The sequence below is a fragment of the Streptomyces sp. WZ.A104 genome, assembly GCF_002382885.1.
Classification (GTDB): domain Bacteria; phylum Actinomycetota; class Actinomycetes; order Streptomycetales; family Streptomycetaceae; genus Streptomyces.
Genome location: NZ_NWVL01000008.1, coordinates 1 through 112304, shown reverse-complemented (window position 1 = coordinate 112304; position 112304 = coordinate 1). Strand labels below are relative to the sequence as shown.

The 112304-nt window shown below is 71.0% G+C and carries 110 protein-coding genes, 4 tRNA genes and 4 pseudogenes (1 of these 118 running past the window's edge); 46 read left to right on the top strand and 72 right to left on the bottom strand.

All coding sequences use genetic code 11. From position 1 onward, the window contains the following. From rplA to CIB93_RS06590, 5 genes are all read right to left on the bottom strand, one after another. On the bottom strand, window positions 1-665 hold the 5' portion of the coding sequence (gene rplA / locus CIB93_RS06610) for a 50S ribosomal protein L1 (RefSeq protein ID WP_096625020.1). Its footprint begins 58 nt before the window's first position; 665 of the gene's 723 nt are visible here — the first part of the coding sequence; its start codon is at window positions 663-665; its stop codon lies off the left edge, out of view. A gap of 80 nt (window positions 666-745) precedes the next feature. Further along, window positions 746-1180 (bottom strand): 50S ribosomal protein L11, encoded by a 435-nt coding sequence (gene rplK / locus CIB93_RS06605; protein WP_003967000.1) that lies wholly within the window; start codon window positions 1178-1180, stop codon window positions 746-748. A gap of 176 nt (window positions 1181-1356) precedes the next feature. Further along, entirely contained in the window at window positions 1357-2211 is an 855-nt protein-coding gene (nusG, locus tag CIB93_RS06600) for a transcription termination/antitermination protein NusG (RefSeq protein WP_096625018.1), read from the bottom strand. A gap of 73 nt (window positions 2212-2284) precedes the next feature. Beyond that, complete coding sequence (gene secE, locus CIB93_RS06595) at window positions 2285-2572, bottom strand: preprotein translocase subunit SecE (protein WP_096625016.1); 288 nt, start codon at window positions 2570-2572, stop codon at window positions 2285-2287. Window positions 2573-2678: 106 nt separating this feature from the next. Continuing rightward, window positions 2679-2751: transfer RNA gene (locus CIB93_RS06590), tRNA-Trp, on the bottom strand. Between the two features lie 212 nt (window positions 2752-2963). On the opposite strand from CIB93_RS06590, the gene CIB93_RS06585 reads away from it, so the two are divergent. Together CIB93_RS06585 and CIB93_RS06580 are read left to right on the top strand one after the other, a co-directional pair. Further along, window positions 2964-4190: a pyridoxal phosphate-dependent aminotransferase gene (locus CIB93_RS06585; protein WP_096625014.1), complete on the top strand. Its 1227-nt coding sequence runs from the start codon at window positions 2964-2966 to the stop codon at window positions 4188-4190. 132 nt (window positions 4191-4322) lie between these two features. After that, the gene (locus CIB93_RS06580) at window positions 4323-5336 is read left to right on the top strand and encodes an adenosine deaminase (RefSeq protein WP_096625012.1); all 1014 of its coding nucleotides are present in this window, start codon (window positions 4323-4325) and stop codon (window positions 5334-5336) included. Here CIB93_RS06580 and CIB93_RS06575 read toward each other — a convergent pair. Further along, window positions 5329-5919, bottom strand: a complete 591-nt coding sequence (locus CIB93_RS06575; RefSeq protein ID WP_096625010.1) for a TetR/AcrR family transcriptional regulator — start codon at window positions 5917-5919, stop codon at window positions 5329-5331. The two genes, CIB93_RS06580 and CIB93_RS06575, sit on opposite strands and share 8 nt — an antisense overlap. 99 nt (window positions 5920-6018) lie before the next feature. Here CIB93_RS06575 and CIB93_RS06570 point away from each other — a divergent pair, with 99 nt between their 5' ends. Further along, window positions 6019-6654, top strand: a complete 636-nt coding sequence (locus CIB93_RS06570) for an NAD(P)-dependent oxidoreductase (protein ID WP_096625008.1) — start codon at window positions 6019-6021, stop codon at window positions 6652-6654. Between the two features lie 22 nt (window positions 6655-6676). Here CIB93_RS06570 and CIB93_RS06565 read toward each other — a convergent pair whose 3' ends face one another. The 8 genes from CIB93_RS06565 to CIB93_RS06530 all read right to left on the bottom strand — a co-directional run bounded on the left by CIB93_RS06565 (window position 6677) and on the right by CIB93_RS06530 (window position 11493). Continuing rightward, the gene (locus CIB93_RS06565) at window positions 6677-7732 is read right to left on the bottom strand and encodes a UDP-N-acetylmuramate dehydrogenase (RefSeq protein ID WP_096625006.1); all 1056 of its coding nucleotides are present in this window, start codon (window positions 7730-7732) and stop codon (window positions 6677-6679) included. Window positions 7733-7801: 69 nt separating this feature from the next. After that, window positions 7802-9250, bottom strand: coding sequence for an MFS transporter (locus CIB93_RS06560; RefSeq protein ID WP_096625004.1), 1449 nt, complete (start codon window positions 9248-9250; stop codon window positions 7802-7804). Window positions 9251-9351: 101 nt separating this feature from the next. Further along, complete coding sequence (locus tag CIB93_RS06555) at window positions 9352-9900, bottom strand: TetR/AcrR family transcriptional regulator (protein WP_096625104.1); 549 nt, start codon at window positions 9898-9900, stop codon at window positions 9352-9354. 142 nt (window positions 9901-10042) lie between these two features. Next, window positions 10043-10471 carry a MaoC family dehydratase gene (locus tag CIB93_RS06550; protein ID WP_096625002.1) on the bottom strand — a complete coding sequence of 143 codons (429 nt, stop codon included), beginning with the start codon at window positions 10469-10471 and terminating at the stop codon, window positions 10043-10045. Next, window positions 10471-10923, bottom strand: coding sequence for a MaoC family dehydratase N-terminal domain-containing protein (locus CIB93_RS06545; protein WP_096625000.1), 453 nt, complete (start codon window positions 10921-10923; stop codon window positions 10471-10473). Before CIB93_RS06545 ends, CIB93_RS06550 begins: the two co-directional genes overlap by 1 nt. Before the next feature lie 125 nt (window positions 10924-11048). After that, on the bottom strand, window positions 11049-11213 hold the full coding sequence (rpmG, locus tag CIB93_RS06540) for a 50S ribosomal protein L33 (RefSeq protein ID WP_003956487.1): 165 nt from the start codon (window positions 11211-11213) through the stop codon (window positions 11049-11051). Between the two features lie 89 nt (window positions 11214-11302). Beyond that, window positions 11303-11375 (bottom strand) — tRNA-Met (locus CIB93_RS06535). A 45-nt stretch (window positions 11376-11420) separates the two neighbouring features. After that, window positions 11421-11493, bottom strand: a tRNA-Thr gene (locus tag CIB93_RS06530). Between the two features lie 365 nt (window positions 11494-11858). On the opposite strand from CIB93_RS06530, the gene CIB93_RS06525 reads away from it, so the two are divergent. Beyond that, entirely contained in the window at window positions 11859-13157 is a 1299-nt protein-coding gene (locus CIB93_RS06525; RefSeq protein WP_096624998.1) for an amidohydrolase family protein, read from the top strand. Window positions 13158-13191: 34 nt separating this feature from the next. Beyond that, window positions 13192-13848, top strand: coding sequence for an NAD(P)H-binding protein (locus CIB93_RS06520; RefSeq protein ID WP_096624996.1), 657 nt, complete (start codon window positions 13192-13194; stop codon window positions 13846-13848). A gap of 116 nt (window positions 13849-13964) precedes the next feature. Here the strand turns inward: CIB93_RS06520 and CIB93_RS06515 are convergent. Beyond that, window positions 13965-14046 (bottom strand) — tRNA-Tyr (locus CIB93_RS06515). A 231-nt stretch (window positions 14047-14277) separates the two neighbouring features. Between CIB93_RS06515 and CIB93_RS06510 the strand changes: the two genes are divergently transcribed. From CIB93_RS06510 to CIB93_RS06500, 3 genes are all read left to right on the top strand, one after another. Further along, window positions 14278-14766, top strand: coding sequence for a YajQ family cyclic di-GMP-binding protein (locus CIB93_RS06510; protein ID WP_096624994.1), 489 nt, complete (start codon window positions 14278-14280; stop codon window positions 14764-14766). Window positions 14767-14927: 161 nt separating this feature from the next. After that, window positions 14928-15446 (top strand): methylated-DNA--[protein]-cysteine S-methyltransferase, encoded by a 519-nt coding sequence (locus tag CIB93_RS06505; protein WP_096625102.1) that lies wholly within the window; start codon window positions 14928-14930, stop codon window positions 15444-15446. A gap of 75 nt (window positions 15447-15521) precedes the next feature. Beyond that, complete coding sequence (locus tag CIB93_RS06500; RefSeq protein ID WP_257002059.1) at window positions 15522-16130, top strand: alpha-ketoglutarate-dependent dioxygenase AlkB; 609 nt, start codon at window positions 15522-15524, stop codon at window positions 16128-16130. A gap of 31 nt (window positions 16131-16161) precedes the next feature. On the opposite strand, the gene CIB93_RS06495 is transcribed toward CIB93_RS06500, so the two are convergent. The 15 genes from CIB93_RS06495 to CIB93_RS06425 form a co-directional block, all read right to left on the bottom strand. Beyond that, window positions 16162-16434 (bottom strand): GlsB/YeaQ/YmgE family stress response membrane protein, encoded by a 273-nt coding sequence (locus CIB93_RS06495; RefSeq protein ID WP_096624990.1) that lies wholly within the window; start codon window positions 16432-16434, stop codon window positions 16162-16164. Window positions 16435-16444: 10 nt separating this feature from the next. Next, the gene (locus CIB93_RS37750; RefSeq protein WP_179500003.1) at window positions 16445-16633 is read right to left on the bottom strand and encodes a hypothetical protein; all 189 of its coding nucleotides are present in this window, start codon (window positions 16631-16633) and stop codon (window positions 16445-16447) included. 175 nt (window positions 16634-16808) lie between these two features. After that, window positions 16809-17201: a YccF domain-containing protein gene (locus CIB93_RS06485; RefSeq protein ID WP_006126851.1), complete on the bottom strand. Its 393-nt coding sequence runs from the start codon at window positions 17199-17201 to the stop codon at window positions 16809-16811. Beyond that, window positions 17198-18061 carry a zinc metalloprotease HtpX gene (gene htpX, locus CIB93_RS06480; RefSeq protein ID WP_096624988.1) on the bottom strand — a complete coding sequence of 288 codons (864 nt, stop codon included), beginning with the start codon at window positions 18059-18061 and terminating at the stop codon, window positions 17198-17200. Before htpX ends, CIB93_RS06485 begins: the two co-directional genes overlap by 4 nt. A gap of 230 nt (window positions 18062-18291) precedes the next feature. Continuing rightward, on the bottom strand, window positions 18292-18750 hold the full coding sequence (mscL, locus tag CIB93_RS06475) for a large conductance mechanosensitive channel protein MscL (protein WP_096624986.1): 459 nt from the start codon (window positions 18748-18750) through the stop codon (window positions 18292-18294). A 116-nt stretch (window positions 18751-18866) separates the two neighbouring features. Then, a complete protein-coding gene (locus tag CIB93_RS06470; protein ID WP_096624984.1) occupies window positions 18867-20456 on the bottom strand; it encodes an NADH-quinone oxidoreductase subunit N in 1590 nt (529 codons plus the stop codon). After that, window positions 20453-22117 (bottom strand): NADH-quinone oxidoreductase subunit M, encoded by a 1665-nt coding sequence (locus CIB93_RS06465; RefSeq protein ID WP_096624982.1) that lies wholly within the window; start codon window positions 22115-22117, stop codon window positions 20453-20455. Before CIB93_RS06465 ends, CIB93_RS06470 begins: the two co-directional genes overlap by 4 nt. Then, a complete protein-coding gene (locus tag CIB93_RS06460) occupies window positions 22114-24114 on the bottom strand; it encodes an NADH-quinone oxidoreductase subunit L (RefSeq protein ID WP_096624980.1) in 2001 nt (666 codons plus the stop codon). Before CIB93_RS06460 ends, CIB93_RS06465 begins: the two co-directional genes overlap by 4 nt. Continuing rightward, window positions 24111-24485, bottom strand: a complete 375-nt coding sequence (gene nuoK, locus CIB93_RS06455) for an NADH-quinone oxidoreductase subunit NuoK (protein WP_096624978.1) — start codon at window positions 24483-24485, stop codon at window positions 24111-24113. The genes CIB93_RS06460 and nuoK (CIB93_RS06455) overlap by 4 nt, the downstream gene beginning before the upstream one ends. Continuing rightward, a complete protein-coding gene (locus CIB93_RS06450) occupies window positions 24485-25171 on the bottom strand; it encodes an NADH-quinone oxidoreductase subunit J (RefSeq protein WP_257002057.1) in 687 nt (228 codons plus the stop codon). Before CIB93_RS06450 ends, nuoK (CIB93_RS06455) begins: the two co-directional genes overlap by 1 nt. Beyond that, window positions 25168-25755 carry an NADH-quinone oxidoreductase subunit I gene (locus CIB93_RS06445; RefSeq protein ID WP_096624976.1) on the bottom strand — a complete coding sequence of 196 codons (588 nt, stop codon included), beginning with the start codon at window positions 25753-25755 and terminating at the stop codon, window positions 25168-25170. Before CIB93_RS06445 ends, CIB93_RS06450 begins: the two co-directional genes overlap by 4 nt. Further along, window positions 25752-26723, bottom strand: a complete 972-nt coding sequence (locus CIB93_RS06440; protein WP_096624974.1) for a complex I subunit 1 family protein — start codon at window positions 26721-26723, stop codon at window positions 25752-25754. Before CIB93_RS06440 ends, CIB93_RS06445 begins: the two co-directional genes overlap by 4 nt. Beyond that, complete coding sequence (locus CIB93_RS06435; RefSeq protein ID WP_096624972.1) at window positions 26720-27892, bottom strand: NADH-quinone oxidoreductase subunit C; 1173 nt, start codon at window positions 27890-27892, stop codon at window positions 26720-26722. Before CIB93_RS06435 ends, CIB93_RS06440 begins: the two co-directional genes overlap by 4 nt. Beyond that, window positions 27889-28611, bottom strand: coding sequence for an NADH-quinone oxidoreductase subunit B (locus CIB93_RS06430; RefSeq protein ID WP_096624970.1), 723 nt, complete (start codon window positions 28609-28611; stop codon window positions 27889-27891). The genes CIB93_RS06435 and CIB93_RS06430 overlap by 4 nt, the downstream gene beginning before the upstream one ends. Next, window positions 28602-29009, bottom strand: coding sequence for an NADH-quinone oxidoreductase subunit A (locus tag CIB93_RS06425; RefSeq protein WP_096625096.1), 408 nt, complete (start codon window positions 29007-29009; stop codon window positions 28602-28604). The genes CIB93_RS06430 and CIB93_RS06425 overlap by 10 nt, the downstream gene beginning before the upstream one ends. 193 nt (window positions 29010-29202) lie before the next feature. Here CIB93_RS06425 and CIB93_RS06420 point away from each other — a divergent pair, with 193 nt between their 5' ends. From CIB93_RS06420 to CIB93_RS06400, 5 genes are all read left to right on the top strand, one after another. Beyond that, a complete protein-coding gene (locus tag CIB93_RS06420) occupies window positions 29203-30375 on the top strand; it encodes a sensor histidine kinase (RefSeq protein WP_096625098.1) in 1173 nt (390 codons plus the stop codon). A 230-nt stretch (window positions 30376-30605) separates the two neighbouring features. Then, window positions 30606-31967: a sensor histidine kinase gene (locus CIB93_RS06415; RefSeq protein ID WP_096624968.1), complete on the top strand. Its 1362-nt coding sequence runs from the start codon at window positions 30606-30608 to the stop codon at window positions 31965-31967. Between the two features lie 442 nt (window positions 31968-32409). Continuing rightward, window positions 32410-33069, top strand: coding sequence for a response regulator transcription factor (locus CIB93_RS06410; protein ID WP_096625094.1), 660 nt, complete (start codon window positions 32410-32412; stop codon window positions 33067-33069). A 441-nt stretch (window positions 33070-33510) separates the two neighbouring features. Then, complete coding sequence (locus CIB93_RS06405; protein WP_096624966.1) at window positions 33511-35475, top strand: 2-oxoacid:acceptor oxidoreductase subunit alpha; 1965 nt, start codon at window positions 33511-33513, stop codon at window positions 35473-35475. Then, window positions 35468-36541, top strand: coding sequence for a 2-oxoacid:ferredoxin oxidoreductase subunit beta (locus tag CIB93_RS06400; RefSeq protein WP_096624964.1), 1074 nt, complete (start codon window positions 35468-35470; stop codon window positions 36539-36541). The genes CIB93_RS06405 and CIB93_RS06400 overlap by 8 nt, the downstream gene beginning before the upstream one ends. A 72-nt stretch (window positions 36542-36613) precedes the next feature. Here CIB93_RS06400 and CIB93_RS06395 read toward each other — a convergent pair whose 3' ends face one another. Beyond that, window positions 36614-36949 (bottom strand): helix-turn-helix domain-containing protein, encoded by a 336-nt coding sequence (locus CIB93_RS06395; RefSeq protein ID WP_096624962.1) that lies wholly within the window; start codon window positions 36947-36949, stop codon window positions 36614-36616. A gap of 250 nt (window positions 36950-37199) precedes the next feature. Here CIB93_RS06395 and CIB93_RS06390 point away from each other — a divergent pair, with 250 nt between their 5' ends. The 4 genes from CIB93_RS06390 (at window position 37200) to CIB93_RS06375 (ending at window position 41746) form a co-directional block, all read left to right on the top strand. Further along, entirely contained in the window at window positions 37200-38060 is an 861-nt protein-coding gene (locus CIB93_RS06390) for an SDR family oxidoreductase (protein ID WP_096624960.1), read from the top strand. 297 nt (window positions 38061-38357) lie between these two features. Continuing rightward, the gene (rarD, locus tag CIB93_RS06385; protein ID WP_096624958.1) at window positions 38358-39392 is read left to right on the top strand and encodes an EamA family transporter RarD; all 1035 of its coding nucleotides are present in this window, start codon (window positions 38358-38360) and stop codon (window positions 39390-39392) included. A gap of 67 nt (window positions 39393-39459) precedes the next feature. After that, complete coding sequence (locus CIB93_RS06380; protein WP_179500002.1) at window positions 39460-41256, top strand: FAD-dependent monooxygenase; 1797 nt, start codon at window positions 39460-39462, stop codon at window positions 41254-41256. A gap of 19 nt (window positions 41257-41275) precedes the next feature. After that, window positions 41276-41746, top strand: a complete 471-nt coding sequence (locus CIB93_RS06375; protein ID WP_096624956.1) for a hypothetical protein — start codon at window positions 41276-41278, stop codon at window positions 41744-41746. Window positions 41747-41759: 13 nt separating this feature from the next. On the opposite strand, the pseudogene CIB93_RS38685 reads toward CIB93_RS06375, so the two are convergent. Beyond that, window positions 41760-41978, bottom strand: a pseudogene (locus CIB93_RS38685) (SRPBCC domain-containing protein); the annotation flags it as partial. Beyond that, entirely contained in the window at window positions 41979-42560 is a 582-nt protein-coding gene (locus tag CIB93_RS06365) for an ABATE domain-containing protein (protein WP_096625090.1), read from the bottom strand. A 208-nt stretch (window positions 42561-42768) separates the two neighbouring features. On the opposite strand from CIB93_RS06365, the gene CIB93_RS06360 reads away from it, so the two are divergent. Further along, window positions 42769-43224: a VOC family protein gene (locus CIB93_RS06360; RefSeq protein ID WP_096624954.1), complete on the top strand. Its 456-nt coding sequence runs from the start codon at window positions 42769-42771 to the stop codon at window positions 43222-43224. A 135-nt stretch (window positions 43225-43359) separates the two neighbouring features. Here the strand turns inward: CIB93_RS06360 and CIB93_RS06355 are convergent, their stop codons facing one another. Genes CIB93_RS06355 through CIB93_RS06345 form a run of 3 tightly spaced genes read right to left on the bottom strand, consistent with a single transcriptional unit; the run spans window position 43360 to window position 44470 of the window. Next, the gene (locus tag CIB93_RS06355; protein WP_096624952.1) at window positions 43360-43800 is read right to left on the bottom strand and encodes a hypothetical protein; all 441 of its coding nucleotides are present in this window, start codon (window positions 43798-43800) and stop codon (window positions 43360-43362) included. 11 nt (window positions 43801-43811) lie between these two features. Next, window positions 43812-44207: a hypothetical protein gene (locus CIB93_RS06350; RefSeq protein ID WP_373558718.1), complete on the bottom strand. Its 396-nt coding sequence runs from the start codon at window positions 44205-44207 to the stop codon at window positions 43812-43814. Between the two features lie 2 nt (window positions 44208-44209). After that, window positions 44210-44470 carry a hypothetical protein gene (locus tag CIB93_RS06345; protein ID WP_096624948.1) on the bottom strand — a complete coding sequence of 87 codons (261 nt, stop codon included), beginning with the start codon at window positions 44468-44470 and terminating at the stop codon, window positions 44210-44212. Window positions 44471-44578: 108 nt separating this feature from the next. Here CIB93_RS06345 and CIB93_RS06340 point away from each other — a divergent pair, with 108 nt between their 5' ends. From CIB93_RS06340 to CIB93_RS06325, 4 genes and pseudogenes are all read left to right on the top strand, one after another. Next, on the top strand, window positions 44579-45415 hold the full coding sequence (locus tag CIB93_RS06340) for a helix-turn-helix transcriptional regulator (protein ID WP_096624946.1): 837 nt from the start codon (window positions 44579-44581) through the stop codon (window positions 45413-45415). Beyond that, window positions 45412-45621: a DUF397 domain-containing protein gene (locus CIB93_RS06335; protein WP_096624944.1), complete on the top strand. Its 210-nt coding sequence runs from the start codon at window positions 45412-45414 to the stop codon at window positions 45619-45621. Before CIB93_RS06340 ends, CIB93_RS06335 begins: the two co-directional genes overlap by 4 nt. Window positions 45622-45854: 233 nt before the next feature. Then, window positions 45855-46253 (top strand): hypothetical protein, encoded by a 399-nt coding sequence (locus CIB93_RS06330; protein ID WP_096624942.1) that lies wholly within the window; start codon window positions 45855-45857, stop codon window positions 46251-46253. Window positions 46254-46304: 51 nt separating this feature from the next. Continuing rightward, window positions 46305-46878: pseudogene (locus tag CIB93_RS06325) on the top strand (IS5 family transposase); the annotation flags it as partial. A gap of 2 nt (window positions 46879-46880) precedes the next feature. On the opposite strand, the gene CIB93_RS37745 reads toward CIB93_RS06325, so the two are convergent. Next, window positions 46881-47507, bottom strand: coding sequence for a hypothetical protein (locus CIB93_RS37745; RefSeq protein ID WP_179499998.1), 627 nt, complete (start codon window positions 47505-47507; stop codon window positions 46881-46883). A gap of 64 nt (window positions 47508-47571) precedes the next feature. Here CIB93_RS37745 and CIB93_RS06320 point away from each other — a divergent pair, with 64 nt between their 5' ends. Continuing rightward, a complete protein-coding gene (locus CIB93_RS06320; RefSeq protein ID WP_373558717.1) occupies window positions 47572-47871 on the top strand; it encodes a hypothetical protein in 300 nt (99 codons plus the stop codon). A 70-nt stretch (window positions 47872-47941) separates the two neighbouring features. Next, complete coding sequence (locus tag CIB93_RS06315) at window positions 47942-48748, top strand: HAD family hydrolase (protein WP_096624940.1); 807 nt, start codon at window positions 47942-47944, stop codon at window positions 48746-48748. 42 nt (window positions 48749-48790) lie between these two features. Here CIB93_RS06315 and CIB93_RS06310 read toward each other — a convergent pair. The 3 genes and pseudogenes from CIB93_RS06310 to CIB93_RS06300 all read right to left on the bottom strand — a co-directional run. Continuing rightward, window positions 48791-49446: pseudogene (locus tag CIB93_RS06310) on the bottom strand (SpoIIE family protein phosphatase); the annotation flags it as partial. A gap of 159 nt (window positions 49447-49605) precedes the next feature. Further along, window positions 49606-50340 (bottom strand): carbon-nitrogen hydrolase family protein, encoded by a 735-nt coding sequence (locus CIB93_RS06305; RefSeq protein ID WP_096624938.1) that lies wholly within the window; start codon window positions 50338-50340, stop codon window positions 49606-49608. After that, a pseudogene (locus CIB93_RS06300) lies at window positions 50337-50489 on the bottom strand (cupin domain-containing protein); the annotation flags it as partial. The pseudogene CIB93_RS06300 and the gene CIB93_RS06305, both read right to left, overlap by 4 nt. 61 nt (window positions 50490-50550) lie before the next feature. On the opposite strand from CIB93_RS06300, the gene CIB93_RS06295 reads away from it, so the two are divergent. After that, complete coding sequence (locus CIB93_RS06295) at window positions 50551-51966, top strand: serine/threonine-protein kinase (RefSeq protein WP_096624936.1); 1416 nt, start codon at window positions 50551-50553, stop codon at window positions 51964-51966. 45 nt (window positions 51967-52011) lie between these two features. Here CIB93_RS06295 and CIB93_RS06290 read toward each other — a convergent pair whose 3' ends face one another. From CIB93_RS06290 to CIB93_RS06270, 5 genes are all read right to left on the bottom strand, one after another. After that, window positions 52012-52602, bottom strand: a complete 591-nt coding sequence (locus CIB93_RS06290) for a TetR/AcrR family transcriptional regulator (RefSeq protein WP_096624934.1) — start codon at window positions 52600-52602, stop codon at window positions 52012-52014. 246 nt (window positions 52603-52848) lie between these two features. Further along, window positions 52849-53793 carry an ABC transporter permease gene (locus tag CIB93_RS06285; protein WP_096624932.1) on the bottom strand — a complete coding sequence of 315 codons (945 nt, stop codon included), beginning with the start codon at window positions 53791-53793 and terminating at the stop codon, window positions 52849-52851. Continuing rightward, entirely contained in the window at window positions 53780-54865 is a 1086-nt protein-coding gene (locus CIB93_RS06280; RefSeq protein WP_096624930.1) for an ABC transporter ATP-binding protein, read from the bottom strand. The genes CIB93_RS06285 and CIB93_RS06280 overlap by 14 nt, the downstream gene beginning before the upstream one ends. A 242-nt stretch (window positions 54866-55107) precedes the next feature. After that, window positions 55108-56367 carry a DUF2092 domain-containing protein gene (locus CIB93_RS06275; protein WP_096624928.1) on the bottom strand — a complete coding sequence of 420 codons (1260 nt, stop codon included), beginning with the start codon at window positions 56365-56367 and terminating at the stop codon, window positions 55108-55110. 263 nt (window positions 56368-56630) lie between these two features. Beyond that, the gene (locus CIB93_RS06270; protein WP_096624926.1) at window positions 56631-57641 is read right to left on the bottom strand and encodes a polyprenyl synthetase family protein; all 1011 of its coding nucleotides are present in this window, start codon (window positions 57639-57641) and stop codon (window positions 56631-56633) included. Window positions 57642-57797: 156 nt separating this feature from the next. Between CIB93_RS06270 and CIB93_RS06265 the strand changes: the two genes are divergently transcribed. From CIB93_RS06265 to CIB93_RS06240, 6 genes are all read left to right on the top strand, one after another. Continuing rightward, window positions 57798-59297: a peptide MFS transporter gene (locus tag CIB93_RS06265; RefSeq protein WP_096624924.1), complete on the top strand. Its 1500-nt coding sequence runs from the start codon at window positions 57798-57800 to the stop codon at window positions 59295-59297. Window positions 59298-59487: 190 nt separating this feature from the next. Beyond that, window positions 59488-61482, top strand: coding sequence for a CocE/NonD family hydrolase (locus CIB93_RS06260; RefSeq protein ID WP_096624922.1), 1995 nt, complete (start codon window positions 59488-59490; stop codon window positions 61480-61482). 244 nt (window positions 61483-61726) lie between these two features. Further along, the gene (fahA, locus tag CIB93_RS06255) at window positions 61727-62956 is read left to right on the top strand and encodes a fumarylacetoacetase (protein ID WP_096624920.1); all 1230 of its coding nucleotides are present in this window, start codon (window positions 61727-61729) and stop codon (window positions 62954-62956) included. Further along, window positions 62953-63681: a GPP34 family phosphoprotein gene (locus CIB93_RS06250; protein WP_096624918.1), complete on the top strand. Its 729-nt coding sequence runs from the start codon at window positions 62953-62955 to the stop codon at window positions 63679-63681. Before fahA ends, CIB93_RS06250 begins: the two co-directional genes overlap by 4 nt. 7 nt (window positions 63682-63688) lie before the next feature. Beyond that, window positions 63689-64024 (top strand): hypothetical protein, encoded by a 336-nt coding sequence (locus CIB93_RS06245; protein ID WP_096624916.1) that lies wholly within the window; start codon window positions 63689-63691, stop codon window positions 64022-64024. A 131-nt stretch (window positions 64025-64155) separates the two neighbouring features. Further along, on the top strand, window positions 64156-64764 hold the full coding sequence (locus CIB93_RS06240; RefSeq protein WP_096624914.1) for a Uma2 family endonuclease: 609 nt from the start codon (window positions 64156-64158) through the stop codon (window positions 64762-64764). Window positions 64765-64803: 39 nt separating this feature from the next. Here the strand turns inward: CIB93_RS06240 and recQ are convergent, their stop codons facing one another. From recQ to CIB93_RS06165, 15 genes are all read right to left on the bottom strand, one after another. Beyond that, entirely contained in the window at window positions 64804-66846 is a 2043-nt protein-coding gene (recQ, locus tag CIB93_RS06235; protein WP_096625088.1) for a DNA helicase RecQ, read from the bottom strand. Between the two features lie 166 nt (window positions 66847-67012). Beyond that, complete coding sequence (gene nuoN / locus CIB93_RS06230) at window positions 67013-68677, bottom strand: NADH-quinone oxidoreductase subunit NuoN (protein WP_179500001.1); 1665 nt, start codon at window positions 68675-68677, stop codon at window positions 67013-67015. Further along, a complete protein-coding gene (locus CIB93_RS06225) occupies window positions 68674-70245 on the bottom strand; it encodes an NADH-quinone oxidoreductase subunit M (protein ID WP_096624910.1) in 1572 nt (523 codons plus the stop codon). Before CIB93_RS06225 ends, nuoN begins: the two co-directional genes overlap by 4 nt. 4 nt (window positions 70246-70249) lie before the next feature. Beyond that, window positions 70250-72145, bottom strand: coding sequence for an NADH-quinone oxidoreductase subunit L (nuoL, locus tag CIB93_RS06220; protein ID WP_096624908.1), 1896 nt, complete (start codon window positions 72143-72145; stop codon window positions 70250-70252). A 13-nt stretch (window positions 72146-72158) separates the two neighbouring features. Next, window positions 72159-72458, bottom strand: coding sequence for an NADH-quinone oxidoreductase subunit NuoK (gene nuoK / locus CIB93_RS06215; RefSeq protein WP_096624906.1), 300 nt, complete (start codon window positions 72456-72458; stop codon window positions 72159-72161). After that, the gene (locus tag CIB93_RS06210) at window positions 72455-73321 is read right to left on the bottom strand and encodes an NADH-quinone oxidoreductase subunit J (RefSeq protein WP_096624904.1); all 867 of its coding nucleotides are present in this window, start codon (window positions 73319-73321) and stop codon (window positions 72455-72457) included. The genes nuoK (CIB93_RS06215) and CIB93_RS06210 overlap by 4 nt, the downstream gene beginning before the upstream one ends. Next, window positions 73318-74010 carry an NADH-quinone oxidoreductase subunit NuoI gene (gene nuoI, locus CIB93_RS06205; protein WP_096624902.1) on the bottom strand — a complete coding sequence of 231 codons (693 nt, stop codon included), beginning with the start codon at window positions 74008-74010 and terminating at the stop codon, window positions 73318-73320. Before nuoI ends, CIB93_RS06210 begins: the two co-directional genes overlap by 4 nt. Then, window positions 74003-75406: an NADH-quinone oxidoreductase subunit NuoH gene (nuoH, locus tag CIB93_RS06200; protein ID WP_096624900.1), complete on the bottom strand. Its 1404-nt coding sequence runs from the start codon at window positions 75404-75406 to the stop codon at window positions 74003-74005. The genes nuoI and nuoH overlap by 8 nt, the downstream gene beginning before the upstream one ends. After that, on the bottom strand, window positions 75403-77913 hold the full coding sequence (locus CIB93_RS06195; RefSeq protein ID WP_096624898.1) for an NADH-quinone oxidoreductase subunit G: 2511 nt from the start codon (window positions 77911-77913) through the stop codon (window positions 75403-75405). The genes nuoH and CIB93_RS06195 overlap by 4 nt, the downstream gene beginning before the upstream one ends. Beyond that, on the bottom strand, window positions 77910-79292 hold the full coding sequence (nuoF, locus tag CIB93_RS06190; RefSeq protein WP_179500000.1) for an NADH-quinone oxidoreductase subunit NuoF: 1383 nt from the start codon (window positions 79290-79292) through the stop codon (window positions 77910-77912). Before nuoF ends, CIB93_RS06195 begins: the two co-directional genes overlap by 4 nt. Further along, the gene (nuoE, locus tag CIB93_RS06185; RefSeq protein ID WP_096624894.1) at window positions 79289-80113 is read right to left on the bottom strand and encodes an NADH-quinone oxidoreductase subunit NuoE; all 825 of its coding nucleotides are present in this window, start codon (window positions 80111-80113) and stop codon (window positions 79289-79291) included. The genes nuoF and nuoE overlap by 4 nt, the downstream gene beginning before the upstream one ends. A 29-nt stretch (window positions 80114-80142) precedes the next feature. Further along, window positions 80143-81465, bottom strand: coding sequence for an NADH-quinone oxidoreductase subunit D (locus tag CIB93_RS06180; RefSeq protein ID WP_096624892.1), 1323 nt, complete (start codon window positions 81463-81465; stop codon window positions 80143-80145). Continuing rightward, on the bottom strand, window positions 81465-82190 hold the full coding sequence (locus CIB93_RS06175; protein WP_096624890.1) for an NADH-quinone oxidoreductase subunit C: 726 nt from the start codon (window positions 82188-82190) through the stop codon (window positions 81465-81467). The genes CIB93_RS06180 and CIB93_RS06175 overlap by 1 nt, the downstream gene beginning before the upstream one ends. Further along, window positions 82187-82741, bottom strand: a complete 555-nt coding sequence (locus CIB93_RS06170; RefSeq protein ID WP_096624888.1) for an NADH-quinone oxidoreductase subunit B family protein — start codon at window positions 82739-82741, stop codon at window positions 82187-82189. Before CIB93_RS06170 ends, CIB93_RS06175 begins: the two co-directional genes overlap by 4 nt. An 18-nt stretch (window positions 82742-82759) precedes the next feature. Then, on the bottom strand, window positions 82760-83119 hold the full coding sequence (locus CIB93_RS06165; protein WP_018490714.1) for an NADH-quinone oxidoreductase subunit A: 360 nt from the start codon (window positions 83117-83119) through the stop codon (window positions 82760-82762). Window positions 83120-83886: 767 nt separating this feature from the next. Between CIB93_RS06165 and CIB93_RS06160 the strand changes: the two genes are divergently transcribed. After that, entirely contained in the window at window positions 83887-84747 is an 861-nt protein-coding gene (locus CIB93_RS06160) for a C40 family peptidase (RefSeq protein ID WP_096624886.1), read from the top strand. A 1-nt stretch (window position 84748) separates the two neighbouring features. On the opposite strand, the gene CIB93_RS06155 is transcribed toward CIB93_RS06160, so the two are convergent. Further along, window positions 84749-86041: an MFS transporter gene (locus CIB93_RS06155; protein ID WP_096624884.1), complete on the bottom strand. Its 1293-nt coding sequence runs from the start codon at window positions 86039-86041 to the stop codon at window positions 84749-84751. A 604-nt stretch (window positions 86042-86645) separates the two neighbouring features. Continuing rightward, window positions 86646-86870: a hypothetical protein gene (locus tag CIB93_RS06150; protein WP_096624882.1), complete on the bottom strand. Its 225-nt coding sequence runs from the start codon at window positions 86868-86870 to the stop codon at window positions 86646-86648. A 683-nt stretch (window positions 86871-87553) separates the two neighbouring features. On the opposite strand from CIB93_RS06150, the gene CIB93_RS06145 reads away from it, so the two are divergent. Then, on the top strand, window positions 87554-87796 hold the full coding sequence (locus CIB93_RS06145) for a hypothetical protein (protein WP_096624880.1): 243 nt from the start codon (window positions 87554-87556) through the stop codon (window positions 87794-87796). After that, window positions 87793-88239 (top strand): DNA-binding protein, encoded by a 447-nt coding sequence (locus CIB93_RS06140; protein WP_218839758.1) that lies wholly within the window; start codon window positions 87793-87795, stop codon window positions 88237-88239. The genes CIB93_RS06145 and CIB93_RS06140 overlap by 4 nt, the downstream gene beginning before the upstream one ends. A 60-nt stretch (window positions 88240-88299) precedes the next feature. On the opposite strand, the gene CIB93_RS06135 is transcribed toward CIB93_RS06140, so the two are convergent. After that, window positions 88300-89583 (bottom strand): geranylgeranyl reductase family protein, encoded by a 1284-nt coding sequence (locus CIB93_RS06135; RefSeq protein WP_096624878.1) that lies wholly within the window; start codon window positions 89581-89583, stop codon window positions 88300-88302. Window positions 89584-89680: 97 nt separating this feature from the next. Between CIB93_RS06135 and CIB93_RS06130 the strand changes: the two genes are divergently transcribed. Then, complete coding sequence (locus tag CIB93_RS06130) at window positions 89681-90208, top strand: GNAT family N-acetyltransferase (RefSeq protein WP_096624876.1); 528 nt, start codon at window positions 89681-89683, stop codon at window positions 90206-90208. 21 nt (window positions 90209-90229) lie between these two features. Here the strand turns inward: CIB93_RS06130 and CIB93_RS06125 are convergent, their stop codons facing one another. Continuing rightward, the gene (locus CIB93_RS06125; RefSeq protein ID WP_096624874.1) at window positions 90230-90922 is read right to left on the bottom strand and encodes a demethylmenaquinone methyltransferase; all 693 of its coding nucleotides are present in this window, start codon (window positions 90920-90922) and stop codon (window positions 90230-90232) included. 315 nt (window positions 90923-91237) lie between these two features. Here CIB93_RS06125 and CIB93_RS06120 point away from each other — a divergent pair, with 315 nt between their 5' ends. From CIB93_RS06120 to CIB93_RS37400, 3 genes are read left to right on the top strand one after another with little or no spacing between them, the layout of a single operon-like run. Then, window positions 91238-91771 carry a SigE family RNA polymerase sigma factor gene (locus tag CIB93_RS06120; protein ID WP_096624872.1) on the top strand — a complete coding sequence of 178 codons (534 nt, stop codon included), beginning with the start codon at window positions 91238-91240 and terminating at the stop codon, window positions 91769-91771. A gap of 9 nt (window positions 91772-91780) precedes the next feature. Continuing rightward, complete coding sequence (locus CIB93_RS06115; protein ID WP_096624870.1) at window positions 91781-92701, top strand: hypothetical protein; 921 nt, start codon at window positions 91781-91783, stop codon at window positions 92699-92701. Then, the gene (locus tag CIB93_RS37400) at window positions 92698-93828 is read left to right on the top strand and encodes a DUF3152 domain-containing protein (protein ID WP_257002055.1); all 1131 of its coding nucleotides are present in this window, start codon (window positions 92698-92700) and stop codon (window positions 93826-93828) included. Before CIB93_RS06115 ends, CIB93_RS37400 begins: the two co-directional genes overlap by 4 nt. Window positions 93829-93857: 29 nt before the next feature. On the opposite strand, the gene CIB93_RS06105 is transcribed toward CIB93_RS37400, so the two are convergent. The 4 genes from CIB93_RS06105 to CIB93_RS06090 all read right to left on the bottom strand — a co-directional run bounded on the left by CIB93_RS06105 (window position 93858) and on the right by CIB93_RS06090 (window position 98886). Then, the gene (locus CIB93_RS06105; RefSeq protein ID WP_096624868.1) at window positions 93858-94559 is read right to left on the bottom strand and encodes a hypothetical protein; all 702 of its coding nucleotides are present in this window, start codon (window positions 94557-94559) and stop codon (window positions 93858-93860) included. A 7-nt stretch (window positions 94560-94566) separates the two neighbouring features. Then, window positions 94567-95766: a cyclic dehypoxanthinyl futalosine synthase gene (gene mqnC, locus CIB93_RS06100; RefSeq protein ID WP_096624866.1), complete on the bottom strand. Its 1200-nt coding sequence runs from the start codon at window positions 95764-95766 to the stop codon at window positions 94567-94569. Window positions 95767-95837: 71 nt separating this feature from the next. After that, window positions 95838-97757, bottom strand: coding sequence for a serine/threonine-protein kinase (locus CIB93_RS06095; protein WP_096624864.1), 1920 nt, complete (start codon window positions 97755-97757; stop codon window positions 95838-95840). A 247-nt stretch (window positions 97758-98004) separates the two neighbouring features. Further along, a complete protein-coding gene (locus tag CIB93_RS06090; RefSeq protein WP_096624862.1) occupies window positions 98005-98886 on the bottom strand; it encodes a menaquinone biosynthetic enzyme MqnA/MqnD family protein in 882 nt (293 codons plus the stop codon). 329 nt (window positions 98887-99215) lie between these two features. Here CIB93_RS06090 and CIB93_RS06085 point away from each other — a divergent pair, with 329 nt between their 5' ends. Both CIB93_RS06085 and CIB93_RS06080 read left to right on the top strand, forming a co-directional pair. Continuing rightward, the gene (locus CIB93_RS06085; protein ID WP_003967102.1) at window positions 99216-99419 is read left to right on the top strand and encodes a cold-shock protein; all 204 of its coding nucleotides are present in this window, start codon (window positions 99216-99218) and stop codon (window positions 99417-99419) included. Between the two features lie 173 nt (window positions 99420-99592). Continuing rightward, on the top strand, window positions 99593-100429 hold the full coding sequence (locus CIB93_RS06080) for a MerR family transcriptional regulator (protein ID WP_096624860.1): 837 nt from the start codon (window positions 99593-99595) through the stop codon (window positions 100427-100429). A gap of 53 nt (window positions 100430-100482) precedes the next feature. Here CIB93_RS06080 and CIB93_RS06075 read toward each other — a convergent pair whose 3' ends face one another. After that, window positions 100483-101703 (bottom strand): amidohydrolase family protein, encoded by a 1221-nt coding sequence (locus tag CIB93_RS06075; RefSeq protein WP_096625084.1) that lies wholly within the window; start codon window positions 101701-101703, stop codon window positions 100483-100485. A 316-nt stretch (window positions 101704-102019) separates the two neighbouring features. Here CIB93_RS06075 and CIB93_RS06070 point away from each other — a divergent pair, with 316 nt between their 5' ends. Together CIB93_RS06070 and CIB93_RS37740 are read left to right on the top strand one after the other, a co-directional pair. Then, window positions 102020-104977, top strand: a complete 2958-nt coding sequence (locus tag CIB93_RS06070; RefSeq protein ID WP_096624858.1) for a BTAD domain-containing putative transcriptional regulator — start codon at window positions 102020-102022, stop codon at window positions 104975-104977. Between the two features lie 203 nt (window positions 104978-105180). Continuing rightward, complete coding sequence (locus CIB93_RS37740) at window positions 105181-105357, top strand: hypothetical protein (RefSeq protein WP_007451789.1); 177 nt, start codon at window positions 105181-105183, stop codon at window positions 105355-105357. Between the two features lie 86 nt (window positions 105358-105443). On the opposite strand, the gene CIB93_RS06065 is transcribed toward CIB93_RS37740, so the two are convergent. Next, the gene (locus CIB93_RS06065) at window positions 105444-107054 is read right to left on the bottom strand and encodes a FadD3 family acyl-CoA ligase (protein ID WP_096624857.1); all 1611 of its coding nucleotides are present in this window, start codon (window positions 107052-107054) and stop codon (window positions 105444-105446) included. A gap of 103 nt (window positions 107055-107157) precedes the next feature. On the opposite strand from CIB93_RS06065, the gene CIB93_RS06060 reads away from it, so the two are divergent. From CIB93_RS06060 to CIB93_RS06050, 3 genes are read left to right on the top strand one after another with little or no spacing between them, the layout of a single operon-like run. Continuing rightward, the gene (locus CIB93_RS06060; protein ID WP_096624855.1) at window positions 107158-108306 is read left to right on the top strand and encodes a lipid-transfer protein; all 1149 of its coding nucleotides are present in this window, start codon (window positions 107158-107160) and stop codon (window positions 108304-108306) included. Between the two features lie 18 nt (window positions 108307-108324). After that, complete coding sequence (locus CIB93_RS06055) at window positions 108325-108774, top strand: Zn-ribbon domain-containing OB-fold protein (RefSeq protein ID WP_096624853.1); 450 nt, start codon at window positions 108325-108327, stop codon at window positions 108772-108774. A 3-nt stretch (window positions 108775-108777) separates the two neighbouring features. Beyond that, the gene (locus CIB93_RS06050) at window positions 108778-109575 is read left to right on the top strand and encodes an enoyl-CoA hydratase/isomerase family protein (RefSeq protein WP_096624851.1); all 798 of its coding nucleotides are present in this window, start codon (window positions 108778-108780) and stop codon (window positions 109573-109575) included. Between the two features lie 45 nt (window positions 109576-109620). On the opposite strand, the gene CIB93_RS06045 is transcribed toward CIB93_RS06050, so the two are convergent. Further along, window positions 109621-110124 carry a hypothetical protein gene (locus CIB93_RS06045; protein WP_096624849.1) on the bottom strand — a complete coding sequence of 168 codons (504 nt, stop codon included), beginning with the start codon at window positions 110122-110124 and terminating at the stop codon, window positions 109621-109623. 201 nt (window positions 110125-110325) lie between these two features. On the opposite strand from CIB93_RS06045, the gene CIB93_RS06040 reads away from it, so the two are divergent. Continuing rightward, on the top strand, window positions 110326-111000 hold the full coding sequence (locus CIB93_RS06040; RefSeq protein ID WP_096624847.1) for a hypothetical protein: 675 nt from the start codon (window positions 110326-110328) through the stop codon (window positions 110998-111000). 35 nt (window positions 111001-111035) lie between these two features. Here the strand turns inward: CIB93_RS06040 and CIB93_RS06035 are convergent. Next, the coding region (locus CIB93_RS06035) for a PQQ-binding-like beta-propeller repeat protein (RefSeq protein ID WP_179499999.1) at window positions 111036-112304 on the bottom strand (1269 nt) is incomplete at its 5' end.

The window sequence follows — 112304 nt, the reverse complement described above, 5'->3', positions numbered from 1 at the left end:
GGGATGCCGGGGCCCATCGTGGTGGCCAGCGTGGCCTTCTTGATGTAGCGGCCCTTGGCGGCGGACGGCTTCAGACGGAGGATCTCCTCCAGCGCCGCTGCGTAGTTCTCCACCAGCTTGGTCTCGTCGAAGGAGACCTTGCCGATGATGAAGTGCAGGTTCGAGTGCTTGTCGACGCGGAACTCGATCTTGCCGCCCTTGATGTCGTTGACAGCCTTCACGACGTCGGGGGTGACGGTGCCGGTCTTCGGGTTCGGCATCAGACCACGCGGACCGAGCACGCGGCCCAGGCGGCCGACCTTGCCCATGAGGTCCGGGGTGGCGACGACGGCGTCGAAGTCCAGACGGCCCTTCGCCACCTCGTCGATGAGCTCGTCGGCGCCGACGATGTCGGCTCCGGCGGCTTCCGCGGCCGCAGCACGGTCACCGGTCGCGAAGACCAGGACCCGGGCGGTCTTGCCGGTGCCGTGCGGGAGGTTCACGGTGCCGCGGACCATCTGGTCGGCCTTGCGCGGGTCTACACCCAGGCAGAAGGCGACCTCGACGGTGCCGTCGAACTTCGTGGAGGCGGTGTCCTTGGCGATACGGACGGCCTCAAGCGGGGCGTAGTTGCGCTCCCGGTCGATCTTGGCGTCCGCAGCGCGGAGGTTCTTGCTGCGCTTCACTTCTACTCCTGTGGTTTCAGAGTGTGGAGTCGTGGTGCGGACCAGCGCTTGGTCCTACCACTGAGGGCTACGGGGCTGAATCAGCCTTCGACCGTGATGCCCATGGAACGGGCGGTGCCGGCAATGATCTTCGACGCGGCGTCGAGGTCATTGGCGTTCAGGTCGGGGAGCTTCGTCGTGGCGATCTCGCGGACCTGGGCGGCCGTCAGCTTGGCGACCTTGGTCTTGTGCGGCTCGCCGGAGCCCTTGTCCACACCCGCGGCCTTGAGGATCAGCTTGGCGGCCGGCGGAGTCTTCGTGACGAAGGTGAAGGAACGGTCCTCGTAGACCGTGATCTCCACCGGCACGACCATGCCACGCTGCGACTCGGTCGCGGCGTTGTAGGCCTTGCAGAACTCCATGATGTTGACGCCGTGCTGACCGAGCGCGGGGCCGACCGGCGGGGCCGGGTTCGCCGCACCGGCGTTGATCTGGAGCTTGATAAGCCCCGTGACCTTCTTCTTCTTGGGAGGCATTGCTCTCTCCGGGTCCTAGTGAGAGTGTTTCGCCGCCAATTCCGGTCATCCGGATGGAGGCATACCGCACAACGATAACGGGTATAGCTGTGCGACCAAAAACCCAGCAGGTCAGAGGGGCTGCGAAGCCCCTCTGACCTGCTGGGTAGGCGTGTGTCCAGAAAGCGGCGGAGCCGCTAGTTCTTCTGGATCTGGTCGAAGCTGAGCTCGACCGGGGTCTCGCGGCCGAAGATCTCGACGAGGCCCTTGACCTTCTTCGAGTCGGCGTTGATCTCGTTGATCGTGGCCTGGAGCGTCGCGAACGGACCGTCGGTGACGGTGACCGAGTCGCCCACCTCGAAGTCCAGCACCTGGACCTCGACCTTGCGGGACGGAGCGGGCTTGCCCTCGGCCTCGGCGGCCTCGCGGGCGGCCTTCTCCTCGGCCTCCGGGGCGAGCATCTTGACGATCTCGTCCAGGGTCAGCGGGTACGGGTCGTAGGCGTTGCCCACGAAGCCGGTGACGCCGGGCGTGTTGCGCACGACGCCCCAGGACTCGTTCGTCAGGTCCATGCGCACCAGGACATAGCCGGGGAGCTTGTTCTGCCGGACGTTCTTGCGCTCGCCGTTCTTGATCTGGACGATCTCTTCCTCGGGCACTTCGGCCTGGTAGATGAAGTCCTCGACGTTGAGCGAGACGGCGCGCTGCTCCAGGTTGGCCTTCACGCGCTTCTCGTAACCGGCGTACGTGTGGATGACGTACCACTCGCCGGGGAGACCGCGGAGCTCGTCACGCAGGGCGGCGACGGGGTCGACGGGGGCGGCCGGCTCAGCGGCTTCCTCGTCGGCGCTCTCGTCCTCGACCTCGACCGCCTCGGCGGCCTCGACCTCGACCGCCTCGACAGCCTCTTCCTCGGCTGCTTCGGCAGCGGCCTCGGCGGTCTCGGCCTGGTCCGCGGAGTCAGCAGCCTCAACGACGTCGAGCTCGTCCTTGGCGGACTCGGAGGAGCCAGCCTCGGGCTCGACGGCGTCGTTCAGGTTCGGGTCAGACACGATGGCTGCTTCTTCCTGGATACAAAGGGGTGGAACGTGCGAAAGGGGCGCCGGTCGGACGCCCTTCGCGGGATCAGCCGAAGATGTATTTGACGACCCGCGCGAATCCCATGTCGAGAACGGTAACGATACCGATCATGACGACGACGAAGACGATCACCACGGTGGTGTACGTCGTCAGCTGGCTACGGGTCGGCCAGACAACCTTACGGAGTTCGGCGACGATCTGGCGGTAGAACAGCGCGAGACGGCCCAGAGGGCCCTTCTTGCCGCGCTTGCCGCCCTTCCGAGTCTTCTTCTTCGACTCGGGAGCTTCATCATCGGCATCAGGCATGTCGATGGAGCCCACGGCGTCCGTCACGCTACTCACCTGATTCCGGGTCGTGGCCGTGCCGCGCCCGGTGGAGCCGCACGGCTGTGCAATGAAGTACGTACATGCGCACACATCCTGGCGAAGGAGTGTGTAGCAGGGCCGGAGGGACTTGAACCCCCAACCGCTGGTTTTGGAGACCAGTGCTCTACCAATTGAGCTACGACCCTTTGTGGTTTCCACCAACCTACCGCATCTTTCCCGGTGACCGGGTGCAGGAACGGTGCGGCTGGTGAAGGCCAACGACAGGTGAGTGTACGTGCTCGGGGCCGCTGCGTCGAACAGACAACTACCGACCGGTCCTGTCCGGTTCCTGTCCGAGTGCGGTCCGGTCCCTGAAACGCGTGCGCCAAGGGCTTTTCCGGTCTGCGAGCATGGCCCCATGAGCGCTGCAACTTCCCCGTCCGAGCGCCGGGTCTCCGCCCGCATCGGTGCGATCTCCGAGTCCGCGACCCTCGCCGTCGACGCCAAGGCCAAGGCCCTCAAGGCCGCCGGGCGGCCGGTGATCGGCTTCGGGGCGGGCGAGCCCGACTTCCCGACCCCCGACTACATCGTCGACGCCGCGGTCGAGGCCTGCCGCACCCCGAAGTACCACCGCTACACCCCGGCCGGTGGGCTCCCCGAGCTCAAGGCCGCCATCGCGGCGAAGACGCTGCGCGACTCCGGCTACGAGGTCGAGGCCGGCCAGATCCTGGTGACCAACGGCGGCAAGCAGGCCATCTACGAGGCCTTCGCCGCGATCCTGGACCCGGGCGACGAGGTCATCGTCCCCGCCCCGTACTGGACCACCTACCCCGAGTCGATCCGGCTCGCGGGCGGTGTCCCGGTCGAGGTCGTCGCCGACGAGACCACCGGCTACCGGGTCTCCGTCGAGCAGCTGGAGGCCGCGCGCACGGAGCGGACGAAGGTCGTCCTGTTCGTCTCGCCGTCCAACCCGACCGGTGCCGTCTACAGCGAGGCCGACAGCGAGGCGATCGGCCGCTGGGCCGCCGAGCACGGCCTGTGGGTTCTCACCGACGAGATCTACGAGCACCTCGTCTACGGCGACGCGACCTTCACCTCGCTCCCGGCGCTCGTCCCGGAGCTGCGCGACAAGTGCATCGTCGTCAACGGTGTCGCCAAGACGTACGCGATGACCGGCTGGCGGGTGGGCTGGATCATCGGCCCGAAGGACGTGGTGAAGGCCGCGACCAACCTCCAGTCGCACGCCACCTCGAACGTCTCCAACGTCGCCCAGGTCGCCGCGCTCGCCGCCGTCTCGGGCCCGCTGGACGCCGTCGCCGAGATGCGTACCGCCTTCGACCGCCGCCGCAAGCTGATCGTGCGGATGCTCAACGAGATCGACGGCGTGCTCTGCCCGGAGCCCGAGGGCGCGTTCTACGCCTACCCGTCGGTGAAGGGGCTGCTCGGCAAGGAGATCCGCGGCAGGCGCCCGGCCGACTCGGTCGAGCTGGCCGCCCTGATCCTGGACGAGGCCGAGGTCGCCGTCGTGCCGGGCGAGGCCTTCGGCACCCCGGGCTATCTGCGCCTGTCGTACGCCCTGGGCGACGACGACCTCGTCGAGGGCGTCTCGCGGATCCAGAAGCTGCTGGGCGAGGCCAAGGCCTGACAAGCCCCACTGCCCACCGGGAGTGCCCCCGCCGCCGGAATCCACCCGGCGGCGGGGGCACTTTTTGTTCGACCGGCACCCCAAACGGGAAAGCGGCTACCGCTCCGGCCCGCCGTGCGGCAGGATCTTCCGATGGAGCGTGATGTACGTCTGTTGCCCAAGGCCCACCTGCACCTGCACTTCACCGGGTCGATGCGGCCCACCACCCTGCTCGAACTGGCCGACAAGTACGGGGTCCACCTCCCGGACGCCCTGACCGGCGGCGAGCCGCCCAAGCTGCGGGCCACCGACGAGCGCGGCTGGTTCCGTTTCCAGCGGCTCTACGACATCGCCCGGTCCTGCCTGCGGTCCCCCGAGGACATCCACCGCCTGGTCCGCGAGAGCGCCCAGGAGGACGTCGCGGACGGCTCGGGCTGGCTGGAGATCCAGGTCGACCCCACCTCGTACGCCCCGCTGCTCGGTGGGCTGATCCCGGCCATCGAGATCATCCTCGACGCCGTGGACAGCGCCTCCCGGGACACCGGCCTGGGCATGCGCGTGGTGATCGCCGCCAACCGGATGAAGCACCCGCTGGACGCCCGGACCCTGGCGCGGCTGGCCGTGCGGTACGCCGACCGGGGCGTCGTGGGCTTCGGGCTCTCCAACGACGAGCGGCGGGGGATGGCCCGCGACTTCGACCGGGCCTTCGCCATCGCGCGGGACGGCGGCCTGCTGGCGGCTCCGCACGGCGGCGAGCTGGCCGGGCCGTCCAGTGTGCGCGACTGCCTCGACGACCTGGACGCCTCGCGCATCGGCCACGGCGTCCGGGCCGCCGAGGACCCCCGGCTGCTGCGCAAGCTCGCCGAGCGGGGGGTGACCTGCGAGGTCTGCCCGTCGTCCAATGTGGCGCTCGGCGTCTACGAGAAGCCCGCCGACGTCCCTCTGCGCACCCTGTTCGACGCGGGCGTGCCGCTGGCGCTGGGGGCGGACGACCCGCTGCTGTTCGGTTCGCGGCTGGCCGCCCAGTACGAGCTGGTGCGCCGTCACCACAACTTCACCGACGAGGAGCTGGCCGAGCTGGCACGCCAGTCGGTACGGGGGTCGGCGGCGCCCGTCGACGTACGGGAGAAGCTGCTGTCGGGGATCGACGACTGGCTGGCTAGCTGATCCCGGCCAGCAGGGTGCGGGCGATCGCGGTGGCGAACTCGTCCAGGGGCTGCGGGGGCGTGCCGCCGGGGAGCGTGGAGTAGGCGAAGGCCCGCTGGGCGCAGGCGCCGAGGAGCAGGGAGGCGGCGGCGTAGGTGTCGGCGTCCGCCCGGATCCGGCCCGCGTCCTGTTCGGCGCGCAGGTAGGCGTCGAGCTGCTGGATCGGGCGGTGGGGGCCGGTCCCCAGGTCGCGCATGCCCTGCTCGTGGCGGTGCTTGAGCTGGGGTTCGGCGTACAGGGAGGCGGCCATCGGGAAGGTCTGCTCGTAGAACAGGGCGGCCTGCCGGGCGATGTCGGTGAGGTGGTCCTCGATGCCGCCCTCTCCGGCGGCCAGGCCGCTCAGCAGGTTTCCGAGCTTGGGCAGCCGTTCCGCGAGGACGGTGACGAACAGCTCCTCCTTGCTGCTGAAGTACTTGTAGAGCGCCGCCTCGGAGCAGTCGGCCGCCCGGGCGATCTCCTTGGTGGTGGTCCGGGCGAGGCCGATGGAGAGCATCAGGTCGTGGGCCGCGTCGACGATCCGCGCGCGGGCGGGCTTCTGGTCCATGGGCGCTCCAAGCGGGCGTGGGCCCGGGCAGTGTTGACGATCACACGGGGTTCGCCCACCCTAGAGGTTAGTGAACACTCACCCACCGAGGGGCGCACCATGAGACTCACCGTGTTCGGAGCGACCGGCGGTGTCGGCCAGGAGATCGTGGGGCAGGCACTGGCGGCGGGCCACGAGGTGACGGTCGTGGTCCGCGATCCCGCGGGGCTCCCGGAGTCCCTGGCGGGCGCCGCGCTGCACGCGGCCGTCCCACTGGACGATGCGGCGGCGGTGCGGGGGGCGGTGGCCGGGCGGGACGCGGTGCTGTCCGGGCTGGGGTCGCGCGGCCGGAAGGCGAACGGGATCGCCGAGCGGCTGACCGGGCGGATCCTGACGGCGATGGAGGCCGAGGACGTACGGCGGCTGGTGGTGGTGAGCGCGGCGCCGGTCGGACCCGAGGCGGTGGGAGATCCGCTGATGGACCGGCTGACGCGCAGGGTGATCGGGGCGATTCTGTCGGATCTGTACGCGGATCTCGCCCGGATGGAGGCGGTGCTGGCCCACAGTGCGGCGGACTGGACGTCGGTACGGCCCCCGAAGCTGACGAACGGTCCGCGCACCGGGGTCTACCGGCGGGTGGTGGGCGGTACGCCGCGCAGCGGCCGGTCGATCTCCCGGGCCGATGTGGCGCACGCGATGCTCGCGATGCTCGACGACCCGGGGACCGTGGAACAGGGCGTGGGCATCGCCTACTGAGCGGCTGCCGCGCCCGTACGGCTCACAGGCTGACGCCGACCGTCACCGGCTCGTTGACGAGGGTCACGCCGAAGGCGTCGTGGACCCCGGCGACGACTTCGCGGGCCAGGGCCAGCAGGTCTTCGGTGGTGGCCGTGCCCCGGTTGGTGAGGGCGAGGGTGTGCTTGGTGGAGATCCGGGCGGGGCCGCCGCCGTAGCCCTTGGTGAATCCGGCCCGGTCGATCAGCCAGGCCGCCGACGTCTTGGTGCGGCCGTCCCCGGCGGGGAACGCCGGAGGCGTCACGTCCGGGCCGAGGCGGTCGCGGACCCGGGTGAGGAAGTCCTCGTACGCGGCCGGTTCGAGGATCGGGTTGGTGAAGAAGGACCCTGCCGACCAGGTGTCGTGGTCCTCCGGGTCGAGCACCATGCCCTTGCCGGCGCGGAGCTTCAGCACGGTTTCCCGGGCCGCCGACGCGGGAACGCGCTCGCCCTGTTCGACGCCCATCGCCCTGGCCGTTTCGGGGTACCTCAGGGGCGCGGAAAGCCCGGCGGCCTCTTCCAGCTCGAATCGGACACGGAGCACCACGAAGCGGTCGGGTTCCGCCTTGAAGCGACTGTGGCGGTACGAGAAGGCGCACTCCGCGTTCGGAATCGTCACGGTCTCCCGGGTGCGCCGGTCGTAGGCGACGACTTCCGTGATCGTGGAGGACACCTCCTGCCCGTACGCCCCGACGTTCTGGATCGGCGTCGCGCCGGCGGAGCCGGGGATACCCGCCAGGCACTCGATGCCCGCGAGGCCCGCCTCGACGGTCCGGGCGACGGCGTCGGTCCACACCTCACCGGCGGCCAGCTCCAACGACGCTCCGGAGAGCGTGAATCCCTTGGTGGCGATGCGCACCGCGGTCCCGTCGAAGCCCTTGTCCCCGATGACCAGGTTCGAGCCGCCGCCGATCACCAGCAGCGGGGTACCGCTGTCGTCGGCCTCGCGCACGGCGGCGACCACCTCGGCGTCGGTCGTGGCCGTCAGCAGCCGGGCGGCGGGGCCGCCAAGCCGGAAGGTGGTCAGGGGGGCGAGGGGGGCGTCGTGGAGTTCCTGCACGGGGACAAGAGTACGGTCCGTGGCTCCGCCCCCCGTGCGGGCCACGGACCGTGGGCCTCCCCCACCGGCTCAGGCGGCCACCGCGTCCCGTTCCGCGGCGTCCCGCGTCTCCGGGTCCCGGGCGGGCCCGGCCCCACTGCGGCGGCCCGGGATCAGGAGCGCGACGAGCGCGCCCAGGGCCACCGCTCCGGCCCCGATCCAGAGGGCGGGGACGGTCCCGTCCGCGAACAGCCGCGGCGAGCCGTAGCCGCCCCGCGCGGCGAAGACCGAGGCGAGGACCGCGACTCCGAGCGCACCGCCGACCTCCCGGAGCGCGTTGTTGGCCCCGGAAGCGATGCCCTGTTCCCCGGCGCGGACGCTGGACAGCACGAGGCTCGCGGCCGGCGCGAAGTACATCGCCATGCCGACCCCGCCGATGACCAGGGCGGGCAACTGGGCGGCGTAACTCACGTCCGGTTCGACGACCACGGCGAACAGGGTCAGCCCGAGGGCCTGGAGCGCCAGCCCGGCCACCACGACCGGCCGCCCCCCGAAGCGGTCGGAGAGATACCCGGCGAGCGGGGCGACGAGGATCGGCATCCCGGTCCAGGGCAGCATGCGCAGACCGGCCTCGGTGGGCGAGTGCCCCAGCCCGTTCTGGAGGAACTGACTGAGCAGGAAGATCGACCCGAACATCCCGAAGAACATCAGCAGGCTCGCCACGTTGATCCCGAGGAAGGCCCGGCCCCGGAAGAGCCGCATCGGCAGCATCGGGTTCTCCGCCCGGTTGCCGTGGTGCACGAACAGGCCGAGCAGGGCCGTGCCCGCGATCAGCCCGGTCAGGACGAGGGGGCTGGTCCACCCGTGGCTCGCGGTGTTGACCAGGGCGTAGACGATGCCGAAGAGGCCCGCGCTGACCAGGGCCGTGCCGCGGATGTCCAGCGGCGCCCTGGGGGCGTACGACTCGGTGAGCCGCAGCCGGGCCAGCGGCAGCAGCAGCAGGCCGAGCGGCACGTTCAGCCAGAAGATCCACTGCCAGGAGATGTGCTCGGTCAGCGCACCGCCGATCAGCGGCCCGCTGGCCACGGCCACACCGTTCACCGCGCCGAAGAGGCCCAGCGCCGCGCCCCGCCGCTCGGGCGGAACGGCGGCACCGATCAGGGTGAGCGTCAGCGGCATCATGATCGCCGCGCCGACGCCCTGGACCGCGCGGAACGCGATGAGCTCCTCGATGCCCGGTGACAGGGCGGCCGCGGCGGAGGCGGCCGTGAAGACGCCGAGGCCGACCAGGAACAGCCGCCGCCTGCCGAAGCGGTCCCCGAGCGCCGCACCGAGCATCAGCAGCACGGCGAAGGTCAGGGTGTACGCGTTCACCGTCCACTCCAGCTCCTCCAGCCCGCCGCCGAGGCTCTCGCGGATGGAGGGAAGGGCGGTGGTGACGACGAGGTTGTCCAGGGCCGCCATGAATCCGGCGACGCTGGTGATGACGAGGGTCCAGACCGCTCTTCCGCGGTCCGCCCTGCCGTGCTGCTCGTTCATTTCTCCCCCTGCTGATCAGTTCCCGCCGATCAGACCTGGTAATTAGTTATTGATCACTAACTTCTACGGACAGAAATCCGGGCGGACCCGGAGCGCGCTGTTCACTCGGTGGGCCTGCCCGAGACGTAGAACCCCGACCAGACGCGGTGGCCGCCCGGAAAGCCGAGCGAGGCGAGCGTGTTGACGAGCATCCCGTACGCCAGGAACGTCGTCGTCTCGCTCTCGTCGGCTCCGAGCGTGATGTGGACGTCGTCCCACATCCGCACCCAGGCCGCCCGCAGGGACTCGCCGAACGCATGGTCCCCGGCGGCCTCCGCCGCGGCGACGGCCGCGTACATCTGCATCTGCATCATCAGCTTCTCGCCGTCGTCGACGATCAGCCGCTGGTACGCCGCGGCCATGGCGTGCAGCGCCTCCTCCCCCTCCAGCCCCTTCGATGCCGCCGCGAACACCTGGCGGGTGTCCTCCAGGCAGCGTTCGGCGGCGGCGAGGAACATGGCCTGCTTGTTGGGGAAGAGCCGGAAGAGATACGGCTGGGAGACACCGACCCGCCGGGCGATCACCTCGGTGGACGTGCCGTTGTAGCCGCCGCGGGCGAACTCAGTGATCGCCGCCCGGACGACGCTCTCCCGCCGCTCCTCCGCACTCATCCTGACCATGAAGCCAAGTTATTGCCCAATCACTAACTTGGTCAAGGGGCCGGAGGGACCGGGACGGAAGTAAGGGGCGCCCCCCACAGAGGGCACCCCCTACCGGCCCGGGACGCTCCCGGGCGCACAACCGGCGTACGCCTCAGGCGAGCCGCACGACGGCGCGGGACAGCCCCAGCACCTTCTTCCCGTCGCACATCGCGACCAGGTCCACGCGGACCAGGTTGCCCTCCAGCTTGGCCCCGACCTTGGCGCTGACCTCGATCAGCGCGCCCTTGTCGTCGTTGGGCACGACGACCGGCTTGGTGAACCGGACCCCGTAGTCGACGACCGCGCCCGGATCGCCGGCCCAGTCCGTGACCACGCGGATCGCCTCGGCCATCGTGAACATGCCGTGCGCGATCACGTCCGGCAGCCCGACCTCGCGCGCGAACTTCTCGTTCCAGTGGATCGGGTTGAAGTCGCCCGACGCGCCCGCGTACTGCACGAGCGTCGCCCGCGTCACCGGGAACGACTGCGCGGGCAGTTCCGTACCGACCTCGACCGACTCGTAAGAGACCTTCGCCGTCATCACGCCTCCTCGGCGGCGCGCGCCACCAGCTTCGTCAACGCCGTCACGACCAGCTCACCGGCCTCGTCGCGCACATCCCCGCGAATGTCCAGAACATCGTTGCCCGCCAGGGACTTGATGCTCTCGATCGTCGACGTGACCGTCAGCCGGTCCCCCGCCCGCACCGGACGCACGTACGAGAACTTCTGGTCACCGTGCACCACCCGGCTGTAGTCCAGACCCAGCTGCGGGTCCTGCACCACTTCCCCGGCGGCCCGGTGGGTGATCGAGAAGACGAAGGTGGGCGGCGCGATCACGTCGGGATGGCCCAGTGCGCGGGCGGCCTCCACATCGACGTACGCCGGATGGGCATCGCCCACCGCCTCGGCGAACTCTCGGATCTTCTCCCGGCCGACCTCGTACGCCGGGGTGGGCGGATAGGTCCGCCCCACGAAGGACTGGTCGAGCGCCATGAGCTCGCTACCTCCTGATGGAAAGACGTGGAAAGACGAAGCGGGGGCGGCCCCGTGCGGGGAACGACCCCGTACAACGACACGAGGCCGCCCCCAGAGGGGACGGCCTCGTGTACGAGCCTGATTCAGCGCGTTTCGCGGTGCGCGGTGTGCGAGTTGCAGCGCGGGCAGTGCTTCTTCATCTCAAGACGGTCCGGGTTGTTACGCCGGTTCTTCTTGGTGATGTAGTTCCGCTCCTTGCACTCCACGCAGGCCAGCGTGATCTTCGGGCGGACGTCGGTGGCAGCCACGTGAGTGCTCCTTGGACGGACGGATGGACGGATGAACGCATAAAAGAGTAGCCGATCGAAGGACCGACCCAACAATCGGCTACCGTTAGTAGCGGTGACCGGACTTGAACCGGTGACACAGCGATTATGAGCCGCTTGCTCTACCGACTGAGCTACACCGCTTTGATGATGAGTCACCCCGCCGAAGCGGGGTTTCCCGATCACCAGAGCCCCAATGCGGAATCGAACCGCAGACCTTCTCCTTACCATGGAGACGCTCTACCGACTGAGCTATTGGGGCGAGCGATGAAGACATTACACGGTCCTGGGCCGGTTGCCCAAATCCGTTTCGGTAGCGTCCCCCGGGGCCCTCTCCGGCCCCGCCCACACCCCCTGATCAGGCCTTGATCCAGCCCGCAACGCCCTCCGGGCCGGACGTCGCCCGGGGCCGGAAAAGGCCCACCGGTACGACTATTGCGCTCTTCCCGGAAGCCGCCGTGCCAGGCGTCGCGGACCCGGCCATGATCGGCGGGACCCCTGAAGGCGTCCCGCCGGCGAGCCGGCACAAGCGGCAGGACGCCCCCTGCGACAAGACACCCCTCAAGGCCCGGCCCACTACTCCGCGTGACCTTGCACCCGCCCCCTTGCACCCCTTCCAGGAGCGCGATGCCCGACAGCCAGCCGCGGCGGCCCGACGACAACGCGCCGGACAGCGCCGACGCGGCCACCACCGCCGACACCCCCGCCCTCGTCCTCAGCGGCGCCCGGCTCATCGACGGCCGCACCGTCGACGTACGCCTCAGCGGCAGCCGCATCGAGGCCGTCGGGACCGCGGGGAGCCTCACCGCCCGGGGCTCCCGTATCGACCTCCGGGGCTATCTCCTGCTCCCCGCCCCCGCCGAACCCCACGCCCACAGCGACACCGCGCTCACCGCGGACAGCGCGGCCCCCGACAGCCCGGGCCCCGCCTCCCACCGCACCGAGGACATCCAGCGCCGCGCCACCGAGGCGGCTCTCCTCCAGCTCGGCCACGGCGCGACCGCCCTGCGCACCCACGTCCGCATCGGCGACGTCCAAGGCCTCGCCCCGCTCGAAGCCGTCCTACAGGCCCGGCGCTCCCTGCGCGGCCTCACCGACCTCACACCCGTCGCGGTCCCCCGCCTCCTCACCGGCGTCGCCGGGGCGGACGGCCTCGCGATGCTCCGCGACGCGGTGAAGATGGGTGCTGCGGTCGTCGGCGGCCGCCCCGACCTCGACCCGGACCCCATCGGCTACACCGAGGCCGTCCTGGAGGTCGCCGCCGAACACGGCTGCCCGGTGGACCTGCACACCGACGCCGACGACCCCGCCCGGCTGGGCCGGCTCGCCGCCATGGCCGCCGGACTGCGCCCCGGCGTCACGCTCGGCCCCTGTTCGGGACTGGCCCACCTGCCCCTGAACATCGCCGCCCGCGCCGCCGACCAGCTCGCCGCCGCGGGGATCACCGTCGTCTGCCTGCCCCAGGGCGGCTGCACCGGCGCGGAACGCCGTACGACCGCCCCCGTACGCCTCCTGCGCTCCGCCGGCGTACGCCTCACGGCGGGCAGCGGGGCGCTGCGCGACACCGCGAACCCGGTCGGCCGCGGCGACCCCCTCGAAGCGGCGTACCTCCTCGCCTCGCAGATCGGACTGCGCGCCGAACAGGCGTACGCGATGGTCTCCGCCACCGCCCGCGCCACCCTCTGCCTGCCCAGCGTGCGCGTCGAGGCGGGCTTCCCCGCCGAACTCCTCGCCGTACGGGGCGAACGGCTCTCCCCCGCGCTCTCCCTCGCCTACAGCCGCATCGTCATCCACCGCGGCCGCATCGTCGCCCGCACCAGCGCCGTACGCGAGTACTGCGACTCCGACCCGGACTCCGAAGCCGCCACGGGCCCCGGCCTCCCGCGCCAGGGGCGACCCGACTCCGGTACGGGGCCCAGGAACTGAGCGGGAGGCTGCCTCCGGGCGTACGGTCGGAGGTATGCGCATTGTCATCGCAGGTGGACACGGACAGATCGCACTGCGGCTGGAGCGGCTGCTCGCCGCACGCGGGGATGAAGCCGTAGGGATCATCCGCAACCCCCAGCAGAGCCAGGACCTCATCGAAGCCGGTGCCCAACCCGCCGTGCTGGACCTCGAATCGGCCACCGTCGAACAGACCGCGGAGGTTCTGCGCGGCGCCGACGCGGCCGTCTTCGCGGCGGGCGCGGGCCCCAACAGCGGCACCGCCCGCAAGGACACCGTCGACCGCGCCGCGGCCGTGCTGTTCGCCGACGCGGCCGAGGCGGCGGGCGTCCGCCGCTACGTCGTCGTCTCCTCCATGGGCGCCGACCCCGATCACCCCGGCGACGAGGTCTTCGACGTCTACCTGCGGGCCAAGGGCGCCGCCGACGCCGACGTACGCTCCCGTACCGCACTGGACTGGACGATCCTGCGCCCCGGCATGCTCACCAGCGACGCGGGCACCGGACGGGTCCTCCTCGCCGCGTCGACGGGCCGCGGCCCCATCCCCCGCGACGACGTGGCGGCCACGCTGCTGGAGCTGCTGGACACCCCGGCGACGGCGGGCCTCACTCTGGAGGCGATCTCGGGGAACGTGCCGATCGCGGTGGCCGTGAAGGACGTCGCGGGCAACTGACCGGCGCCCGGGCCGGGGTCCGGAAAGGCCCGCAAGGCCCCCTGCCGGATCCCGGTAAGGCCCCCGGCAACGAGGAAGCCCCCGACCAGAAGGACTGGTCGGGGGCTTCGTTCGCGTGGCGGCGCCAGGGTTCGAACCTGGGTAGGCTGAGCCGGCAGATTTACAGTCTGCTCCCTTTGGCCACTCGGGCACACCGCCTCGAACGACGCGTCGGATCTCGTGCTGATCTCCTTGGCGACGACGTAAACAATACCTGATGGCCAGGGGTGCTCCGCCACCTGATTGTTCCGCAGCCGGAGGGGACAACCTTGGCCCCTCCCGTTCGGGTCGGACCGGATCCCGGCCCCCGCGGAGCCCGGTATGGCCCGAACGCGAGGGCCTAGGCTTTGCGCTGTAACCCCCAGCATTCGACGCAAGGAGCCACACGTCATGGCCGACTCCAGTTTCGACATCGTCTCGAAGGTCGAGCGGCAGGAGGTCGACAACGCCCTCAACCAGGCCGCCAAGGAGATCTCCCAGCGCTACGACTTCAAGGGCACGGGCGCCTCGATCACGTGGTCGGGCGAGAAGATCCTGATGGAGGCGAACGGCGAGGAGCGCGTCAAGGCCATCCTCGACATCTTCCAGTCCAAGCTGATCAAGCGCGGCATCTCGCTGAAGTCGCTGGACGCCGGTGAGCCTCAGCTGTCCGGCAAGGAGTACAAGATCTTCGCCTCGATCGAGGAAGGCATCTCCCAGGAGAACGCCAAGAAGGTGGCGAAGGTGATCCGCGACGAGGGCCCGAAGGGCGTCAAGGCGCAGGTCCAGGGAGACGAGCTGCGCGTCAGCTCGAAGAGCCGGGACGACCTCCAGGCCGTTCAGGCGCTCCTGAAGGGCAAGGACTTCGACTTCGCGATCCAGTTCGTGAACTACCGGTAGTCGACCGCACCGTGGGGCACCCCGTCGAGATCGGCCTCGACGGGGTGCCCTCTCCGTTTCCGGCCCTGGGCGTGATGTCCGAATACCGCCAGTGGCCGGACGGCGGGGAGGCGCAGACTGGTCGTACGGATCGGGGACGAACAGCGAGGCGGGACGACGGCATGACGACGATCTACGCGCGGGTGGACAGCCCGCTGGGCGAGTTGCTGCTGGTCGGCGAGGTGCCGGGCGGCTCCGGTGCGGCCGGGGGCGCGGGGGTCCGGTTGCGGTCGCTGTCGGTGCCCGGGCAGAAGGGCGGGGCGGTCGTCCAGGACGGATGGCAGCACGCCCCCGAGGCGTTCACGGAGATCACCGGGCAGCTGGAGGCGTACTTCGCGGGGAGCTCGACACGCTTCGACGTGGCGTTCGCCCAGGGCGTGGGTACGGAATTCCAGCGCCGGGTCTGGGAGGTGCTGGAGTCGATCCCGTACGGCAGGACGGTGTCGTACGGGGAGGTCGCCGCGCGGGTCGGGGCGTCGGGCGCCGGGGTGCGTGCGGTGGGCACGGCGATCGGGCGCAATCCGTTGCTGGTCGTCCGCCCGTGCCACCGGGTGATCGGGGCGGACGGGGCCCTGCGGGGGTACGCGGGCGGGCTGGAGCGGAAGAAGTTGCTGCTGGGGCTTGAGGGCGCGGTGGGCTGAGCCGTGTCCCGTCAGGTTCCGCAGGCGTCGGACGGGCTCTTCCGACGGCCGCGGAGGGCTGTCGCGCCGGGTGCCGTGCATGTGCCGGAGTGGCTGCCGGTGGAGCGGCGGGCCGAGCTGGTGTCGGCGTGCCGGGAGTGGGCGCGGGGTCCGGTTCCGCTGCGGCACACGGCGCTGCCGGGCGGCGGGGTGATGTCGGTGCGGACGGTGTGCCTGGGGTGGCACTGGCAGCCGTACCGGTACGCGCGTACGGCGGACGACGTGAACGGCGCCCGGGTGGCAGCGTTCCCGGACTGGCTGGCCGATCTGGGGCGGGCGGCGGTGGCCGAGGCTTACCAGGACGACCGTGCGGCGGAGGCGTTCGCTCCGGATACCGCGTTGATCAATTTCTACGACGACGCAGCGCGGATGGGGATGCACCAGGACAAGGAGGAGCGGTCGGTTGCTCCTGTGGTGTCGTTGAGCATCGGGGCGACGTGCCTGTTCCGCTTCGGGAACACGGAGGGGCGTGGACGGCCCTACACGGACGTCGAGTTGGCGTCCGGCGATCTCTTCGTCTTCGGCGGGCCGTCGCGTTTCGCGTTCCACGGGGTGCCGAAGGTGTACGCGGGATCGGCCGACCCTGCGGCGGGAATGCGGGGCGGCCGATTGAACCTCACGTTGCGGGAGACCGGACTGCGCTGACCGGCGTACGGCGTTGAGCTGACGGCGTGCGTCAGCGGCGTTCGCGGGAGTTGCCGAACAGCAGCCGGTAGGCGATGAGCAGGACCAGCGAACCGGCGATGGCGGCAAGCCAGGTCGCCGTGTCGTAGAAGTCGTTGCTGATGGGGCGGTCGAGGAAGTGGCTGGAGAGCCAGCCTCCGACGAAGGCCCCGGCGATGCCGATGAGGGTGGTGCCGATGATGCCGCCCGGGTCGCGTCCCGGGAGGAGGATTTTCGCTATGACTCCGGCGACCAGCCCGAGAATGATCCAACTGATGATGCCCATGTCGCTCCGCCTACCCCTTGCTTCGTCCTGAAACCCAAGACGCGGCGGGCAGGTGTTCGGTTGCACAGCTGCTCGGCAGGGCGGCCTTCCGCAGGGCGGCATCCCCCAGGGCGGCCGTCCGCAGGGCGGCATCCCCCAGGGCGGCCGTCCGCAGGGCGGCATCCCCCAGGGCGGCCGTCCGCAGGGCGGCATCCCTCACGACGGCCTCCAGTACGCGGATGTCGTCGGCGTTCTTCTCGGCGATCAGCCGGAACTGACGGGCCGTGCGTTCTCTGTCGACGGCGGTCGACGTTGTGCGGTCGTGCGGGGATCGCCAGCCGGATTCTCCGGATTCTTCGGCTCCGCCTCAGCCTGTGGCAGGCGGCCGTGCCGGACTAGCGGGTGGCGAAGGGCTGGTCCGTCGGAACGATCTCCTTGCCGAAGGGCATGAGGGAGACCGGGATCAGCTTGAAGTTGGCGATGCCCAGCGGGATACCGATGATCGTGATGCACAGGGCGATGCCGGTGGTGATGTGGCCGAGGGCGAGCCACCATCCGGCGAGGATCAGCCAGAGGACGTTCCCCGCGCAGGACGGCGACCCGGCGTCCCGGCGGTCGACGACGGTGTAGCCGAACGGCCAGAGGGCGTAGACGCCGATCCGGAAGGCGGCCACGCCGAAGGGGATGCCGATGATCGTGATGCAGAGCAGGACGCCTGCGAGCAGATAGCCGAGGAACATCCAGAAGCCGCAGAGGATGAGCCAGATGACGTTCAGGATGGTTTTCACGGGCGACGACCTGCCATCTGTTCTAGTCGGGCGATGCGCTCCGCCATCGGCGGGTGTGTCGAGAACATTCTCGCCATCCCCCGACCGGGCCGGAAGGGGTTCGCGATCATCATGTGGCTCGCGGTCTCGATCTTCGGCTCGGGCGGCAGCGGCAGCTGCTTCGTCCCGGCGTCCAGCTTGCGCAGGGCGCTGGCGAGGGCGAGCGGGTCCCCGGTGAGCTGGGCCCCGGAGGCGTCGGCCTCGTACTCACGCGAGCGGCTGACGGCGAGCTGGATGACCGAGGCGGCGAGCGGCCCCAGAATCATGATCAGGAGCATGCCGAGCAGGCCGGGGCCCTCGTCGTCGTTGGAGCGGCCCACCGGGATGAGCCAGGCGAAATTGACCAGGAACATCACGACGGAGGCGAGGGCTCCGGCCACGGACGAGATGAGGATGTCCCGGTTGTAGACGTGGCTCAGCTCATGGCCGAGGACACCGCGCAGCTCGCGTTCGTCGAGGATCTGGAGGATGCCCTCGGTGCAGCAGACGGCGGCGTTGCGCGGATTGCGGCCGGTGGCGAACGCGTTGGGCGCCTGCGTCGGGGAGATGTAGAGGCGCGGCATGGGCTGTCGGGCCGCCGTGGAGAGCTCGCGGACGATGCGGTAGAGCTGCGGGGCCTCGAATTCGCTGACGGGGCGGGCCCGCATGGCCCGCAGGGCCAGCTTGTCGCTGTTCCAGTACGCGTACGCGTTGGTGCCCAGGGCCACCAGGAGCGCGACGAACAGGCCGGTGCGTCCGAAGAAGCTGCCGATGACGATGATGAGTGCGGACAGTCCCCCGAGGAGTACGGCGGTCTTCAGCCCGTTGTGCCGGCGGTGCACGGTACGCCCTCCAAGTGGTGCAGCAGGGGAACCCTTTGCATGGTGGTGCTCCACTCCCCAGTGGAGCCTCCCGTACTGGTCAACGCCAGGCGACAGGAGCTAGTTCCCTTGTGCGTGCGGCCGGAGGGCGGGGCTGGGCGGCGTGTTCAGGCCGGTCCGGCCCCCGGGCCCGTACGGGATGGCACTGGGCCGTACGGGTGGCGGGGCGTCCTGCTTGTGGTGCGGTGGGGTCAGTGCTGCTGGACGGGGAGCTTGGAGAGGGAGAGCGCCTCGGATTCGGGCTCGACCTCACTGGTGCAGTGGCCGCAGCGGGAGGCGATGGCGGGGATCTCGCTGAAGCAGCGGGGGCAGTCGCGCAGGGCGGCCTTGATGTCGACGGCCTCTTCCTTGGCGAAGCGGTTCTGCACCTTGGTCATGGGGACCACGACACAGAAGTAGAGGACCGCGGCGGTGATGAGGAAGGCGATGGCGGCGGCGAGGAACTTTCCGTACGGGAAGATCGCTCCCTCGACGGTGAACTCCGCCGTGCTGAAGTCGCCGACCGAGCCGGTGGCGAGGCCGATCAGCGGGGTGATGAAGGCGGTGCTGAAGCCCGTGACGACGGCGGTGAACGCCGCGCCGACCGCGAGCCCGATCGCCATCGAGATGACGTTTCCGCGCAGGATGAAGTCCTTGAACCCGTTCAGCACTGCTCTCTCTCCTCGTGTCCTGGTACGTCCTCGCCGTGTACGTGACGTACGCAGCCAAGACCTTGCCCTGCGCGGGCGGGCACGGGCAAACCGATCTTGCGGGCGTTGTGCGGGCCTCAGAAGAGGTTGACGGCGGCGAAACGCAGGACCAGCTGCGGGGCTCCGGAGAGGAGGACTCCGGCGGCCGCGGTGAGGACGAGCGCAGTGGTGAGCGGGGACGGAGCGTGGAATCCGCGGGCCCCGGAGGCCGGAGTTCCGGTGGTCCGCGGAGTGCGGGCCCGGGCCGATTCCACCGTGGTTTCCGGCGTACGGAACAGGATCGCGGTCCACCGAAGGTAGTAATAGAGCGCGATCACCACGTTGACGGCCATCACGACGGCGAGCCAGCCGAGCCCCGCGTCGACGGCCGCCGAGAAGACCGCGACCTTCGCGAAGAGGCCGATGATGCCGGGCGGCAGTCCGGCCAGGCAGAGCAGGAAGAAGCCGAGGGCGAGGGCGGCGAGGGGCCGGGTCGTGCAGAGGCCCCGGTAGTCGGCGATGCGGTTGCCGGGATGCGCGCGGGCCACGAGGGCGGCGACGGTGAACGCGCCCAGGTTCACGACGGCGTACATCAGGGCGTACGCGACGGTGGCGCCGATCTGCTCGTCGCTGGAGTACGCGGCGGCCGCGATCGGGACGAGCAGGTAGCCGGCCTGGGCGACGGAGGACCAGGCGAGGAGCCGGACGGCACTGCGGGCGCGGGTGCCGTCCTGGCGGAGGGCGGCGACGTTCCCGACGGTCATGGTGAGCGCGGCGAGGACCGCGAGGGCGGGGCCCCAGACGTCGGCGTAGGAAGGGAACGCGATGACCGTGACCAGGATGATCCCCGAGAAGCCGACGGCCTTGCCGACGACGGAGAGGTAGGCGGCGATCGGGAGGGGCGCGCCGATGTAGGTGTCGGGGACCCAGAAGTGGAAGGGCGCGGCGGCGGTCTTGAAGGCGAAGCCGACGAGCGTGAGGGCGACGCCGGCCTTGGCGAGGGTGTCGAGCACCGGGGGCACGTCGGCGAGGCGGTCGGCGATCTCGGTGAGGTGCAGGGTGCCGGTGGTCGCGTAAACGAAGCTGACGCCGAGCAGCATGACGGCGGTGGCGACGACGGACGAGAGGAAGAACTTCAGCGCCGCTTCGGAGGAGCGGCGGTCACCGCGCTTGATGCCGACGAGGGCGAAGGCGGGCAGTGAGGCGACTTCGAGGGCGACGACGAGGGTGGCGAGGTCGCGGGAGGCGGGCAGGAGTGCGGCGCCCGCCGCGGAGGCCAGGAGGAGGAACCAGTACTCCCCTACGGGGAGTCCGCGCGTGTCGTCGAGGGAGAGCAGGACGGTGAGGAACGCGCCGCCGAGGACGAGGGCCTGGATGACGAGGGTGAAGTGGTCGGCGGTGTAGCTGCATGCCTGGGTACCGGTGGTGACGCAGAAGGTGGAACGGTCACCGGCGCGCAGGGGGATCAGGAGTACGAGGGCGGCGGCCAGCGCGGTGAGGGTGCCGTAGCCGAGAAGCCGTTTGCGGTGCGCGGGCAGGAACAGGTCGGTGACGAGGACGAGCAGGGCGGCCAGCGCGGTGAGGGTGGGGGGCGCGATGGCGAGCCAGTCGATGGTCTGGACGACGCTGGGGGCGGTGTCGGCCGCCGCGGCGAGGGCGCCCGGGGCGGTGCTGAGGTCCGCGGTCACGACTTGCCTCCTGCGAGGAGCTTCTGCACGGCCGGGTCGGTGAGGCCGAGGAGGACGGCGGGCCAGAGCCCGGCGAGGACGGTGAGGGCGGCGAGCGGGGTCCAGGCGGCGGCTTCGTAGCTCTGGATGTCGGCAAGCTGCGGGGTGGCGGTCGGCCGGGCCCCGGCGGCTCCGGTCGGCCGGGCCGTGTCGGCCGTCTGCGGGGACGGGGCACTGGGCGAGAGCTGGGAGTGGGGCGTGTGCTCGCCCATACAGACGCGGCGGACGACGATGAGCATGTACGCGGCGGTGAGCAGGGTGCCGAACGCCCCGATGGCCATGAAGGTGCGGAACGCGGGACGGCTGAGGCCTTCGGCGGGGCTGTAAGCGCCGAACAGCGTCAGCATCTCGCCCCAGAATCCGGCGAGTCCGGGCAGGCCGAGCGAGGCGACGGCGGCGAACGCGAGCAGCGCGCCGAGGCGGGGGGCGCGGCCGTAGAGGGCGGCCCCGGTAGCGCCGGCGAGGGTGTCGAGGTCGGCGGTTCCGTAGCGGTCCTTGACGGCGCCGACCAGGAAGAACAGCAGGCCGGTGATGAGGCCGTGGGCGATGTTGGCGAAGAGCGCGCCGTTGACTCCGGTGGGGGTCATGGTGGCGATGCCGAGCAGCACGAAGCCCATGTGGCCGACGGAGGAGTACGCGATGAGCCGCTTGAGGTCGCCCTTCGCGCCGGTACGGGCCAGGGCCAGGCAGGCGAGGGATCCGTAGACGATGCCGACGACGGCGAACGCGGCGAGGTAAGGCGCGAAGGTGCGCATGCCGTCGGGGGCGACGGGGAGCAGGATCCGGACGAATCCGTACGTTCCCATCTTCAGCAGGACGCCCGCGAGGAGCACGGACCCGACGGTGGGGGCAGCGGTGTGGGCGTCGGGGAGCCAGCTGTGCAGGGGCCACATCGGGGTCTTCACGGCGAGGCCGATGCCGATCGCGAGAACGGCGATGACCTGCACGGATGTGGTGAGGCCACGGCCGTTGTCAGTGGCGAGTGCCACCATGTCGAAGGTGCCGCTCTTCAGTCCGATGAGGAGGAGGCCCAGCAGCATGACGACCGAGCCGAGCAGCGTGTAGAGGATGAACTTCCAGGCGGCGGCCTGCCGCTGGTCACCGCCCCAACGGGCGATGAGGAAGTACATCGGGATGAGGACCATCTCGAAGGCGAGGAAGAAGAGCAGCAGGTCGAGGACGGCGAAGGTGGCGAGGGTGCCGGATTCCAGGACGAGGACGAGGGCGACGAAGGCCTTCGGCGAGGGGCCCGCGGGCGGCTTGAAGTAGCTGTACAGCGCGCAGAGGAAGGTCAGCAGCGCGGTCAGGAGCAGGAGGGGGAGCGAGATGCCGTCGGTGCCGAGGTGGATGCGGACGTCGAGCGCCGGGATCCAGCTGATGTCGGTGGTCGCCTGCATCGTGGCGGGATGGTCGTGGTCGAAGCCGACGGCCAGGGCGATCGCGGCGATGAGCACGGCGCCGGTGACGGTCACGCCATGGCGGAGCACGGCCTGGTCGGGGTTCTTGCCCTTGAGACCGGGCGGGGCGGGGAGCAGGGCCGCGACGGCGCCGAGGAGCGGGGCGACGACGATGAACGCGAGAAGGAACTGCATCACGGACGGGCTGATATCGATCACGGTCACGACCCCGCGTTGACGTTGGCGAAGACGACGGCGGCGATCGCCAGGACGAGGGACCCGGCGAGCAGGGCGCCGACGTAGGTCTGCACGTTGCCGGTCTGGGCCCGCCGGACGGCGGTGCCGAGGAGGCGGGTGGCGGCGCCCGATCCGTTGACATAGGTGTCGACGACCGTGCGGTCCAGGAAGCGGACGAGGCGGGCGGCGGCCTGGACGGGCCGGACGAACAGCGCCGTGTACAGGGCGTCCAGATGGAAGCCGGTGACGGCGTGGCGGTGGAGCGGGCCGAGGAGCAGCCTGCCGGGGTCGGCCGGGTCGGCGGCGTCCGCGATGGTGCCGTAGACGGCGGTGTGGGACGTCATGGCCTCGGCTTCGACGAGGGCGGGTTCGGCGCCGGGGTGGGCGGCGACGGCGCCGATCGGGGTGCGGGCGGCCAGCGCGGTGGTGTGCCGCCACGCGCCGTAGGTGACGAGGCCGCCGACGAGGGTGACGCCGGTGGACAGGACGGCGGTGGTGAGGGTCGGTGTGAGGGCGTGTCCGTCGAACCAGTCGCCGATCGTGCCCACCGTGAGCCCGAAGGCGATGGTGGGGACGGCCAGGATCCACAGGACGGAGGTCATGGCGGCGGGCTGCCTGCCGTGGTCAGGCACTTCGGCCCCCCGGCCGCGGAAGGCGAGGAGCCAGAGGCGTACGGCGTAGGCGGCGGTGAGGACGGCGGCGAGGAGTCCGCCGACCAGGATCGTCCAGCCCGCGGCGGCCGGGGCGACGGTCCGGTCCCCGAGGGCGGTGTGCTCGGCGGCGACGAGAACGGCTTCCTTGGAGAAGAAGCCGGCGAACGGCGGGATGGCGGCCAGCGCGAGGAGGGCGACCGTCATCGTCCAGTAGGCGTCCGGGATACGGCGGGCGAGGCCGCTCATGCGGGACATGGCGGCGAGTGAGTTGGTGCCCGCGGCGTGGATGACGACACCGGCGGCGAGGAAGAGGACGGCTTTGAAAGCACCGTGCGAGATGAGGTGGAAGACGGCGGCCCCGCGGTCACCGACGGCCAGGGCGCCCGACATGTAGCCGAGCTGCCCGATCGTCGAGTAGGCGAGGACCCGCTTGATGTCGTCCTGGGCGAGGGCGGCGAGCCCGGACCCGATCATCGTGACGGCCGCCATCACGGCGAGGACGACGAGCGCGGCGCCGGAGGCGGCGAAGACGGGCAGCAGGCGGGCCACGAAGTAGATGCCGGCGGCGACCATCGTCGCGGCGTGGATGAGCGCGGAGACGGGGGTGGGGCCGGCCATCGCGTCAGGCAGCCAGGTGTGCAGGGGGAACTGCGCGGACTTGCCCGCGACGCCCGCGAGGAGCAGCAGCGCGATGAGGGTGGGGTGGTCGAGTCCGCCGGTGGTGACGGCGGCGAGGATCTTGGTGATGCGGAAGCTGCCGGTGTCGGCGGCGAGGGCGAACAGACCGATCAGGAAGGGGACGTCACCGAGTTTGGTGACCAGAAAGGCCTTGAGGGAGGCGGCGCGGGCTTCGGGCGTCTCCCAGTAGTGGCCGACGAGGAAGTACGAGCAGATGCCCATGATCTCCCAGCCGACCAGGAGCACCATCAGGTCGCCGGAGTAGACGACCAGGAGCATCGCGGCGGTGAAGAGGGAGACGAGGGCGGCGTAGGAGGGGTAGCGGGCGTCGTCGCGGAGGTAGGCCGTGGAGTAGAGCTGTACGCAGGTGGCGACGAGCCCGACGAGGACGGCGACCAGGACCGCGAAGCCGTCCAGGTGGAGGGCCAGGTCGATGGGGACGGAGCCGGTGGGGGTGAGCTGCGTCGCGGCGTCGATGGCGCGGCCGCCGCCCTGGCGGACGGCGACGATCACCGCGATGACGGCTGCGGTCAGCGTCGGGAGGATCGCCAGGGGCCGGACGAAGCCGGGGGCGCTGCGGCCTACGGCGAGTCCGGCGACGGCTCCGAGGAAGGGGAGGAGCGGGACGAGGGCGGCGAGGGTCGTGGTGGTCACGCGGTGGCCTCTGCGTTCGTGGAGTTCCCTGCCGTTTCGGCGTCACCGGCCCCGGCGGTGTCGTGGCTCTCGGCCGTGTCGCGGAGGCGGTCGATGTCGGAGGTGCCCCGGTTGCGGTAGACGGCCAGGACGATCGCCAGGCCGATGCCGATCTCGGCGGCGGCGATGGCGATGGTGAAGAGCGTGAGGGCCTGACCGGAGTGGAGGGTGTCGCGGAGCCAGACGTCGAAGGCGACGAGGTTGAGGTTGACGGCGTTGAGCATCAGCTCGACGGACATCAGGACGAGGATCGCGTTGCGGCGGACGAGGACGCCGTAGAGGCCGGTACAGAAGAGGAGGGCGGCGAGCACGGCGGGATAGGCGAGGTGCATCAGCTCTGCTCCTCCTGCCCGGGCGGAGTCCCCCGGTCCGGGGCGGGCTTGTCCGGGGCCGGCTTGCCAGGGGCAGACCGGACGGTGGCGTCGGCGTCGCGTTTGCGGGACAGGACGATGGCGCCGACGAGGGCCGCGAGCAGCAGCACGGAGAGCGCTTCGAAGGGCAGGACCCAGTTCCGGAACAGAAAGGCGCCGGTGACCTTCGTGGAGCCCTGGGCCGGTCCTTCGAGGTCGATCCAGGTGGTGCGGAAGGCATCGACCACGACCCAGACGAGAGCGGCCGCCGCGGCGAGGGCTACGCCGAGAGCGACCCACCGGTTGCCCGAATCGGCGTCCGGGGAACGGCCGATGGGGGCCCGGGTGAGCATCAGCCCGAACAGCAGGAGGACGACGATGGAACCGACGTAGATCAGGACCTGCACCCAGGCGATGAACTCCGCCGTGAGCAGGAGGTACTCGACGGCCAGTCCGCCGAGAGCGACGACGAGCCAGAGGGCGGCGTGCACGAGCTGCTTGGTCGTGACGGTGATGAGGGCGGCGCCGAGGGTGGCGAGGCCGACGAGGACGAAGGCGATCTCGACGCCGGACGGGGAGAGGAAACCGGGGTGGTCACCGGCGGCCAGGGTGTTCGTCAAGGCGGTGGACACCGTGCTCAGGGGCGCGCTCGCCGCTGTGAACGTCATGGGGTTCCGCCCTTCTCCTCGGGCCTCTCCGCGGACTTCTCCTCGGACTGTTCCTGCGCGCGTTGGGCGGCGAGCTTGTCCGCGGCCTTGCGGGCGGCGGCGACCTCCTTCGGTTCCTCGGCCCCGAGGTCGAGGGCGGGCGGTTCCGGCACGGTCCACATCCACTCGCGGAGCTTGTCGCGCTCGTGGGTGAGTTCGTGGATGTCCGTCTCCGCGTACTCGAACTCGGGCGACCAGAACAACGCGTCGAAGGGGCAGACCTCGATACAGATACCGCAGTACATGCAGAGGGAGAAGTCGATGGCGAAGCGGTCGAGAACGTTCCGGCTGCGCTCGCGGCCGCCGGGGGCGGCGGGCGGCACCGTCTCCTTGTGGGAGTCGATGTAGATGCACCAGTCGGGGCACTCACGGGCGCAGAGCATGCAGACTGTGCAGTTCTCCTCGAACAGCCCGATGACGCCACGGGAGCGGGGCGGGAGTTCGGGCTGTGTGTCGGGGTACTGCGCGGTGACGGACTTCTTCGTCATCGTGCGCAGGGTGACGGCGAGGCCCTTGGCCAGGCCGGATCCGGGGATCGGGGTCACTGGTTGATCGCCACCTTCACGATGCCGGTGAGCGCGATCTGCGCGAGGGCGAGGGGAACGAGGGTGGTCCAGGCGAGCTTCTGCAACTGGTCCTCACGCAGACGCGGATAGCTGACGCGCAGCCAGATGACGACGAACGCGAGAAGGGCGGTCTTGAGGAGGGTCCAGAGCCAGCCGAGTCCGTCGGCACCGAACGGGCCGTGCCAGCCGCCGAGGAAGAGGACGGTGGTCAGGGCGCACAGGATGACGATGCCCGCGTACTCGGCGAGGAGGAACAGGGCGAAGCGCAGCCCCGTGTACTCGGTGTACGCGCCGAAGATGATCTCGGAGTCGGCGACGGGCATGTCGAACGGGGGGCGCTGGAGCTCGGCGAGACCGGCGACGAAGAAGACCAGGGCTCCGGCGATCTGCCAGGGCAGCCACCACCACTCGAACGCGTCGAGGATGCCGGTGAGCGAGACCGTACCGGCCGCCATGGCGACGGAGGCGGCGGCGAGGAGCATCGGCAGCTCGTAGGAGAGCAGTTGCGCGGCGGTCCGGAGGCCCCCGAGGAGGGAGAACTTGTTGGCCGACGCCCAGCCCGCCATGAGCGAGCCGAGGACGCCGATGCCCATGACGGCGAGCACGAAGAAGATGCCCGCGTCGATGGCCTGGACGACCGCGCCCTCGCCGGGGCCGACGGGGATGACCGCGAGGACCAGGAGGTACGGGAGGAGGGCGACGGCGGGGGCGAGCTGGAAGACGCGGCGGTCGGCGGCGGCCGGGACCACGTCCTCCTTCTGCGCGAACTTCACGCCGTCCGCGACGAGCTGGGCCCAGCCGTGGAAGCCACCCGCGTACATGGGGCCCAGACGGCCCTGCATATGGGCCATCACCTTGTGCTCGGTCTGGCCCACGAGAAGCGGGGCGACCAGGAACACGCCGAAGACGATGGCCAGGCGGAGGGCGACGTCGAGAACGTCGTTCACTCGGTATCGCCTCCGGCGGGGTGGTCTGGGTCGGGGCTGGGGCTGGTGTTGTCGGGGTCAGGGGGCACGGGGTCCTCGAACGCCGGTTGGGCGTCATGCCAAGGGGCGTCTGTGCTGCGCACCCGGGGCGGAGGCGCAGGTGCGGCGCCGGAAGCGTCCGGGGCGGGCCGCTGGCTGGCCGAACCCTCCGACGCCGAACGGGAACGGCGGGCCGGGCGCGCCGGGGGCGCCGAAGGCGTCGCGGGCACATCCGGCACCGGCCCCTGAGCGGCCGAGGCATCCGCCGACGCTCCCGGCTCCGGCCGCTGACTCGCCGATCCCTCCGACGCCGAACGGGAGCGGCGCGGGCGGGTCGCCGGGGGTGGGGGCGAGGGCTCCGGGGCCGGGGCCGGGGCCTCCGTAGGTGCGGGGGCTCCCGGAGAGCTGGGGTCCTTGGTCGGCATGGGGCGTTGGGCGGCGGAGCCCTCACTCGCGCTGCGGGTGCGGCGGGGCGGGCGGTCGGTTGTGGCGCGGGCCCCTCGGGCCGGGCGGGCGGCGGCAGGGGGGAGCTGGCCCTTCAGGGGTCCCCACTCGTTCGGGTCGGGGACGCCGGGCGGGAGCATCGCGCGGCGCTTGGGGCCGCTGTGGCCCTCCGCCGGCTCCCCCGGTTCCTTCGCCCCTGGCCAGGCCTTGGCGACCCGGGCCGCCAGGACGAAGTCCTTGCGCAGCGGGTGGCCCTCGAAGCCCTCCGGCAGCAGCAGCGGGACGAGATGGGGGTGGCCCTCGAAGGAGACGCCGAACATCTCGTGCGTCTCGCGCTCGTGCCACGCCGCGCCCGCGTAGACGTCGATGGCGGTGGGCAGGACGGCCGCGTCGTGCGGCACGGTCGTCCGTACCATCAGCCGCCGGACCGTCCCCGCGCCCAGGGCCGCGACATGGGCGCAGACGCGGAAGCCGACGCCGGGTTCGTCCACGGCGCTGAGCCAGTCGAAGTAGCTGCAGCCAAGCCCGTCGCGGGCGGTCCGCAGAGCGGTGATCCAGGCGGAGGCGGGGACGTCGACGGTGAGCAGGTCGTAGGCCGCCTCCGCTGTGGCCTCCCCGCCGAACAGCTCCGCCACGGCGTCCGGCAGCCGGTCGTAGGCCTCGGCGGCGGACGGTGCGTGCTGCTGACGCTGGTCGTGGTCGGTCATCGCTGCCCCTCCCCCGCTGACGGACCCTGCGTCGTGCCTGGCGTCCCGCCCGGCGGCGTCGGCGCGGCGACCAGGCCGCTGCGCAGGGCCGCGGTGGACGTCCCGCCGCCGGAGTTGCCGGCGACAGCGGCGGTCCCGGCGGCCTCCGGTGCGTACCGCTCCGCCAGGGACTCGCGGGCGATCTTCTCCTGGAGCTTGAGGATGCCCTGGAGCAGCGCCTCGGGCCGGGGCGGGCAGCCGGGTACGTACACATCGACGGGGATGATCTGGTCGACGCCCTTGGTGACGGAGTACGAGTCCCAGTAGGGGCCGCCGCAGTTGGAGCAGGCGCCGAAGGAGATGACGTACTTCGGTTCGGGCATCTGCTCGTACAGGCGCTTCACGGCCGGGGCCATCTTGTCCGTCACCGTGCCGGAGACGATCATGAGGTCGGCCTGACGGGGGCCGGGAGCGAAAGGGATCACGCCGAGTCGGATGAAGTCGTGACGCGCCATGGAGGCGGCGATGAACTCGATGGCGCAGCAGGCGAGTCCGAAGTTGAAGACCCAGAGGCTGTAGCGGCGGCCCCAGTTGAGGACGACCTTCATCGGTTCGGGCGCGAGCCGGGAGAGCACCCCGAGGCGCTTCGGCTCGGGGAGGAGCACCGGGTCGGACGGCGATGCGGGCTGCTCCGGCGCGGGCTGCTGCGATGCGGAGGTCGGCCGACTCGTCAGGCCCATGCGAGGACGCCCTTCTTCCATGCGTAGAGCAGTCCCACGGCCAGGAAGCCGAGGAAGATGAACATCTCGATCAGCGTTGTCGCGCCGTATCCGGGAGCCGCGAACACCGTGGCCCACGGGAACAGGAAGATGGAGTCGACAGCGAAGATCACATACAGGAACGCGTAGACGTAGTAGCGGACCTGAGTGTGCGCCCAGCCCTCGCCGACCGGGTCGACGCCGCATTCGTACGTGAGGAGCTTCTCCGGCGTGGGGACGACGGGCCGCAGGAGGCGACCGGCTCCGAAGGCCACGGCGACGAACAGGACGCCGACCAGCGCGAGCAGGCCGATCACCGAGTAGCTCTGGAAGTAATCCGATGCGAGAGCGGTGGTTCCGTCGACCGCCACGCCGGTCATGTCCGCCACGTCGGCCACGTCCGCCCCTCGCTCCCTCGTCGCCCGCGCCTGTCCCATATCTGTACGCACGGGAGTCTAGGGCCTGCTAAACGGAGCGTAAGCAGCCGCGTCGGGCATCAGGTGGGGTTATCCCTACTTCACCCCACCCATGAGCCCCATGGCGTGCGCCGAGACGGCCCGGCAGGCTGTCGGTATGACCATGACCCCTTCCGTGCCGGGCCCCTCACCGCTGCCACCCGCCCGATTCGCCCTCGACCGGTGGACCTGGCGGGAGGTCGGATATCTGCTCGCCAATCTGCCGCTGGCCGTCGTCGGGTTCGTCTGCACGGTCCTCGTGATCGCTTTCGGTGCGGGCCTGTCCGTCACGGTGGTCGGCCTGCCGCTGCTCGTCGGCGGGCTCCAGGCCGCCCGGCTGCTGGGGCGGTTGGAACGTCGGCGGGCCCGGTCGATGCTGGGCGTACGGGTAGATGAGCCGAGCCCGTTGGCACACGCACCCCGGGGGGAGGGCGTCTTCAGCCGGTTGTGGTCGGGGCTGAAGGACCCGGTGGGCTGGCGGTCGTTGTTGTACGGGTTCATCCGGCTGCCGTGGGGCGTGCTGACGTTCGCGCTGACGCTGGTGAGCCTTTTCGTGCTGTGGCCGGTGCTCCCCTTCATCGCACGAGGGCTGACGACGGTGGACCGGGCCATGGTGCGCGGGCTGCTGTCGCCCTCGGACGAGCTGGAGCGGCGTATCGCGGAGCTGGAGTCGGACCGGGGCGTGGTCGTGGACACCGCCGCCGCCGACCTGCGCCGCATCGAACGCGACCTCCACGACGGCGCCCAGGCCCGGCTGGTCGCCCTCGCCATGGGCCTCGGGCTGGCGAAGGAGAAGCTGACGGACGATCCCGAGGCGGCTGCCAGGATGGTCGACGAGGCGCACGGCGAGGTGAAGGTGGCTCTCCAGGAGCTGCGCGACCTGGCACGGGGCATCCACCCCGCCGTCCTCACCGACCGCGGCCTCGACGCCGCCCTCTCCGCGATCGCCTCCCGCTGCACGGTCCCGGTCCAGGTGTCGGTGGAGCTTCCCGGGCGGCCCGCGGAGGCGATCGAGGGCATCGCGTACTTCACCGTCTCGGAGCTCCTCCAGAACGTCAGCAAGCACAGTGGCGCGCGGTCGGCCTCCGTCGAGGTGTGGCGTACGGCGGACCGTTTGCTGATCCAGGTCACGGACGACGGGACGGGCGGGGCCCGGATGGAGGGCGGTACGGGCATGGCGGGGCTCGCCGAACGGCTGGACGCGGTAGACGGAGTGTTCGTCCTGGAGTCGCCCGCGGGCGGTCCGACCACCGTCACCGCGGAGCTGCCCTGGCGCGACCGGGCCGCCTGAGCGACCTGCCACCTGAGCCACCTGCCGGGGAACGCCCCGGCCTCCCACCCGCAAGGGGTGGGGAAAACCCCCGGTCGGATACGGAGAAGGGCCTCATGGTGCGGAATCCACCCGGCCAGCACTCTTGAGGGAGAACGGTCCGCGGTGAGTGACGGACCTTTTCGGCACCGCACCAAGCCCCACGTACAGCCCGCTGAGAGACTGAGACTGAGACGGAACGGACGGCACTCATGGCCACGGCATACGGACCGGACACGCGGGACCGGGACCACCACGGTTCCGGCCCCGGCTTCGGGGCGAAGTCCCCGGCCAAGCACTTCCTCCCGGTGCCGCTGCGCGCACCGCTGGAGGCCCGTGCCTGGCGCGAGCTCCTTTATGTGCTGCTGAGTTTCCCGCTCAGCACGGTGATGTTCGTCTTCGCGGTCACCATGACGTCGCTGAGCGCGGGCCTGCTGATCACCTTCATAGGAATTCCGGTCCTCGCGGCCGGTCTCGCCGTCTGCCGGGGGTTCGGCGCGCTGGAGCGGCACCGGGCGCGCGGGCTGCTGGGGGTGGAGGTCGCTGATCCGGAGCGGGTGCGGGGCAAAACCGGCGGCCCGATGTCGTGGATGGGCGCGGTCCTCAAGAGCGGGGTGTCCTGGCGGCACCTGCTGTACACCCTGCTGCACTTCCCGTGGGCGGTGTTCACGTTCACGGTCGCGGTGGCGTTCTGGACGTACGGCCTGATGGCGCTGACCTATCCGCTGTGGCACTGGATCTTCCCGGTGTTCGTGGGAATCGACGGCCTCCAGCTGTACGGGGACGCCACACACCAGGAGTATCTGGACTCCCCCGCCGAGCTGGCCCTGACCGGAGCGCTGGGGCTGGTGCTGGTGCTGGTGGCGCCGTGGATCGTGCGGGGGCTGCTGACGGTGGACCGGCTGATGGTGACCGGTCTGCTGGGCCCGTCCCAGTTGGCCACCCGGGTCTCCGAGCTGGAGTCGGACCGGGGGGTGGTCGTGGACACCGCCGCCGCCGACCTGCGCCGCATCGAACGCGACCTCCACGACGGCGCCCAGGCCCGGCTGGTCGCCCTCGCCATGGATCTGGGGCTGGCGAAGGAGAAGCTGACGGACGATCCCGAGACCGCCGCGCGGATGGTCGACGAGGCGCACGGCGAGGTGAAGGTGGCTCTCCAGGAGCTGCGCGACCTGGCACGGGGCATCCACCCCGCCGTCCTCACCGACCGCGGCCTCGACGCCGCCCTCTCCGCCATAGCCTCCCGCTGCACCGTTCCCGTGACGGTCGAAGTGGACCTGGAGTCGCGGCCGGCGCAGGCCATCGAGGGGATCGCGTACTTCACGGTCTCGGAGCTGCTCCAAAACATCAGCAAGCACTCGCGGGCGACCCGGGCCACGATCGATGTGTGGCGGGCGGGCGACCGGCTGATGCTCCAGATCACGGACAACGGCCGGGGCGGGGCCTCGGCGTCCTCGGGCAGCGGCCTGGCCGGGCTGTCGGAACGGCTGGACGCGGTGGACGGGGTCCTCGTGGTCGACTCCCCGGCCGGGGGCCCGACGACGGTCACGGCGGAGCTGCCCTGGCGCGGCTGACCGCGCAAGCTGACCCGCACGAGCTGCGCTGGCAAGACTGGTCCACGAGCCGTCCAGGCAGAGCTGAGCCGTCCAAGCCGGGTCCGGGCCATCCGGGCCTAGGCCACCCCAAGCCAGGCCATCCCAGCCGGGCAGGGCAGGGCAGAGCAGAGCAGAGCGACTCAGCCCCGCCGCCAGGGCCGGTCCGCCCGGGCCGGTCCACCGCCGCGCGCCTTCCCCCACCCGCGTCCTGCTGCCGGGCCCCGTGCCCGGCAGCAGCGCGTTTCCGGGTGCGTACATGCCGGTCGGGCAGGGTTATCCACAGGGCCCCCATCGGCGTCCGGGGCCTGGGATGCTGGGACGGTCGGGACGCGAGGCGCAGTGGGCGGGCGCGGCGCGTGCAGTGGCGCGAAAATCGCCAGAACAGTGGGGGAACGACGTCGTGGAGAACGTGGAGAACAGGGTGCGTGTAGTCATCGCCGAGGATTCGGTCCTGCTGAGGGAAGGGCTGACCCGCCTGCTCACCGATCTCGGGCACGACGTGGTCGCGGGGGTCGGGGACGCCGAGGCACTGCTCAAGACCGTGGCGGATCTCGATGCCCGCGAGGAACTGCCCGACGTGGTGGTGGCCGATGTACGGATGCCGCCGACGCACACGGACGAGGGCGTGCGGGCGGCGGTGCGGCTGCGGAAGGACTATCCGGGCATCGGGGTCCTGGTCCTTTCGCAGTATGTCGAGGAGCAGTACGCCACCGAGTTGCTGGCGGGCAGCAGCCGGGGGGTGGGGTATCTGCTGAAGGACCGGGTGGCCGAGGTCCGCGAGTTCGTGGACGCGGTCGTTCGGGTGGCTCAGGGCGGCACGGCGCTGGACCCGGAAGTGGTGGCGCAGCTGCTGGGCCGCAGCCGTAAGCAGGACGTGTTGGCGGGGCTCACACCGCGCGAGCGTGAGGTTCTCGGTCTGATGGCCGAGGGCCGGACCAACTCCGCCATCGCCAGACAGCTCGTGGTGAGCGACGGCGCGGTGGAGAAGCACGTCAGCAACATCTTCCAGAAGCTGGCGCTTTCGCCGAGCGACGGGGACCACCGGCGTGTCCTCGCCGTGCTCACCTACCTGAACTCCTAGAACCACCTGCATTCCCAGGCATCTGACAGACTGTCAGATAGCCAGGGATGGAGAGCGCGCACAAACCCCCGGAAGTACTGCGGGAGCACTACGGAAGCGCCGCGGGGCACTGCGGGACCACTCCGGAGGCCCACGGGCGTCCGGCGGGCGCGGGCCGGGCAGCTCTGCACAGGAAAACCGGGCGGCCCTGCACACGAAAACCGGGCAGTTCCGCACACGCGAAATCGAGGGACCTAGGACCAAAGACCCAAAGCGGAACGATTCCGTCCCGCGATCGGAGGGCTTGCACAAGATGCCAAACCAGGCTAAAAGGGTGTCTCAAAACAGTGTCCACCATATGATCGGTCTCCGGAGGGCGGCCCGCTCGGACGTAGGGTGGCCCCTGGGATCGCCGGCTGGCCGGACGGTTCCGAACCGCCGCCCCAAGGGAGGTCCAGTTCAGTGACGAGCCAGGTCAGTAGCGCGGCAGAGAAGGCCGATGAGGCCAACGACGCCGTCCTCGGGGGCCAGCGCGCCCCCCTGTCAGGTACGACGGGAACGCCGGGCGGCGACGGGAAAGAAGTCCGCCGCCTGGACCGGGTGATCATCCGTTTCGCGGGCGACTCGGGTGACGGGATGCAGCTCACGGGCGACCGGTTCACCTCGGAGACGGCATCCTTCGGCAACGATCTGTCCACCCTGCCGAACTTCCCGGCGGAGATCCGCGCCCCCGCAGGCACCCTGCCAGGGGTCTCCTCCTTCCAGCTCCACTTCGCCGATCACGACATCCTCACCCCGGGCGACGCTCCGAACGTCCTGGTGGCGATGAACCCCGCCGCGCTGAAGGCGAACATCGGCGACGTGCCGCGTGGCGCGGAGATCATCGTGAACACGGACGAGTTCACGAAGCGGCCGATGGCGAAGGTGGGGTATGCGACCAGTCCCCTGGAGGACGGGTCGCTGGAGGCGTACAACGTCCACCCGGTACCGCTGACGACGCTCACGATCGAGGCGCTGAAGGAGTTCGGGCTTCCCCGCAGGGAGGCCGAGCGCAGCAAGAACATGTTCGCGCTCGGGCTGCTGTCATGGATGTACCACCGGCCGACCGAGGGGACGGAGGCGTTCCTGCGGCAGAAGTTCGCGAAGAAGCCGCAGATCGCCGAGGCGAACGTGGCGGCTTTCCGGGCCGGGTGGAATTTCGGCGAGACCACGGAGGACTTCGCGGTCTCCTACGAGGTCGCCCCGGCCTCCCAGGCGTTCCCCACCGGCACCTACCGCAACATCTCGGGGAACCTGGCTCTGTCCTACGGCCTGATCGCCGCCGGGCAGCTCGCTGACCTGCCGATCTACCTGGGCTCGTATCCGATCACCCCGGCCTCCGACATCCTGCACGAGCTGTCGCGGCACAAGAACTTCGGTGTGCGGACCTTCCAGGCCGAGGACGAGATCGCCGGGATCGGGGCGGCGCTGGGGGCCGCCTTCGGTGGGGCGCTGGGCGTGACCACGACGTCGGGGCCGGGTGTGGCGCTGAAGTCGGAGACGATCGGGCTCGCGGTCTCCCTGGAGCTGCCGCTGCTGATCATCGACATCCAGCGCGGCGGTCCCTCCACCGGGCTGCCGACCAAGACCGAGCAGGCAGACCTGCTTCAGGCGATGTACGGCAGGAACGGCGAGGCCCCGGTCCCGATCGTGGCCCCGCAGACCCCGGCCGACTGCTTCGACGCCGCGATCGACGCGGCCCGCATCGCCCTGACCTACCGCACCCCGGTCTTCCTGCTCTCCGACGGCTATCTGGCCAACGGTTCCGAGCCGTGGCGCATCCCCGAGACCGACAGCCTGCCGGACCTCACCACCTCCTTCGCCACCGGCCCGAACCACAGCCTGGCCGACGGCACCGAGGTGTTCTGGCCCTACAAGCGCGACCCGCACACCCTGGCCCGCCCCTGGGCGATCCCCGGGACCCCCGGCCTTGAGCACCGGATCGGCGGGATCGAGAAGCAGGACGGCACCGGCAACATCTCCTACGACCCGGCCAACCACGACCTCATGGTCCGTACGCGCCAGGCGAAGATCGACGGCATCGAGGTCCCCGACCTCACCGTCGACGACCCGGCCGGGGCCGGCACCCTGGTGCTCGGCTGGGGCTCGACGTACGGGCCGATCACCGCCGCCGTACGTCGGCTCCGCGCCGCCGGGCAGCCCATCGCCCAGGCCCATCTGCGCCACCTCAACCCCTTCCCGAGGAATCTCGGCGAGGTGCTGAAGCGTTACGACAAGGTCGTCGTGCCGGAGATGAACCTCGGTCAGCTCGCGATGCTCCTGCGGGCGAAGTATCTGGTGGACGCCCACAGCTACAACCAGGTCAACGGAATGCCGTTCAAGGCCGAGCAGCTCGCCACAGCTCTCAAGGAGGCCATCGATGCCTGACACCGAGGAACTGCAGCACAACGAACTGCTGCAGCTGGTGCCCAAGGCCGAGGCGAAGCAGTCCATGAAGGACTTCAAGTCCGACCAGGAAGTGCGCTGGTGCCCCGGCTGCGGCGACTACGCCGTTCTCGCCGCCGTGCAGGGGTTCATGCCCGAGCTGGGCCTGGCCAAGGAGAACATCGCCTTCGTCTCCGGCATCGGCTGCTCCTCCCGCTTCCCGTACTACATGAACACCTACGGGATGCACTCCATCCACGGCCGCGCCCCCTCCATCGCCACCGGACTCGCCACCTCGCGCCGGGACCTGTCGGTATGGGTGGTCACCGGTGACGGCGACGCGCTCTCCATCGGCGGCAACCACCTCATCCACGCCCTGCGCCGCAACGTCAACCTGAAGATCCTGCTGTTCAACAACCGGATCTACGGCCTGACGAAGGGCCAGTACAGCCCCACCTCGGAGATCGGCAAGATCACCAAGTCGACGCCGATGGGTTCGCTCGACGCGCCGTTCAACCCGGTCTCCCTCGCCATCGGGGCGGAGGCGACCTTCGTGGCACGGACGGTCGACTCCGACCGCAAGCACCTCACGAGCGTGCTGCGCGCGGCGGCCGAGCACCCCGGCACAGCGCTGGTGGAGATCTACCAGAACTGCAACATCTTCAACGACGGTGCGTTCGAGGTGCTCAAGGACAAGGAGCAGGCGACCGAGGCGGTCATCCGGCTTGAGCACGGGGAGCCGATCCTGTTCGGCGCCGAGGGTGCCAAGGGTGTCGTCCGCAACCAGGCCACCGGTGACCTGGAGGTCGTCGCGGTCACCGACGAGAACCGTTCGCAGGTCCTCGTCCACGACGCCCACGCCGACTCCCCCACCACGGCGTTCGCGCTGTCGCGGCTCGCCGACGCCGACACCCTGCACCACACCCCCATCGGGGTGCTGCGCAGTGTCCAGCGGCCCGTCTACGACACCCTGATGTCCGACCAGCTCGACAGCGCGGTGGACCGCGACGGCAAGGGCGACCTCGGCGCGCTGCTCGCCGGTAACGACACCTGGACGGTCATCGGCTGACCGCTGCCGTCACCACGGGCACCCGGGGCCCGGACCTGACCCTCGCCGCGCACCACCACGGGCGGCGAGTGGTCAGGTCCGGGCCCTGTCGTATGCCTCGCGCGCCGTCTGCACCGCGTCCACCTGGCGTTCGGTCCAGCGGGCGAGCGCCCACACCTGTTCGGCGGCCTCAATGCCGATCGGGGTGAGTGAGTAGTCCACCCGGGGCGGGATCACCGGTTTCGCGTCCCGGTGGACGAAGCCGTCGCGCTCCAGCGTCTGGAGCGTCTGGGCGAGCATCTTCTCGCTGACACCGCCGACCGTGCGACGCAGCTCGCTGAAGCGGTACGAACGTTCCAGCAGCGCCGCCAGGACGAGGACGCCCCAGCGGCTCGTCACATGCTCCAGCACCAGCCGGGAGGGGCACATCGGCTGATTGACATCGGGCGTCCTGTGGTTCGGCGACTTGCGGTTCCGCGCCTCATGGCTCGGCAGCTCGTGATGGGGCGGCCTGACACCCGTTGACCTTACTTCCATGCCAGTACCTTACTTCAAAGTTGGTACTTTCTTATAGTTAGCGCTATTCGTAGGCTCGTTCCAGCAGCGCCGAAGTGCAGAAGTGCAACAGAAGCGCAGAAGCACAGAAGCGGATCGAACCACCGAAATCGGAGCACCCCCCATGAGCATCGTTGTCACCGGAGCCACCGGAGAGCTCGGCCACCTCGTCATCGACTCCCTGCTGACCACGGTCCCGGCCGGCGAGATCGCCGCCGTCGTACGCGACAAGGCGAAGGCCGCCGGGCTCGCCGCCCGGGGCGTCGAGCTGCGCATCGCGGACTACGACCGGCCCGAGACTCTGACCGGAGCGTTCCGGTCCGGCGACCGGGTGCTGCTGATCTCCGGCAGCGAGGTGGGCAGGAGGGTGCCGCAGCACACCGCGGTCATCGACGCGGCGAAGGCGGCGGGCGTCTCGCAGCTCGCGTACACCGGCATCCTCGGCGGACCGGACGCGGACTTCACGCTGGCCGACGAGCACAAGGCCACCGAGCAGCTGATCCTGGACTCCGGGCTGCCGTACACCCTGCTGCGCAACGGTTGGTACACCGAGAACTACACCGCCAACCTGGCCCCGGTCCTGGAGCACGGCGCGGTCGTCGCCAACGCGGGCTCGGGCCGCGTCGCCTCCGCACCCCGGGCCGACTACGCCGCCGCCGCGGCCGCCGTCCTGACCGGCGAGGGTCACCTGAACACGGTCTACGAGCTGAGCGGCGACACCGCCTGGTCGTTCGCCGAGTACGCCGCGTTGCTGTCCGAGGTGACCGGCAAGGACATCGCGTACAACGACGTTCCGGCGGCCACGCACCAGGAGATCCTGGTCGGCGCGGGGCTTCCCGAGGGCTTCGCCGCGATCCTCGTCGACGTGGACAAGGCGATCGGTCGCGGGCTGCTCGCCGGGACGAGCGGCGACCTCGCCCGGCTCATCGGCCGCCCGACGACGCCGCTCGCCGAGACCGTACGTACGGCCCTGGCCGGGGCCTGATCGGCACCCGGCCCCGATCACCACCCGGCCTGATCACCACGGGGCCCGGCCACCCGGGCCGATGACCTCCGAGGCCCGATCATCACCGAGGCCGGGTGACCAGGGCCGCCATACGCCGGGGCGCGGCCGGACCGGGCGCACCGCGCCCCGCCGCGCCCCGCCGCGCTCCACCGCGCTCGCAGGGATGTCATGAGTGTTTCCGTGAGACGGCTATGACATGAGGCCCTTCCGGCGCTACCTTCATCCAGTCGGCCAATCCGCCGACGTACAGGTGGACCGGTTTGACCAGGAGGGCCCGTGGAGGGGAAGAACGAGCAGCGGGCAGGTCTGCTGTACGGATTCGGTGCGTACGGTATGTGGGGCTTGGTCCCCCTGTTCTGGCCGCTACTGAAGCCGTCAGGGGCGATCGAGATCCTCGCTCACCGGATGGTCTGGTCCCTGGGTCTCGTCGGGATCGCCCTGCTCGCGATGCACCGCTGGGCATGGATCGGCGAGTTGGCCCGCGACCGGCGCAAGCTCGGGCTGATATCGCTCGCGGCGGCGACCATCACCGTCAACTGGGGCCTCTACATCTGGGCCGTGAACAACGGCCAGGTCGTCGAGGCCTCGCTCGGCTACTTCATCAATCCGCTGGTCACCATCGCCATGGGCGTTCTACTGCTGGGTGAACGGCTGCGGCCGGTCCAGTGGATCGCGGTGGCCACCGGCCTGGTCGCCGTGCTCGTGCTGGCGATCGGGTACGGGCGGCCGCCGTGGATCTCGCTGGTGCTGGCGTTCTCCTTCGCCACGTACGGACTGATCAAGAAGAAGGTGAACATGGGCGGCCTGGAGTCCCTGGCCGCCGAGACCGCCGTGCTGTTCCTGCCCGCGCTCGGCTTCCTGCTCTGGCTCACCGCCACCGGCGCGTCGACGTTCACGGCCGGGGGCGCGGGGCACGGGGCGCTGCTCGTGGCAACGGGCATCGTCACCGCGGTGCCGCTGATCTGCTTCGGCGCGTCGGCAGTCCGGGTGCCACTGTCCACGCTGGGACTACTCCAGTATCTGGCCCCGGTCTTCCAGTTCACGCTGGGCGTCCTCTACTTCCACGAGGCGATGCCTCCCGAGCGGTGGGCCGGGTTCGCCCTCGTCTGGCTGGCGCTGTCACTGCTGACCTGGGACGCGTTGCGCACCGCGCGGCGCAATCGGGCGCGGGCGGCGAAGCTGCTGGCCACGACGACCGCCGCACCCGTGCCCGCACCCGCGCCCGCACCCGCGCCCGCAGCTGCACCTACGACCCCGGGCAGCGCGACGGCAGCCGTGAGCCCGGGCCCCACACCACAAAATATTACCTAGTTGCTTTTCTTACTCAGTTACGCTTTCCTGATCCCCGGATGGACAGAAGCGCGACCGAAGGAGAGGCATGGGCATGACCGACGTACTCATCGTGGGCGCGGGACCCACCGGGCTGGTTCTGGCCTGCGATCTGGCCCGGCGCGGCGCGGCAGTGCGGATCGTGGACCGGTCACCCACCCCGCCCCGCACCTCGCGCGCGAAGGGTCCCAACCCTCGGTCGCTGGAGGTCCTGGACGACCTCGGGGTGGTCGACGCGGTGCTCGCGGCCGGTTCAGCGCCACTGCCGATGCTCAAATACCGCGACCGCCTGCCGGTCACGGAGACCGATCCGTGGGCGGACTCGGCGCCGACGCCGGACGCGCCCTACGACCGGGGGTGGCTGATCGCCCAGTGGCGCCTGGAGGAGATCCTGCGCGAACGGCTGGCCGGGTACGGCGTTCAGGTCGAGCTGGGCCGCGAGGTGGTGGGGCTGGCGCAGGACAGCGGAAGCGCGACGGCAGAGGGGGACGGGGGCTCGGTGTCACTCGGGGGCGGTGACACGATCGGGGACCACGTCACCGTCACACTCACGGACAGAACCGAGCGAACGACCGGGCGAACTGTCGAACGCGCGCGGTACGTCGTCGGCTGCGACGGTGCCCACAGCTCCGTACGGAAGATGCTCGGGATCGGCTTCGAGGGAACGACCGCCGAGGACCAGGTGATGGTCTGCGGCGATGTCGACTTGGACGGCCTGGGGGACCTGGGAGACCTGGGGGACCTGGCTGAAGGTGCCCCGGACCGCGGCCGCTGGCACCAGTGGTTCGACGAGGACGGCGCGGTCATGCTCTGCCCGATCCCCGGTACGCGCACGGGCTGGTGGTTCCAGGCCGGTCCGGAACGGGACGGGCGGGGTCGGCCGCTCGCGCCCTCCGCCGACGGGTTCCGGCGACTGCTCACCCGCCACACCGGGCTCCCCGGCCACCGCCTCACACGGGCCGATCTGCTGTCGACGTACCGGGTCAATGTGCGGCTGGCGGACCGTTTCCGCGAGGGGCGGGTCTTCCTCGCGGGCGACGCGGCGCATGTGCACCCCATCGCGGGCGGCCTCGGGATGAACACCGGTATCCAGGACGCGTTCAACCTGGGGTGGAAGCTCGGGCTGGTGCTCAGCGGCCACGCGGGCGCGGAGTTGCTGGACACCTACGAGGAGGAGCGGCTTCCGGTGGCCGCTCACACCCTGGACCTCGCCTCCGAGCGACTGCGCGCCACCCTTGAGGCGATCCGCACGCCCGGCGGCGGCCTGGACACGGCGATCACCGCCGACACCACCGGCCTGGGCATCGGCTACCGGTGGAGCTCCCTGGCAGCGGGCGCCCCCGGTGGGTACCGCACGTCCGCCGCCCCGCGCCCCGGGGACCGGGCGCCGGACGCGCCCTGCCGGGACGCCGCGACCGGATCCCGTACGCGACTGCACCGCGTCTTCGCGGGCCCCAGCACCACGGTCCTCGGCTTCGGCCCCGGGAGCGCGGCCGTCCTGCGCGAGGCGGCCGCCGCGTACGGGGATGCCGGGGTGCGGACTTGCCGGGTGTACGCGGCGCACGAGGACCATGCCGGGGCGGAGCCGGGAGCGGTGATCGACGAGGAGGGCCACGCGACGGCTGCGTACGGAACGGCTTACGGAACGGCGTACGCGGGGTACGGAGCGGCGTACGGAATGGAGTCCTCCGGCGGTACGGACGCGGGGACCGTCCTCGTCATCCGGCCCGACCACCACGTGGGCGTGTTCGCCTCGGCGGACGATGCCCGTTCCGTGCGGAAGTACCTGCGTCGGCTGCACGAAGCGGGTGGGCGGCGCACCAGCATGGTGGACGCCGTGCGGTAAAGGCTGATTGAGTGCCCGGATGGGGACTGTGCTGGGGACCATGAGGAACGTGCGGTGGCACGAGCTACAGCATGCGTACGGCTCCGCGTCCCAGATTCCCGGTGTGCTGTCACGGATAGCCTGGGGAGACGCGCCGGACTCGGACGAGGCCCTGGGCGATCTGGAACGGTGGATCGGCGCCCCGACCGTCTTCGACTCGACCGTGGCGACGGTGCCGTTCCTGTGGGAGCTGGCGGCGACGGACACGGTCAGGAACCGGGCGGGCGTGCTGGACCTGCTCGCCACCATTCTGGCTGCCGGGAACGCGGAGCACCCCACGTGGACCCGTGCCGCCCACGATGCGGTGGTGGCTGGTCGCGCCACGGCCGCCCGACTGGCCGCCGCGCCCGAGGAGACACAGCCGACACGGTCGGTACGGGCCACCGCCGAACGGCTGCTGGCCTCGATCGACAGGCACACCTGCCCCGCGTGCCCCCCGCACGAGGCCTGAGTACCGGGCACGGCCTCTCGGCGGATCTGCCGGGCGTCACGGCGACCTGGACGGTGGAGGTGCCGTACGTGAGGCGCACCCGGTCGCCGGGGCGGTAACTGCGGAGCTCCCCGCCGGGCCCGTCGGCCGTACGGTACGGAGCGCCCTTCTCGGTGGGCAAGGGGCCCTCGACGCCCAGCCAGAGCACGATGCCCTCGGGTCCGACGATGAACTCCCAGTTACTCGTCCGTGGTCACTCGTCCGTAGTGGTGAGCCGGGCGCGGTGGGCCCGGACCTTGTGCCGGTTGCCGCAGCGCTCCATCGAGCACCAGCGGCGCTTGCCGGGGCGGGAGGTGTCGACGAACAGCAGGCGGCAGTCGTGCGCGGCGCAGGTGCGGACCCGGTGGGCGTACGCCCCGGTGAACAGGTCGATCGCGTCACGGGCGACGGTGGACAGCAGCCCGGTGCCGGTGCTCCCCGGCACCCACTCCCGGCCGCCGGTCCCGTTCAGCCGGGCCGTCAGGGGGAGGTGCGCCGCCGCCTCGTTGACGACGGCGAGGTCCTCCGGCCCGGGCGGCAGCGCGTGCACATGCCCCTCCGCCAGCCGCCAGAGCGCGTCGCGCAGCACCCGGGCGGCCGCCACCTCGTCCTCACCGACGGCGAGGCCCAGCCCGTCGGGAAGTCGGCATTCCGCTGCCCAGCGCACCAAGTCGGCGGGCGCGTGCAGCATCTCGAAGTACGCGAGGGGGCCGGGGCCGCCGGTCGTCAGCAACTCCAGACACAGCGCGCCCGGATCGAACCGGAATGAGCTGCCGTCCGGGTGCCGCAGAAGCAGCCCAACAGCCCCGGGAGGACCGGGAGGACCGGGAGGACCGGCGGGCACGCCAGCCCCGGAAGTACCGCCAAGCACGCCAGGCCCGGGAGCCCCGCCAGACCCAGCAGGCCCTTGTTGCGCCACCAGCTCGGCTCGCCCCGGCGGCGCCTTCCTCGGTTCCGGCGCGTCTGTTGCCCTGCCACTCATGTAACCACTATAAACGGTTTCCATGACAAAGACCCTGTCCTGGAAGCTCGTGATCGACAGCGCCGACCCGCACGCCCAGGCCGGCTTCTGGGCCGCGGCCCTGGGCTACCTCGTCGAGGACAACAGCCCCCTGGTCGAGCAGCTGCTCGCGGCCGGAGCGGTGCCCGAGGCCATCACCACCCACGCCCACGGCCGCCGCGCCTGGCTCGACCTCGCGGCGGCCCGGCACCCGGACGACCCGTACGAGGAGAACAGCGGTACGGGGCTGGGGCGGCGGCTGCTCTTCCAGCGGGTACCGGAGCCGAAGACGGTGAAGAACCGCCTCCACATCGACGTCCACTCCGAGCCGGGGCAGCGCGACGCGGAGGCCGCGCGTCTGGTGGGACTGGGCGCGCGGGTGCTGCGCACGGTCGACGAGCAGGGCGGGAGTTGGCTCGTACTGGCAGATCCGGAGGGCAACGAGTTCTGCCTGCACTGACGGGGAGGGCTGGACGTGCACGGGAGCCCAGGGCCTGAATCCGTACGGGAGCCCTCTACGGGTGTTCCGCGCAGGTGGCGGCCGTGCGACGCAGATGCCGTCGCCGGCCCCGCCCAACCCTGCCCCTCCCTTCATTCATTCCTGGTCCCGTTCGTCCCGCTCGCGCAGCACCTCCTGCCGGACCCGCTCCGCCATCAGGTCCGCGAGCGGGTCCGTCACATCCCAGGAGTGCGCGGCGGGATGCCGGTCGAACAGTACGCACGCGTCCCCCTCCGTGACGGACAGCCGACGAATCACGGCCGGGCACGGCAGCAGTTCGGCGAACCGGAACTTCCGGCGCGTACCGGTGTCCGTCCAGAACATCCATAAGTCCCGCACGGCAGGCCTGTCGGCCGACCAGAGCTGGGCCGCGTGCTCGGTCTCCTCGTCGTGCTCGCCGAGTTCACAGAGCAGGAAGTCGTCCAGGACGGGGACAGGCTTCGCGCCCGCCTCCTGACCGGGTCCGCCCTCCAGAGCCATGAGCGCGACCCGCGCGCCCATCTCCGGGAGTTCGGTGACAGCGGTGCACTGCAACATGTCGCTCATCCTTATGGGCAGGGGGAGGGAAGCGGAGTACGGGCGGGAGCCAGGGGGCGCATGACGAGCCCGTACCAGGACGTGTCGTCCCGGGCCACGAACTCGTACGGCAGTCCCTCCGCGAGCCGCAGCAGCGCGTAGTCATGCTCCCGGAAACTGCTTGCCCAGGAACGGAGTTCGGCCGGTACATCAAGCCTGGCCCCGGAGACCGGGTACAGTGCGCGGGCCGGAACCCAGGGGGCGTACGGGTCCGGGTCGAGCGCGTCCGCGAGGCGCCGGGCCTGCCGCCGCAGCCAGCGGAGGGCCAGCCGCCGCGTCGGCGCGACGATGCCGCCGAGCCGGAAGGACCGCGCCGCGTCACCCCCGTGACTCTCGGCCACATACCAATCGGCGTGCCCTCGCGTCACGTTCACAGCACCTCACCCCGGCTGCGAGCGTTGAGCCACGCGGTCCTCGCGCGCAGCTGCTCCATGGGGAGCGCGCGGCGGACCCGGTGCGGCTCCGCCTCCCATTCAGTGCCGCCACCGACGGGCCGGAGCGACCAGTAGGGGCCGGCGACCCCTCGGAACTCCCCCACGCGGTCGCCCCGACCGGTGTCGACCACGAGCGCGCCGGGGGCCGGGGGGCCAGGAGGTTCCTGTGCATTCGGGCAAGCGTTCTCGCCGTACACCTATCGCTCCTCTCTGTAGCCGTATGACTACCGGGGCGATTCAGCGTGACCTACCGTGGAAAGCCATTCAACTTGCCTATTCGGCACGGAAGATTGGGTGCGAGGCCCTTGAACGTCAAGGAGTTGAACCCTGAGAGCTCCGCGCAGGCGGCCTACGGCGCACGTCTGCGCGGCCTGCGGGAGCAGCGGAGCTGGACACAGGAGGAGCTGGGGGACCGGAACGGCTACTCCAGCACACACATCTCCTCGGTGGAAACTGGTCGCAAACTCGCGACCTTGCGCTTTTCGCGTAGTACGGACCGGGCGCTGGGGCTGACCGGGACCGAGGCGTCGTTCGAGCGCGAGCTGGGCCAGATCAAGCACGGCAGCCTGCTGGAGGGCTTCCCGGAGTTCCTCGGCTACGAGCGCCGGGCGGCGGAGATCCGGCTGTACGAGGTCGGCGTCATCCCGGGCCTGCTCCAGACCCCGGAGTACGCCACGGTCCTGGCGGACAGCGCGGTCAGGCGACAGGCGATCACCGCCGACCAGGCACAGGAGCGCGTCGCACTGGTCGAGGAGCGTCAGGCGGCCCTGGTCCGGGAGAAACCGCCGCTGGTCTTCGCGATGCTGGACGAGAGCTGCATCCGCAGGCCGGTCGGCGGACCGGAGGTCATGAAGGCGCAGATGGACCGCCTGATCGAGTTCGCCGAGCAGCCCAACACGGTGTTGCAGGTGGCAACGTTCGACATGGGAGAGCACCGCCCGTTCGACCTGCCGGTCACCATCCTGACCATGCCCGACCGCTCACTCATGTCGTACGCCGAGTCCGCGCAACAGGGCTACCTGGAACGCGAAAGTGGCTCGGTGGTGCCGCATCTGACGGCCTACCATCAGATGCAGGCGGTAGCGCCCTCCCAGGCCGCGTCCGTAGACATGTTCAGGCAGTTGCGAAAGGGCACCCCGTGACAACCGAGACCCCCCGTTGGTTCACGTCCTCGTACAGCAACAACGGCGGCCAGTGCGTCGAGGTCGCCACCAACCTCGCCGCCCCGCACGGCATCGTCCCCGTCCGCGACTCCAAGAACACGAGCGGCCCGGTCCTCAACGTCCCCGCCACCGCGTTCACCACCTTCCTGGCAGGCGTCCGGGCCGGAGACTTCGGCACCGCCTGAGCCACCCCGGCAACCGCCCCACCGTGCCAGCGCGGTGGGGCTTCGGCATGCCGATGCCGCAATTCCACCGTCACCCGCTCGCACGCGCCGATCTGGCTCGCCGAGGAAGAAGAACTGACCGCCATGGCGAAGGATCGCCGACTGGCCCCGCCCCGCCGCGAGGCCGTGCTGATCCGACTGGCTGACGTTCAGCGCGTCACTCGCGCCTTCAAAGGCCAGAAGGATGACGCCTGATGCCGGTATCTGCCACGACCACCACCAAGCCGCGAGAGGCCGTGCAGCGGCTGCTGGCAGGTCAGCCTCTCCGCACCGACGGAGCTCTGACCAAGGAGAATCTCGCCCGCGAGGCGGGGGGCAGCCACACGACCGTTCACCGAGCCGGTGATGTCCTCGCCGAATGGGACGTGAAGGCCCCCCGGCAGGCCCTCCGCACCCCCACCGAAGTGCAGCGGGACGAGACGATCGACGACCTCCGCAAGAAGCTCCGCGAGGAAAAACAGCAGGTCACCGAGCTGACCGGGAAGCTCGACTCTCTGGCCTCCGTCACTGCGAACCTCTGCCACAAGAACCAGACGCCGCGGCGCAAACCCGGAAAGAACCAACGGCTGACAGCGCTTCCCGACGTCGACTAAGACGTTGCCCTATGTGGTGAGACTGGGTTGGGCTGTCCAACGCTGTCCAACATGGGGCCGGGGAAGTCGAGTTGGATTGCTCCGGAGGGGCTCTGGGAGATTGTGAGGCCTCTCATCCCGCCGTCGAGGGTGCGGCCACAGGACGGCGGAACGCAGGACACGCCTGATGAGACGCTGTTCGCGGCGATCGTCTACGTGCTGGTCAGTGGTTGTTCCTGGCGGGCTTTGCCGCCGTGTTTCGGGGTGTCGAAGTCGACGGCGCACCGCCGTTTCATGGTCTGGTGCAGAGCCGGTGTCTGGGGCCGCCTCCACGAGGCGGTGGTGCACCGTCTCGACGACGCCGGGCTCGTCGATGTCTCGCGCGTTGTGCTGGATTCCGCGCACGTGCAGGCAAAGAGGGGGGCGAACACACAGGTCCGAGCCCCGTGGACCGGGGTGAGCCGGCTTCCAGGACGCACGCCCTGTCGGACGCGAACGAACTGCCCCTGGTCGTCGGCCTCTCCGCCGCGAACGTCCACGACAGCCTCGCCCTGAAGCCTATGATCGCCGGTCACCAAACGCGACACGCCCCCACCGCGGGCGGCACTTCAAACCGACGCGGCTGCACGCGGACAAAGCCTACGACGTTCACGGGCACAACTTGCCGTTCGGGTTGTCGAAGCAGTTCATATTCCAGTGGGTCCATGTGCCGTCGGACCACCGCACACGAAACCAGGACTTGCCGTCCGCGCCGATGGCAGCAATGGAGATGGGTGCGGTGCTGCTCTCCTGCCTGGGCTCGACGGTGATGCGGCTCTGGACCCATCCGCCCAGGGACACCCAGCCGTTCCAGGAGCCGTTGGGGCGTTTCCAGTTCGTCCACACCGCGTGGTCGGTACCGACCATGAACTCCTGCACCGTCCCGTCGAAAAGTACCGTCCGCGAGACGCCGTACTCACAGATGTACGCACCTCCGTTCCCGTAACACGTCGAGGCCTGGGCCGGCGCGGCCGAGACCGCAAGGCCGGCCACGGCGGCAACCGCGACGAGGGCGGCCTGCAGTCTTTTCGCTCTGAACAAGGGATGCTCCCGAGGAGGGTGAGGGGTGTCATGTACGGAATCGGGCGGGGTGCCGCCGATACCGGTCCCAGTGTCCGGTTCGCCGCTGACGTTCCACTGACGCTCCGCTGACGTCTCTCGGCCGTCCCGCCGACCTGTCACTGAGAATTTTCGGGCCAGCTCCTTGATCCGGATGGTCTTCCTCGCCTCGGTCAAGGTCGGGGCGAGGACGGCCAGGACGTCGTTCCGGCTTCCGACGTACCGCCCATCCAGACAGCCCATGGGCTCCAAGCCGCCCTCGACGATCCGGGGGACATGGGGCGAGCCCAAGGAAGCGGGCGTCCGGCTGGATCGGCAACTCGCGGCGTTCGCGGCCCGGTTCGCCTCCGCGCAGGATCGGGACGGGGCGAGGCTGGCGCTGCTCGTCAGGGCGGCGGTCGAGCGGCTCGCGGAGGGCGGGGACGTGTCGTTCGGGCACTACCTGAAGGGCACCGTCTTCCACTCCCTCGCCCTGGTGACCTGTTCCCCGAACCGCGCCGCCCCCGACCTGCCCTGCCCCACCCGGCAGGCCCCCTCATGACAGCGGGCCCCTTACCCGGCCCGCCCCCTGGCGCGCAAGCGGCCGTCCGGGTCCTTCTAGGCTGGGGCCCATGCCCACGCCCCCCGCCTACGCCCTCGTCGCCACCGACCTGGACGGCACCCTGCTGCGTCCGGACAACACCGTGAGCGCCCGCTCCCGCGCCGCGCTCGGCCTTGCCGCCGCCGCAGGCGCCCGGCATCTGATCGTCACCGGGCGGCCCGTTCCCGGCATACGGGCGCTGCTCGCGGACCTGGCGTACACCGGGCCCGTCGTCTGCGGGCAGGGCACCCAGCTGTACGACGCCGACAGCGCACGCCTGCTGCGGTCCGTCACCCTGGACCGCGAGTCCGCCGACACCGCGCTGGGCAAGATCGAGGCGGAGGTCGGGGCGGTGTTCGCCGCCGTGGACCAGGACGGGGTGGACGGTGTGACCCTGGTCGAGGCCGGGTACCGGATGCCGAACCCGACGCTTCCCGCCGTACGCGTCGACTCCCGAGACGCCCTGTGGGAGCGGCCGGTCATCAAGGTGCTCGTCCGCCACCCGGAGCTCGGCGACGACGCGCTGGCGGCCGCCGCGCGCGGGGCCGTGGGCGAGCTGGCGACGGTCACCATGGCGGGGCCAGGCACGGTGGAGCTGGCACCGCGCGGGGTGGACAAGGGCACCGGGCTCGCGCTGGCCGCCGAGCTGCTGGGGGTCGGGGCGGAGGGCACGGTCGCGTTCGGGGACATGCCCAACGACCTCCCGATGTTCGGTGGCTCGGGCCTCCGGGTGGCGATGGGCAACGCCCACCCGCAACTGCGCGCGGCGGCCGACGAGGTCACGCTGTCCAACGCGGAGGACGGCGTCGCTGTGGTGCTGGAGCGGCTGTTCGGCTGAGCCCACCGCCGCGCCCCCGCGTTCGGCGGTGGGCTCGACCGCTCAACCGCGCGTCTCGCCAACCGCCAGTTCCTGTTCGGTCCAGAGCACCTTGCCGCCCGGACCGTGCCGGGTCCCCCAGTGGGCTGCGAGCATCGAGACGATGAAGAGGCCCCGGCCGCCCTCGTCGCCCGTACGGGCGTGGCGCAGGTGCGGGGAGGCCGTGGAGCCGTCGTGGACCTCGCAGATGAGGCTGGCGTCCCGGTCCAGCAGCAGGCGCAGCCGCAGGGGCAGCCGCAGGGGCGGGGTGCCGTAGCGGACGGCGTTGGTGACCAGCTCGCTGACGATGAGTTCCGTCGCGTCGACGGTGTCCTCGTCGAGGCCCCAGCCGTGGAGGCGGTCGCGTGGGAGGACGCGGGGTGCCCGGCCCGGGCGACGGTGCAGGTGCGCGAGAACGGGTCGTAGACCCCGTACACGCAGCCGGCGGTCAGGGGCTCGCTCTGGAGGGCGTCGCCGACGGGGAGGGCGGCGCGTTCCTCGGCGAGTCGGGCGGCGGTGGCCCTGAGCCGGGCGAAGACCTCCTCCGGCTCCAGGTCGAGGCCTGCCAGCGCCTGGATGACCGTACGGAGCTGGCCCATCGCGATGGCCGTCTGGAGGCCCTGGCCCGCGACGCCGCCGACCACCAGGGCCGTCCGCGCGCCGGACAGGGCGAGAGTGTTCCGCTCCCCGAGCAGGTGTGAGCATCAGCTCGATAAGTAGGTGTGCGCATCAGCTCGATTCGACCGGCGCGGCGCGGTGGGCTTTGACGTCGATCCCGGTCGGCTCACACTCGGACGCGACGACGGAGCTGACCTCGGTCAACGGCTAAAGCCCGGGTATCAGCGTGTCGATGCCCCGGACCGACCGACCTCGGCCGTGACCAGCATCGGCGTACGGTCGTCCGCCTCGGCGAGGAGTTCGCCGCCCGGGGCCCAGATCGCGGCCCGGCCACAACCGGTCCACGGGCCGGAAGGGCCCACGTGGTTGGCGAGGGCGACGAAGAGGCCGGTGTCCTCGGCCATGCGGGGGTAGACGGTCGCCCGCTGCTCGACGCCGTCCCCCGTCCCGTACAGCGCGGAGGCCAGATAGACCTGGCAGCCGTCCGCCGCCGCCCGCGCGGACAGGTCGGGGAAGTGGCTGTCGTAACAGATGGCCAGGGCGAAGCGGACACCCCCGAGCTCGAACCGGCCGTCCCGGTCACCGGGCGCGAACAGGGAGCGCTCCTGCTCGTAGAGGTGCTGCTTGAGGTAGCGGGTGATCAGCTCGCCGTCGGGGCCGTACACGAAGGTGCCGATGGCGGGGCGGGTCCCCGGCACTCCGTTGGCCACCGCGGCGTTGACGACGATCGCGATCCCGCTCGACCGGAGGGCGTCCAGCCGCTGGTCGTTCGCGTCCACCAGGAGGCCGGGGTCCTCGGACAGCGCCCCGAGCTCGTAGCCGGTGAGAGCCAGCTCCGGGAGCACCAGCAACTCGGCCCCCTGCTCACGGGCCTGTCCGGCGAGGGCGGCGAGCCGGTGGACGTTGGCGGGGATGTCCTCCGGAACACACGTGAGCTGAGCTGTGGCGATCCTCATTCGTCGAGCGTGCCACAGCTGCGCTCCACGATGACCAGCGTGCCCCGGCTGCCGGGCCGTACCGCGTGGGCGACACCCGCGCCGACCACGTACATCTCGCCCGGTCCCACCGTCACCGCGCCCCCGTCCACGGACAGTTCGAGGCGGCCGGGCCGCCCTCTGGGCCTGCGTCATACTGAGCCCCGGAGCACAGGGGGAGGCGTGCGGCACATGGGGCACGAGACGGACGGCCGCCAAGGCCTGCCGGAACAGAGCAACGCGAGTCTGCCGGAACAGAGCAACGCAGGCCTGCCGGAACAGGGCAACGCGAGTCTGCCGGAACAGGCCGGGGGCAGCCTGCTGCCCCACCAGACAGGCGGAAGCCCGCCCCCGCGTATCGGCAGCTACGTCGTGGAGCGGGAGTTGGGATCCGGCGGGATGGGCACCGTCTATCTGGCGCGTTCGCGCGGTGGGCGGGCGGTGGCCGTGAAAGTGGCGCGTCAGGAGCTCGCGAGCGACCCGCACTTCCGGGAGCGGTTCCGTGCCGAGGTCGACGCCGCGCGCAGCGTGGGCGGCTTCCACACCGCCCCGGTGGTCGACGCCGACCCGACGGCAGCCGTGCCCTGGCTGGCCACGGCCTACGTTCCCGGGCCCACGCTCACCGCGCTGCTGGAGGCCGAGGGGCCCATGGGCGAGGAGCGGCTGCGGCAACTGGGCGCGGCGCTCGCCGAGGCGCTGGCGGCGATCCACAGCTGCGGCCTCGTCCACCGCGACCTGAAGCCCGGCAACATCATCATGGCCCCGGACGGGCCGCGCGTCCTGGACTTCGGCATCGCACGGGCGCTGGAGTCGACCCGGCTGACGGCCACCGGCATGGCCTTCGGGACACCGGGCTTCCTGGCGCCGGAACAGGCCCAGGGGCTCGAAGTCGGCTCCGCCGCCGACGTGTTCGCGCTGGGCGCCGTGCTCGTCGCGGCGGCGGGCGGCAGCGCGTTCGGGGCGGGCACGCCCATGGGGATGATGTACCGGTCGGTGCACGAGCCGCCGGACCTGACCGCCGTACCGGACGGGCTGCGGCCGGTCGTGGAGTCGTGCCTGGCCAAGGAGCCGGACCGACGCCCCGCACCGGAGCGGCTGTTGGACCTGTTCGCCCCGGACAACGCGCCGTACTCCCCCACGACACCCTCACCCGTCATACCCGCTGCACCCGTCGCACCCGCTGCACCCGTCGCACCCGTCGCACCCGTCGCGGCCGTCGCGGCCGTACCCCCGCCGCCCTCCCACTCCCCCTTCGGTGCCCCCTCCAACGCCCTCCTGCCACCACTCCACCAGGCGCCGACCGAAACCGCCCTCCACGCGGACGAGGCGTCGGCCGAAGCGGACCTCGCCTTCATCGCCGTCGGTCGGGACAGCTCGCTCCTCGTCGACGCCACGGGCGTCACACTCGGTCCGACAGGCGTGGAGACGCAGTACGGCTGGGCCGAGATCAGCACGGTCACCTACGCGGCCCAGGGCCCCAAGCACCTCGGGGTCACCGTGCACCTGCGCAACGGCACCGCCCACTCGTGCCTGCTCGCGGCCCGCCGACGGGCCCGGCTCCAGGAGTGGCTGGCGGACCTGCCGCTGATCCTGGAGTGCTTTCTGTAGGGCAGAGGGGCCCTCCCCACTCCGGGGCCGGGGCCGGGACCGGTCTCAGTACCCCGGCGCCCCCAGCGCCCGCAGCACGTGGGCCACGAGAGCGGCGATCGTCTCCTCGTCCTGGACCGGCTTGCGCAGCACATGGCGGTAGTAGAGGGGGCCGTACAGCATCTCCACGGCCAGCGGCAGGTCCGCGCCGGGCGGGATCTGGCCCACCTCCTGGGCGCTGCGCAGCCGGCCCACCGCCTCCTCGACGCGCGGGTCGACCAGCTGCTCCCGCAGGGTCTGCGCGAGGACGTCGTCGTGGTGCAGCTCCGAGAGGATGCCCGCGTAGGCGGGGCCGAACGGCGGGACGGAGAGCAGGTTCACCGCACCCGCCACATGCGTACGCAGATCGGCTCCGATGTCACCGGTGTCCACGAACGGCGTGGCGTCGACCAGGGCGTCGGTGAACGCCTCCAGCAGGACGGCTCCCTTCGACGGCCACCAGCGGTAGATCGTCTTCTTGCTGACCCCGGCGCGGGCTGCGATGGCCTCTATCGTGACGTGCCCGTACCCCCGCTCGGTACAGAGGTCGAGGGCGGCTCGCAGGATCGCGCGACGTGACCGTTCGCTGCGGCGCACACTGCTCGGCGATGTGATCATTCGGTGAGCATAGGGGGGATTCAGCCAATCTCTTGTTGACAGCTCGTCGCCAAGGACCGAACATAACCCATGCGGAAACGGAACGTACCGTGTCGTGTTGTTCCCTTTCTTCGCACCGTTCGTGCCGTTCGTGCCGCGACGAGCCGATCGGGGGACGGCTCGCCCGGCCGACGGCACGGACGACTCGCCACCGATCCGATCCGGCCAGGGAACCCCGCTCAAGCCCTACCGTTCAAGCCCTACCGTTCAGGCCGTGATGTCCTTGGCCGTGAAGCGGGCCCAGGCGGCCGAACCGAACACCGCCACGTACAGTCCCTGCAACTGGAAGTTCTTGACCAGGTCGTCCCAGTGGACCGGTTCACGCAGGACGTCGGCGAAGGACATCCAGTAGTGCGGGAACAGATAGGCGTGGACCCCGCTCAGCTGCGGAATGCTGTCCAGGATCTGCACCGTGATCAGCAGCCCCACCGTGGCCGCCATCGCCCCGATCCCGCTGCCCGTCAGCGTCGAGACGAACAGCCCGAGCGCTGCGAACCCGGTCAGCGAGAGCGCGACGACGGCCGCTGCCAGCCCGGCCCGCACCAGTCCCTCGCCGAAGCTGATTCTCGTCCCGGAGATCGTGGTCACCTCCCCCACCGGGAACAACAGCGCCCCCACCGCCAGCGCCGAGGCGGCCACAACCAGGGTCGCCACCAGGCAGAACGTCAGGACGGAGGCGTACTTGGCGAGGAGCAGCCGGGTCCGGCCCGCCGGGGCTACCAGCAGATAGCGCAGGGTGCCGCTGCTCGCCTCGCCCGCGATCGCGTCACCCGCCACGACGCCGACGGCCATCGGGAGGAACACCGGCAGGGTCGCGGCGAGGGAGGCGAAGACCAGGAAGAGGCCGTTGTTCGTGACCTGGGCGAGGAACGCCGGGCCCGCCCCTCCGTCCGTTCCGCCCGCCCCTCCACCGCCGCCGCCCGTCTCGATACGGACCGCGATCCCGATGAGGACGGGGACGGCGGCGAGAACACCCAGCAGGGCGAACGTCCGGTGGCGGCGGAGCAGGGTGGTGAGCTCGGACCGGAGGAGGCCCAGGGTCCACAGCGGGTTACGGGGCCGGGGCGGGGCCCACAGCGGGCTACGGGGGCGGGGCGGGGCCTCCGGTCCACCCGCGCTCCCCGTAGCCGTGACCTGCTCAGCCTGCGACATCGAATCCCTCTCCCGTGAGCGCGACGAAGGCATCCTCCAGTGAGCCCCGCTCGACGCCGAAGAACCGCACCCGCACCCCGCCGCCCACCAGCGCCGCGTTGAGGTCGGCGAGGTCCACGGCAGCGGACGGCGCGTCGGCGGTCAGCCGGTCGCCGTCGGCGCTTGAGGCGCTGGGGGCGCTGGGGGCGCTTGAGGCATCGCGGTCGGCGCTTGGGGCGCTCAGGGCGTCGCCGTCGGCGCTCAGGCCCGTGAGTCCGTGCGCCTTCAGGATGCGGGCGGCGGCGGCCAGGTCCGGGGTCACGACCGTGAGCCGGCCCCGGGCTGTCGCGGCAAGGTCGGCGACCGGGCCCTGGACGATCAACCGGCCCCGGGCCATCACCGCGGCATGCGTGCAGACCTGCTCGATCTCGTCCAGCAGGTGGGAGGAGAGGAAGACCGTGGTGCCCTCGGCCGCCAGCTCCCGTACGAGGGAACGGATCTCGCGCATGCCCTGCGGGTCGAGGCCGTTGGTCGGTTCGTCCAGGACGAGCAGCCTGCGCGGCCGGAGCAGGGCCGCTGCCAGCCCGAGGCGCTGCTTCATGCCGAGGGAGTACGCCTTGGCCTTCTTGCCGGAGGCGGCGGCGAGCCCGACCCGTTCCAGGGCGTGGTCGACGCGGGCCCGGCGGGTGCGCGGGTCGGCGGTGGGGTCGGCCCGGTCGTACCGCAGGAGGTTGTCCCGGCCGCTCAGGAACCCGTACAGCGCGGGCCCCTCGATCAACGCGCCGACCTGCGGCAACACCGTACGGGTGGCCCTCGGCATGGGGCTGCCGAGCACCTCGGCGGTGCCGGACGTCGGGTCGATGAGGCCCATCAGCATCCGGATCGTCGTGGTCTTCCCGGAGCCGTTGGGGCCGAGGAAGCCGAAGACGCTGCCGCCGGGCACGGTGAGGTCGAGGCCGTCCACGGCCGGCTGACCGCCGTGATAGCGCTTGGTCAGGCCCCTGGTCCGGATGACCGGGTCGGGGGCGGGGACGGGGACGGTGCTGCCGTTCGGGGCCGCGTCTCGCGAGGCGGCTGTCCCTGTCGACGTCATGCGGTCACACCTCTCCCGTCTCCCGCTCTCCATACGCTGCGCCTCCGAGGCCCTGCTCCTCGACCGCCCCGCCGCACGGGTGCGCGGCGGGGCGGTCGAGGCCGTCGGAGCCGTCGTGGCCGTCAGGACCCGGAAGGTCGGCAGGCCGGCAGACTCTCAGGCCCTCAGCCCCTCCGATCCTCAGGCCCTCAGACCCTCAGGCCCTCCGATCCTCCCGGCGTTCCTACTTCCCGGCGGCGGCCTTACTTTGCGGCGTCGGCGGCGCGCACCAGCGCGTCCTTCGTCACCGCTCCGACATATACCCTGCCGTCGTCCGTCAGCAGGGCGTTGACGAGGCGCGTCTTGAAGACCGTGCCCGAACCGAACTTTCCGGTGACCTTGTCGCCGAGCGCGTCGAGGAAGCCCTGCGCCTCGGCCGGGACGTCGCCCGAGCCCGCTGCGGGGAGGCCCTTGCCGCCGGGAGTCTTGATCTCGGCGATCGAGGTCCAGCCCTTGCCGATGACGTTGACGCCCTCGAAGCCGTCCAGTTCGGCGAGCTGTCCGGGGAGCGGCTTCTGCGCCAGGCCCCGCTCGTCCTTGCCGGTCTCCAGTTCGTCGGCCTCGGTGACCTTGGCGCCCTTCGGCGGGGTGAAGTCGAACGTGGACGCGGCGGGCCTGGAGAAGTCGACCTTGGTGAACCCGGCGTCGACCACGGCCTTGCCGCCGCTCGCCGCGGACAGGGTGAACTTCAGCGGTACGCCGTTCTCGGCGTCCACGGCGATGCGGACCGAGCCGATCGTCGAACCGGACTGCTTGGGCTTGATCAGCAGCTGGTACGCGTCCCGCCCGGCGACCTGCGCCGTTCCGTCGACGGTGACCGAGGTGGTGTCCCCGGCCGCCTTGAGCGCCTGCTCGGCGAAGTCCTTCGGGGTGGCCGGTGCGCCCTTGGGAGCCTCAGGGGCCTCCTTACCGCCGCCCCGGCCCTCGGGGGCCTCGGCGTGGTAGACCTCGTCGGACTTGCTGTCGTACGCCCAGACCTCACCCTGGTTGTGGATGACGCTGTACTCGGACGCGTTTCCGAGGATGGACAGCTTCTGCTTCTCCGGGCCGTCGGCGGCCACCCGCAGCGTGTGCGTGCCGGACGTCAGCTCCATGAGCTTGTCCTGCGGCGCGGCAGCCCCGCTGTCCTTGCCCTCGCCTGAGCCGTCGGCCCCGCCCGGTACGAGCGAGCCCGCGAGGCCGTCGAGGGGCAGGCCCAGGTCGGTGCTGATCTTGAACGTGCCGGAGAGCTGCTCCTCGTCGGAAGCGGCGATCTTCTCGATGAGCTCCTGCGCGGTGATCTTCGGCAGATCGGGGTCGCCGGAGTTCGCGAGTGCCGGGACGAGTCCGATGGTCGCGGCCGCCACCCCCGCGACCGCGACGGGGACGATGTAGCGCGCCGCCTTCCGGCGGCCCACGACAGTGCCCGTGGCCCCGCCGGTGGTCTCTGCGCCGGTGGTCTCTGCGCTGTCGTTCGGTGCCATGTGTGCCCTACCTCCGTGGTCGGCGGCTTCCGTTGGTATCCATCTGACCAAAACGGACGGGCCGACGCGTCAGCCCGCGGGATCAACTCCGCCTACTGCTCCGGTATGACAACCGGACGGGGCACCTGGGCCATCCAGTAGGGGTAGGACGCCGGGTGACACCACGTCAACCTGCGTCGGTGGCACACAGCACGCCGGACTCGGCCCGCATCGAGGGTGCACAACGCGGACTCAGCCCGCGCCGGGGTTGCACAGCGCCGGACTCAGCCCGCCCGGTGGACCACCGCGTCGCACAGCTCCTCCAGCGCGGACTTCGCGTACCCCTCGGGCAGCGGCGCCAGCGTGGCGCGCGCCTCCTGGGCGTAACGCACGGTGTCCTTGCGGGCCTGCTCCAGCGCCGGGTGGGCGCGCAGTCGGCGCAGCGCCTCGGTGAGGACTGCGTCGTCGCTCAGGTCGCCGTCGAGCAGTTCGACGAGCTCCAGGTCGTCGGGCTTGCCGTCCTCGGCGGCCTGGGCGCGCAGCCGCAGGACCGGGAGGGTCGGGATGCCCTCGCGCAGATCGGTGCCGGGGGTCTTGCCGGACTCGTGGGAGTCCGAGGCGATGTCGAGGACGTCGTCGGCGAGCTGGAAGGCGATGCCGAGCCGCTCCCCGTACTGCGTGAGGATGTCCACGGTCCGCTCGTCCGCCCCGGACATCATCGCGCCGAGCCGGCCGGAGACGGCGACCAGCGAGCCGGTCTTGCCGCTGAGGACGTCCAGGTAGTGGTCGACCGGGTCGCGGCCGTCGCGCGGGCCCGCGGTCTCCAGGATCTGGCCGGTGACGAGCCGCTCGAAGGCCTCCGCCTGGATGCGGACCGCCTCGGGGCCGAGGTCGGCCAGGATGTGGGAGGCACGGGCGAACAGGAAGTCGCCGGTGAGGACGGCCACCGAGTTGCCCCAGCGGGTGTTGGCGCTGGGCACCCCGCGCCGCACGTCCGCCTCGTCCATCACGTCGTCGTGGTACAGCGTGGCCAGGTGCGTCAGCTCGACGACGACGGCCGAGGGCACGACGCCCGGGGCGTCCGGATCACCGAACTGTGACGCGAGCATGACCAGCAACGGGCGGAAGCGCTTGCCCCCCGCCCGCACCAGGTGCTGGGCGGCCTCCGTGATGAAGGGCACATCACTCTTGGTGGCTTCGAGCAGCCCCGCCTCGACAGCGGCCAGGCCCGACTGGACATCGGCCTCAAGAGCCTGGTCCCGCACGTGCAGTCCGAACGGCCCGACGACGGTCACGAGGGCATCTCCTGTCTGCTGACGATCACACGCAATGTCGATGTGTCGCTGTCTTCATTCAACTCAGCGTATCCGGTCCCCTTTGGATCACCGTGGGCGGCTTCCCGCGACCGCCGGTATGTTCGTGATCAGCTCATACGATCGGGAGTGTCCGCCTTGTCCAACACCGCCGCCGACACCGAGCAGGCCAAGCCGCCACCTGAAGACGATCATGCCTTCTTCGGGCAACCGCGGGGCCTGATGACGCTGTCCGGTCTGGAGGTCTGGGAGCGGTTCTCGTTCCTCGGCATGCAGGCGATCCTGGTGCTGTTCTTCGCCGACTCGGTGGCGAACGGCGGCATGGGCATGAACCCCGGCACCGCCGCCTCCGTGTCGGCCGCGTACGGGACCCTGGTCTATCTGGTCTCGGTCGCGGGCGGCTGGCTGGCCGACCGGATCCTCGGCTCGTACCGGGCCGTCCTGTACGGCGGCGTCCTCATCGCCTGCGGCCACTACTCGATGGCCGTGCCCACCGACGCGATGACCTGGGTGGGCCTCGGCCTGATCAGCGCCGGAACAGGCCTGCTCAAGCCCAACGTCGCCTCCATGGTCGGCAAGCTCTACCGCACCGAGGACGAGCGGCGCGACGCCGGCTTCGCCCTCTACTACATGGGCATCAACATCGGCGCCTTCGCCGGACCGCTGATCACCGGCTGGCTCGGCGAGAACTGGAGCTGGCACTGGGGCTTCTCGGCCGCCGCGATCGGGATGACCTTCGGCCTGATCCAGTACGTCGCGGGCCGCCGTCACCTGGCCGGGCGTAGGCACGCCGCCGAATTCGCGCTGGCCCCCGACGCGATGCGCCGCGCGGTGCGGATGATCATCGGCGGGGCTGTGGTGGCCGCCGTCCTGGCCACCGCGCTGGCCCTGGCCGGCTGGCTCACCATGGACCGGTTCGTCGATGTCCTCACCGCCGTCTCGGTGATCGCGCCGGTCGTCTACTTCGTGGTGATGTTCCGCTCCCCCCGGGTCACCGCCGAGGAGCGCGGCAGGCTCCGCCCGTACGTCGTCCTCTTCCTCGGGTCCGTCGTCTTCAACTTCATCCTCTTCCAGGCGTACTCGACGATGATGCTGCTCGCGTCCGCCAACGCCCGGACCGAGATCCTCGGCTTCCACTTCCCCGCCAGCTGGTACGCCTCCGCGCTCGGCGCCTTCGAGGTGGCGCTCGCCCCGGTGGTAGCCGCCGTCTGGGTCAGGATGGGCCCCCGCCAGCCGCACGCCTCCAACAAGATCGCGTTCGGCGTGATCCTCGGCGGGCTCTCCTTCCTGCTGATGGTCCTGCCCACCTCCGGCCACGCGGACGACGTGTACCGGATGGCGGCCTGGTGGATCGTCGGCTCGTATCTGCTGCTCGGCCTCGGCGACGTCCTGCTGGAGACCTCCGGCATGTCCGCCACCACCAAGCTCGCCCCGAAGGCGTTCGCCAGCCAGACGATGGCGCTGTGGTTCCTCTCCCTCGCCCTGGCCAACGGCATCCAGGCCCAGATCGTGAAGCTGTACGGCCAGGTCTCCAACCCCGCGTACTTCGGCGTCAACGGGGCGATCGCGGTGGCGGCCGGGGTCGCGATGATCGTCGCCGCGCCCTGGCTGAAGCGCACGATGCACCCCGTCCACTGACCCGTACGCCATCCGAGCATCCCGGCCACCGGCCCGTACACCGTCCGAGCACCAGCCATCCAACCCGCACGCCGTCCGAACACCTGCCCATCAACCCGTACACCATCCGAGTACCCCGCCCGCCGACCCGCCCGCCGACCCGCCCCTCGGCCACTCCTCCGCCCCGCGTCGTCGTACATCGAGGTGACCCATGAACATCACGACCGAGTTCCCTTACGAGACGACCCACGAGGACGTGTACATCCCGCTGTCCGACGGCACCCGGCTCTACGCCCGGATCTGGCGCCCGCTGACCGACGAGCCGGTCCCCGCCCTGCTGGAGTACCTGCCCTACCGGCTCAGCGACTGGACCGCCCCGCGCGACTGGCAGCGTCACCCCTGGTACGCGGGCCACGGCTACGCCTCCGTACGGGTCGACGTACGCGGTCACGGCAACAGCGAGGGGCTGCCGGGCGACGAGTACGACCCGCAGGAGCTGGAGGACGGAGTCGCCGTCGTCCACTGGCTGGCCCAGCAGGAGTGGTGCTCCGGCCGGGTCGGGATGTTCGGGATCTCCTGGGGCGGCTTCAACTCGCTCCAGATCGCGGCCCTCGCCCCGGAGCCGCTGAAGGCGATCGTCACCGTCTGCTCGGCCGACGACCGCTACGACAACGACGTCCACTACATGGGCGGCTCCGTCCTCGCCGTGGACATGCACGCCTGGGCCGCCACGATGCTCGCCTTCGTCTGCCGCCCGCCGGACCCCGCACAGGTCGGCGACGCCTGGAAGGAGATGTGGCTGAAGCGGCTGGAGGCCGTCGACCCCTTCATCCACACCTGGCTGGCCCACCAGAGCCGCGACGACTACTGGAAGCACGGCAGCGTCTGCGAGGACTACGGGGCGATCAAGGCGAACGTCCTCGCGGTCGGCGGCTGGCACGACCCGTACCGCGACACCGTCCTACGCCTCGTCCAGCACCTCGCCCCGGAGCGGGTGCGCGGAATCATCGGCCCGTGGTCGCACCAGTACCCCGACCGGGGGCTGCCGCCGGGACCGGGGATCGGCTTTCTCCAGGAGACCCTGCGCTGGTGGGACCAGCACCTCAAGGGCAAGGAGACCGGGGTGATGGCGGAGCCGCTGCTGCGCTCCTGGATCAGCGGCTCGCACCCGCCCGCCACCGTGTACGAGTCACTGCCGGGCCGCTGGGTCGGGGACGCCTCCTGGCCCTCGGAGAACGTGACCCCGGTGGCGTACGCCCTCCAGGGCGGCGAGCGGATCGTCGCCTCGCCGCAGCAGACCGGCCTTGACGCGGGCCGCTTCTTCCCGTTCGGCAACGACGCGGACCTGCCGCCGGACCAGCGCGACGAGGACGCGAAGTCGGTGTCGTTCGAGTTCCCGGTCGCCGACGCGCCGATCGAGATCCTCGGCCGCCCCCGGGTGAAGCTCCGCATCCGGATGGCCGTGCCGCGCGGCCAGGCCATCGCCCGCCTCTGCGACGTCGCCCCCGACGGCTCCTCCACACTCGTCACCCGGGGCGCCCTCAACCTCGCCGCCCGGCACGGCCGCGACCGCACCGACGACTGGCCGCCGGGCGAGACCGAGGACGTGGTCTTCGACCTCAACGGCATCGGGCACACCTTCCCGCCCGGCCACCGCATCCGGCTCGCGATCTCCTCCTCGTACTGGCCCTGGATCTGGCCGCAGGCCGGCTCGGCGGGGTTCACCCTCGACGCGGACGGCAGCTTCGTCGAACTGCCGGTGCGCCGTCACACCGAGGACCCGGCCATCAGCTTCGGCGAACCGGAACAGTCCGAACCGCTCGGCGTGGTCCACCCCGTCACCCTGGAGGAGCCGCGCCCCGAACGCCTCGTCGTCCGCGATGTCGCCAAGGGCGAATGGCGGCTGGAGGTCGACCCCCGCTACGGCGGTACGCGGGTCTACCCCGACGGCCTCGAATTCACCGAGAACGCTCTGGAGGTGTACACAGTCCAGCAGGACGACCCGCTCTCCCCTCGGACCCGGTCCGACTGGACGATCCGGCTGCACCGGCCGGAGATGGCCTGGGACGTGAAGATCGAGACGCGCTCGGAGATCACCGCCGACGACCACGACTTCATCACCTCCGACGAGGTGATCTGCAAGGACGGCGACGAGATCGTCTTCCACCGCACCTGGGAGAAGCGGATTCCGCGCACGGCGGGCTGAGCGGGGCGTGCCTCGTCGCGCGGCGGGCCGAACGGGGTCGCGTTTCGCCGCACGGCGGGCTGAGCGGAGCCATGTTTCGTTCCCGGGTCCCCCGGATTTCCGGGGGACCCGGCCAGGAAACCCCGGGAACCTTACGAACTTTCCGGGCAATGTGCGCAGTTGGGGATAGTCAGGGCACTGCCGCTGGGTAGGAGCACCGACGTAACGTGTCCTCAACGCGACCTGGAAAGCGAGGCAGCACCACATGCCCGAGCAGAGCAGCCCGCTCGATCTGGCCGAGGGCGACCCCTTCGGCCCGCACAACCTTCCGTACGGTGTGTTCTCCACCCCCGGCCACCCCGAGGACCGCCGGGTCGGCGTCCGCATCGGCAACCACGTCCTGGACGCCGGGGCCGCCGCCCACGCGCTGGGCTCCCCGTACGCGGGGCTGCTCGCCCAGCCGAGCCTGACGCCGCTGCTCGCGGCGGGCCGCACCGCCTGGCGGGACGTACGCCGCGCGCTCACCGCCTGGCTGACGGTCCCCGCCCACCGCGCGGACATCGAACCGCTGCTGCACCCGGTGGACACGGTGACCCTGCACCTGCCGTACGAGGTCGCGGACTACGTCGACTTCTACGCCAGCGAGCACCACGCCACCAACGTCGGAAAGATCTTCCGGCCGGACGGCGACGCACTCACCCCCAACTGGAAGCACCTGCCGATCGGTTACCACGGCCGCTCCGGCACCGTCGTGGTCTCCGGCACGGACGTGGCGCGCCCCAGCGGCCAGCGCAAGGCCCCCACCGACCCGGCACCCGTCTTCGGGCCCTCGGTGAAGCTGGACATCGAGGCCGAGGTCGGCTTCGTCGTCGGCGTCCCCTCCGCCCACGGCACTCCCGTCCCGCTCGCCGACTTCCGCGAGCACGTCTTCGGGCTCTTCCTCCTCAACGACTGGTCCGCGCGCGACCTCCAGGCCTGGGAGTACGTGCCGCTCGGCCCGTTCCTCGGCAAGTCCTTCGCCACCTCCGTCTCCGCCTGGGTCACCCCGCTGGAGGCCCTGGACGCGGCCCGCACCGCGCCCCCGGCCCGGGACTTCCCCCTCCTCCCCTACCTCGACGACTCCGCGGACGAGGAGCCGGGCGGCTTCGACATCCGGATCTCCGTGGAGATCAACGGCCAGGTCGTCGCCGAGCCGCCGTTCGCCTCGATGTACTGGACGGCCGCCCAGCAGCTCGCCCATATGACGGTCAACGGCGCGTCGCTGCGCACCGGCGACCTGTACGGCTCCGGCACGGTCAGCGGTCCCGAGCCCACCCAGCGCGGCTCGCTGCTGGAGCTCACCTGGAACGGCCGCGACGCCCTGGAACTCCCCGAGGGCAAGCGGACGTTCCTGGAGGACGGCGACACGGTCACCCTGACCGCCTGGGCCCCCGGCCCGCACGGCACCCGCGTGGGCCTCGGCGACGTGACCGGAAGGATCGTCACCGCGCCATGAGCTCCCCCGCCTCCTCACCCGCCTCCTCCCCCGCCCTGACACTGCCCGAGGAGATGCTGCTGCTCGCGCTGGACCCCCAGCGCGGCAAGCCGCTCTGCGCCCGCGGCTACCTGCGTTACGCCACGGCCGGCGCGGTCCTGGCCGAGCTGGAGCTCCAGGGGCGGATACGCGAGGAGCGCGGCCGGGTCCAGGTGGTCAACCCCCTGGACCCGGCCGACCCGCTGCTCGCCTCCCTGCTGCGCACGCTGGACCCGCCGAGCAAGAGCCGCTTCCGCTCCGGGACCAACGCCAAGAGGTGGGTACGGCAGCACGCGCAGTACGCGGAGGAGAACCACCTGGACGCCCTGGTCCAGCGCGGCCTCCTGAGCCGGGAGACCCGCCGCTTCCTCGGCCTGTTCCCCTACCAGCGCCATTTCCCGGTCCACCCGGACCTGTGCGCGGCGGCCCTCCGGCGCTTCCAGCACGCCGAGGCCTACGGCTTCCCCGACCAGCGCAGCCGCATCCTGGCAGCCCTGGCCGCCGCCACCGGCCTCGCCACCACCCTGAGCGCCCAGGGCCGCGGAAGCCGGCCCGCGATGAAGCTCCTGCTCCGCGCCCAGTGGACCGCCCTGGCGGTCTACCGCAACGTCAAGCAGGACCGCTCCAACAGCGGAAGCGGTGACGGCGGGGGCTGGAGCGACGGCGGGGGTGGCGGTGGGTGTGGCGGGGGCGGGGGTGGGGACTGAGGGGACCATGCCCGACCCCACACCGACCGACTCTGCCCGCCCGGCCTGCCCGGCCTGCGGCAACCGCCCGGCGCACGCCCGGCCCGCGAACCGTCGCCGCCGGTACGAGCTGTGGTGGGAGTGCGCCGCCTGTCCCTGGGTGGGGGTGCGGAGCGCCGACGGCGGACCGCTGCGGACCATGCGGCGGCTCCGGGACGACTGGGCGGACTGCATGTTCTGCGGCGAGGAGGAGGCCAACGTGGTGGGCGAACCGTTCGAGCGGGACGGCGAACGGCTGGACTGGCTGGTGTGCCTGGCCTGCGGCCGCGGCAACACCCGTCGGCTGGGCCCCGCTCAGGGCTGAGGCCGCCGGGGCCGCGCCCCTGACCGGCCCGTCACTCGCGCGAGGCCCGTTCGCACGTTCGGGGCATCCGTACCCGGTTCCCGCCGGATACCCTGGTCAAGCCCGCGAGACTCCTCCCCATGGGAGCAATGATGAGCATCGAGCCCGAGGCCTCCGAGCCGCGGTGGGCGGTCCCGCCCGAGGGCGGCTGGACCGCCGATGACCTGGACACACTCCCGAATCTCCCTCCGCATACGGAGCTGATCGACGGGAGCCTCGTTTTCGTGAGTCCGCAGACCTTGTTTCATACACGAGCTGTCAGCTTCTTCGAGTGGCAGTTGGAGTCCTTGGCCCCGCCCGAGCTGGAAGTGGTGCGCGAGTTCACCATCGACATCGACCGGTACAACCGGCCCGAGCCCGACGTGATCGTCATCGACGGCGATGTCATCGAGGACCCGGGCCAGACCCGGTTCCCCGCCGAGGCGGTCCGACTGGCCATCGAGGTCGTCTCCCCGGAGTCCCGGTCCCGCGACCGGGAGACCAAACCCGTGAAGTACGCCCGCGCGACGATCCCCCACTACTGGCGGGTGGAGAACCACGACGGGCGTGCCGTGGTGTACGTCTTCGAGCGGGAGCCCGCCACCGGTGCGTACACCTCGACGGGGATCTTCCACGACCGGATGAAGGTGTCGGTGCCGTTCCCCGTGGACCTTGACCTGACCGCCATCACGGCCCGCCGCCGGTCGGCGAACCCGGAGTAGGCGCCGCCGCCCCGCCACCCCCGCCGCCCGGTACGCGACTCACTCGTACTCGGGCGGTTCCTCGTCCCAGGCGAACTCGGGGTCGCTGTACTGCGGGGCCGCGGGCGCCTTCGCGCGGACCGGGGTCGCCGGGGTTGCCGGGGTCACCGCCGGACGGGCTGCGGGAGCGTCGGCGGCTGTCGTAGCCTCCGCGACCGGCCCCGGAGACGTCTCCGCCAGGACCTCCAGCACTCCCTCCCCGTACGTCGCGAGCTTCTTCTCTCCCAGGCCGCTGATGCCCCCCAGCTCCCCGATCGTCGTGGGGTGGACGGTCGCGATCTCCCGCAGCGTCGCGTCGTGGAAGATCACGTACGCCGGGACGCCCTGCTCCTTCGCCGTCGCCCCGCGCCAGGCGCGCAGCGCCTCGAAGACCGGGACGGCGGACGGCGGGAGGTCGGCTGCGGCCGCCTTGCCCTTGGAGCCCTTGGCCCCACCGGCCGAGGACGACGAACGGGACGTCGGCTTCTTCGGCTCCTTGCGGAGCAGCACTTCCCGCTCCCGGCCCAGGACGCTCGCGCTCTCCTCGGTGAGGACCAGCGTGCCGTACTCCCCCTCGACCGCGAGCAGCCCCTGTGCCAGCAGCTGGCGGACCACACCGCGCCACTCCGCCTCGGCCAGCTCCTCGCCGATGCCGAAGACGGAGAGCTGGTCGTGGTCGAACTGGATGACCTTGGCGGTCTTGCGGCCCAGCAGGATGTCGATGATCTGGCCCGCGCCGAACTTCTGGTTCCGTTCGCGCTTCAGCCGGACCACCGTGGAGAGCAGCTTCTGCGAGACGACCGTGCCGTCCCAGGTCTCCGGCGGGGTGAGGCAGGTGTCGCAGTTGCCGCAGGCGGCGGCCGTGGGCTCCTGGCCGAAGTAGGTGAGCAGCTGGGCCCGGCGACACTGGACCGTCTCGCACAGGGCCAGCATCGAGTCCAGGTGCGAGGACGCCCGGCGGCGGAACGCCTCGTCGCCCTCACCGCCCTGGATCAGCTTGCGCTGCTGGACGACGTCCTGGAGTCCGTACGCCATCCAGGCCGTCGACGGCTCCCCGTCGCGGCCCGCGCGGCCGGTCTCCTGGTAATAGCCCTCGACGGACTTGGGGAGGTCGAGGTGGGCGACGAAGCGGACGTCCGGCTTGTCGATCCCCATGCCGAAGGCGATCGTCGCGACGACGACGAGGCCCTCCTCCCGGAGGAACCGTGCCTGGTGGGTCGCGCGCGTCCCGGCGTCCAGGCCCGCGTGATAGGGCACGGCCCGGATGCCGTTGCGGCAGAGATACTCCGCGATCTTCTCGGTGGAGTTGCGCGAGAGACAGTAGACGATGCCCGCGTCCCCGGCGTGCTCCTCCTTGAGGAAGGTGAGCAGCTGCTTCTTCGGGTCGGACTTCGGCACGATCCGGTACTGGATGTTGGGCCGGTCGAAGCTGGCGACGAAGTGCTTCGCGTCCGGCATGCCGAGGCGGCGGGTGATCTCCTCGTGCGTGGCGTTGGTCGCGGTCGCCGTCAGGGCGATGCGCGGAACGTCCGGCCAGCGCTCGCCGAGCACGGACAGGGCCAGGTAGTCGGGGCGGAAGTCGTGGCCCCACTGGGCGACGCAGTGCGCCTCATCGATCGCGAAGACGGAGATCTCGCCCCGGGCCAGCAGGGAGAGGGTGGCGTCCAGACGCAGCCGCTCGGGCGCCAGGTAGAGCACGTCCAGCTCGCCCGCGAGGAACTGGGCCTCCATCGAGCGGCGCTCGTCGAAGTCCTGCGTGGAGTTCATGAACCCGGCCCGGACGCCGAGCGCCCTCAGGGCGTCGACCTGGTCCTGCATGAGCGCGATCAGCGGGGAGACCACGACGCCCGTGCCGCGGCGGACCAGGGACGGGATCTGGTAGCAGAGCGACTTTCCGCCACCGGTCGGCATGAGCACGACGGCGTCGCCGCCCGCCACCACATGCTCGATGACCGCACCCTGCTCGCCGCGGAACGACTCGTACCCGAAGACGCGGTGCAGTGTCCGCAGTGCCTCGCTCTCGTCGCCCGCAGGGGTCTCGGTCACCGTCCCGGTCACATCCATGCTCACGCCCAATGCTCTGTCCCCCCGGGGAGCCGCACATCCGGCCCCGCCCGTCCTGCTCTCGTCCCCGTCCACGATAGGCGGCTCCTACGACAACGCCGGACGGTCTGTGGAAAACGGACCGTCCGGCGTTGTCGTCGTACCTGCTGCGCATGCCGTGCGCGGGCTACCGCACGAAGACCCCCGCCTGGCTCGCCAGGTCCAGGAAGTACTGCGGGGCCAGGCCCAGCACCAGGGTGACGGCGACACCGACCGCGATCGTCGTCATGGTCAGCGGCGACGGGACGGCGACCGTGGGGCCGTCCGCCTTCGGCTCGCTGAAGAACATCAGGACGATCACGCGGATGTAGAAGAACGCCGCGACCGCCGACGACAGCACACCGACGACGACCAGTCCGCCCGCGCCACCCTCGGCGGCCGCCTTGAACACCGCGAACTTCCCCGAGAACCCGGAGGTCAGCGGAATCCCGGCGAAGGCCAGGAGGAACACCGCGAAGACCGCCGCGACCAGCGGCGAGCGGCGGCCGAGCCCGGCCCACTTCGACAGGTGCGTGGCCTCTCCGCCCGCGTCCCGGACCAGCGTGACCACGGCGAACGCGCCCACCGTCACGAAGGAGTAGGCCGCGAGGTAGAAGAGGACCGAGGAGATGCCCTCCGGGCTGGCCGCGATGACACCCGCGAGGATGAATCCCGCGTGCGCGATCGAGGAGTAGGCCAGCAGCCGCTTGATGTCGGTCTGGGTGATCGCGACGATCGCGCCGCCCAGCATCGTGACGATCGCCACCGCCCACAGGACGGGACGCAGGTCCCAGGTGAGGCCCGGCAGCGCCACGTACAGCAGGCGCAGCAGGGCGCCGAACGCGGCGACCTTCGTGGCGGCGGCCATGAACCCGGTGACCGGGGTCGGGGCGCCCTGGTAGACGTCCGGGGTCCACATGTGGAACGGGACCGCGCCGACCTTGAAGAGCAGGCCGGTCAGGATCATCGCGCCGCCGATGAGCAGCAGCGCGTCGTTGCCCATGGTGTCGGCGAGGGCCGGGTCGATCTCCAGGACCGAGCCGTCGACGACGTTGGCGATGGTGGCGTACGAGAGGGAGCCCGCGTAGCCGTAGAGGAGGGCGATCCCGAACAGCAGGAACGCCGAGGAGAACGCGCCGAGCAGGAAGTACTTCACGGCCGCCTCCTGCGACATCAGCCGCTTGCGGCGGGCGACGGCGCACAGGAGGTAGAGCGGGAGCGAGAAGACTTCGAGCGCGATGAACAGCGTCAGCAGGTCGTTGGCGGCCGGGAAGACCAGCAGACCCGCCACCGAGAAGAGGAGGAGCGGGAAGACCTCGGTGGCGGCGAACCCGGCCCGTACGGCGGCCTTCTCGCTGTCGCTGCCCGGCACGGCTCCGGGCTGGGCGGCGAAGGAGTCCACCCGGTTGCCGTGGGTGGTGGGGTCGAGCCGTCGTTCGGCGAAGGTGAAGACCGCCACCATGGCGACCAGGAGAATGGTGCCCTGGAGGAACAGGGTGGGTCCGTCGATCGCGATGGCGCCCATGGCCGAGATCTGGGCCTTCGTGGTGCCGTACCCCCCGGCCGCGAGGCCGACGATCGCGGCGAACGAGGCGGCGATCGCCGTCACCGTCAGGAAGAGCTGGGTGTGGTAGCGGGCCCGGCGCGGCACGAAGGCCTCCACCAGGATGCCCACGACGGCGACGCCCACGATGATCAGGACGGGCATCAGCTGGGTGTACTCGATCTTCGGCGCCGTGAACGAGTCGCCGGGCGCCGCCGAGGTCACCCCGCTCGCCGTCGTCCACAGACTGTGGACAGCTGTTGCGCTCACTTGGCGGCCTCCACCTCGGGCTGGGGGTCCTTCTTCTGTACGTCGGACATGGTGTGCTCCACCGCCGGGTTGACGACCTCGGTGAGCGGCTTCGGGAAGACGCCCAGGAAGATCAGCACGGCGATCAGCGGAACCGCCACCACCAGCTCCCGGGCCTTGAGGTCCGGCATGCCCCGGACCGATTCCTTCACCGGCCCGGTCATCGTGCGCTGGTAGAGGACCAGGACGTAGAGCGCGGCGAGCACGATGCCGGAGGTGGCGATGATGCCGGCCACCGGATACACGCTGAACGTGCCGACCAGGACCAGGAACTCACTGACGAACGGGGCGAGTCCGGGCAGTGACAGGGTGGCGAGCCCACCGATGAGGAACGTCCCGGCCAGCACGGGGGCGACCTTCTGCACTCCGCCGTAGTCCGCGATGAGCCGCGATCCGCGCCGGGTGATGAGGAATCCGGCGACCAGCAGCAGGGCGGCCGTCGAGATCCCGTGGTTGACCATGTAGAGGGTGGCGCCCGACTGGCCCTGGCTGGTCATCGCGAAGATGCCCATGATGATGAAGCCGAAGTGCGAGATCGAGGCGTAGGCGATGAGCCGCTTGATGTCGCGCTGACCGACCGCGAGCAGCGCTCCGTACACGATGGAGACCAGCGCCAGGGCGATGATCACCGGCGTCGCCCACTTGCTGGCCTCCGGGAAGAGCCCGAGGCAGAAGCGGAGCATCGCGAAGGTGCCGACCTTGTCGACGATCGCGGTGATCAGCACGGCGACCGGGGCGGTGGCCTCGCCCATCGCGTTGGGCAGCCAGGTGTGCAGCGGCCACAGCGGGGCCTTCACCGCGAACGCGAAGAAGAACCCGAGGAACAGCCACCGCTCGGTGCTGGTCGCCATCTCCAGGGAGCCGTTGGCGCGGGCCTCGGCGATCTCGGAGAGCGAGAAGCTGCCCGCGACCACATACAGGCCGATGACCGCGGCCAGCATGATCAGGCCGCCGGCCAGGTTGTAGAGGAGGAACTTCACCGCCGCGTACGAGCGCTGCGCCGCGGCGTTCTCGTCGGTGCCCGCGTGGGCCCGGTCGCCGAAGCCGCCGATGAGGAAGTACATCGGGATGAGCATGGCTTCGAACAGGATGTAGAAGAGGAAGACGTCGGTGGCGAGGAACGACAGGATCACCATGGCCTCGACCATGAGGATCAGGGCGAAGAAGCCCTGCGTCGGACGCCAGCGCGAGGACTTCGTCTCCAGGGGGTCGGCGTCGTGCCAGCCCGCGGCGATGACGAACGGGATCAGCAGTGCGGTGAGACCGAGGAGGGCCACCCCGATGCCGTCGACGCCCAGTTCGTAGCGGACGCCGAAGTCGGCGATCCAGGCCCGGGATTCGGTCAGTTGGTAGCGGTCGCCGCCCGGTTCGAAGCGGGCGAAGACGATGCCCGCCAGGACGAGCGTGCCGAGCGAGAAGAGCAGCGCGAGCCATTTGGCCACGGTGCGCCGCGCGGCGGGGACGGCGGCGGTGGCGATCGCGCCGATCGCCGGGAGCGCCGCCGTCGCGGTCAGGAGGGGAAAGGACATGTGATCAGACCGCCCTCATCAGCAGGGTCGCGGCGATGACGACCGCCGCACCGCCGAACATCGAGACCGCGTAGGTGCGGGCGTAGCCGTTCTGGAGCTTGCGCAGCCGTCCGGAGAGCCCGCCGACCGATGCGGCCGTGCCGTTGACGACGCCGTCGACCAGGGAGTGGTCCACGTAGACCAGCGAGCGGGTGAGGTGCTCGCCGCCGCGGACCAGGACCACGTGGTTGAAGTCGTCCTGGAGCAGATCGCGCCGGGCGGCCCGGGTGAGGACCGAGCCGCGCGGAGCGACCACCGGGACCGGCTTGCGCCCGTACATCGTCCAGGCGATGGCGACACCGACGACGAGGGCCACCACGGTGGCTCCGGTGACCGTGGCCGCGCTGAGCGGGGAGTGCCCGTGGTCGTAACCGGTCACCGGCTCCAGCCAGTTGACGAACCGGTCACCGACGGCGAAGAACCCGCCGGCGAACACCGAGCCGAAGGCCAGCACGATCATCGGGATCGTCATCGACTTCGGGGACTCGTGCGGATGCGGCTCGCGGCCCTCCGCGTCGGGCTGCCAGCGCTTCTCGCCGAAGAACGTCATCAGCATCACGCGCGTCATGTAGAACGCGGTGATCGCGGCGCCCAGGAGAGCCACCGAGCCGAGGATCCAGCCCTCGGTACCGCCCTTGGCGAAGGCCGCCTCGATGATCTTGTCCTTGGAGAAGAAGCCGGACAGGCCCGGGAAGCCGATGATGGCGAGATAGCCGAGGCCGAAGGTGACGAAGGTGACCGGCATGTACTTCCGCAGGCCGCCGTACTTGCGCATGTCGACCTCGTCGTTCATGCCGTGCATGACGGAACCCGCGCCGAGGAACAGCCCGGCCTTGAAGAAGCCGTGCGTCACCAGGTGCATGATCGCGAAGATGTAGCCGATGGGGCCGAGGCCCGCGGCCAGGATCATGTACCCGATCTGCGACATCGTGGACCCCGCCAGGGCCTTCTTGATGTCGTCCTTCGCGCAACCGACGATCGCACCGAAGATCAGCGTGACCGCGCCGACGATGACCACGACCAGCTGGGCGTCCGGGGCGGCGTTGAAGATCGCGCCGGAGCGGACGATCAGATAGACACCGGCCGTAACCATGGTCGCGGCGTGGATGAGGGCCGAGACCGGGGTCGGGCCCTCCATCGCGTCACCCAGCCAGGACTGCAACGGCACCTGGGCCGACTTGCCGCAGGCGGCCAGCAGCAGCATCAGGCCGATGGCGGTCAGCTTGCCCTGACTCGTCTCGCCGGCCGACTCCAGCACCGGCCCGAAGGCGAAGGTGCCGAAGGTGGTGAACATCAGCATGATGGCGATCGACAGGCCCATGTCGCCGACCCGGTTGACCAGGAAGGCCTTCTTCGCGGCGGTGGCCGCGGTGGGCTTGTGCTGCCAGAAGCCGATGAGCAGGAACGACGCCAGACCGACGCCCTCCCACCCGACGTACAGCAGCAGGTAGTTGTCGGCGATGACCAGGATCAGCATCGCCGCGAGGAACAGGTTGAGATAGCCGAAGAAGCGGCGCCTGCGCTCGTCGTGCTCCATGTAGCCGATGGAGTAGATGTGGATAAGCGTGCCCACACCGGTGATGAGCAGGACGAACGTCATCGACAGCTGGTCGAGCTGGAAGGCGATGTCGGCCTGGAAGCCTTCCACCGGAATCCAGCTGAACAGGTGCTGGTGCAGGGCCCGGTCCTCGGCGCCCTTCCCCAGCATGTCGGTGAACAGCACGAGGCCGATGACGAACGAGGCGGCGGCGAGCACCGTACCGAGCCAGTGGCCGGTGCGGTCCAGTCGGCGTCCGCCACAGAGCAGGACCGCCGCTCCGAGCAGGGGCGCCGCGACGAGCAGCGCGATCAGGTTCTCCACGTTTCCGGACCCCTTACAGCTTCATCAGGCTGGCGTCGTCGACCGAGGCCGAGTGGCGGGAGCGGAACAACGACACGATGATCGCGAGCCCGACGACGACTTCCGCGGCGGCGACGACCATCGTGAAGAAGGCGACGATCTGCCCGTCGAGGTTGCCGTGCATCCGGGAGAACGCGACGAGCGTCAGGTTGCACGCGTTGAGCATCAGCTCGACGCACATGAACACCACGATCGCGTTCCGCCTGATCAGCACCCCGGAGGCGCCGATCGCGAACAGCAGGGCCGCGAGGTAGAGGTAGTTGACCGGGTTCACTTGGCGGCCTCCGAATTCTCCGCCGCGGAAGCGGGATCGGCCCCGCGCGCCGTGGCGTCCGCTTCGTCACGTCCGAGCCGCTCCCCGGAGCGCTGCTCCAGAGCCTTGAGATCGGCGAGGGACTCCTGCGAGACGTCACGGATCTGGCCGCGTCGGCGCAGGGTCTGCATGACGGTGAGCTCGGACGGCGTGCCGTCGGGGAGCAGACCGGCGATGTCCACCGCGTTGTGCCGGGCGTAGACACCGGGGGCGGGCAGCGGCGGCAGGTGCTTGCCGCGTACGCGCTCCTCGGACATCTCCCGCTGGGTCTTGGCCCGTTCGGTGCGCTCGCGGTGCGTGAGCAACATCGCTCCGACGGACGCGGTGATCAGCAGGGCGCCGGTGATCTCGAAGGCGAAGACGTACTCGGTGAAGATGAGATTGGCGAGCCCCTCGACGTTGCCGCCGTACCGGGCGTTCGCGTCGCCGAGCCCGTTGAACGTGCTCAGCGACGCGTTGCCGATGCCCGCGATCAGCAGGATGGCGAAGCCGAGGGCGCAGCCCAGCGCCAGCCAGCGCTGGCCCTTGAGGGTCTCCTTCAGGGAGTCCGCCGCGGTGACACCGACGAGCATGACGACGAAGAGGAACAGCATCATGATCGCGCCGGTGTAGACGACGACCTGGACGATGCCGAGGAAATACGCCCCGTTGGCGAGGTAGAACACGGCCAGGATGACCATCGTCCCGGCGAGCGACAGGGCACTGTGCACGGCCTTCTTCATCAGGACCGTGGCGAGCGCGCCGATCACGGCGACAGTGCCCAGGATCCAGAACTGGACGGCCTCGCCGGTGGAGGTGGTGGCGGCTGCGGCCAGCGCGTTCACGCGTCCACCTCCTTGTCCTGCCGGGCGTCGGCGGCCCGGGTCGACTCGATCGGGTCCTCGTCCGGCTTGTCGTTCTCGCCCTTGGACACGGCTGTCTGCCGGACCGTGCCGGGCGCGGCCTCGGTGACCAGTCCCCGGTAGTAGTCCTGTTCGTCCATGCCGGGGAAGATCGCGTGCGGACTGTCGACCATGCCTTCGTCCAGGCCCGCGAGCAGCTCGTCCTTGGTGTAGATGAGGCTTTCGCGGGTGGTGTTGGCGAGCTCGAACTCGTTCGTCATCGTCAGCGCCCGCGTGGGGCAGGCCTCGATGCAGAGTCCGCAGAGGATGCAGCGCGCGTAGTTGATCTGGTAGACGCGGCCGTAGCGCTCTCCCGGGGAGTAGCGCTCCTCCTCGGTGTTGTCCGCGCCCTCCACGTAGATGGCGTCCGCCGGACACGCCCAGGCGCACAGCTCGCAGCCGACGCACTTCTCCAGGCCGTCCGGGTGGCGGTTGAGCTGGTGGCGGCCGTGGAAGCGGGGCGCCGTGACCTTCGGCGTCTCCGGATACTGCTCGGTCAGCCGCTTCTTGAACATGGCCTTGAAGGTCACGCCGAAGCCGGCCACGGGGTTCTGGAACTTCTCCCCCGCTCCCTGTTCGCCCGAGGACCCAGCGGATCCCGATGAGCCCGTGAGCTCTGGTTTCTCAGACACCGCCGGCCTCCTTTCCGTCACTCACGTTTCCGTCACTCTGAGTATCGGGCCCACCACTGACAACGAGCTCCCGCTCCCGCCGTGGCCTGCGCCTGGGCACCGGTGGCAGGGTCTGCCCGGGCAGCGGTGGCACCGGATACCCGCCCGCCATCGGGTCGAATGCGGGCTCCGGACCGGGCGCCTTCGCCTCGGCCCTGGACCTGCGGTCGCGGAACATGTCGACGACGAAGGAGATCAGCAGGATCGCGATCACGGCCGCGGCGACATACAAGACGATCCGGGAGAAGTCATAGCCCTCGTTGCGCAGCGCGCGGACGGTGGCCACGAGCATCAGCCAGACCACCGAGACCGGGATGAGGACCTTCCAGCCGAGCTTCATCAGCTGGTCGTAGCGGACCCGTGGCAGGGTGCCGCGCAGCCAGATGAAGAAGAAGATCAGCGCCTGGAGCTTGAGGAAGAACCAGAGCATCGGCCACCAGCCCTGGTTCGCCCCCTCCCAGAACGCGGACACGGGGTACGGGGCCCGCCAGCCGCCGAGGAACAGCGTCACCGCGATCATCGACACGGTCACCATGTGGATGTACTCGGCGAGCATGAACATCGCGAACTTGATGGAGCTGTACTCGGTGTTGAAGCCGCCGACGAGGTCGCCCTCGGACTCCGGCATGTCGAACGGCGCCCGACTGGCCTCACCGACCATGGTCACCATGTAGATGAGGAAGGAGACCGGGAGCAGGATGATGTACCAGCGGTCCGCCTGCGCCTCCACGATCGTCGAGGTCGACATCGACCCGGAGTAGAGGAAGACCGAGGCGAAGGCGGCGCCCATCGCGATCTCGTAGCTGATCATCTGGGCACAGCTGCGGATCCCGCCGAGCAGCGGGTACGTCGAGCCCGACGACCAGCCGCCGAGGACGAATCCGTACACGCCGACCGCGCCGACCGCGAGGATGTACAGGGCGGCGATCGGCAGGTCGGTCAGCTGCATCGTGGTGCGCGTGCCGAAGATCGAGACCTCGTTGCCCGCCGGGCCGAAGGGGATCACCGCGATCGCCATGAAGGCGGGGATCGCCGCGAGGATCGGCGCGAGGACGTAGACCGCCTTGTCCGCGCCCTTGACGACCACGTCCTCCTTCAGCATCAGCTTGACGCCGTCGGCGAGGGACTGGAGCAGCCCCCAGGGGCCGTGCCGGTTCGGGCCGATGCGCAGCTGCATCCAGGCCACGACCTTGCGCTCCCACACGATCGAGAAGAGCACGACCAGCATCAGGAACGCGAAGCAGAAGACCGCCTTGAGGAGCACCAGCCACCAGGGGTCGGTGCCGAACATCGAGAGATCCTCGGCGGCGAGGACGGCACGCTCGGGCGCCGTCGTGAGTGCGGTGAGGCCAGTCACGCTCGTACCTCCGATGGTTCGACGGGAGCACCCGGTGCGGCGGCGGGGCCGATCCGCACCAGGCCGCCGGGGTTCGCACCGGTGTCGGCGGGGATGCCGCCTCCCACCGAGTTCAGCGGCACCCAGACCACCCGGTCCGGCATGTCGGTGACGGCCAGGGGCAGTTCGACGGTGCCGGTGGGTCCGGTGACGGCGAGCAGGTCGCCGTCCTTGACGCCGGTCTCGGCCGCGGTGGTGGCCGAGAGGCGGGCGACGGCCGCGTGCCGGGTCCCGGCGAGCGCGGTGTCGCCCTCCTGGAGCCGGCCGAGGTCGAGCAGCATCCGGTGGCCCGCGAGGACCGCCTCGCCGTCGCCGGGCCGGGGCAGCGGCTGCGTCGACTCGTGCGGGTCGTCCGCGTGGCCGCCCTCCCAGCCGCCGAGCCGGTCGAGCTCGCGGCGGGCGGCGGCCAGGTCCGGCAGCGCGAAGTGCACGTCCATGGCGTCGGCCAGCATGTGCAGCACGCGCGAGTCGGTCGGCGAGAGCGTCCGGGACATCTGCTCGGGCTTCAGTGCGGCCTGGAACATCCGGACCCGGCCCTCCCAGTTGAGGAAGGTGCCGGACTTCTCCGCGACGGCGGCGACCGGGAAGACCACGTCGGCCCGGTCGGTGACCGCGCTCGGCCGCAGCTCCAGGGAGACCAGGAAGCCGACCCCGTCCAGTGCCTCGATCGCGCGGGCCGGGTCGGGCAGGTCCTCGACGCCGACCCCGGCGACGAGGAGCGCGCCCAGTTCGCCGGTGGCCGCGGCCTCGACGATCTGGCCGGTGTCGCGCCCGTAGCGGGAGGGCAGTTCGGCGACGCGCCACAGGGATGCCACCTCGTCCCGGGCCCGCGGGTCGGTGGCCGGGCGGCCGCCGGGCAGCAGCGAGGGGAGTGCGCCCGCCTCGACCGCGCCCCGGTCGCCCGCCCGGCGCGGAATCCACACCAGGCGTGCGCCGGTGGCCGTTGCGATGCGCACGGCGGCGGACAGTGCGCCGGGTACCCCGGCGAGCCGCTCGCCGACGATGATCAGGGAGTTCTCCGCGCGCAACGCCTCGGCGGCCGCGGCCCCTTCGCCCTCCAGGCCGACGCCGCCCGCGAGCGCGTCCAGCCACTCGGTCTCGGTGCCGGGGGCGGCGGGCAGCAGCGTGCCGCCCGCCTTCACCAGGCCTCGCGTGGCGTGCGAGGCGAGCGCGAAGGTCTGCTGGCCGCTCTTGCGGTGGGCCTTGCGCAGCCGCAGGAAGACGCCGGGGGCCTCCTCCTCGGACTCGAACCCGGCGAGCAGGACCGCGGGGGCCTTCTCCAGCGCGGTGTACGTGACCCCCTCGCCGTCCAGGTCCCGGCCGCGTCCGGCGACCCGGGCGGCCAGGAAGTCGGCCTCCTCGCTGCTGTGGACCCGGGAGCGGAAGTCGATGTCGTTGGTGTCGAGGGCGACCCGGGCGAACTTGCTGTACGCGTAGGAGTCCTCCACGGTCAGCCTGCCGCCGGTCAGTACGCCGGTACGGCCGCGGGCGGCGAGCAGACCGGTGGCCGCGGCCTCCAGCGCCTCGGGCCAGCTCGCCGGTTCCAGGACGCCTTCGGCGTTGCGGACCAGCGGGGTGGTGAGCCGGTCACGCTGCTGGGCGTAACGGAACCCGAACCTCCCCTTGTCGCAGATCCACTCCTCGTTGACCTCGGGCTCGTTGGCCGCGAGACGCCGCATGACCTTGCCGCGCCGGTGGTCGGTCCGCGTGGAGCAGCCGCCGGAGCACTGCTCGCACACCGAGGGGGTGGAGACCAGGTCGAAGGGGCGGGAGCGGAATCGGTACGCCGCCGAGGTCAGCGCGCCGACCGGGCAGATCTGGATGGTGTTGCCGGAGAAGTACGACTCGAAGGGGTCGCCCTCCCCGGTGCCGACCTGCTGGAGTGCGCCGCGCTCGATCAGCTCGATCATCGGGTCGCCCGCGACCTGGTTGGAGAACCGGGTGCAACGCGCGCAGAGCACGCACCGCTCGCGGTCCAGCAGCACCTGGGTGGAGATCGGGACGGGCTTCTCGAAGGTCCGCTTCTTGCCCTCGAAGCGGGAGTCGGCTCCGCCGTGCGACATCGCCTGGTTCTGCAGCGGGCACTCGCCGCCCTTGTCGCAGACCGGGCAGTCCAGCGGATGGTTGATCAGCAGCAGCTCCATCACGCCCTTCTGCGCCTTCTCGGCGACAGGAGAGGTGATCTGCGATTTGACGACCATGCCGTCGGTGCAGGTGATGGTGCAGGAGGCCATCGGCTTGCGCTGGCCCTCGACCTCGACGATGCACTGGCGGCAGGCGCCTGCCGGGTCGAGGAGCGGGTGGTCGCAGAACCGCGGGATCTCGATGCCGAGGAGTTCCGCGGCCCGGATGACCAGGGTCCCCTTGGGGACGCTGATCTCGATGCCGTCGATGGTCAGCGTGACCAGATCCTCGGGCGGTACGGCCGCCTCGCCGCCCCCGGAGGGCGCACTCGTGGTGACTGTCATGCGTTCACCCCCCGGTGAGCGTTCTTGCCTTCGGCGTTCTTGTCGTCGGCCCATGCCGTGGACCGGGCGGGATCGAAGGGGCAGCCCTTGCCCGTGATGTGCTGCTCGTACTCCTCGCGGAAGTACTTGAGGGAGGAGAAGATCGGCGAGGCAGCGCCGTCGCCCAGCGCGCAGAACGACTTGCCGTTGATGTTGTCGGCGATGTCGTTCAGCTTGTCGAGGTCGGACATCTGGCCCTTGCCCGCCTCGATGTCGCGGAGCAACTGGACCAGCCAGTAAGTCCCTTCGCGGCAGGGCGTGCACTTGCCGCAGGACTCGTGGGCGTAGAACTCGGTCCAGCGGGTGACCGCCCGCACGACGCAGGTCGTCTCGTCGAAGCACTGGAGCGCCTTGGTGCCGAGCATGGACCCGGCGGCGCCGACGCCCTCGTAGTCGAGGGGGACGTCGAGGTGTTCGTCGGTGAACATCGGGGTGGAGGAGCCGCCCGGGGTCCAGAACTTCAGCCGGTGACCGGCCCGCATGCCGCCGCTCATGTCGAGGAGCTGACGCAGCGTGATGCCGAGCGGGGCCTCGTACTGGCCGGGGCTGGTGACATGGCCACTGAGCGAGTAGAGCGTGAAGCCAGGGGACTTCTCGCTGCCCATCGACTTGAACCAGTCTTTGCCCTTGTTCAGGATCGCGGGAACCGAGGCGATGGACTCGACGTTGTTCACCACAGTGGGGCAGGCGTACAGACCGGCGACCGCAGGGAAGGGGGGTCGCAGCCGGGGCTGGCCACGCCGTCCTTCGAGAGAGTCGAGCAGCGCGGTTTCCTCACCACAGATGTACGCACCCGCACCCGCGTGCACCGTGAGTTCCAGATCGAGTCCTGAACCCAGGATGTTCGTCCCCAGATATCCCGCCTCGTACGCCTCTCGTACGGCCTCGTGCAGTCGTCGCAGCACGGGGACGACCTCACCGCGCAGATAGATGAACGCGTGCGACGAACGGATCGCGTAACAGGCGATCACGATGCCCTCGATGAGGCTATGCGGGTTCGCGAAGAGGAGCGGGATGTCCTTACAGGTCCCCGGCTCCGACTCGTCGGCGTTGACAACTAGATAGTGCGGTTTGCCGTCCCCCTGCGGGATGAACTGCCACTTCATCCCGGTGGGGAAGCCCGCGCCGCCTCGTCCGCGCAGACCGGAGTCCTTGACGTACGCGATGAGGTCGTCGGGCGACATGGCGAGCGCCTTGCGCAGGCCCTCGTAGCCCTCGTGGCGGCGGTAGGTGTCCAGGGTCCAGGAATCGGGCTGGTCCCAGAAGGAGGAGAGCACGGGCGCGAGCAGCTTCTCGGGGCTCGTCCCGTTGCGGTCGATCTCGGCGGCCAAGGTCATCACTCCCCCTCCTCGGCTGCGGGCCCGGCCGGGTGCTCCGGGTCGGAGGCCGAGGTCTGCTGCGGTGCGTCGTGCGAGCTGAGGTGCTCGGACGGCGAAGGGTCGTGCGGCTGTGCGCCGTGCGGGCGCTCACCGCGCGGGGAGACGACGCGTGCCTGGGGCAGCGCCTCGCCCTTGGCCAGCTTCAGCCCGACGAGGGAGGCGGGGCCCGCCCCGCCGGTGGCCTCGACGGCACCGGGGCGCCCGTCGGGGAACCCGGCCAGGATGCGGGCGGTCTCCTTGTACGAGCAGAGCGGGGCGCCCCGGGTGGGCTCGACGGTCCGGCCCGCGATCAGGTCGTCGACGAGCTGCGTGGCGCTCTCGGGCGTCTGGTTGTCGAAGAACTCCCAGTTGACCATCACGACGGGCGCGAAGTCGCAGGCGGCGTTGCACTCGATGTGTTCGAGGGTGACCTTGCCGTCGTCGGTGGTCTCGTTGTTGCCGACCCCGAGGTGCTCCTTGAGCGTGTCGAAGATGGCGTCGCCGCCCATGACCGCGCACAGGGTGTTGGTGCAGACGCCGACCTGGTAGTCACCGCCCGCCCTGCGCCGGTACATGGAGTAGAAGGTCGCGACGGCGGTGACCTCGGCGGTGGTGAGGTCGAGCGTCTCGGCGCAGAAGGCGACGCCCGTACGGGAGACGTATCCCTCCTCTGACTGCACGAGGTGCAGCAGCGGCAGGAGGGCGGAGCGGCTGCTGGGGTAGCGGGCGACCACCTCCTTCGCGTCCGCGTCGAGCCGGGCGCGTACCTCGGCCGGGTAGGGGGTGGCGGGGAGCTGCGGCATCCCCAGACTGACGTCTTGGCGTGATGCGGTCACCGGTCGACGCCTCCCATCACGGGGTCGATGGACGCGACGGCGACGATGACGTCGGCGACCTGGCCGCCTTCGCACATCGCCGCCATGGCCTGCAGGTTGGTGAAGGACGGGTCGCGGAAGTGGACCCGGTAGGGGCGGGTTCCGCCGTCGGAGACGACGTGCACGCCGAGTTCGCCCTTGGGGGACTCGACGGCGGTGTACACCTGCCCGACCGGGACACGGAAGCCCTCGGTCACCAGCTTGAAGTGGTGGATCAGGGCCTCCATGGAGGTGCCCATGATGTTCCTGATGTGGTCGAGCGAGTTGCCGAGGCCGTCGGCGCCCAGGGCGAGCTGGGCGGGCCAGGCGATCTTCTTGTCGGCGACCATGACCGGACCCGGCTCCAGGCGGTCGATGCACTGCTCGATGATGCGCAGCGACTGGCGCATCTCCTCCAGCCGGATGAGGAAGCGGCCGTAGGAGTCGCAGGTGTCAGCGGTGGGGACCTCGAAGTCGTAGGTCTCGTAGCCGCAGTACGGGTCGCTCTTGCGCAGGTCGTGCGGGAGTCCGGCGGAGCGCAGCACCGGGCCGGTGGCGCCGAGCGCCATGCAGCCGGTGAGGTCGAGGTAGCCGATGTCCTGCATGCGGGCCTTGAAGATGGGGTTGCCGGTGGCGAGCTTGTCGTATTCCGGCAGGTTCTTCTTCATGGTCTTGATGAACTCGCGCAGCTGGTCGACCGTGCCCGGGGGCAGGTCCTGGGCGAGGCCGCCGGGGCGGACGAACGCGTGGTTCATCCGCAGGCCGGTGATCAGCTCGAAGAGGTCGAGAACGAGTTCACGATCGCGGAAGCCGTAGATCATGATCGTGGTCGCGCCGAGCTCCATGCCGCCGGTGGCGATGCACACGAGGTGCGAGGCGAGCCGGTTGAGCTCCATCAGGAGCACGCGCAGGACGGTGGCCCGGTCGGGGATCTGGTCCTCGATGCCGAGGAGCTTCTCGACGCCCAGGCAGTACGCCGTCTCGTTGAAGAACGGCGTCAGGTAGTCCATCCGCGTGACGAAGGTGGTGCCCTGGGTCCAGTTGCGGAATTCGAGGTTCTTCTCGATGCCGGTGTGGAGGTAGCCGATGCCGCAGCGGGCCTCGGTGACGGTCTCGCCGTCGATCTCCAGGATGAGCCGCAGCACGCCGTGCGTGGACGGGTGCTGGGGGCCCATGTTGACGATGATGCGTTCGTCGTCGGACTTGGCGGCGGATTCGACGACCTCGTCCCAGTCGCCGCCGGTGACTGTATATACAGTCCCCTCGGTCGTGGCACGGGGTGTTGCGTGGGGTGTGGTCATCAGGAGTACGACCTCCGCTGGTCCGGAGCCGGGATCTGGGCGCCCTTGTACTCGACGGCGATGCCGCCGAGCGGGTAGTCCTTGCGCTGCGGGAAGCCCTGCCAGTCGTCCGGCATCATGATCCGGGTCAGGGCCGGGTGCCCGTCGAAGACGAGCCCGAAGAAGTCGTACGTCTCGCGCTCGTGCCAGTCGTTGGTCGGATAGACCTCGACGAGCGAGGGGATGTGCGGGTCGCTGTCCGGGGCGGAGACCTCCAGCCGGATGAGCCGGCCGTGGGTGAGGGACCGCAGGTGGTAGACAGCGTGCAGCTCGCGGCCCTTGTCGCCGAGGAAGTGGACGCCGCTGACGCCCGTGCAGAGCTCGAAGCGCAGGGCGGGGTCGTCGCGCAGGGTGCGGGCGACCTGGACCAGGTGTTCGCGGGCGATGTGGAAGGTCAGCTCGTCGCGGTCGACGACCGTCTTCTCGATGGCGTTCTCGGGAAGCAGGTCCTGTTCCTCCAGGGCCCCTTCGAGCTCGTCGGCCACCTCGTCGAACCAGCCGCCGTAGGGCCGGGAGGAGGCTCCCGGCAGGGTGACCGTCCGGACGAGACCGCCGTAGCCGGAGGTGTCGCCGCCGTTGTTCGCTCCGAACATGCCCTTGCGGACGCGGATGACCTCGCCACCGGTGTCGCGCGGGGCGGGTACGCCGTTGCCGTTCTGCTCGTCGCCGTGGGTGTGCTCGCTCACCGCAGCAGCCCCTTCATCTCGATCAGGGGCAGCGCGTTGAGGGCCGCCTCCTCCGCCTCACGTGCGGCCTCCTCGGCGTTGACCCCGAGTTTGCCGCCCTGGATCTTCTGGTGGAGCTTGAGGATGGCGTCCAGCAGCATCTCGGGACGTGGCGGACAACCCGGCAAATAGATATCGACCGGGACAATGTGATCAACACCTTGCACAATGGCGTAATTGTTGAACATTCCACCCGATGAAGCACAAACCCCCATGGAAATGACCCACTTGGGGTTGGGCATCTGGTCATAGACCTGCCGCAGGACGGGAGCCATCTTCTGGCTCACCCGTCCCGCGACGATCATCAGGTCGGCCTGGCGCGGCGATCCGCGGAAGACCTCCATACCGAACCGGGCCAGGTCGTAGCGGCCCGCGCCAGTCGTCATCATCTCGATGGCGCAGCAGGCGAGTCCGAACGTGGCCGGGAAGACGGAGGCCTTCCGCACCCAGCCCGCGGCCTGCTCGACCGTGGTCAGAACGAAGCCGCTCGGCAGTTTCTCTTCGAGTCCCATGGTGTGCCCCTCAGCCCCTCAGTCCCATTCCAGGCCGCCGCGACGCCAGACATACGCATAGGCGACGAAGACGGTGAGCACGAAGAGCAGCATCTCCACGAGCCCGAAGATCCCCAGGGCGTCGAAGGAGACCGCCCAGGGATAGAGGAAGACGATCTCGATGTCGAAGACGATGAAAAGCATCGCCGTCAGGTAGTACTTGATGGGAAAGCGGCCGCCTCCGGCCGGCGTCGGCGTGGGTTCGATGCCGCACTCGTACGCTTCGAGCTTTGCCCGGTTGTATCGCCTGGGGCCGATAAGCGTGGCCATGACCACGGAGAAGATCGCAAACCCTGCCCCGAGGGCGCCGAGCACGAGGATGGGCGCGTAGGCATTCACGCTCCTCGCTCCTTCCAGTCGTCCTTGACCGTTGGACCGCATCGGGCGACCGGCTCGCCACCTCACCAAGATCGTGCACATGTGAGGCAGTTCACAAGCCCGACTGCCCCGCATCCTATGCCCGTCCCCCTGTGATCTGCGACACGGGGTGCGACAACGTCTTTGTGATCTCCACCACCTGACGAAGGATCATGAAGTCGTATGAGCGGTGATCTTCGTACGCGAAGCGGCCGAGTGATCACGAGACGTGACATTCATCGGCGTTACCGCTGGTCAAAGAAGTGTCGCGCTATCAATGGACAGCCACTACAAGCAAATTGGCGATGGACTGCGGCAGGGTGATAAGAGCACCCGCACCCTCGCCGCCCCTCACCCGGACGAGGGGCGGCGAGGACCGAAGGGGACATGTGCACGCATTCACGAACTTCCGGATGAGGCGACGGAGCGCCCGCCACGAAACAGGGGCGGACCACGGTCGCGGGCGCGAGGGTTGCCTGCCGCCGGATACTCATGCCGTGACCTGCGTCACTCGACCCGCGCCGCGGGAAAACCGGGCTTGGCCATCGGTGTGAACGGATGGTAAGCGACGGGCAATTCGGACGTATTGCCGAAAGGCAGTGATCACGGGCCTGATCCCGCCTGACCGTTTTGCCCGTTACGGCGTCAATAAAGGCCCTCAGAAAGCGGATTCACAGATTCCGAACGTAACTGTGTCGCAACACACGTTTCTTGATGGGACCCCTGCAGCCCTGATAGCGCTAGTACCCATGTCCCACACCGCTCACATACCCAGCCACCGGAAGCCCCGCCAGCGCGCCTCGAAGTCGGCACTGCGGGCCGGAGTTGCCGGTGGCGTCCTCAGCACCATCGCGGTCGCGGGTGCCGCGGGTCCGGCCCAGGCCGAACCGGTGACCCAGACGATCGAGATGCCCACCATCACCTCCGGGCTCTCCACCGTGGTCGCCGCCTCCGCCCAGGCCACCCAGCAGGTCGCCCTCGACCTGGAGACGCAGGCCGACGAGGCTGCCGCGGCCGAGAGCGCCGCGAAGAAGGCCAAGAAGGCGCACGCCGAGGCCGTCCGCAAGGCCGAGGCCAAGAAGAAGGCCGAAGCGGCCGCCAAGGCCGAGGCGGAGGCCAAGGAGCGGGCCGAGCGCGCCTCCCGCACCGCCGAGCGCACGACGCTCAGCGCCTCCTCCGGCTCCACGGGCTCCTCGGACAGCTCCGCGTCCGCCTCCGCCCCCTCGTCCTCCTCGTCCTCCTCGTCGAACGTCAGCGGCTCCGCCGCGTCCATCGTGGCGTTCGCCAAGGCCCAGGTCGGCGACGCGTACGTGTCCGGCGGCACCGGCCCCAACGCCTGGGACTGCTCCGGCCTGGTCCAGGCCGCGTACCGCACGGCGGGCATCGACCTTCCGCGCGTCTCGCAGGCCCAGTCGACCGTCGGCACCCAGGTCTCCCTGAACAACCTCCAGCCCGGCGACATCCTGTACTGGGGCAGCGCCGGCAGCGCGTACCACGTCGCGATCTACGTGGGCGGCGGCCAGTTCGTCGGTGCGCAGAACTCCAGCACCGGCACCGTGCAGCGTTCCATGGACTACGACCGGCCGACCGGCGCGGTCCGCGTTCTCTGATTCACAAGCGCCCTCGGGCGCTCCGGTGCACGGCTGAGAGCCGCCGCTCCCCCGCTCGGGAGCGGCGGCTCCCGGCCGTTGTCGCGGCGACGAGCAGAGCCGCGCCCATCAGCAGGGCGCTCACCCAGGCGGGCGCCCGGTGGCCGGACCCGGCGTCCAGGGCCAGGCCGCCCGCCCATGGCCCCACCGTCGCCCCCAGGTTGAACGCGGTTGTGGAGAACGCCCCGGCGAGCGTCGGGGCGCCGGGGGCGAGGCTCAGGACCTGGGTGATCAGCGCGGTGCCGGTACCGAAGGCGAGCATCCCCAGGAGCGGGATCAGGGCCAGGGCGAGGACAGGGCTGCCCGCCGTCAGGGCGAGCGCGGCCCAGCCGAGGGCGAGGGCGACCATGCCGGTGGCGATGACGGCGACCGGGCGCGCGTCGGCGAACCGGCCCGCCACCGTGACCCCGGCGAACGCCCCCGCCCCGAACAACGCAAGGGAAACAGGCACCCAGACCGCGCCCAGGCCCGTCTCCCGGGTGAGGAGCGGCTCCAGATAGGAGAAGGTGCAGAAGGTCGCCCCCTGCACCAGGGCCATCGTGACCAGCGTCGGCCGCAGCCGGGGCCCGGCGAGCGCGCGCAGTTCGTCCCGTACGGATACGGAATCGGTGCCCTTGTCCGTACGTACGGATGCAACGGATACAGAAGCCGCGCCCGTGTCCGTGCCCCGGCCGCCCGGGATCGTGCCCTCGCCGCCCGTGTCCATGCCCCGGCCGCCCGGGACCGAGCGCAGGATCGCGAGGACGGCGGGCAGGGAGACGAGGGCGACCGCCCAGAACGCCGACCGCCACCCCCACCACTCCCCCAGCACCGCGCCCGCCGGTACGCCCACCACGCAGGCGACCGTGACCCCGCCGACGACCACGGCAGTGGCCCGGCCCTTCAGCCCGTCGGGGACCAGCGCGACCGCGGTCGTCAGAGCCACCGCCCAGAAGCCCGCGTTGGCCAGGGCCCCGACGAAGCGGGTCGCGAGGAGCACTCCGTAGCTCGGGGTGAGCGCACCGGCGACATGGACGGCGACGAACACCGCGAGGAAGAACAGCAACGCGCGGCGGCGGGGCCAGGTGCGGCTGGACAGGGCCATCAGGGGGGCGCCGACGACCATCCCGACGGCGAAGGAGGAGGTGAGGAGCCCGGCGGCGGACAGGGAGACGTTCAGGTCGGCGGCGATGCCCGAGACGAGCCCGGACAGCATGAACTCGGAGGTGCCCTGGGCGAAGACCGCGAGCCCGAGGACGTAGACAGCGAATGGCATGGGTGGAAAGCCCCTTGGACGGAACCGTCGGTTGACAGACAGACCGGGTGCGGGGATGCGGACCGCGCGGACGCACCGCCCGGAAGGAGGCGAGGTGCGGCGCCCAGGAGTGCCCGGCCGGGATCGACCGGGTCACGAACCCTGCGTACGGCGGTACTTGCGTCGGTACCTCAGCGCGTACGCGGGTGGGAACGGCCCGTGCCCGCGGTGATCCGGCGGGCGTGGAACCGTACGAGAAGGGGCCGATGGGCCCCGAGGGGTCAGTCGGCGACGCTCAGCACGAACACGGCCACCGGCGCACCGGTGGCCGGAGTCTGTCGGACTCGGGGCTGGTCATGGGGCAAGGGTACGCGCGGGGCGGCGGGGCATCCAGCGGATTTCCGGCGGGCTTCCGGAGCTGGCCAGGCCTGAGGCGCACGAATCAGCAGCTGCCCTGCTGGAGGGCGCGAAATCAGCGGCCGCCCCAACGGGGTACGGACGATCAGCGGCTGCCTCCGGCGGAAGGCGCACGATCAGCAGTTGCCCCGGCCGAAGGCTCGACCAGCGGCTGCCCCGGCGGAAGGCGCCACGCGGCTGTCCTCGCCGGAGGGCGCGTGTCGGGTGGTCAGCGGCGACGGGGGCGGCGGTTCGTCCGCTCGGGCTCCCGCGCCGACGTGGTGGGGGCGGGCGGGGCGTCGTACGGGGAGTCCAGGTCCTCGTCGTCGTCCGTCGCGGTCGGGTCGACGGCGAAGTGGGGCTCCAGGAAGAGGCCGTGGTGCTGGGGTACGGCGGTGTCCGTGGCGGCCGGTTCCGGGCGTGCGGGGTTCCGGGGCAGGGATGCGGTGGTCATGGCTGTCTGTCCTTGGGGTCGAGCAGCGCTGTATCGGCTTGTTCCGTACCCCGCTGGCCTGCGATCGATGTGAGCGTGCGTCATGAAGCGTCGTACGCACCGCGCGCGCCGCTACGGGCGGGGCGGGCGCCGACCGGCCCGGGGGCTGCCCGACGACCGGGGGAGGCGCGCAAATCATCGCACAGGATCACCCGGGAAGCTGCGGAATATGCGTGGCGGGGTGGCTGGAGGGAGTCAGAGTACGACGCGGAAGCGGGGTGGTCAGGCGCCGGTCCTCGCCCAGGACGTGGAAGGTGAGCCCGGGCGGAGGCCGGCCCCGGCCGCAATGCGTCGGACCACAGCCGGTCGGCCTCCACGAACCCGGCCGACTCGTAGAGACGGTCGGCCGCCGTACGGTCCCGCTCTCCGCCCGAGGGGCGGTCGTCGGCCGCGTGGAGGACCAGCTTGCGTGTCATCGAGCCCGCCGGGACCGCGCCGACGGAGCACGGCGAGAGGGCCCTGCGTCCCCTCGTGTGCTCCGCCTTCACACTCCGCCTTCGCACTCCGTACGCAGGCGACCGCCCCGACGATGCTCCCGTCGGAGCGGCGGACAACCGCGGGCCTCACGCCTTCGGGGCCACCTTGGTTCCACCGAGGTAACCATCGGACAAGAAATTTCCTACCGGCGGTGCTACGTTTTGGGTATGAGCAGTCACGTAGCACCCCAGGCCGTCGAGCGGGCCGGCAAGAGATCCGTGTCGCTCGCCCAGTCATTGATCAAGGAAGTCGAGGAACGCACCGGCAAGAGCGGGTTCTCCTCCGTTGTGGCCGAAGCTCTGGAGGAATGGCTCGCCGCGCAGAAGCTCCGCGAAGTCGTGACCGCTGACCGCAAGGCGTTCGGCCCCGTCTCCGCCGAAGCACGGCGGCAGGCGGAACAGGAGTGGTGAGCAAGCGCCTCAAGATCAAGGCAAAGAGCGAGGGCACGCTCGTTCTGGACGCCCAAGGGCTTTCACTGCACGTAGACGGCGACGACGGAATGCGGGCACGCATCGAGGTCGCTCAGCAGAGCGGCCGACGAGTGGCGCTGTCCGCACTGACGCCCTTGGAAGTGCGGCGAACAGGAGAAGCCGCCAGGCGGCTCCAGTTCCTGCTGTCCCGGTTCGACGTAAAACCGGTCAACGACGCGGTGACGGACGCCGCAGCGAAGCTACTGGACGCCTCAGGCCTTGACGGGCACGAATGCCTCGTGGACGCACTCGTGGTGGCCACGGCCGCACTCTGCACTCCCCCGGTACTACTCGTCACTTCTGACAAGTCGCACATCCCGGCGCTGTGCAAGGCCGCCGAGGAGCTTCCCGGCTCACCGAAGGTGAGGATCGTCAGCGTTTGACGGCCGAACGCCACGGGCCGGGCCGCTCGACTGCCCAACGAGCGGCCCGGCCTTGAATGGTCAGGCTCGGGGTGCCACCTTCGAGAGGCCGTTGATGATGCGGTCCATGGCGTCGCCGCCCTGGGGGTCGGTCAGGTTGGCGAGCATCTTGAGGGTGAACTTCATCAGGATCGGGTGGGTCAGGCCGCGTTGGGTGGCGACCTTCATGACCTTCGGATTGCCGATCAGCTTCACGAAGGCGCGACCCATCGTGTAGTAGCCGCCGTAGGTCTCCTTGAGGACCTTCGGGTAGTTGTTCAGGGCCAGCTCGCGCTGGGCGGGGGTGGCGCGGGCGTGGGCCTGGACGATGACGTCGGCCGCGATCTGGCCGGACTCCATGGCGTAGGCGATGCCCTCGCCGTTGAACGGGTTGACCATGCCGCCCGCGTCGCCGACGAGCAGGAGGCCCTTGGTGTAGTGCGGCTGGCGGTTGAAGGCCATCGGGAGGGCCGCGCCCCGGATCGGCATCGTCATGTTCTGCGGGGTGTAGCCCCAGTCCTCCGGCATCGAGGCGCACCAGGCCTTGAGGACCTCTCGCCAGTCCAGCTCCTTGAACGCGGAGGAGGAGTTGAGGATGCCGAGGCCGACGTTGGAGGTGCCGTCGCCCATGCCGAAGATCCAGCCGTAGCCGGGCAGCAGCCGGTCCTCGGCGCCGCGCCGGTCCCACAGCTCCAGCCAGGACTCCAGGTAGTCGTCGTCGTGGCGGGGGGAGGTGAAGTACGTACGGACGGCGACGCCCATGGGGCGGTCGTCGCGGCGGTGCAGGCCCATCGCGAGGGACAGCCGGGTGGAGTTGCCGTCGGCGGCGACGACGAGCGGGGCGTGGAAGGTGACCGGGGTCTTCTCCTCGCCGAGCTTCGCCTCGACGCCGGTGATGCGGCCGGTGCGCTCGTCGCGGATGGGCGCGCCCACGTTGCAGCGCTCGTACAGCCGGGCGCCCGCCTTCTGCGCCTGCTGGGCCAGCTGTTCGTCGAAGTCGTCGCGCTTGCGGACCAGTCCGTAGTCCGGGTAGGAGGCGAGTTCCGGCCAGTCCAGCTGGAGCCGGACGCCGCCGCCGATGATGCGCAGGCCCTTGTTGCGCAGCCAGCCCGCCTCCTCGGAGATGTCGATCCCCATGGAGACGAGCTGTTTCGTGGCGCGGGGCGTCAGCCCGTCGCCGCAGACCTTCTCCCGGGGGAAGGCGGTCTTTTCCAGGAGCAGGACGTCGAGTCCGGCCTTGGCGAGGTAGTACGCGGTCGTGGAGCCGGCTGGGCCCGCTCCGACGACGATCACGTCCGCGCTGTGCTCGGAGAGGGGCTCGGTCACGGTCGGATCTCCCGAAGACTCGAATTCGCGTGCCGCGCGGCACATGTCCCGTGCAGTCTATGGGGGCCTGCAGATCCACCCTCCGAAGGGCTCCCCCATGTCGATCGCGCCTGCTTCGCCCCCTGCTTCGGCCCCCGTCGTACGCCTCCGTGTTCCCACCGACGAAGACGCCCTGAGCTGGTACCGGATATTCGACGACCCCGAGGTCATGGAGTACTTCGGGGGGCGCAGAGCGGACTTCTCCGTGTACGAGGAACTCACCGCCCGCCAGCGCCGCCACGACGCGGAGCTCGGCTACTGCCTGTGGACCGTCACCGACGAGGACGACACCGTGCTCGGCTTCACCGGGGCGCAGCCGTGGCCGCACACCCACTACGGGCCGGTCGGCGCGACCGAGATCGGCTGGCGGCTGGGGCGCGCGGCGTGGGGGCGCGGGTACGCCACCGTCGCCGCCCGCGCCACGCTGGAGCGGGTCCGCGCGGCCGGGGTGAGCGAGGTGGTCGCGATGATCGACTCCCGTAACGCCCGGTCGACGGCGGTGGCGGAACGGCTCGGGATGCGGCGGGCCGAGTCGTACGCCACCCCGCGCGGCCAGGAGGCCCACTGCTTCCGGCTGGAGCTCTGAGCCCGGGCGGTTACGGGAACGTCAGGCGCGGGTGGCCCGGTGCAGGGCCACCACGCCGCCGGTCAGATTGCGCCAGGCGACCTTGGACCAGCCCGCCTTCTGAAGAAGTGCGGCGAGAGCGGGCTGGTCGGGCCAGTCGCGGATCGACTCGGCGAGATAGACGTACGCGTCCGGGTTGGAGGACACCGCGCGTGCCGCCGGCGGGATCGCGCGCATCAGGTACTCCGTGTAGACCGTGCGGAACGGAGTCCAGGTCGGCTGCGAGAACTCGCAGATCACTACCCGCCCGCCGGGCTTCGTCACCCGGTACAGCTCACGCAGCGCGACATCGGTGTCCTGGATGTTCCGCAGCCCGAAGGAGATCGTGACGGTGTCGAACGTCTCGTCCTTGAACGGCAGCTTCATACCGTCGCCCGCGGTGAACGGCATCCACGGGTGGCGTTCCTTGCCGACCTTGAGCATGCCGAGCGAGAAGTCGCAGGGTACGACGTAGGCGCCCGCCTTCACGAAGGGCTGCGAGGAGGTCGCCGTACCGGCCGCCAGGTCGAGGATCTTCTGCGCGGGGCGGGCGTCGACCGCCGCCGCGACCGCCTTGCGCCACAGCCGGGCCTGGCCGAGCGAGATCACGTCGTTGGTCAGGTCGTAGTTGGCCGCCACACCGTCGAACATCGAGGCGACTTCGTGCGGCTGCTTTTCCAGGGAGGCTCGGGTCACCCTTCCATTCAAGCAGCCCCGCCGTACGGATCAGTGGGAGCGGTCTCGGTGACGTCGTACGGGGTGTTCAGCGCGCCCGCACCGCAGGCCGTACGCCCCCACCGCAGGCCGTAGCCACCAGCAGGGCCCCGAGTGCTGCGGCGAACCGGCGCATGACCGGCGCGTGATCGATGCGTGACCGGCGCGTGACCGGTGTGCTGAGCCGGTCCGCACACCTCTCGAACTGATCTTCACTACTCTTCAACCTTTTCGGCACATGCCCGCTCTGTAAGGGGTGGGAGAGCGGAAACGCAGGAGAAGGAGAGGGGAGGGCGGATGTCGGCAGGGTCGGAGCCCGCCGTGGCGGACGGCGACAGTGCCGCGTTCGAGGCGTACGCACGGAACGGGCAACGACGGCTGTACCGGACGGCCTACCTGCTGTGCGGGGATGTCGAGGGCGCCCAGGACCTGACGCAGACCACGCTCGCCAAGCTCTTCCAGCACTGGCGCCGGGCGAGCCGGGCGGACAACCTCGACGCCTACGCCAAGACCGTCCTCGTCCGCACCTTCGTGGCCGAACGACGCCGCTCCGTACGGGATCTCCTCGCCCACAACCGCAACGCGCCCCGCCCGCAGCCCAACCCGGCTCCGGGCGCGGACCTCCGGGTGACGCTGCTCGCCCTGCTCGCCGAACTCCCGCCCCGCGCACGGGCGATGGTCGTCCTGCGGTACTGGGACGACCTGAGCGTGGAGACCGTCGCCACGCTGCTGCGGTGCAGCGAGTCCACGGTGAAGAGCCAGTGCTCGCGTTCGCTCGTCCGACTGCGCGCCCGGATGGGCGACGTCCAGCTCTACACCACAGGAAGCTGAGGGCCGGCCGTGAAACCCGAACCGTACGAGCAGCGCCTGCCGTCCTTCGCGCACGACGAACAGCTCCTCCGGGACGCCCTGCACCGCACCGCCGACACCCTGTCCCCCCTGCCCGACCTGGTCCCCGAGGCCGTACGGGAGGGCCACCGGCGGCGGGCCAGGAACCGGGCGGCCGCGGTCGCGGGCACGTTCGTCGCGGTCACCGCCCTGACCCTGGGCCTCTCCGTGCTGGGCCCCTGGCTGCTGTCGCGGCCGGACACCGTACCCGCCACTCCCGCCGGACCGTCCCTCTCCCTGCCCGCGCCCAGCCCCTCACCCCAACAGACGGAGCCCCGCCCCGACATGACGCCCCCCACGTCCACCCCCGTGCCGACGCACTCCGCGGACGGGCCGACGACTCCGCCCGCCGCGACCCCGTCCCGCTCCGCCCCGCCGCCCCTCACCCCCGAGGAGGCCCAGCGCCTGGAGGAGTTCCGGCGGCGTGCGGCCGGGGCGCTGGACGCCCTGCTGCCCTCGTCGATCGGGACCGTCCGCCCCGTCGGCGAGGGCGCGCAGGACTACCAGGGGCGGCGCGGCGGCGTCGTGCACTCCGTCCGCCTGTCGGTGCACCCGGTTGCCGGGAGCGCGGCGCCGGCCTGCCGCGACCTCCCGGACAAGGGGCTGACCTGCGGCAAGGTCATCCTGGCCGACGGCACGCCCGCCCAGGTGTTCCGGCAGCCCGCCGAGGGGCGGACGGGAACGGTGGTCTCCCTCCGCTACCAGGTCGGCCGCAGCACGGTGGCGCTGTCCGTCTCCCCCGCGCCGTCCGGGTCGAGTGGCACGCCCCTCACCACCGGGGACCTGATCCGGGTGGCGGAGAGCCCGCGGTTCCGGGAGCTGGTCGCGTACGCCGACGCCGACCCGGTGCCGCGGAGCGGGGGCGCCTCGTGACGCGCCGCCGCACCATGGGCACCCTGCCGCCCGCGTACGGGGACCGCGAAGCGGACACCTTCCTCGTGCCGCCGGACCCGGCTCCCGGACCCGCGCACGGCCGTACGCGGCCGACGGGCCACGCCCGATCGCAGGAACGGCCGCAGGAAGGGTCACGGTCCCGGTCGCGGTCCCGGTCGCGTTCCCGATCGCAGACGCGGTCGCAGAAACGGTCACAGGAACGGTCTCCGTCCCGGTCCCGGTCGCAGTCCCGGTCACACTCCCGGTCACTGGTCCGGCGCAGGCGGCGGAACCGGCGCCGGGTGACCGGTCTCGCCGTGCTGGCGCTCGCGGTCGTGGCGGGCACGGCGCTCCTCGTCGGCCGCCCCTGGCAGGGCGCGGGCGACCCGGCGGAGGCGGCGGGCCCCGCCGGGACCCCTACGGCTGCGCCCGGCGGACCGGACGACACGGCGGAGCCCGTACGGCCGAAGCCCACGCCCCCGTCGCCCTCGCCCACCGCGGAGGAGCCCGCGGACGATGAACCCGCAGCGGATGAACCCGCGGCCGACGGACCGGCGCCAGGGGACGTCCCCGCCTCGGGGCCCGGCACGTTCACCGTCGCCCGCGCGGGGGTCACGGCGTCCGGCAAGGGCAGCGCGTACCGGGTCGAGGTGGAGGACGGCATCGGCGTCGACCCCGACCGGGCCGCCGAGGACGTCGCCGCCGTCCTGGCCGACCCGCGCGGCTGGAACCAGGGCGGCGAGCGCTCGTTCCGCCAGGTCGCCGACGGGTCGGCGGGGCTGGTGATCCGGATCGCGACTCCGGCGACCACGGACCGGCTGTGCGGCCGGTTCGGCCTGGACACCCGCGGCGAGGTCAACTGCCGGGGCGGCGAGAAGGTGATGGTCAACCTGAAGCGCTGGCTGCTCGGTTCACCGCAGTTCGACGGGCCCGTCTCCGAGTACCGGGCACTGATCATCAACCACGAAGTGGGCCACTGGCTGGGGCGAGGCCACGAGACCTGTCCCGGCAAGGGCCGCCCCGCGCCCGCGATGATGCAGCAGATCAAGGGGCTGAAGGGCTGCGTCGCCAACGCCTGGCCGTACGACGCGGAGGGGCGCTATCTGGGAGGCCCGAAGGTGCCCTGACCTCCTCCACGGAGGATGCGGAGCCGGCCTCAGCGGGCGCGGTGCACCAGCCGGCCCGCGAGCACCGTCGCCACGCAGCGCCCGGCCCCGCCCGCGCGCAGCGCCGCCTCGTCGGGCACGTCGAACACGGCGAGGTCCGCGCGGCCGCCGACGGTCAGCGGGCCGTGCACGGTGGAGGCGAGGTCGCCGCCCGCCGCGAAGGGATCCAGGTCCGCGGGGCCCGAGGCCTCCGGCGGGTACGGGGGACTCACCTGGATCAGCCCCGCCCGGGAGACGGCCGTCCGCAGCGCGGGCTCGTCCGCGCCGAACGGGCCCACCACATGGGTGGTCCCGTGCCGCAGCATCCGCTGGAGCCCGCGCCGGACGCTGCCCGCCCGCCGGGGTGCGTCCATCGTCGCCGCGAGCCGCTCGAACTCCTCGCCCCACAGCGGCAGTTCACCCAACTCGCCGGCCTCGCGCGGGTCCGGGTGGTAGCAGCGGGTGAGCAGCTCCCGGGCGTGGTCCTGGCGGAGGCCGGGCGTGAGGAGGCCGGGCCAGCGGCGGACCCTGGCCGCCGGGTACGCGGCGGAGACCTCCTCGTACGTACCGACGGCGGCGATCCGGTCGCCGTCCACCGCCACGGCACCACCGCCACCGACACCGGCACCGGCACCGGCACCGGCACCGGCACCGGCCCCAACTGCCACCGCGCCGACCGGAAGGACCAGCTGTGCGGCGTGAATCGTCAGCACAGGAGCGTCAGTTGGCGTTGAGGAGCTTCAGCTCCGGGTGGGCCGTGCCGCCCTCGATCGCGGTGGACGAGATGTGCGAGACCACGCGCTCGTCGACCGGGTCCATCGCCGGGTCGTCGTGCACGACGAGGTGCTCGTACGTCGTGGCGCGCTGGGCCGGGACCCGGTCCGCTTTGCGGATCAGGTCGATGATCTCCAGCCGGTTGGAGCGGTGCTTGGCCCCGGCCGAGGAGACGACGTTCTCCTCCAGCATGATCGAACCGAGGTCGTCCGCGCCGTAGTGCAGCGACAGCTGGCCGACCTCCTTGCCGGTGGTCAGCCAGGAGCCCTGGATGTGGGCGACGTTGTCGAGGAAGAGCCGGGCGATGGCGATCATCCGCAGGTACTCGAAGAGCGTGGCCTGCGTCTGTCCCTTCAGCTTGTTGTTCTCCGGCTGGTAGGTGTACGGGATGAAGGCGCGGAAGCCGCCCGTACGGTCCTGCACGTCCCGGATCATCCGCAGGTGCTCGATGCGCTCGGCGTTGGTCTCGCCGGTGCCCATCAGCATGGTGGAGGTGGACTCCACACCCAGGCCGTGCGCGATCTCCATGATCTCCAGCCACCGCTCGCCGGACTCCTTGAGGGGGGCGATGGCGGTACGCGGCCGGGCGGGCAGCAGCTCCGCGCCCGCACCGGCGAAGGAGTCGAGCCCGGCGGCGTGGATACGGCTGATGGCCTCCTCGGCGGAGACCTTGGAGATCCGTGCCATGTGCTCGATCTCGGAGGCGCCGAGGGAGTGGATGACCAGCTGCGGGAACGCCTTCTTGATCGCGGAGAAGTGCTCCTCGTAGTACTCGACGCCGTAGTCCGGGTGGTGGCCGCCCTGGAACATGATCTGGGTGCCGCCCAGCTCCACGGTCTCCGCGCAGCGGCGCAGGATGTCGTCGAGATCGCGGGTCCAGCCCTTGTCGGTGGCCTTGGGCGGGGCGTAGAAGGCGCAGAACTTGCAGGCCGTCACGCACACGTTGGTGTAGTTGATGTTGCGCTCGATGATGTACGTCGCGATGTGTTCCGTACCGGCGTAGCGGCGGCGGCGGACGGCGTCGGCGGCAGCACCCAGCGCGTGCAGCGGCGCGGACCGGTAGAGGTCGAGCGCCTCCTCCGGGGTGATCCGACCGCCCTCGGCGGCTCGGTCGAGGACGGGCTGAAGGTCGGCCTTCTCGGTCACCGGGCTGTCACCTTTCGGCGGTTTTTTGAGGATCCACGGACCGATCCAGCGTACGCCAGCCCCTTGCGCCGTCAGCCGCCGGACCGGGTGAGCTTCCCGTACGGAAGACCCGCGGCCCGTTCCTTCGAGCGGTACTCCAGCGTGTCGTCGTCGGTGAGGCGGAAGACCAGGTCCGCCTCGGTCGTGGTGCAGAGTCCCGGGGTGCTGGGGCGGTCCGGGTCGGTGCGTTCGCGGACGTTCAGCTCATCGGCGGTGCCGGAGGTGAGGGTGCCGACGCTGTTGCAGGTGACCGTGATGCCGAGCTGGGAGACGGTGTTGGACATCCGCACGACCTGGGTGCCCTTCTTGCCCTCGGTGAAGACCGCGGTGAGGGTGCCGTGGGGCTGTCCGCTCGTCCTCTCGGTGAGCGGACCCTCCCAGGTGCCGATGTACGCCTTCGGCAACGCGCTCACCGGGGTGTCGCCCGCGTCGGTGGGGTCGCCCGACCCGGAGGGGGACGGTTCCGCCGACGCGGGCGCGGAGGGCGAGCCGGAGGCGGTGGCGGACGGCGGGGTGGCCGCGGCGTCGTTGCCCTCGCCCCGGTCGGCGCCGCCGCCCGGGAGGAGGCCGTCGAGCAGGCCCGTGCCGAGGGTGGCGACGGCGAGCGCGCCCGCCACGGCCAGGGCGACCGTGCAGCTCACCCGGCGGCTGCGGCGCTCTCCCGGAGTCCGCCGGTTCTCGGCGCTGACGCTCATGGAGAAGTGGGGGTCGCCGTTGCGCTGCCCGGGAAGCGGACCCGTGCCCGGGGCGCCCGGGTCGGGGGCGTTGCGGCCGGGGTCACGGCCTGGTGCGGTCGCCCGGTCCGCCCCGCCCGTGCCGGGCGGTGTGCCGAAGGGGGCGTCCTGCGGGGGCCGGACGGGTGGCCCGAATGCCCCGAGGCCGCCGGGACGACCCCCGTTGCTGTCCCCGCCGTCCGCGCCGTCCAGGCCGCCCCGGTCCGGGGCGGGCGCCCCTGCCGCCGCCCCTGCGCCCGCTCTTTCTCCCCCTCCGGCTCCCGCTCCCGCTCCCAGCGATGCGCTGCTGAACGGCACCGGACCCGACTGCACGGGCGCGTCCTGCGGTTCCAGGTCGAGCAGCGCCACCGCGGACCTGCTGACCTCGCGCACCAGCCGGCCCGGGAGCCAGCCGCCCGCGACCATCGCCGCCGCACCGCCGGGAGCGAGCGTCCGGGCGAGGTCGGCCGGGGCGGGACGGGCGTCCGGGTCCTTGGCCAGACAGCCCGCGACCACCTCGCGCAGGTCTCCCTCCAGGTCGCCCAGCTCGGGTTCCTCGTGGACCACCTTGTAGAGGAGTACGGCGGAGGAGCCGCCCGGGAAGGGGGCCTTGCCCGTCGCCGCGTACACGAGGACCGCGCCCAGCGAGAAGACGTCCGCGGCGCCCGAGACGTCCCGGCCCCGGATCTGCTCGGGCGCCATGTAGCCGGGCGAGCCGACGGATACCCCGGTGGAGGTGAGCGAGACGGTCGCGCCGAGCGCCCGGGCGATGCCGAAGTCGATGAGGCGGGGGCCGTCGAGGGCCAGCAGCACGTTGGACGGCTTCACGTCGCGGTGGACGATGCCCTGCCCGTGGACTGCCGCGAGCGCCTCGGCGAGACCCGCGCCCAGGGTGCGTACCGCGTGCTCGGGCAGCGGGCCGTGCTCGGTGATCGCCTGGGAGAGGGGCGGCCCGGCCACGTAGCCGGTCGCCACCCACGGCACCGGCGCGTCCGGGTCGGCGTCCAGGACCGGGGCCGTCCACTGGGCACCGATGCGGCGGGCGGACTCCACCTCGCGCCGGAACCGGGCGCGGAACTGCTCGTCGAGGGCGAAGTGGGGGTGGACGACCTTGACCGCGACCGTACGGCCTCCGGCGCTGCGTCCGAGATACACCCGGCCCATACCGCCCGCGCCGAGCCTGCCGAGCAGCCGGTAGGCACCGATGGTGTGCGGTTCGCCCGCTTCCAGCGGCTGCATATGGACTCCCCTGTGAACCCTGTGGACGGCTGAACCCTGTGTACGGTCCGGACTCGGACCGAAGCCTAGGGGGCGCCACCGGCGCGGTCACCGGGAAACGGTCGGACCATTCCCCCTTCTCGGGGCAGGAGGGGATGTTTTCGCCACGGGGAAAGGCGCGATTGTGTTGTTCCGCCGCGTTGTTCCGCTGTGTTGTTCCGCCCTGGAGTTCAGCAGAATTCCGTAAGAGGGAAAGGGAATTCGCGCGTCAGTCGCCGAGCAGTTCCACCTGGACATCCGCCGGGTAGCCGGTGTCCCGGCCCGTGCGGCGGGCGAACTCGCGGACGCCGGCCAGCTGGTCCGGACCGAAGCGGAAGTCGAGCGTCGTGAAGTACTGCTCCAGCACCTTCGCGTCGAAGGCCTCCCAGCGGGCGGCCTGCTCCGCGACCTTGGCGACCTCTTCCAGGGAGAGGTCCCGGGAAGCGAGGAACGCCTCGTGGACCTGGGCCGTCTGCTCCGGCCGCGCGGCCAGGAAGTCCTTGCGCGCCGCCCAGACGGCGAAGACGAACGGCAGCCCCGTCCACTCCTTCCACATCTGGCCCAGGTCGTGGACCTGGAGCCCGAGCCGGGGGGCGTCGTGCAGGTTGGCGCGGAGCGCGGCGTCGCCGATCAGCACCGCGGCGTCGGCCTCCTGCATCATCAGCCCCAGGTCGGGCGGGCAGGTGTAGTAGTCGGGCCGGACCCCGTAACGCTCGGCCAGCAGCAGCTGTGCCAGGCGCACGGATGTGCGGGAGGTCGAGCCGAGCGCCACCCGGGCCCGGTCGAGCTGCTCCAGCGGGAGCTGCGAGACGATCACGCAGGACATGACGGGACCGTCGCAGCCGACCGCGATGTCGGGGAAGGCGACCAGGTCGTCGGCGTTGCGCAGGTACTCCACGAGGGTGACCGGGCCGATGTCCAGGTCCCCCCGGACCAGCTGCTCGCTGAGCCGCTCCGGGGTGTCCTTGGAGAGCTCCAGGTCGAGCAGCGTCCCCGTCCGCGCAAGGCCCCAGTAGAGCGGGAGGCAGTTCAGGAACTGGATGTGGCCGACGCGGGGCCGGGTGCGGCGGTCGTCGTCGCCTTGGCGGGGGGAGACAGTTGAATTGTCCACATCGCGAGGCTAGACCCGCGCCGGGCCCCCGGCATCACCGGGGCCCGGCGAAGGTCCGGGCGACGACTCGGCGAACGTCCGGGCGACGAATCCGCGAACGCCAGGTCGACCGTTCGGCGAACACCGAGGGAAGGCGATCAAACTTTCGAGTGGGGTGATCTTTCCCTCTACCGCTCTCCTGAGACTGCGTGCTAGGCTCGCTCGCAAGTTGCAGTTTGGTTTCCCTTGCAGTACAGAGCCTGCGGAGCATGTAACCCGCAGGCTTTTGTAGTTTTCAGACTTGTTTGCAGGTTCTGGAGCAGGGCAACCCTTTGGCCCAAGGAGGGCTTATGGCTACCGGAACCGTCAAGTGGTTCAACGCTGAAAAGGGCTTCGGCTTCATCGCCCAGGACGGCGGCGGCCCGGATGTCTTCGTTCACTACTCCGCGATCAACGCGTCCGGGTTCCGCTCCCTCGAGGAGAACCAGGTCGTGAACTTCGACGTCACTCAGGGGCCCAAGGGTCCGCAGGCTGAGAACGTCACCCCGGCCTAGTTGCCCGGGTCGGCCGATCGCGGCCGCACATAGCAGTACCCAAGGAGCCCCGCTCCCCCGCTTCGGCGGAGGAACGGGGCTCCTGCCTGTGTACGGTCCCGTGCACGAGCCATCACGAGGACCCGGCGGCGCTTGACCTTCACACCGTGTGAAGCCGTGCAGTGGGAGCCATCATGTTCACCATCGGAGACTTCGCCAGGTACGGGCGGGTGTCGGCCCGGATGCTGCGCCACTACGACGCCATCGGGCTGCTGCGCCCGGACCGCACCGACCCCGCCACGGGCTACCGCCACTACGGCGCGGCACAGCTCGCCCGGCTCAACCGGATCATCGCGCTCAAGGACCTGGGCTTCACGCTCCAGCAGGTGCGGGCCGTCCTGGACGAGCGGCTCGGCCCGGAGGAGCTGCGCGGGATGCTGCGGCTGCGCCGGGCCGAGCTGGCGGAGGCCGTGACGGCCGCGTCGGAGCGGCTGGCCCGGGTCGAGGCGAGGCTCCGGTCGATCGAGAGCGAGGGGCGCATGCCTGCCGACGACGTTGTGATCAAGACCGTTCCCGGGGTCCGGGTGGCCGAGCTGACCGGCACGGCCGCGAGCTATCAGCCGCAGGACATCGGACCGGTGATCGGCCCGCTGTACGAGGAGCTCTTCCCGCTCCTGGAGGGCGCCGGAGTCCGGCCCACCGGTCCCGGGATCGCCCGCTACGAGGACGCCCCCGAGGGCGGCGGCGCGATGGTGGTGCACGCGGGCGTGACGGTGTCGGCCCCGGTGGGCCCGGTCGGCGGCACCGGGGTGCGTGTGGTGGAGCTGCCGCCGTTCGAGGCGGCGACGATCGTGCACCGGGGCGCGATGGACGACGTGATGCCGACGGTCCAGACCCTGGCCCGCTGGCTGGACGCCAACGGCTACCGCTCCGTCGGCTACTCCCGTGAGGTCAGCCTGGAGTGCCCGCCGGACCGGAACCTGTGGGTCACGGAGCTCCAGGAACCGGTGGAGCCGGTGAGCAGGGCCTGACCCGGCCCGCGTACGGGGAGGGGAGGCGGCCCCCTCCCCGTACGCAGGTACTTCTACGCCCCCGCCCAGAGCCCGTCCTCCGTGAGCCCCAGCAGGTCGATCGCGTTTCCGCGGACGATCCGGTCGACGACGTCCGGGGCCAGGTGGCCCATCTGCTCCTCGCCGACCTCGCGGGAGCGGGGCCAGGTGGAGTCGGAGTGCGGGTAGTCCGTCTCGTACAGGACGTTTCCGACGCCGATCGCGTCGAGGTTCCTCAGCCCGAAGGCGTCGTCGAAGAAGCAGCCGAAGACGTGGTCCGCGAACAGCTCGGACGGCGGGCGGTGGACCTTGTCGGCGACGCCGCCCCAGGCCCGGTTCTCCTCCCAGACCACGTCGGCGCGCTCCAGGATGTACGGAATCCAGCCGATCTGGCCCTCCGCGTACATGATCCTCAGGCCCGGGAAGCGTTCGAACTTGCCGCTCATCAGCCAGTCGACCATCGAGAAGCAGCAGTTGGCGAAGGTGATGGTGGAGCCGACGGCGGGCGGGGCGTCGGCGGAGGTGGACGGCATCCTGGACGAGGAGCCGATGTGCATGGCGATGACGGTGCCGGTCTCGTCACAGGCCGCGAGGAACGGATCCCAGTCGTCCGTGTGGATCGACGGAAGTCCGAGGTGGGGAGGTATCTCGGAGAACGCCACCGCGCGCACCCCCCGGGCCGCGTTGCGCCGGACCTCGGCGGCGGCCAGCTCGGCGTCCCACAGAGGGACGAGGGTGAGCGGGATGAGACGGCCCCGCGCCTCGGGACCGCACCACTCCTCCACCATCCAGTCGTTGTACGCGCGCACCCCGAGCAGCCCGAGCTCGCGGTCCTTCGCTTCGGTGAACGTCTGCCCGCAGAAGCGCGGGAAGGTGGGGAAGCAGAGCGCGGACTGGACGTGGTTGACGTCCATGTCGGCGAGCCGGTCCGGGACCGAGAAGGAGCCCGGCCGCATCTGCTCGTAGGTGATGATCTCCAGCTTGATCTCGTCCCTGTCGTAGCCGACGGCGGTGTCCAGGCGGGTGAGGGGGCGGTGCAGGTCCTCGTACACCCACCAGTCGCCGACCGGCCCTTCGTCGCCCTTCGCACCCATCACGGGCGCGAACTTTCCGCCCATGAAGGTCATTTCCTTCAGCGGTGCGCGGACGATGCGGGGTCCGGAGTCCGCGTACCGGGACGGGAGCCGGTCCCGCCAGACATGAGCGGGCTCCACCGTGTGGTCGTCCACCGAGATGATCTTCGGGAAGGTCTCCATGCGTTCCACGGTAGCGTCGATCTGACGAACCGTCAGCTGGCGTGCGCGCATCGGCGCCGGGAACGGCGCGGGGAGCGGCACCCGAATCGTTGTCGAGGGCTTGTGCAGAGCGTCACCCACTGCTGACGAGTTCGCCCGCGACAAGGCAGACTGTTGAGCGCGATACCAGCGGTACCGAGCAATCCGGACGCATCCCGCACTTGCGACGCACGGGCGTACACGAGCGGGCAGGGGCGAGCATTCGGGCTCAGGCGGCACCACCCGGCATGTCCCGCAGACGAGCGGGGCCGGCAGGCGAGCAGGACAGGGGGCATCAATGGACCGTGACAGCGGGCCACGCGTGCGCGTACCGGAGCAGCGCGCTCCGGAGAAACCGGGTACGGCCGACGCCCTCAGGTTCACCGTGCTCGGCCCCGTACGGGCCTGGCGGGGCTCGGACCCCCTCTCCTCCGGCTCTCCCCAGCAGCGCGCCCTGCTGGCCGCGTTGCTGCTGCGCGGGGGCAGGACGGCCACGGCGGGCGAGCTGATCGACGCGTTCTGGGGCGAGGACCCGCCCTCGCAGGCCCTGGCCACGATCCGGACGTACGCCTCCCGGCTCCGCAAGATCCTGGGCCAGGACACGCTGGTGAGCGAGTCGGGCGGGTACGCGATACGGATCGACCGGAGTGCGCTCGACCTGACCCTGGCGCAGGACCTGGCGGCCGAGGCGGAGAAGGCGCGCGCGGCCGGTGACCGCTGCCAGGCGCGCACCCTGATCAACAAGGTGCTGGGCCTGTGGGACGGCGAGGCGCTGGCCTCGGTGCCGGGGCCGTACGCGGAGAACCAGCGCACCCGGCTGGAGGAGTGGCGGCTCCAGCTCACCGAGACCCGGCTCGACCTGGACCTGGAGGTCGGCTGCCACGCGGAGGCGATCTCCGAACTGACCGCGCTCACCGCGGCGCACCCGCTGCGCGAGCGGCTGCGCGAGCTGCTGATGGTGGCGCTGTACCGGAGCGGCCGGCAGGCCGAGGCACTGGCGGTGTACGCGGACACACGGCGGCTCCTCGCGGAGGAGCTGGGCGTCGATCCGCGCCCCGAACTGGCCCAGCTCCAGCAGCGGATCCTGCGGGCCGACGAGGAGCTGGCCCGCCCGGCGGACGAACCGGCGCCCGCGCCCGCGCCGCTGCGGCCCGCGCAGCTTCCGGCGTCGGTGCCGGACTTCACCGGCCGGTCCGCGTTCGTGGCCGAGCTGGGCAGCCGACTGGCCACGGCGGAGAGTTCGGTGATGGCGGTCTCCGCGGTGGCGGGTATCGGTGGCGTCGGCAAGACGACGCTGGCCGTGCACGTCGCCCACCGGGCCCGCCGGCACTTCCCGGACGGCCAGCTCTACGTCGACCTCCAGGGCGCGGGGGCCAGGGCCGCCGAACCGGAGACGGTCCTCGGCTCGTTCCTGCGCGCGCTCGGCACGGCGGACTCGGCGATCCCGGACACGCTGGACGAGCGGGCCGCGCTGTACCGCTCGACGCTGGACGGCCGCCGCGTCCTGATCCTCCTGGACAACGCCCACGACGCCGCCCAGATCCGCCCGCTGCTGCCCGGCACGCCGGGGTGCGCGGCGCTGGTGACGAGCCGGGTGCGGATGGTGGACCTGGCCGGGGCGCATCTGGTGGACCTGGACGTGATGTCGCCCGAGGAGGCGTTGCGGCTCTTCACCCGGATCGTCGGCGCGGAGCGGGTCGGCGCGGAACGCGAGGCGGCGCTCGACGTGGTGGCCGCGTGCGGCTTCCTCCCCCTCGCCATCCGCATCGCCGCGTCCCGGCTGGCCGCCCGCCGTACCTGGACGGTGTCGGTCCTCGCCGCGAAACTGGCCGACGAGCGCCGCCGCCTGGACGAGCTCCAGGCGGGCGACCTCGCGGTGAAGGCCACGTTCGAACTCGGCTACGGCCAGCTGGAACCGGCGCAGGCCCGCGCCTTCCGCCTCCTGGGCCTCGCGGACGGCCCGGACATCTCCCTCGCCGCGGCCGCCGCCCTGCTGGACCTGGACCCGCACGCGGCGGAGGACCTCCTGGAGGCCCTGGTCGACACGAGCCTGGTGGAGTCCGCCGCCCCGGGCCGCTACCGGTACCACGACCTGGTGCGCCTCTACGCGCGTGCCTGCGCGGAGCGGGACGAACAGCCGCCGGTGGAACGGAAGCTGGCACTGTCGCGGCTGCTGGACTTCTATCTGGCCACGGCTGCGGGGGTCTACGCGCTGGAGCGGCCGGGGGACCGGCTGGCCGATCACCGGGAGCCCACTCAGTACAGCGGGCTGACATTCGCCGACCGGCACACCGCGCAGGACTGGCTCTACACGGAGGCCAACTCCCTGCTCGCGTGCGTGCGTCAGGCGTCGGAAGCCGGAGGGGTGCGCCGAGCGGTCGACCTGCTCTGGGCCACCAAGGACCTCGCGGAGTCGGGCGCGAACTCCAAACAGTACGAGGCGGCGGCCATCACCATGCGCGATCTGGCCCGGTCCGCTGACGACGCGCGGGCCGAGGGGCGGGCGCTGATCACCCTCACCAACGCCCGTCTGGTCGCGGGCCGGTTCGACCAGGCGGAGCGGGACGCGCAGCGCGCCATGAGGCTCGCCCGCGCGGTGGGTGATCCCCTGCCGAGCTGCTGGGCCCCCAACGACCTCGGCATCATCGCGCTCTACCAGAACCGCCACGCGGAGGGCGAGGCCTACCTCGAACAGGCCATCGCCAACTTCCGGGCCGACGGCAACCGTCCGGGCGAGGCGAGCGCCCTGTGCAACCTCTCCCGCATCCACCTCGCGATGGGGAACACGACGAGCGCGGTGGCCCTGGCCCAGCAGGGCATAGACATATACGACGAACTGGGCCACGCGCTGCGCGGCGCGAACGGCCGGTACGCCCTGGGCCTCGCCCTCACCCAGAGCGGGCGGCTCGCCGAAGCGACGGAGCAGCTCCACGAGGCGCTGGACGTGTTCCGGGACAGCCGGCAGCGCCTCTGGGAGGGGATGGCGACCTTCCGCCTGGCAGAGGTGGATCTGGCCGCCGGGCTCCCGGCACAGGCCGCCACGAAGGCCGAGCAGGCACTCGCGGTACTGCGCGGCATCGGCGGGCAGTGGCGGCGCGGCAATGTCCTCACCGTCCTGGGCCAGGCACTGAACGACATCGGCCAGCCGGGCCGGGCCCAGGTGTGCTGGCGAGAGGCGCTGGACATCTACGAGACGCTCGGCTCGGCGGAGGTCGAAGCCGTACGGAAGTTGCTGGCGTCGACGCTGCCCGCGTGAACCCGCGAGGCGTTCATCATTCGTTTATCGCGCCCCGACATGGTGGTTCCAGTCGTTCCGTCGCGTCGGGGGGCAGACGGGCCGGCCTCGGCCGCAGAGGTAGGTTGAGCGGCCGAACGACACCTGCCCGGCAACCCGACGGGGGAGTTGCCGGGCAGGCTCGTCGAGTCCGAGCACAGCCATTCAGGGAGCTGGAGAACACCATGAGCGATGCGCAGAAGAAGCCGGTCGTGAAGCCGCTCGACAACCACGCCACCGGCGGGGAAGCCACGACGCAGGACAATCACGCGACGGGTGGCGTGCTGAAGCCGCTGGACAACCACGCCACCGGCGGCACGGTCAAGCCGCTCGACAACCACGCGACGGGCGAGCCCGCCTAGACCTTCCCGACGGGGATACGGGGGAGCGGCCGCGGTGGCACCGAGGGGGAGCCACCGCGGCCGCGGCATGTCCAGGCACGACCTGCTCACGCCTCGGCCGTCGGGCTGAGGCCATCGGGCGAACCCGGCCGAAGGAGCCCCTGCCCCCGCCCCCGCAGCTCCCCCTTCACCACCTTGCCGCTCGCGTTGCGCGGGAGCTCCGGAACGAACTCCACCGTCCTCGGGACCTTGAAGTTCGCCATCTCGCGGCGGGACCAGGCGATCAGGTCGTCCGCGGTGAGCGTCGCGCCCCGGCGGCGGACCGCGTAGGCCTTGCCGACCTCGCCGAGGCGGGGGTCCGGGACGCCGATGACCGCCACGTCGGCGATGTCCGGGTGGAGGCCGAGGAGCTGTTCGATCTCGGCCGGGTAGGCGTTGAAGCCGCCCACGATGAACATGTCCTTGATCCGGTCCGTGATCCGCAGGCGGCCCGCCTCGTCCAGGACGCCCACGTCGCCGGTGCGGAGCCAGCCGTCCGGGGTGAACGCCCGGGCCGTGGTGTCCGGGTCCTCGAAGTAGCCGCTCATCACGTTGAAGCCGCGGACCTGGACCTCGCCCGGGGCGCCCGGGGCCGCCAGGACGCGTACCTCCGTGCCGGGGATCGCGCGGCCCGAGGTCGTGGCCACGGCCTCCGGTGCGTCGCCGCGGCGGCACATGGTGACGATGCCGCTCGCCTCGGAGAGGCCGTACGCCGTGAGGACCGTGGCGATGTGGAGCTCGTTGCGCAGGCGTTCCACCAGGTGGAGGGGGACCACCGCCGCGCCGGTGACGACCAGGCGGAGGGCCGAGAGGTCGTGGGCCGCGCGTGCCGGGTGGTCCAGGAGGGACTGGTGGAGGGTGGGCGGGCCGGGCAGGACCGAGATCCGTTCCGCCGCGATGTTCGCCAGCACCGTGTCCACGTTGAACACCGGCTGCGGCACCATCGTGGCCCCCCGCATCAGACAGGCGATGATCCCCGCCTTGTACCCGAAGGTGTGGAAGAAGGGGTTCACGATCAGGTAGCGGTCGCCCTCGCGCAGGCCCGCCAGTTCGCTCCAGATCTCGTACGCGCGCAGCGTCTGGGCATGGGTGATCACCGCGCCCTTGGGCGCGCCCGTCGTGCCGGAGGTGTAGGTCAGGTCGGAGGGGGCCGAGGGGGCGATGGCCGCCGCCCGGTCCCGTACGGACGAGGACGGCACCCCTTCGCCCGCCGCCAGGAACTCCGGCCAGCTCGTGTAGTCCTCGGGGGCCGTGTCCGCCAGCACCACCACCCGCTCCAGGTCCGGCAGCTTCACCTCCGCCCGCCGCAGTGACGCCACGTACGACGTCCCCAGGAACGTCCCCGTGACGAACAGCAGCCTCGCCCGGCTGCGCCGCAGGATGTACGCCGCCTCCGTCCCCTTGAAGCGGGTGTTCAGCGGGACCAGCACCGCGCCCGCCGTCACCGCCCCCAGCGCGGAGACGATCCAGTCCAGCGTGTTCGGGGCCCAGATCGCGACCCGGTCCCCCGGCTCGACCCCGGCGGCGATGCACGCGGCGGCGGCGCGGTCCACGCGGTCGCCGAGTTCGGCGTACGAGAGGCGGGTGCGGCCGTCGGCCACCGCCTCGGCCGGGCCGTACCGTTCCGCCGCAGCCCGTACCAGCCCCGGGATGCTGCCCCACTCCTGGTCGCCCCGCATCACGCGCCCGCCCTCCTGCCGCCGCCGCACTAGCTGACTATCCGTCAGATTAGCGGTAGCCTCTGCCGCTGTCAGCAGGCGCGACAGTGCGGGAGGTCAGCGGATGGCGACGCTCAAGGACGCGACAGCGATAGCCGGGATCGGGCAGACGGCGTTCGCGAAACGGCTCCCGGAGTCCGAGAAGACGCTCGCCTGCCGGGCGATCCTGGCCGCCCTCGACGACGCGGGCATCGCCCCCTCGGAGGTCGACGGCTTCGCCTCGTACACCATGGAGGAGACCGACGAGGTCGAGGTCGCCAAGGCGATCGGGGCCGGGGACGTCACCTTCTTCAGCAAGGTGGGGTACGGGGGCGGGGGGTCCTGCGCCACCCTCGCCCATCTCGCCGCCGCCGTCGCCACCGGGCAGGCGAGCGTCGGCGTCGCCTGGCGGTCGCGCAAACGTGGGTCCGGGCCCCGGCCGTGGAAGAACACCGCCACCCAACTCCCCACGCCCGCCCAGTGGACCCGGCCCTACGGGCTGCTGCGGCCCGCCGACGAGATCGGCATGCTGGCCCGGCGCTACATGCACGAGTACGGGGCCACCCGCGACCACCTCTTCAACGTCGCCCTCGCCTGCCGTAACCGGGCCAACCAGAACCCGGACGCGATCATGTACGAGCGCCCGCTGACCCGCGAGATGTACATGACCGCCCGCTGGATCAGCGAACCCCTCTGCCTCTTCGACAACTGCCTGGAGACGGACGGGGCGTTGGCCTGCGTCATCGTCTCCGCCGAGCGCGCCCGCGACTGCCGCCGGAAGCCGGTCTACCTCCATTCCGTCGCCCAGGGGCTGCCCGCCCAGCACCACGGGATGGTCAACTACTGGAACGACGACCCGCTCACCGGACCCGCCTGGACGGCCGCCCGACAGCTCTGGAAACAGGCCGACTTCGGGCCCGACGATGTCGATGTGGCCCAGATCTACGACGCGTTCACCCCGCTCGTCCCGCTCTCCCTGGAGGGGTACGGCTTCTGCGGGCGCGGCGAGGGCGGCGCGTTCACCGAGGGCGGGGCCCTGGAGAGCGGCGGGCGGCTGCCGGTCAACACCGGGGGCGGCGGGCTGAGCGAGGCGTACGTCCACGGCTTCAACCTCATCACCGAGGGCGTCAAGCAACTGCGCGGCACCTCCACCGCCCAGGTGCCCGACGCCGCCACCTGCCTGGTCACGGCCGGTGAGGGCGTGCCGACCTCCGCCGTCCTGTTGCGGAACTGAGGAGTCGAGGAGACCGCCATGCCCGATGCACTGCTGCCGCCCGTCCCCGACGAGGACGGCGCGCCCTACTGGGAGTACGCCGCCCGTGGCGAACTCCGCGTCCAGGCCTGCGCCGCCCCCGCCTGCGGCGAACTCCGCTTCCCGCCCCGGCCCTGCTGCCCGCACTGCGGGTCGTTCGAGAGCGAGTGGCGGGAGATGAGCGGGCGCGGCCGCCTCTGGTCGTACGTGATCCCGCACCCGCCGCTGCTCCCCGCGTACGCCGAACAGGCCCCGTACAACGCGGTAGTGGTGGAGCTGGCGGACGCCCCGCACATCCGGCTGGCCGGGAACGTCGTCGCCTCCCCCGACGCCCCGCTGAACTCCGTCGACCCGGCCCGGCTGCGGATCGGGGCGCCGGTACGGGCACTCTTCTGCCCGATGGGGCCAAGTGGCTCCGTCACGCTTGTGCGTTGGCTGCTGGAGCGGTGAGCCATGACCCTGCGCATCGAACGGGAGGCGGCCACCGGGGTCGCCCTCGTCACCCTGGACCGGCCGGAGAAGCTGAACGCGATCGACCTGGAGACGGCTGACGGACTCGGCTCGCTCTGGCGGGAGTTGCGGTTCGACGAGAATGTGCGGGCCGCCGTCCTCACCGGGGCCGGCACCCGCGCCTTCTGCACCGGCATCGACCGGGGGATGACCGTCCCGCAGCCCCCGTCCCCGTACGCCGTCGACGACCCGCTCCTGCGGATCGGCCCCAAGGCGAACGACCTGTGGAAGCCGGTGATCGCCGCGGTGGAGGGAATGGCCTGCGGCGGGGCGTTCTATCTGCTGGGCGAGGCGGAGTTCGTCGTCGCGTCCCGGGAGGCGACGTTCTTCGACCCGCACACGACGTACGGGATGGTCTCGGCGTACGAGGCCATCGCGATGGCCCAGCGCATGCCGTTCGGGGAGGTCGCCCGGATGTCCCTGATGGGCACCGCGGAACGGGTGAGCGCGGAGCGGGCGTACGCGGTCGGGCTCGTCAGCGAGGTGACGGAGCCCGGCGGCGCGGTGGCGGCGGCGCTGCGGTCGGCGGCGGTGGTCGCCGCGTACCCGACGGAGGCGGTACAGGGCACGGTCAGGGCGGTCTGGTCCGCGAAGGAGGCGGCCCGGACCCAGGCGATGGCCCAGGCGCCCGCGCTGATCGCGCTGGGGAACCTGTCACCGGAGCGTCAGGCGGAGCTGTTCGAGGGGCGGGCGAGCGGGGGCGGGAACGGAGGCGCGGGCGGGGCGCCTCGGGTGCGGTGAGCCAGCCCTGGGGCGCCTCGGGTCCCGGGGGCCCGGGGTGCCGTGTCAGGTGCGGCGGACCGTCGCCTCGCAGCGCTCGACCTGGGACACCTTGCCGACGTCGCCCATCGGCAAGGTCAGCCTGCGGGACTTGCCGCCCTCTACGAACGTGGTGGTCTCGGCCGTGTCCACGATCTTGCCCAGGGCGTCGAGGAACCGCACGCTGACCTTGTACTCCCGCAGGCCCTGCTCCTTCGCCCGCACCTCGACCAGCGACGAGGTGTCCGCCTTGCGGGCGCCCTCACCCGGCTGGGCGCAGCGGACCACCGAGACGGTCGGGACCTTGGAGGCGGTGCGCGCCGGGGGCCGGTTGCGGGAGCCGGACGAGCCCGAGGACGAGGAGTAGCCGTTGTTGCTCTTCTTCGAGCTGGAGCAGCCGCCGCCGGAGCTGCTGCTCTTGCCGCTCCTGCTCTTGCCGCTCTTGCCTCCGCTGGTGGACGTCGAGAATCCGGTGAGCGCGAGCACCACCACGACCAGGACCGCCGCGAGCTTCATCTGTCGCCGCATCATCGATACAGCCCCCTTGAGTGTCGTTGTGCTGTCGCCCTCAGCATGCCGTGCGGAGCTCCCTGCGCAGGTCATGACCCTGTCACGGTACGGTCATGGTCCGCGTGGCAGGGGTGGTCGGCCGGGCGTAGCGTCGGGGACGGGAGGGGATGTCCGCGTACGCGCGCTGGGCAACACGCTGGACGACGCCGCCGGAGGCTGACGATGATCCGCAACATCCTCGGCTCCCTCGTCGCGCTCGCCGGGGCGGCCTCCGCCGTGCTGAGCCCGTTCCGCGAGTGGTACGCCGGGCGGCTGGGGCGTGAGTACCGGGTGCGGGACCTCTTCGAGGGGATCACCGGCACGGAGTCGGGCGTGCTGGTCTCGATCCTGCTGCCGTTCCTGTTCGCGGCCCTGCTGGTGCTCGCGGGCGTGGTGCTCCGCTCGCGGATCGTGGTCGCCCTCGCGGGGCTGGTGGTGCTCGGCTTCACCATCCTGTGGATGGTGCGCCAGGGACAGGCGGCGGGCTCGCTGGTGGTGGGCGGGGACGGGGCGGGGTTGCAGGTGGGCGTGGCCAACGCCCTGGCGGGCGGGGCGCTGATGCTGATCGGGGCGTTGCTGATGAGGGGCCGGCGGAGTCGGCGGGAGCGGCGTCGGGAGCGGGAGCCTGTGGAGCCGTATGCCGCGCCGGCGGCGGATCAGGTGGACACGTGGCCGCCCACGCAGGAGCCGGGGATGTCCGTACAGACCTCGCCGTGGCCGGAGCCGGAGGTGGACCCGTACACGGGGCCCGATCCCCGTGACCCCCGTACGCGGTCGTATCCGCAGGCGGAGGCCGACCCTCGCGATCCCGTACACCCGCCGCACGGGACCCCGTCGCCCGCGCCCCCGCGGGAGTGACGGCCGCCCCCGCCGAGGGCTTCCGCCCTCGGACGTCAGGCCCTCGCCCTGTTCCCCGTGCCCGTGCCCTTCAGCGCGTCCAGCGCGTACACGCACCGGTCCTTGCTGCACGCGTAGACCACGCCCGCTCGCGCCACCGGTGAGCCCGTGATCTCGCCGCCCGTCGCCAGCTTCCAGCGCAGCTGGCCGCCTGCCGCGTCCAGGGTGTAGAGGACGTGGTCGGCCGAGCCGAAGTGGACGCGGCCGTCCGCGACCACCGGGGAGCCCACCACGTCGCCGCCCGCCGCGAAGCGCCACTTCGGGGTGCCGGTGACCGCGTCCAGGGTGTACAGCGCACTGCCGCTGCCGACGTGCACGTTGCCCACCGCGACCAGCACCGGCTCGATCGAGGACCGGGCCTCCGTGGCGATGCGCCAGCGGTCCTTGCCGGTCGTCGCGTCCAGCGCGTACACCGTGCCGAGGTAGTCCGCGAGGTACACCCCGCCGCCGGTCACCGCCGGGCCCGGGGCGAACGCGGGCGGCGAGAGGAAGACCGCCGGGGCCTCGAAGTGCCAGCGCACCCGGCCTGAGTTGGTCTCCACCGCCAGCACCCGGGTGCCCGCCGCGATGTAGACGTAGCCGTCGGGGGCGGGGGTGACCCGGACCGGGACGCCGCCGCAGGAGGCCGCGTCGCCGATGGGGTACGACCAGCGCTCGATGCCCGTACGGGCGTCCAGCGCGCGGAGCCTGGCGTCCTGCCAGACGTACGCAGTGCCGTCGTGGATGACCGGACCGGCCTCCGCCGTCTCGAAGTCGGTCTGGGCGCCGGTGATCTCCCACAGCTTCTCGCCGTTGGACGCCTCCCAGCCCTGGACACCGCCGCCCCGGGTCGCGGTCAGGACCGTGCCCCGGTCGGCCTTGAGGGCGTACACCCAGGCGTCCGTCCGGAGCCGCCACTGCTCGGCGCCGGACGTGGCGTCCAGCGCGTACAGGGACGGGCCGTCCGAGGCGTGGATACGGCCGCCCTCGACGGCCATCGCCCAGGCCACGTCCCGGGTCTTGAACTGGCGTCGCCCGTTGCCCACGTCCAGCGCGTGGACCTCGAAGGACGTCACGTACAGCAGGTCACCGGAGACGACCGGCGTGCCCCACACGTCGTTGGACATGCGGAAGCGCCAGGGCCGCCAGCGTTCGGGCGCCGCGGGTGAGGTGTCCGGGGCGGGCCCCGGAGACGGTACGGGGGCGGTGGGGGCCGTGGGCGCCGGGCCCGAGGCGCTCAGCCCGGCGGGCGGCCGGACCCAGCCCGTCGCGGCGGCCGGATGCGC

Coding starts and splice junctions, on each gene's coding strand:
- rplK (WP_003967000.1), bottom strand. CDS start 1,180: ATGCCTCCCAAGAAGAAGAAGGTCACGGGGCTTATCAAGCTCCAGATC.
- CIB93_RS06585 (WP_096625014.1), top strand. CDS start 2,964: ATGAGCGCTGCAACTTCCCCGTCCGAGCGCCGGGTCTCCGCCCGCATC.
- CIB93_RS06580 (WP_096625012.1), top strand. CDS start 4,323: ATGGAGCGTGATGTACGTCTGTTGCCCAAGGCCCACCTGCACCTGCAC.
- CIB93_RS06575 (WP_096625010.1), bottom strand. CDS start 5,919: ATGGACCAGAAGCCCGCCCGCGCGCGGATCGTCGACGCGGCCCACGAC.
- CIB93_RS06570 (WP_096625008.1), top strand. CDS start 6,019: ATGAGACTCACCGTGTTCGGAGCGACCGGCGGTGTCGGCCAGGAGATC.
- CIB93_RS06560 (WP_096625004.1), bottom strand. CDS start 9,250: ATGAACGAGCAGCACGGCAGGGCGGACCGCGGAAGAGCGGTCTGGACC.
- CIB93_RS06555 (WP_096625104.1), bottom strand. CDS start 9,900: ATGAGTGCGGAGGAGCGGCGGGAGAGCGTCGTCCGGGCGGCGATCACT.
- CIB93_RS06550 (WP_096625002.1), bottom strand. CDS start 10,471: ATGACGGCGAAGGTCTCTTACGAGTCGGTCGAGGTCGGTACGGAACTG.
- CIB93_RS06545 (WP_096625000.1), bottom strand. CDS start 10,923: ATGGCGCTCGACCAGTCCTTCGTGGGGCGGACCTATCCGCCCACCCCG.
- CIB93_RS06525 (WP_096624998.1), top strand. CDS start 11,859: ATGCCCGACAGCCAGCCGCGGCGGCCCGACGACAACGCGCCGGACAGC.
- CIB93_RS06520 (WP_096624996.1), top strand. CDS start 13,192: ATGCGCATTGTCATCGCAGGTGGACACGGACAGATCGCACTGCGGCTG.
- CIB93_RS06510 (WP_096624994.1), top strand. CDS start 14,278: ATGGCCGACTCCAGTTTCGACATCGTCTCGAAGGTCGAGCGGCAGGAG.
- CIB93_RS06505 (WP_096625102.1), top strand. CDS start 14,928: ATGACGACGATCTACGCGCGGGTGGACAGCCCGCTGGGCGAGTTGCTG.
- CIB93_RS06495 (WP_096624990.1), bottom strand. CDS start 16,434: ATGGGCATCATCAGTTGGATCATTCTCGGGCTGGTCGCCGGAGTCATA.
- nuoK (WP_096624978.1), bottom strand. CDS start 24,485: ATGCACCTCGCCTATCCCGCCGTGCTCGCCGCCCTCCTCTTCTGTACC.
- CIB93_RS06450 (WP_257002057.1), bottom strand. CDS start 25,171: ATGACGTTCACAGCGGCGAGCGCGCCCCTGAGCACGGTGTCCACCGCC.
- CIB93_RS06435 (WP_096624972.1), bottom strand. CDS start 27,892: ATGACCGACCACGACCAGCGTCAGCAGCACGCACCGTCCGCCGCCGAG.
- CIB93_RS06430 (WP_096624970.1), bottom strand. CDS start 28,611: ATGGGCCTGACGAGTCGGCCGACCTCCGCATCGCAGCAGCCCGCGCCG.
- CIB93_RS06425 (WP_096625096.1), bottom strand. CDS start 29,009: ATGACCGGCGTGGCGGTCGACGGAACCACCGCTCTCGCATCGGATTAC.
- CIB93_RS06420 (WP_096625098.1), top strand. CDS start 29,203: ATGACCATGACCCCTTCCGTGCCGGGCCCCTCACCGCTGCCACCCGCC.
- CIB93_RS06415 (WP_096624968.1), top strand. CDS start 30,606: ATGGCCACGGCATACGGACCGGACACGCGGGACCGGGACCACCACGGT.
- CIB93_RS06400 (WP_096624964.1), top strand. CDS start 35,468: ATGCCTGACACCGAGGAACTGCAGCACAACGAACTGCTGCAGCTGGTG.
- CIB93_RS06395 (WP_096624962.1), bottom strand. CDS start 36,949: ATGTGCCCCTCCCGGCTGGTGCTGGAGCATGTGACGAGCCGCTGGGGC.
- CIB93_RS06390 (WP_096624960.1), top strand. CDS start 37,200: ATGAGCATCGTTGTCACCGGAGCCACCGGAGAGCTCGGCCACCTCGTC.
- CIB93_RS06380 (WP_179500002.1), top strand. CDS start 39,460: ATGGGCATGACCGACGTACTCATCGTGGGCGCGGGACCCACCGGGCTG.
- CIB93_RS06375 (WP_096624956.1), top strand. CDS start 41,276: ATGGGGACTGTGCTGGGGACCATGAGGAACGTGCGGTGGCACGAGCTA.
- CIB93_RS06360 (WP_096624954.1), top strand. CDS start 42,769: ATGACAAAGACCCTGTCCTGGAAGCTCGTGATCGACAGCGCCGACCCG.
- CIB93_RS06355 (WP_096624952.1), bottom strand. CDS start 43,800: ATGTTGCAGTGCACCGCTGTCACCGAACTCCCGGAGATGGGCGCGCGG.
- CIB93_RS06330 (WP_096624942.1), top strand. CDS start 45,855: ATGCCGGTATCTGCCACGACCACCACCAAGCCGCGAGAGGCCGTGCAG.
- CIB93_RS06320 (WP_373558717.1), top strand. CDS start 47,572: ATGGGCTCCAAGCCGCCCTCGACGATCCGGGGGACATGGGGCGAGCCC.
- CIB93_RS06315 (WP_096624940.1), top strand. CDS start 47,942: ATGCCCACGCCCCCCGCCTACGCCCTCGTCGCCACCGACCTGGACGGC.
- CIB93_RS06305 (WP_096624938.1), bottom strand. CDS start 50,340: ATGAGGATCGCCACAGCTCAGCTCACGTGTGTTCCGGAGGACATCCCC.
- CIB93_RS06295 (WP_096624936.1), top strand. CDS start 50,551: ATGGGGCACGAGACGGACGGCCGCCAAGGCCTGCCGGAACAGAGCAAC.
- CIB93_RS06290 (WP_096624934.1), bottom strand. CDS start 52,602: ATGATCACATCGCCGAGCAGTGTGCGCCGCAGCGAACGGTCACGTCGC.
- CIB93_RS06285 (WP_096624932.1), bottom strand. CDS start 53,793: ATGTCGCAGGCTGAGCAGGTCACGGCTACGGGGAGCGCGGGTGGACCG.
- CIB93_RS06280 (WP_096624930.1), bottom strand. CDS start 54,865: ATGACGTCGACAGGGACAGCCGCCTCGCGAGACGCGGCCCCGAACGGC.
- CIB93_RS06275 (WP_096624928.1), bottom strand. CDS start 56,367: ATGGCACCGAACGACAGCGCAGAGACCACCGGCGCAGAGACCACCGGC.
- CIB93_RS06260 (WP_096624922.1), top strand. CDS start 59,488: ATGAACATCACGACCGAGTTCCCTTACGAGACGACCCACGAGGACGTG.
- fahA (WP_096624920.1), top strand. CDS start 61,727: ATGCCCGAGCAGAGCAGCCCGCTCGATCTGGCCGAGGGCGACCCCTTC.
- CIB93_RS06250 (WP_096624918.1), top strand. CDS start 62,953: ATGAGCTCCCCCGCCTCCTCACCCGCCTCCTCCCCCGCCCTGACACTG.
- CIB93_RS06245 (WP_096624916.1), top strand. CDS start 63,689: ATGCCCGACCCCACACCGACCGACTCTGCCCGCCCGGCCTGCCCGGCC.
- CIB93_RS06240 (WP_096624914.1), top strand. CDS start 64,156: ATGAGCATCGAGCCCGAGGCCTCCGAGCCGCGGTGGGCGGTCCCGCCC.
- recQ (WP_096625088.1), bottom strand. CDS start 66,846: ATGGATGTGACCGGGACGGTGACCGAGACCCCTGCGGGCGACGAGAGC.
- CIB93_RS06225 (WP_096624910.1), bottom strand. CDS start 70,245: ATGTCCTTTCCCCTCCTGACCGCGACGGCGGCGCTCCCGGCGATCGGC.
- CIB93_RS06195 (WP_096624898.1), bottom strand. CDS start 77,913: ATGACAGTCACCACGAGTGCGCCCTCCGGGGGCGGCGAGGCGGCCGTA.
- nuoE (WP_096624894.1), bottom strand. CDS start 80,113: ATGCCGCAGCTCCCCGCCACCCCCTACCCGGCCGAGGTACGCGCCCGG.
- CIB93_RS06180 (WP_096624892.1), bottom strand. CDS start 81,465: ATGACCACACCCCACGCAACACCCCGTGCCACGACCGAGGGGACTGTA.
- CIB93_RS06170 (WP_096624888.1), bottom strand. CDS start 82,741: ATGGGACTCGAAGAGAAACTGCCGAGCGGCTTCGTTCTGACCACGGTC.
- CIB93_RS06160 (WP_096624886.1), top strand. CDS start 83,887: ATGTCCCACACCGCTCACATACCCAGCCACCGGAAGCCCCGCCAGCGC.
- CIB93_RS06155 (WP_096624884.1), bottom strand. CDS start 86,041: ATGCCATTCGCTGTCTACGTCCTCGGGCTCGCGGTCTTCGCCCAGGGC.
- CIB93_RS06150 (WP_096624882.1), bottom strand. CDS start 86,870: ATGACCACCGCATCCCTGCCCCGGAACCCCGCACGCCCGGAACCGGCC.
- CIB93_RS06145 (WP_096624880.1), top strand. CDS start 87,554: ATGAGCAGTCACGTAGCACCCCAGGCCGTCGAGCGGGCCGGCAAGAGA.
- CIB93_RS06130 (WP_096624876.1), top strand. CDS start 89,681: ATGTCGATCGCGCCTGCTTCGCCCCCTGCTTCGGCCCCCGTCGTACGC.
- CIB93_RS06120 (WP_096624872.1), top strand. CDS start 91,238: ATGTCGGCAGGGTCGGAGCCCGCCGTGGCGGACGGCGACAGTGCCGCG.
- CIB93_RS06095 (WP_096624864.1), bottom strand. CDS start 97,757: ATGCAGCCGCTGGAAGCGGGCGAACCGCACACCATCGGTGCCTACCGG.
- CIB93_RS06085 (WP_003967102.1), top strand. CDS start 99,216: ATGGCTACCGGAACCGTCAAGTGGTTCAACGCTGAAAAGGGCTTCGGC.
- CIB93_RS06080 (WP_096624860.1), top strand. CDS start 99,593: ATGTTCACCATCGGAGACTTCGCCAGGTACGGGCGGGTGTCGGCCCGG.
- CIB93_RS06075 (WP_096625084.1), bottom strand. CDS start 101,703: ATGGAGACCTTCCCGAAGATCATCTCGGTGGACGACCACACGGTGGAG.
- CIB93_RS06070 (WP_096624858.1), top strand. CDS start 102,020: ATGGACCGTGACAGCGGGCCACGCGTGCGCGTACCGGAGCAGCGCGCT.
- CIB93_RS37740 (WP_007451789.1), top strand. CDS start 105,181: ATGAGCGATGCGCAGAAGAAGCCGGTCGTGAAGCCGCTCGACAACCAC.
- CIB93_RS06065 (WP_096624857.1), bottom strand. CDS start 107,054: ATGCGGGGCGACCAGGAGTGGGGCAGCATCCCGGGGCTGGTACGGGCT.
- CIB93_RS06060 (WP_096624855.1), top strand. CDS start 107,158: ATGGCGACGCTCAAGGACGCGACAGCGATAGCCGGGATCGGGCAGACG.
- CIB93_RS06055 (WP_096624853.1), top strand. CDS start 108,325: ATGCCCGATGCACTGCTGCCGCCCGTCCCCGACGAGGACGGCGCGCCC.
- CIB93_RS06050 (WP_096624851.1), top strand. CDS start 108,778: ATGACCCTGCGCATCGAACGGGAGGCGGCCACCGGGGTCGCCCTCGTC.
- CIB93_RS06045 (WP_096624849.1), bottom strand. CDS start 110,124: ATGATGCGGCGACAGATGAAGCTCGCGGCGGTCCTGGTCGTGGTGGTG.
- CIB93_RS06040 (WP_096624847.1), top strand. CDS start 110,326: ATGATCCGCAACATCCTCGGCTCCCTCGTCGCGCTCGCCGGGGCGGCC.